Source organism: Pseudomonas sp. Z2-11 (assembly GCF_054161305.1).
Genome location: NZ_CP096395.1, coordinates 2,613,959 through 2,729,301 on the forward strand (window position 1 = coordinate 2,613,959; position 115,343 = coordinate 2,729,301).

Sequence of the window (115,343 nt, forward strand, 5' to 3'; positions counted from 1 at the left end):
GCGATTCGCGCGACCCGACCAAGCACTATTGGCAATCGATGCCCGATCAAGGGCTGGTCGAGCTTGAGCGTCACACGCTGATCTCGGCCATCAGTCTGTGGGCGAACGACTTTGATCCCGATTGCAGCAGCCTGATGTTATGGAAAAACGACAAGCTGGTGCGGGTGCAAAGCTCCGGCGTGTCGCAGTGGATCCTGGCGATGACCACGGCCGGCCATTGGCTGGTGCTCAAGGAGGAATCTCCCGGCGATTTCTGCTACCGACGGGTAGGGCAGCTGCCCGCGCCTGAGAAGCAGATGCAACCCCGGCAGCAACTGGCGATTGCCTTCGCTCCCGGCACCCAGTTGGCGCTTGGCCGGCGTTTCGACGGTGCGCCTTTGCCAATGACGCAGACGTCTTACTGGATGTCTGCCGATGAGATCAAGCGACTCGCGCAGATTGCCCATCACTGGATGTTTTTCCCGCCCGACCGTTATGCGGTGGTCAATGCTGATGATGCCGGTTGGGTACGACGTCTGGCGGACAAAGCCCTGGCCAGCGTCCAGAGCCAGGCTGTGCCACAGGGCAATTAGCGTCGCCAGCCTCAACGCGTTTTGCTGCGCGCGACTCGCTTCATCACCACCACGAAAAACACCGGGACAAACACCACCGCCAGCGTGGCGCTGATCATCCCGCCGATCACGCCGGTACCAATCGCCTGCTGGCTCGCCGAGCTGGCCCCGGTGGCGATCGCCAACGGGACCACGCCGAGGATGAACGCCAGCGAGGTCATGATGATTGGCCGCAGGCGCAGGCGCGCGGCCTGGAGCGTGGCGTCGAGCAGGTCATGGCCATCGTCATAGAGGCTCTTGGCGAATTCGATGATCAGGATGGCGTTCTTCGCTGACAGGCCGATGATGGTAATCAGGCCGATCTTGAAGAACACATCGTTGGGCATGCCGCGCAACGACACAGCCATTACGGCGCCGAGCACGCCCAGCGGTACCACCAGCAACACCGAGGTCGGGATCGACCAGCTCTCGTACAGCGCCGCCAGGCACAGGAACACCACCAGCAGCGACAGGCCCAGCAGGATCGGTGCCTGGCTGCCGGACAAGCGCTCCTGCAAGGACAGGCCGGTCCATTCCTGGCCCATGCCCTTGGGCCCCTGGGCCACCAGCCGTTCGATCTCGGCCATGGCTTGCCCGGTGCTGTAGCCCGGCGCCGGTTCTCCGGAAATACTCACCGCCGGGTAACCGTTGTAGCGAGTCAACTGTGCCGGCCCCTGGGTCCAACGCGCCTGGACAAACGCCGACAACGGCACCATCTTCCCATTGCTGTTGCGTACGTGAATCTTCAGCAGGTCCTCGACCTGGCTGCGCTGGTCACCCTCGGCCTGGACCACCACCCGCTGCATGCGGCCCTGGTTGGGGAAGTCATTGATGTAGGCTGAGCCCACGGCCGTGGACAACACGCTACCGACGTCGGCAAAGGAGATGCCCAAGGCATTCGCCTGTTTCCGATCCACTTCCAGTTGCACCTGCGGCGCTTCCGCCAGGGCGCTTTCGCGCACATTCATCAGCACCGGGCTTTTATCCGCGGCAGCGAGCAGATCGCTGCGGGCCTGCATCAGCGTGGCGTGGCCGAGGCCGCCGCGGTCCTGCAAGCGGAACTCGAAACCGCTGGAGGTGCCGAGGCCGTCCACCGGCGGTGGCAGCACGGAAAACACCATGGCGTCCTTGATTCCAGCGAAGGCCTGGTTGGCGCGATCGGCGATGGACGCCGCCGAATCGTCGCCACCGCGCTTCGACCAGTCTTTCAGCGTGGTAAATGCCAGGGCCGCATTCTGCCCGCTGCCGGAGAAGCTGAAGCCGAGGATGACCGTGCTGTCGCCGACCCCAGGCTCGCCGGCATTGTGCGCCTCGATCTGCTCCACCACCTGCACCGTACGATTCTTGCTGGCGCCCGGCGGCAGTTGGATGTCGGTGATGGTATAGCCCTGGTCTTCCACCGGCAGGAACGAGGAGGGCAGGCGGCTGAACAACAGGCCCATGCCCACCAGTAGCACGCCATAGATCAACAGATAGCGGCCGCTGCGTTTCATCGCGTAGGCGACCCAACCCTGGTAACGGTTGCCGAACCGGTCGAAGCCACGGTTGAACCAGCCAAAAAAACCGCCCTTTGCATGGTGATCGCCTTGGGTGATCGGTTTGAGCAAGGTCGCGCAAAGCGCCGGGGTCAAGGTCAGCGCGAGAAAGGCCGAGAACAGGATCGACGTCGCCATCGACAGCGAGAACTGCTGGTAGATCACTCCCACGGAACCCTGCATGAACGCCATCGGAATGAACACCGCCACCAGCACCAGGGTGATGCCGATGATCGCCCCGGTGATCTGGCCCATGGCCTTGCGCGTCGCTTCCTTGGGCGACAGGCCTTCCTCGGCCATGATCCGCTCGACGTTTTCCACCACCACGATGGCATCGTCCACCAGGATGCCGATGGCCAGCACCATGCCGAACATGGTCAGTACGTTGATCGAGAACCCCAGCGCGAGCATGGTCGCGAAGGTGCCCATCAGCGCCACCGGCACGACGAGGGTGGGGATCAGCGTGTACCGGATGTTCTGCAGGAACAGGAACATCACCGCGAACACCAGCAGCATCGCCTCGCCGAGGGTATAGACCACCTTGGTGATCGAGACCTTGACGAACGGCGACGTGTCGTAGGGAATCTTGTACTCCACGCCGGCCGGAAAGTAGCGCGACAGCTCATCCATCTTCGCGCGCACCAGGGTGGCGGTGTTCAGCGCGTTGGCGCCCGGCGACAGCTGCACGGCCACAGCGGTGGAGGGTTTGCCGTTCAGGCGCGTGGAGAACTGATATTCCTGGCTGCCGATTTCCACCCGTGCGACATCGGCGATGCGCACCGTGGAACCGTCGGGGTTGGCCTTGAGCACAATGTCGGCAAATTCCTGCGGGGTCGAGAGCTGGCCCTTGACGACGATGGTCGCGGTGATTTCCTGGGTGCTGCGGCTCGGCAGGTCGCCGAGGCTGCCGGCCGAGACTTGGGCGTTCTGCGCCACGATGGCAGCGTTGACGTCGGCCGGGGTCAGGTTGAAACCCAGCAACTTCTGCGGGTCGATCCAGATCCGCATGGCTCGCTCGGCACCGTACAGCTGGGCCTTGCCGACACCGTCGAGGCGCTTGATCTCGTTCATCACGTTGCGCGCCAGGTAATCGCTGAGCGCCACGTCGTCGAGCTTTCCGTCGCTGGAGGTGAGGGTGATCAGCAGCAGGAAGCCGGCGGAAACCTTATCCACCTGCAAGCCCTGCTGGGTAACCGCCTGCGGCAGGCGCGACTCCACGGCCTTGAGGCGGTTCTGCACGTCGACCTGGGCCAGTTCCGGGTTCGTCCCCGGTTGAAAGGTCGCGGTGATCGTCGCGCTGCCGAGACTGCTCTGGGATTCGAAATACAACAGATTGTCGGCGCCGTTGAGCTCCTCCTCGATCAGGCTGACCACGCTCTCGTCTACCGTCTGCGCCGAAGCGCCCGGGTACACCGCGTAGATCTCGATTTGCGGCGGAGCCACGACCGGGTACTGCGCCACCGGCAGTTGCGGAATGGCCAGGATCCCGGCTAGCAGGATGAACAGCGCGACGACCCAGGCGAAGACGGGGCGGTCGATGAAAAAATGCGGCATGGCTTAGTGTCCTGCCTGTGGCCCGGGAACCTGGGCGAGGGGGAGAGGGGCGTCGTCGACCTGGACATGTTCGCCGGGACGGGCGTGCTGCAGGCCTTCGACGACGATGCGATCGCCCGGCTTCAAGCCTTGCGTGACGATCCAGCGATCGTTCTGCGCCGCGCCCAGTTGCACCGGTTGCTGACTGACCTTCTGCTCGGCGTCCAGCAGCAGCACCTGCGCGACGCCGGCGCTGTCGCGCAGGATCGCCCGTTGCGGCACGGTGATGCCCTGGCGGTTGACCGCCTGTTCCAGGCGTACGCGAATGAAGCTGCCGGGCAGCAGATCGAGGTCGGGGTTGGGAAACTCGCTGCGCAGGGTGATCTGGCCGGTGCTCGGGTCGACGCTGAGGTCGGTGAACAGCAACTTGCCGGGCAGCGGATAAGGGCTGCCGTCGTCCTGGATCAAGGTGGCCTTGGCCTGGCCCTGGCCGACGGCTTGCAGCTGCCCCGCACGGAACGCCCGACGCAGCTCGTTGAGTTCGCGGGTCGATTGGGTGAGGTCGGCGTGGATCGGGTCCAACTGCTGGATCAGCGCCAGTGGCGTGCTTTCGTTCTGCCCCACCAGCGCGCCTTCCGTCACCAGGGCTCGACCGATGCGCCCAGAAATCGGTGCGGTCACCGTGGCGTAGCCCAGGTTCAGCTTCGCCCGTTCAACGGCGGCTTTGTTGGCGGCGACGTCGGCTGCGGTCTGGCGCACGGCGGCCCGGGCATTGTCATATTCCTGGCCGCTGATCGCTTGGTCATCGATCAACTGGGCATAACGCTGCGCCTGCAACCGGGCCTGGAACGCATTGGCCTCGGCCTTGCGCAACGCCGCCTCGGCGCTGTCCAGGTCGGCCTTGAACGGCGCCGGGTCGATGCGAAACAACACGTCGCCCTGCTTGACGTCGCGGCCTTCTCGAAACACTCGCTGCAAGACCACGCCGGCTACCCGTGCACGGACCTCGGCCACCCGTGGCGCGGCGATACGGCCACTCAGTTCGTTGCTGATCGACAGTGGCCCGGCCTGGACGGTCTCGATACGCACGCTTGCCAGCGGCGCCGATTCTTCCGGGGTCGAGGCGCTGTCACAGCCGCTCAGCAACGCCCCGACCAACAGGCCCAGTGTGACGAAAGGAATCTTGGACATGGTGCTTCCCCAATATTGAACCGCCCATGGTAGGGACCGGAGCCAAGGTCAGGGGTGAAGCTTTGTAGGCGCTCTGTGAAATTGTGTAACCGCGCTAGATCCGAAAGTGCTCCACCAACTGCTGTTGATGGTTGGCCATGGCATGCAGCGAGTGGCTAGCCTCGGAGGCTTCGTGCATCTGGCCGCTCAAGGTTTCGCTGATGCCGCGAATGCCGCTCACCCGGTGACTGATGTCTTCCACCACCGAGCTTTGTTCCAGGGCTGCGCTGGCGATCTGCTGGTTCATCTGTTCGATCACTTCCACGGCCCGGGTGATACGTTGCAGTGCCCCGTGGGTCTGCTCGACCTGGACCACGCTGCCCCTGGCCAGCTCGCGGCTCGACTGGGTGCTGTGCACCACGTCCTGGCTCAGTTGCTGCAACGCTTCGATCACCGTGCGTATCTGCTCGACCGAGTTCTGCGTGTTGCTCGCCAGATGCCGGACTTCGTCAGCCACCACCGCGAAGCCGCGCCCCTGTTCGCCGGCGCGGGCCGCTTCGATAGCGGCATTCAAGGCCAGCAGGTTGGTTTGCTGGGCGATGGCGCAGATGACGTCGAGCACCTGGCTGATCTGCTGGCTGTTGTCCGCCAGTGTCTTGACCTGCCCAAGCGTTGCCTCCAGGCGCTGGTCCAGGGCATCGATGCTGTTGACGGCACTGGCGAACATTTCCTGCCCCGATCGACTGGCATTTTCGGCCACCGTTGCGGCATCGGCGGCCTGGTGGGAATGGCGGGCAACCTCCTGGGCGCTGGCGCTCATTTCGTGCAAAGCCGTCGCCGCCAGTTCTACCTCGCGGTATTGCTGCTGCATGCCCGTGCTGACTTCGCGGGCAACCCGCGCCGAGGTGTTGGCCGTCTCACGGGTGTCGAGGGAGGCCTGCTGGATATCCCGGATGATCGGTTGCAGTTTGTCGAGAAAACGATTGAAGCCGTCGGCCAGTCGGCCCAGTTCATCGTGCCGGGTGTTGGGCAGCCGCTGGGTGAGGTCACCGTCGCCTTCGACAATCGCATCGAGCATATGCGCCACCCTCAGCAGTGGCCGGGTCACGCCGTATGCGCTGAGCCAGACAAGCAACAGGCCCAGCCCGGCGCAGAGCAAGCCGAGGCTGAGGTTGAACCCGTTGGACTGGCGCTGCTTGTCGTCCAGTTGCGTCTGCATGTGCAGGGCGGGCGCCTGCACCAGTGCTTCCGGCACGCGTATCTGCAATTGCCAGGGATTGTTGGCCGGAGCGGTTTGCACCGTTTGCTGCACATCGACCGAAGCGCCCGCCACGGCGCCGCTGTGGCCGGCAATCTGCCCGGAGGGGGAGAGAATACTGATCTCGCTGTGGCCGGGGTACAAGTCATCGGCAAGGCTGGCGGCGAGTTGCTGAAGGGTATCCAGGCTGATGTCCATGCCGACGATACCGATGACTTTGCCCTCGTCCAGCAGCGGTATGGAAATGCTGCTCATCAGGGTCTTGCGGCCTTCGACTTCGATCGCGTAGGGCTCTGTTACGCATGTGCGCCCCTGGGTCTGCGGGCAGATGTACCAGGCATTTGTCGGCTCGCTGCCCGGTGGCGCGGTGTTGGCGCTGATCTGGGCTTCGCTGAGCACTTCTTGCACCAGATGGCCGGGTTGGCTTTGTGACCAGTACAGGGCAAAGCGGCCGTTTTCATTGCCGGCCAGGTCGCGCTGCCCGGAGAAACCGGCGTCTGGACCGACCAGCGCGTCGGGAAGCAGCACCACGTAGAAACCGAGGACTTTTTCGCGATTCGCAAGGGCCTGGCGCGTTGCGGCGATCAGGTCCTGGCGCAGTTGCCCTGGCGTCAGTCGCCCGTGCAATGCCTGGGTGCGCAGTTGAAGCACTTGTTGGTCAAAGCCTTCGCCATAAATCGCTGTTTCGCTGAAAAAACGCTCCACCCGCTGACCGTGTGCCAGGGCCTGTGCCCGCAGGCCTTCCAAGGCCGATTGCCCTAGCAGCTGGCTGCTTTGCTGCTTCAGCAGCGTCGCGCCTTGCTGGTTCTGGTACAGCGAGGCAACGGTCAACGCCGCAACCACGGCGAGCAGGCACAGACCGCTCAACAGCGTGATCCGCCATTGGATAGAGAGACGAGCGAAGAACATGCTGAGGTTTCCTGCGCTTGGGGATTTTTATTGTTTTGGGCCCAACAGCGTTTGAACGGCGGGCCAGACTATCTTGCGGCAGGAAACGCCGCCCGGTTATCCCGAATCGGCAGCGTCTGCGCGTCGTCATTGAGCCAATACGCATCACTCATGAACACGCCGAATCCCTGTGGCGAGGGAGCTTGCTCCCGCTGGGTCGCAAAGCGGCCCCCAGTTTTCGGCCTGCTGCGCCCGAAGCGCCGGACCGGTCCAGCGGGAGCAAGCTCCCTCGCCACAGGGGCTGAGCCACTTTGGGGCATCGCTTCGGATGCTGCCGTTTTGGGATAGCGCAGGGTTCTGGCGAGGGCATAGCATCGGTTCCAGCGTACAACCAGAACAATAAGCTTTTGGCGAACGGCGCCGTTGGCCGTCCCGATCCCGCAACACTGCCTCATACAATAAGGTCAAGAACAATGAGCGTATCTTTCCCGATCAATAGCTCGACGGAGTTGAAGCGCGGCGCCCTGGGTGTTGGCTTCATCATCTTCTTTGTGATTTCGGCGGCGAGCCCCCTGAGCGTGATCGCCGGTGGCTTTCCCATCGGCATCATGCTCGGCAACGGCGCCGGTACGCCCGCGCTGCTGCTTCTGGCGTTATTGGTGTTGCTGGCCTTTTCGGCGGGGTACACCGCCATGTCCCGGCACATGACCAATGCGGGCGGCTTCTACGCCTTTACCTCCCGTGGCCTCGGTGGGTTGGCGGGCGGGGCGGCAGGCGTGTTGGCGATGTTTGCCTACAACATTCTCCAGGTCGGCCTGTACGGGATGTTCGGCGGTGTGGTCAGTGGCACGATGGCCAGCATGTTCGGCCTGGAATTGCCGTGGTGGGCTTATTCGCTGCTGGCGATGGCGAGCGTTGCGATTCTCGGCTATCGCAAGATCGACCTGTCGGCCCGTGTGTTGTCGGTAGTGGTCATTGCCGAATACCTGGCGATCCTGACGCTGGACTTCGCCATGCTCAAGTCCGGTGGCGACAGTGGCATCAACCTCGATTCGTTTGACCGCAGCCACGTATTCAGCGGCACGCCTTCGATCGGCCTGTTGTTCTGTTTTGCCGCCTTCATCGGCTTCGAGGCCACGACCATCTACGGGGAGGAGGCGAGGAACCCGCAGCGCACGATTCCCATTGCCACCTACGCGTCGGTGCTGTTGATCGGTGGTTTTTATGCGCTGTCGGTCTGGGCCATGGTCATCGGCGTCGGGGCCGACAAGATCGTCCCGACCCTGCAGGCGCTGCAGGATCCGACCACGTTCATCTACGGCCTGTCCGATCATTTTGTCGGCCCGCAGCTGACCCAGGTCATCCGTGTGCTGTTCATGGTCAGCATCTACGCCGGGCTGCTGGCGTTCCACAATGCCGCGGCGCGTTACTTCTACGCCATCGGCCGGGACGGGCTGCTGCATAGCCGGTTGGGGACGACCCATCGCGTACACCAGAGTCCACACATGGGCTCGGTCCTGCAAAGCCTGATTGCCGCGGTGGTGGTGCTGATTTTCGCCGCGCTGGACGCCGACCCGATCCTGCAACTGTTCGCCTGGTTCTCCAACCTGGCCACCCTCTGCGTCATCCTGCTCATGGCGCTCACTTCGGCTGCGGTGCTGGTCTATTTCCGCAAGCACCCGGAACTGAAACTCGGGCTGTGGCGCGGTCGGATCCTTCCCGGCTTTTCATGCCTGGCGTTACTCGCGGTGCTAGTCCTTGCCGTGCTGCATTTCGATGTGCTGACCGGCGCGAGCCAGCTCTTGTCCTACGGCCTGTGCGCCGTCATTCCCGTCGCGCTGATCGTCGGCGTGTTCCTCGCCGCCCGACTGCGCAAGGTCGCGCCCGAGCGATACAGCGCACTGGGTAGCCACAAGCTCTAGGGCGCCAACCCGGCAACGCCAGTCACCCAGAAAACCCGTTCGCTGCCGTTCCGCACGGTCCGGCAGTGCGTGAAAGGAAGGTTCCATGCACGATTATCAAATGCTCATCAATGGGCTCCCGGTCAACGGTGAAAATGGCCACTTCGATGTGCTCAATCCGACCACCGGTACCGCGTTCGCCCGTTGCCCGGCCGGTTCCCTGGCCCAGTTGGACCTTGCTGTCGAAGCGGCCCAGTCGGCCTTTATCGAATGGCGACACAGCAGCCACGAAGACCGCCGCCGACGTTTGCTGGATATCGCCGATGATATCGAGCAGGAGGCCGACGCATTGGCCCGGCTCATCGTCCTGGAGCAGGGCAAGCCGCTGGCGCTGGCGTTCTCCGAAGTGATGGGCGCGGCGGCCTGGACCCGCTATGCCGCCGAGCAGCAGATTCCCGTCGAACTGGTGGAGGAGACCCCGGCCCAGCGCATCGAGCTGCATCGCAAACCCTTGGGCGTGGTGGCCTCGATCACACCGTGGAACTGGCCGTTCATGATCGCCGTCTGGCACATCATGCCGGCGTTGCGGGCCGGCAACTGCGTGATCAGCAAGCCTTCAAGCCTGACACCCTTGAGCACCCTGCGCCTGGTGGAAATCATCGCCGGTCATGTGCCTCATGGCGTGATCAATGTGGTGACCGGTGAACAAGGTTTCGGCAGCGCGATCACTGCCCACGCCGGCATTCAGAAGGTTGTCTTCACCGGCTCGACCGCCACCGGCCAGAGTGTGATGCGCGGCGCCGCCGCCAACCTCAAGCGCCTGACCCTGGAGCTGGGCGGTAACGATGCTGCGATCGTGCTGCCCGGCACGCCGGTCGAGGCGGTGGCCGAGGATATTTTCCAGGCGGCCTTCCTCAACATGGGCCAGACCTGCGCCGCCCTCAAGCGTCTGTACGTCCATCAATCCCAATACGAGGCCTTTGCCGATGCGTTGACGGTCATTGCGGCGCGCCAGGTAGTGGGCGATGGCCTGGAGCCCGAGGTGACCTTCGGCCCGGTGCAGAACGCTGAACAATTGGCGCTGGTGGAGGCGCTGGTAGCCAACGCCCGTGGCCATGGCGGGCGGGTACTGTGTGGCGGCGCGCGACTGGACCGGCCGGGCTTCTTCTACCCGCCAACCCTGGTCGCCGACGTCACCGATGGCCATCGCCTGGTGGACGAGGAACAGTTTGGCCCGGTGTTGCCATTGATCGCCTATCAGGACGTCGAGGATGTCCTGCGCCGCGCCAATGCCGGCGACATGGGCTTGGGCGGCTCGGTCTGGGGCAGCGATATCGAGCAGGCCCAAGCATTGGCCAGTCGCCTCGAAAGCGGCGTGGCCTGGGTCAACTGCCACGCGCAGATCCAGCCGAATACGCCGTTTGGCGGCAGCAAGATGTCCGGGTTCGGCGTCGAGTTCGGCCTTGAGGGGTTGCTGGAATTCACCGGCCAGCAACTGCTGTACGTACGCAAGCGTGAAACACAGTGAGGACTGCAACCATGTACGAGCACTACAAGACAGCGCAAAAGAAATTCTGGCATCCGATGAGTTCATCGGCCCCCGCGAACCGCTCGAAGACGTTGGTCATTGCCCGGGGCGACGGCAACTACATCACCGACATCGAAGGCCATCGCATGCTCGACGGTGTCGGCGGCTTGTGGAACGTGAACGTCGGCCATAACCGTGCTTCGGTGAAGGCGGCCATTGCCGCGCAGATGGATGAACTGGCGTATTACCAGACCTTCGACGGCATCGCGCATCCTCGGGTGTTTGATCTGGCCGAGCGGCTGACGTCGATGTTTGCCGAGGAAAACATGGAGCGGGTGCTGTTCAGTTCCGGTGGTTCCGACGCAGTCGAGACCGCGTTGAAAATGGCCCGCCAATACTGGATCGCCAGCGGCGAACCCGGACGCACGCGCTTCCTGTCGTTGCGCAACGGTTACCACGGCGTGCACATGGGCGGCACCTCGGTGGGTGGCAACGGCGTCTACCACTACAACCATGGGCCGCTGTTGGCCGGCTGCCATTTGCTCGACACGCCCTGGCTGTACCGCAACCCCTGGGACTGCCGCGACCCGCAGGAGCTCACCGCCCACTGCATTCGTCAGTTGGAGGACCAGATCGCCTTGCTCGGTGCGCAGACCATCGCCGCGCTGATCGCCGAGCCAGTGCAGGGCGCCGGCGGCGTGATCGTCCCGCCTGCCAACTACTGGAAGAGCCTGCGCGAGGTGTGCGATCGCCACGGCATCCTGCTGATCGCCGATGAAGTGGTGACCGGTTTCGGCCGCACCGGCTGCATGCTCGGCAGTCGTGGCTGGGGCGTCGCGCCAGACGTACTGTGCCTGGCCAAGGGCATCACGGCCGGCTACGTGCCCATGGGCGCTACCGTGTTCAACCGGCGTATCGTCGAGGCGATCGAGAACGGGCCGGGTTTCAGCAGCGTGATCATGCATGGCTACACCTACAGCGGACACCCGACCGCTTGCGCCGCGGCTTTGGCGGTGCTGGACATCGTCGAGGCCGAAGATTTGCCGCGCAACGCCGGCAAGGTCGGCGCCCAGTTGCTGGAGCAACTGCAACCGTTGGCTGAGCGTCACGCGGTGGTCGGCGAAGCGCGCGGCAAGGGCTTGATGATTGCCCTCGACCTGGTGGCGGACAAGGCCACCCGTGAACCGCTGGACCCGGCCACCGGGCTGGCCTCGCGCATCGCCGAGCATGCGCGCCGCGCCGGCGTGCTGGTGCGCCCGATCGGCAACAAGATCGTCCTCTCGCCGCCGCTGACCCTCACCTCCGATGAGGCCGGCTTGATGGTCGACGCGCTGGATGACGCGCTCGCCAACTGCCGCTGACCCGGCCCACCGGCGTAGCGTGCTGCGCCGGCTCCCCAAATAAAAAAGCAGCCTGCAAAGGCGCACCACAAGGAGCTCAGCCATGCGGTCCCTAGCGCGTATGGAATTTTTCGGCAGCGGTCTTGCCTGCACGCTGGCGCTCTGCGCCGCGAGCCAGGTCCAGGCCTATGAGCTGTATGCCGATGACGACACGCACCTCAACGCCGACATGCTCGCGGTGTTCGGCCATTTCAACAGCCGCAAGAATTACGACGGCAGGTCCGGCGGTTCGACTTGGCGTGAGGGCTTCATCAAGTACGGATTAAGCGGCGACCAGGGTCTTGCCGGCCATGGCACCGCCTACGGTGCGTTCAATCTGGTCAGTTCGGCCACCTGGGGCGATGGCGACGCGGCCGGCAATACGCTGGGCAGCGAGCGCACGACGAAGATCGAAGACGCTTACCTGGGCTGGCGTTCAGCCGATCTGTTCCCGGTGCTGGGACGGGACGGTATCGATATCTCCGGCGGCCGCCAGGTGGTCAAGCTGGGCCGGGGATTCCTGATCAACGATGACGGGCCCAACCTGGGCAAAGGCCCGGCGGACGGACGTTTGAACCGCGGTGGCGCCTATTACCTGGCCGCCCGGCATGCGTTCGACCAAACCGCCGTGTTGCGCCTGGGCGGGCAGGATGGGCTGCACGGCAGTGTGCTGTGGCTCAAGTCCGACAACCGCGCCCAGGCCGAAACCGAACTGGCCGCCGGCACGCTGGACTACACCACCCAGGCCGGTACGCTGGGGCTGACCTGGGTGCATGGCATGGACGTGAACGACCGCTGGGCCAGTGATTTCCAGCGCCAGCGCAAGGGCATGGACGTCTACAGTGTTCGCGGCGAGGGCGATGCCGGTATCGAGAACGCCAGCCTGGCCTTCGAATACGCCTGGCAAGACAAGGACGCCGGCCCGCAGAGCGCCTGGTACGCCGAGGCCGGCTACACCTTTGCCGATATCGCCTGGACGCCGAAGCTGACCTACCGCTACACCCGTTATTCGCAGAAATGGGACTCGCTGTTCACCGGCCAGAGCACCGGTTACGGCACCTGGTTCCAGGGCGAAGTCGCGGGGAACTATGCCGGCCCGTTCAACAGCAATACCGGCATCCACCATCTCGGCCTGACCGCCAGGCCATTGGAAAACCTGACCCTCGGTGCGTTGTACTTCGACTTCAACACGGTGCGTAAGGACAACGCCCTGAACCTGGATGCCCGGGAGCTGGACCTGTATGCCGAGTGGGCGGTGAACGAGCATTTGATCGTCACGCCGCTGGTAGGCCTCTACAAGCCGGATCGGGATGCGACAAACGGTGGCAATCAAGTGGCGGGCAATGGCACCAATGTTTATAGCCAGGTGACGGTGGCAGTGCCGTTCTGAGGCAGGGGCTGTTCGCTAAACCCTGTGGCGAGGGAGCTTGCTCCCGCTGGGTCGCGCAGCGGCCCCTCTTTTTTGGGCCTGCTACGCCCGAAGCGTCGGACCGGTCCAGCGGGAGCAAGCTCCCTCGCCACAGGTTGGGTGTTTTTTTAAGTGGTCGGTATGGCGCAAGATCCCTTTCTAGCCCACAGCGGGCGGATTTTGCATCCGTTCGGCAATCCGCCGGGTGGTGTCCATGACCATTTCAATCACGGTTTCCTGGCGCAGCAGCTTGAAGCTGTGGGTGCTGCCGACGGCCGAAAGGCTGCCCACCACTTCATCGAGCCCGGGATTGATGATCGGCGCCGCGATACCGGTCAGCCCTTGATTGAGCTCATCGTGCGTCAGGCAATAGCCGTCCTTGCGGATCTTTTTTGTCGCCTTGGAAAAGCCCGCCCAGTCGTAGGTGTTCGCGGGGTCGTTGGCCAGGTGCTCGTCGAACAGGCGTTGCAGCCGCCGACCTTTCTGGAAAGCAATCAGTACCTTGGATTGGGCACCGCGAAAAAACGGCAGCGGGTGGCCGCGGCCGAATGAGAACTGGTAGGTGTCATTCGGGTCGGCGATGTAGGTATTGATGATGTGGCCGTCATAAAAAACGCTGGCGAACACGGCGAGGCCGGTCTGTTCCGACAGCTCATGCATCAGCTCGCGCCCGGCGACGAGGATCGGGTCGTACTGACGCATCATCCAGTCAAGCTCGATGATGCGCGGCCCCAGGCCGTAGCTGCCGGCATCCACCCGGGTCAACAGGCCCGCGTCACACAAGTCCTTGACGTAGCGGTACACGGTCGCCCGCGACAGGCCCATGCGTTCGGCAATGGTATCGGGGTCGATCTTCAGTCGATCCGGGCCGAAGAGGTCCAGGACGCTCAGCATTTTGCTCAGGCTGCTCATTTCGCTCCTAAAGGGGGAGTGGCGCGTAGGTGGCCGTTTGGGTGAGCACTATAGGTAGGCGCGTCGCTGATGAAAAGCCTGCGAGGTCGTCCATGCGTGCGCTGCCAAGGTAACCCAATACCTGAGAAATACAAGTCTCAAGACCGGCGTTTAAGCTCGATAAAATGACTTAAATCTCAAAATACGAGTTTTGCGTTAAAAAATAACTTGTCTTGTCGATTTTCATGTGTGATAAATCTCAGCCACTGCAAACGCTCGATGAAGAGGGCTGGAAATGAATGGTGCGCAACTGATAGTGAAGGCGGCGGTGGCAAGCGGTATCGAGTACTGCTTCGCCAACCCCGGGACGACCGAGATTCCCCTGGTAGCGGCCATGGCCAGCGCGCCAGCCCTCAAGCCGGTGTTGTCGTTGTTCGAAGGGGTATGCACCGGTGCCGCCGATGGTTACGGCCGGATTGCCGGCAAGCCGGCGATGACCCTGACCCACCTCGGGCCGGGTTTTGCCAATGGCATCGCCAACCTGCACAACGCCCGTCGCGCCAACACGCCGATCGTCAACGTCATCGGCGACCACGCCTCATGGCACGTCAATTACGATCCGCCGCTGGCGAGTGATATCCAGGCGTTGGCCGGGAGCGTATCCGGTTGGGTGCGCACCTCGCGCACGGCAGCGGGCATTGGCGAAGATTTCCAGGAAGCGGTGCGCGCCGCCTGGCAAGCCAAGGGCCAGATCGCCAGCCTGATCCTGCCGATGGATCTGCAAGCCAGCCCGGTGCAGCGGGAAAAAGCCTTCAGCTCTTTGCAGGCCCCGGTCCGGCGCTTTGCCGGTGATCGGGTCGAGACAGTAGCGCGGGCGCTGCGTGACGGTCGGCGGCTGGTGTTCATCGTCGGCGACCAGGGCCTCTCGGTCGCCGGCCTGGAAGCGGCGGGGCGCCTGGCCCGGTTGGCCGGCGTGCGGATGTTCGCCGAAACCTTCCCGCGCTTGAGCTATCGCGGCGGTGGCCTGCCGGACCTGGATCGCCTGCCTTACTTCCCCGAGGTGGCCATCGAAATCCTCGACCAATACGACGCTGTGGTCTGCGCCGGCGTCCCGGAGCCCATCAGTTACTTCGGCTACGAAGGCATTGCGTCGCGGCTGGCGGAGCGTGAGCGGCTGTTGTGCCTGGCCGAGGTGGGCGACGACGTTGCCGGAGCGCTCACCGCACTGGCCGATGCGCTTGAGGCGCCGGCGCATATATCTACGCCGATCGGGATCGAGCTGCCCGCCGCCGAGGCTGAACTGACGCCTCAGTCGGTCGGGCAGGTGCTGGCCGCGTCGCTGCCGGACGACAGTATCGTTTCCGTCGAAGGCGGCACGTGCGGTTATCCGTTTTTCACCGCCTCGGCCCATGCCGCGCGGCATCGCGTATTGACCAATACCGGCGGCGCCATCGGCCAGGGGATTCCGGTGGGATTCGGCGCCGCCATGGCCGAGCGGGGCAACAAGGTGTTCTGCCTGCAATCGGACGGCAGCGCCCAGTACACCATCCAGACGTTATGGAGTATCGCCCGCGAACAACTGCCGGTGGTGATCCTGATCGCGGCCAACCATCGCTACGCGATTTTGCAGAACGAACTGCGCCGCTTCGGCATGACCGAGCTGGGCCCCGAGGCCTTGAGCCTGACGGTGCTGGACCGTCCACGCATCGACTGGAAAGCCCTGGCCAGAGGCTACGGCATGCCGGCCAGCACGGTGCATACCAATGGCGAGTTGCAGCGCGCCCTGGCAAACGCCAAGGCCGACGGCGGCCCGTGCCTGATCGAAATGGCGCTGTGAAGGAGCGGATATGAGCCAGATTCAATTGTTACCTGCCGTCGAGCAGTTCCTGTCGCAGCCGGGGCGCCTGTTCATTGGTGGCACCTGGCAGGACGCCGCCGGCGGCCGGCGGTTCGCCGTGGAAAACCCGGCCACCGAACAGACCCTGGCCGAAGTGGCCGAAGGCGCTGAACGGGACGTCGACGCCGCCGTCGCTGCCGCCCGCGCAGCCTTCACCGGCAGTTGGGCGCAGCAGTCGCCGGCCCAGCGCGGCCTGTTGCTGTTTCGTCTGGCGGAGCTGCTCGATCAGCATCGCGAAGAGCTGGCGCAACTGATCACCCTGGAAAACGGCAAGCCGATTGCCACGGCCCGTGGAGAAGCGGCGAGCGCGGCCAACATCATTCGCTACTTCGCCGGCTGGCCTACCAAGATCGAAGGCAGCACGCTGCCAGTGTCGCCCGCCAGCGGCGCACCGATGCTCAACTACACCCTGCGCGAACCGGTGGGCGTCTGCGCATTGATCGTGCCGTGGAACTTCCCCCTGACCATGTGCGTGTGGAAGCTCGGCCCGGTATTGGCGACCGGTTGTGTCGCGGTGCTCAAGCCTGCCGAGCAGACGCCGCTGGTTGCGATTCGCCTGGTGCAGTTGATCGAGGCCGCAGGATTCCCGGCCGGCGTCGTCAACCTGCTCACCGGCCTCGGTGCCCAGACCGGCGCACCGCTGGCCGGGCATCCGGACGTCGACAAGATCGCCTTCACCGGCTCGACCCAGGTCGGCCGGCTGATCGCCCAGGCGGCCACCGGCAACATGAAGAAGGTCTCGCTGGAACTGGGTGGCAAGTCGCCGAACATCATCTTGCCGGACGCCGATATCGTCCGCGCCGCCAAGGGTGCCGCCGACGGCATTTTCTACAACCAGGGCCAGGTCTGCACCTCCGGCTCGCGTCTCTACGTACACGCCAGCGTCCTCGACCAGGTGCTTGAAGAACTCCAGCGCCACGCGGCCGCGCATGTCCTCGGGCCAGGCCTGGATCCGGCCAGCAGCATGGGCCCGCTGGTCTCGGCCCGGCAATTGGGCACGGTCCGCGGCTACCTGCAACGGGGCCAGGAGGAGGGTGCCGAACTGATCTGCGGCGGCGACCGGCCGGACCACCTGGAGCAGGGCCACTTCATTCGCCCCAGCGTGTTTCTTGACCGTGCCGAGCGCGCCTGCGTCGCCCGGGAAGAAATCTTCGGCCCGGTGCTGACCGTCATGAGCTGGACCGAAATCGATGAACTGGTGCTGCGCGCCAACGACTCGCCGTACGGGCTGGCGGCCGGTCTCTGGACCCGTGACCTGCGTTCCGCCCATCGCGTGGCCGCGCAGTTGAAGGCCGGGTCGGTGTGGATCAACTGCTGGAACGTCGTCGACCCGGCGTCGCCCTTCGGTGGCTACAAGCAATCCGGTTGGGGGCGGGAAATGAGCAAGAACGTGATCGATGCGTACACCGAAACCAAAAGTGTCTTTGTCGATCTGGCCTGAGCGAATAATCACAAGAGGAACTGCTATGGATCTGGAATTGCAAGGCCGCGTGGCAATCGTCACCGGCGGTGGGATGGGTATCGGCAAGGAAGTCGCGCGTTTTCTGTCCCAGGAGGGCTGCAAGGTGGTGATCTGCGCGCGGCGCATGGAGTATCTCCAGCAAGCCGCCGAGGAAATCAGCGCCGAAACCGGCAACGACGTGCTGCCGCTGTTCTGTGACACCAACCAGATGTCGGCCGTGTCCGACATGGTCCAGGCCGCGCACAAGCACTTCGGCCGGATCGACATCCTGGTCAACGGCGCCGCGGCCCCGTCCGGCGTGGTGCGCAACGACATCGAGCATGCCGGCGACGACGAATTGCTCTCCGACCTGAACACCAAGGTGATCGGCTATTTCCGGTGCGCCAAGGCCGTGACCCCGCACATGAAGGCCGGCGGCTTCGGTCGCATCATCAACATCGGTGGCCTGACCGGGCGCGGCAGCAAGGTGCTCTCGGGCATGCGCAACCTGGCCATCGCCCACATGACCAAGACCCTTTCCGATCAGTTGGGCCCATCCGGCATCACGGTCAACCTGATTCACCCCGGCGTGGTCGACACCCCGCACATCCAGGAGCTGTACGAGCGCGAAGGGGTCAAGCAGGGCAAGACGCCCGAGCAGGTGGAGCAGGGCTACATCGACGCGACGCCGATCCGGCGCACCCTGGCGCCGATCGAAATGGGCTGGCTGATCGGTTTCCTCGCGTCCCCCAAGGCCGGCGCGGTGACCGGCGAATCCATCGGCATCGATGGCGGCCTGACCCGTGGCATCTTCATTTGAGGAGCAGCAGTGATGAGTAACGGAACGCTTTTAGTCGCCACCGTAGGGCAGGCGGTCATCCGCAGCGCCGACGATGGCCGCACCTGGCATCGCCTGGGCCTGGGCCAGGACCTGGAATTCGATGCAATCACCCGGTCGCTGAGTTTCCACCCAGGCACTCCCGAAGTGATCTACGCCGGCACCGACGTCGGCCTGTGCATCAGCCGGGATGCCGGTGGTTATTGGCAGCGGGTGGATTCGCCGTTCAATGGCCAGACCGTCTGGAAGGTCGCCGTGGATCCGCAGGACGCACAACGGATTTTCGTCGGCACCGGCGCGCCTTCCCGGGCGGTGCTGTGGCGCACCCTCGACGGTGGCCAGAGCTGGGATCGTGCCCCGGTGGAGATTCCGGAGTTCTGCGACGGCGTCAGTCGTCCACGCTTGCTGGCCTTCGCCTACGACCCGACGGATCGCAACCAGCTCTGGTTCGGCCTGGAAGAGGGCGGGCTGTTCCATAGCCGCGATGGCGGCGACAGCTGGACCCGCGTCGATGACCGCTTGTTGTGGGACTACAACTCGGATGTGCACAACATCCTGGTCCTGCCCAACCATGGGCAAAAAGTCATCGTGGTGGTCTGTGTCAATGCCGTCTACCGCAGCCTCGACGAGGGGCAGACCTGGACCGGCATCGTCGCCCGGGAAACCTTCGGCCTGTATTACGTGCGCGCCATGAACGCGCCGCTGGGCAGCGAGGACACCCTGTACCTGAGCATCTCCGACGGCACGCCAGGCACCACCAGCAAGGTGCTGGTTTCCCGGGACGCAGCCTTGAGCTGGGAAGTGTTGCCGCTGTCGCAACAACCCAACTCGTGTGTCTGGGCGATTGCCTTCAACCCGGCTGATCCTCGGCAGATCGTCGCCGGCACCAAGTACGGACACCTGTTCACCTCCGAGAACGGCGGTGATGGCTGGCAGAAGCAGTGGCGTGAATTCAGCGAAATCGCTGATGTGCTCTGGACGCCCGCCGTGGCGCAGATCAAGTCCGGGCATCAATCCATCGTCAAGAAAAACTGAGGTATCGCGCGATGAAAGTCGAGGTCGTTCGTACTCATCTGTCGCTGTTCGTGAGCGACCCTGAAGTGTCGGCGCGCTGGTACGCCGACGTGTTGGGCATGCATGAAAGTGCCCGCGGTGAAAGCTGGATCATGATGGCCTTCGGTGCCAAGCACCACGACATCGCCTTGATCCGCGCAGCACCGGGGGCCCATCAGGGCGGCCTGGGATTGCAGCACTACGGGCTGGAGATCGCGGGTGACATGACCACCCTGCGCCAGCTCTACGGCATGTTGCTGAACAAGGGCGTCGAGGTGGTGAAAATCACCGATCACGAGATCGGCAACGGCGTGTATTTCAACGACCCCGATGGCAATCGCATGGAGTTTTTCCTCGAGTCCGAACACGACGACGAGCGCGGCAAGGCCCGCTTCAAGGCCGCTGGCGCGCCCAGCCGGCACTTCGATCTCGACCCACTTTGAAAGAGGCTTCCGTTATGAAAACCGCGAATTTCGCCAGCTACCACATCCGCAAATGGTACAGCTTCGTCGAGGAAACCCTGGCCAACGAAACCGGCCAGCTCGCCGATGGCGAGCCGTTGTTCAAATACGCCATCGGCGCGGTGATCGCCAATCCTTACGCCGGACGCTTCAGCGAGAGCCTGGCCGAGCTGATCGAACCGTCGCCATTGTTGGGCGAGGAATTCGGCCGGCGTATCCAGGCACTGGCGGGCGGGCGGCACATCATCAGCTACGGCAAGGCTTGCCTGGTGGGCAGCCAGGGTGAGTACGAACACGGCAATGCGCTACTGACCAACCCGGCGGCGGACCCGATTCGCCTGGCCTTGGGCGGCGGCAAATCCTGGGTGCCTTCCACCGGCAAGCGCGGTGGGCCGGGTACGACCATCGATGTACCGCTGGCCCACAAGGACGCGCTGTATGTGCGTTCGCACTACGACAGCATTTCGCTTTCGTTCGGTGACGGTCCTTCCGCGGACGAGTTGATCATCATCTGGGCCTTCGCCACGCGCGGACGTCTGCATGCGCGTCTGGGCGGCCTCCAGGCAGCGGACGTCAAGGGCAACGACGGCCTGTACTGAAGCGCGCTGATCGCGGGAGCAAACGTATGTCGGCAAACAGCCAGTTCTTCACCAATCGGACGGGGATGCGCCTGCGTTATGTGCGCTGGGGCAACCCGTCAGCAATTCCGCTGCTGCTGCTCCATGGGCTGCGCTCCTACGCCCAGACCTGGGCGCCGCTGGCCGCTGCGCTGGGCGAGCAGTACGCCTGCCATGCGCTGGATCAGCGCGGCCGTGGCGAGAGTGACTGGGCCGAGGCGTCCAGCTATCGCACCGAGAGTTATGTGAGCGACCTGGAAGATTGGGTGGCTCATCTGGGCCTGGAGCGTTTTGTCCTGGTGGGCCATTCCCTCGGCGGCACCAATGCGCTGGAGTACGCCCGGCTCAATCCGGGGCGACTGCACGCGCTGGTAATCGAGGACATCGGCCCCGGTTCGTCGATCCGTGGCGAGGGCGCCGAACGTATCCGCCGCGAGATGAGCCAGACGCCGCTGGTGTTTCCCGACTGGGACAGCGCCGCGCAGTTCTGGCGGCAGTCGCGACCGGGTCTGTCGGCCGATGCGCTGGCGTCCCGATTGCGCTTTTCCATGAAGCAGACGCCGACGGGCATCGAATGGCGTCATGACCAGAAGGGCATTGCCGAGGCGCGCCTGAGCATCACCCCGACTGATCTGTGGCCCGCGGTGCGGGCGCTGGACTGCCCGACGCTGTTCATCCGCGGCGCACGTTCGGATTTTCTGCCGCAGGCGACCCTGGAGGCGATGAAAGAGGCCAATGCGCATGTGCAGACAGCGGAAGTCGCCGATGCCAGCCATTATGTCCATGACGACCAGGGCGAAATCTTCAACCGTATCGTCGTGGACTACCTGCGCGGCCAACTTCACAAGCAATTTTCGCAAAACAACAAAAGCGGTGAATAGCGATGAAGCAGGACAAAACCCAGGTGGTCATCGTTGGTGGCGGCCCGAACGGGATCACGGCGGCGCATTACATGGGGCTGTACGGGATCGACTGTATAGTCCTTGAACTGGCTGACGGCATCCTGCCGTATCCGCGCGCCGTGGGCATGGACGATGAGGCGCTGCGCGTGCTGCAAGGCATCGGCATTGCCGAACTGGCGGCGCGGGACATGATCTGCAACGTGCCGCTGCGTTACTACAACGCGCGGGGCGTGTGTTTTGCCGAGGTCAAGCCGAGCACGGCCCACTATGGCTGGCCGATGCGCAACATCTTCATGCAGCAATTGCTTGAAGGCACCTTGCGTGAGCAGTTGGGCAAGCACGCGGGCGTCGAGCTGCGTCAAGGCCATGAAATGCTCGACCTGGAGCAGGATGAAGCGGGCGTGACCTTGCAGGTGCGCGATGCCCAGGGTGAGCTGTATCAGTTGAGCGCACAGTACGTGATCGGTGCCGACGGCGGCCGCTCCAGCGTGCGCAAGAAACTCGGTATCGAGCTGCTGGGGCTGACCCATCCGCGCAAATGGGTAGTGGTCGACACGGCCAACGACACCCTGGATGCGCCATACACAGCCCTGCATGCCGATCCCCAGCGGCCCTTCGTGTGCATCTATTTGCCGTACCAGCAACGACGTTGGGAGTTCATGCTGCTGGAAGGCGAGGACGAGGCCCGCATGTGCGAAGAAACAACGATCCGACAGCTGATCCGTGGCCATATCGGCGATGCGGTCGATCAGCTGGAGATCATCCGGATCCGCGCCTACACCCACAACTCGCGGGTGGCGGCGCGGTTTGTCGCCGGCCGCGTGGCGCTGGTGGGCGATGCGGCGCACATTTCTCCGCCCTGGGCCGGGCAGGGACTCAACTCGGGCCTGCGTGACGTGGTCAACGTGGCCTGGAAACTGGCGGCGATCCTCCAGGGCCGGGCATCACCGGCGATACTCGCCAGTTACGACCAGGAGCGCCGCGGCCATGCGACAGACCTCATCGCGCTGGCCGACAACATGGGCGCGGTCCTCGGCCTGACCAACCCACTGATGGCCGGCGTGCGGGACTGGTTGTTCCAGGCAGTGAACAGCGTCGACAACCTTCGCTCGCACTTGCTGGAGTTCAAGTTCAAACCCAAGGCGACCATCACCAAGGGCCTGGTCTACCACGAGCGCGCCGAGCTGCACGAAGATGACCTGGTCGGGCAGCTATTCATCCAGCCGTCGATCGAAGATGCCCAAGGGCAGCGTCGACAGCTGGATGAGGTGCTGGGGCATTCCTACGCGGTGCTCGGTTATCGGGTCAATCCGGCCGCGCACCTGGGCGAAGAAACCGCGGCCTGGTGGGCGCGCTGGGAGACGCGCTTCATCCAGATCAATCGTTCGCGCAGTGGCGTGGGGCGCAATCAGCCCTTGGCGGCCGAAGGCGCCATATGCATTGAAGACGTTGATAACCGTCTGGGCGAGTGGTTTGCCAGGGTGCGCGATTGCGTCGTGGTGGTGCGGCCGGATCGGTTTGTCGCGGCGATCACCACGCCCGAGCGGCTCGAAGGCGTGTTGCGCAAACTGGCGGAGCAACTGTCATGAGGCGTGAAGATGATCTGTTGGTCCGGCTTCACGACGCCGCGCAGGCGGTACATGCCTTGCCTTCATTGGAATCAGAGGCTTTCGATTTACCGAAGGACTACGCCTTGCAGCGCGAGGCGTTGCGCCGACGCCAGGCCGGCGGTGAGCAGTTGAGCGGTTGGAAAGTCGCTTTCGCTGGTCGCGCGGCGCAGGAACGCTTCGGGCTCGATGAGCCGGTATTGGGCGGCTTGACCGATGCCATGGCCGTCGAGCCCGGCAGTGCGGTGGCGCTTGCACGGCTGATCCAGCCGAAGCTGGAAATCGAATTGGCGTTTGTCCTCGGGCGCGCGCTGGAGCCTGGTTTTCACAGCGACGAGGACATCCTCGCCGCCGTGTCGGAGGTCGCGCCAGCGTTCGAGATCGCCGATTGCCGCTGGCAGGGCTGGCGTTTCGGCGTCGGCGCGTTCCTGGCCGACAATGCCGCCGCGGGGCTTTACTGCCTGGGGCCACGGGTGAGGTTCAGTCCTGATCAATTGCCCCACGTGAACTACCGGCTGGAATGCGACGGGGTGGCATGCGGAGAAGGAAACGTCCTGGCGCGCGAGGACACGCCGGTGGCGAATCTGTGCTGGCTGGTGCGGCGCTTGCTGGCCGACGGGCAGCGCGTCGAAGCGGGGCAAGTGGTGCTTTCCGGGTCTTTATTGGCGCCCCTGGGTATCAAGGCCGCTGAATACCGCTTGCACATGCTTGGCATGGAACTGGCTTTGGTTTTCCACCGATAAGAACAATTCTCTCAAGGACGCGATAAACCCCGTGGCGAGGGAGCTTGCTCCCGCTGGGCTGCGAAGCAGACCCCTTTTTGTGAGCGCTTCGCACTCAAGCGGGAGCAAGCTCCCTCTCCATCGGGTTTATCGATTTCTCTGGATATCAGCATCGGGCAATAAGCGCAGGGCCACCGAGGAACAACGATCATGTTCGCCGAAGTTCGTACCTTCAATGATCCTCAACAACACGCCGGTTCGATCCTGGGCTGGCATCAGGTCTATGACCAACTCGGCCGTGGCTGCCTTTCCAGCGAGCTGCGGCAGGTGTGCGCCGAGCGCTTCCAGATCTTCCAGGAGGTGCTGGACAAACGCGTGGTGCAGCGCGGTAGCGCGCCGAAAGGGCGCTTGTGCATTGCCCTGTCGCTGGGCAATGCGCCGGTGGTCCAAGGGCACCAGGTCGGCGCCCACAGCGTCGTGCTGTTGCGCGACGGCGAAGACTTCATCTTGCACGCCCCGGAAGGCACGCATTTCTTCGCGGCCAATGTCGACACGGTGCGTTTTGCCAAGCTGGCGGCTTATGAGCTGGCGGACGAACAGCTCAAACGCCTGAAAAGCGTTTCGCAAATCAGCGTGGATGAAGCGGTGTTGTCGAGGGTCCAGCAGCAGATCCAACCGCTGTTTCGTCACCTTTTGGAACAAGCGGGCGCCGCCAATCCCGCCGTGGAAAAAATCCTCGAAGACGTCCTGCTCAATGCTTTCCTCGATCTGTTCAGCCATGCCTCGGACGAGGTGCGTGGGCGTCGCGGCAACGTTGCCGTCAATGCCTACCTGGTCAAGCGGTGCCAGGAGTTGGTCATGGCCAGCGCCGAAGTGCCGTTGAGCATCCTGGACCTGTGCGAACAATTGCGCGTGAGCCGCAGGACTCTGCAGAACAGCTTCCAGGCGGTCACCGGGATACGTCCGGTGGAGTATTTGCGCAACCTGCGACTCAATGCGGTGCGTCGTCGTTTGATCAGCACCCGCGCGACCGCGCTGAATGTCAGCGAGATCGCCGTGGCGATGGGTTTTTTCCACCTGAGCCACTTTGCCGCCCATTACCGGGCGCTGTTTGGTGAGTCGCCTTCCGATACACCCCGGGCACCCGCATGAACACGCCTTAAGTGAACGGCATCGCGGTGTTACCGAAGCGCTATCCTGCACTCATAAAAGGCAGCCGCTGAGCTGTTTGGTAGCACACCGGGCGCGACCCAGCCTGTAGCGCGCCTGCCGTTTTCCTCAACAACTTCCTCAAAATCAATCCCTTGCACAACCAGCGGTGCGGTTGGCACGCATTCTGCTTTTGTGAATCCATGGATAATTGGATACAAAAATGCAGAAGGTGCTGCCATGCAGTTTGCCCCGACCTACGCTGAACGTCCGCCCATCACTGCCGAGGAAGAAGCCTACAACTTTCTGCTCGAAGCCATTTGCGGCGGTCGCCTGCGCAAAGGCGACCGGCTGATCGCCGAGGACATCGCCAACGAGATCGGCATGAGCCGCATGCCCGTGCGCGAGGCCTTCCGGCGTCTGGATGCCCAGGGCCTGGTGACCCTGCGGCCCAATCGCGGCGCGGTGGTCAGTGGCCTGGACATTGACGAACTGCACGAAGTCTTCGAAATGCGCAGCGCACTGGAAGGCCTGGCAGTGCGTGTCGCGACAGCAAAGATCGGTGAGCGTCAATTGGCAGCGCTGGAGCGCCTGCTGGACGAGATGGACGATTACCGCGAAGAGAGCGCCGAGTGGGTCAGCCGCCATCGCGCGTTCCATGAATATCTATGCAGCCTCAGCGGTCGCCCGCGCTTGTTGAAGCAGATCAGCGCGCTTTATTCGCTGATCGAAGCGCCGATGCGCCTGTGGCTGCAGCACGTGGAAAAGCCCCTGAGCGCGCGCCAGGAGCACACGTTGATCCTCGATGCCCTGCGTGCAGGCGATGCGGGGAAGGCCGAGGCGGTGGTGCGTGCGCACATCGAGGGCACCGTTCCTGAATTGATCGAGTTTCTGCAATCGAAAAAATAACGAGAGCAGGCTTTAAGCCTGCCCCGTGTTTTGACTTTGAGTACTGCCGTCATTTACTGAACTGGAGTGTCTGGTCATGCATAAGCCTCGCCTGTTGGTCGCCGCTTTATCCTTGGGATTGTGTGCTCAGTGGGCGCTAGCCGCGCCCGTTGTCCCGGATCGCTTGCTCAAGGTCGATAAACTCGTCTATTGCTCGGGCATGGATTCGCCACCGCTGGTGTCCTTCGATGCGGCGCAGAAACCCAAGGGACTGACCGTGGACCTGGGGCTGGAAATCGCCAAGCGCCTGGACGACAAGAAGGTCGAATGGCGGGTCATTCCCTTCTCGGGACTGCTTCCGGCGCTGCTGGCCCGGCAGTGCGACATGATCGTCGACCAGCTGTTCGACAAGCCCGAGCGCCGCGAGGTGATCGACATCGTCAACTACATGTATTCCAGCCAGGCGGTGGTGGTGCCCAAGGGCAATCCCAAGGGCCTGAAGACGCTGCAGAGTCTCTCCGGCCACAAGGTCGCGGTACTCAATGGTTCGACCATCAAGACCCTGCTCGACGCCGAGAACCAAACCCTGGCCAAGGCCGGCAAGTCGCCGATGAAGCTGGTGGTCTACAACACCGACACCGATGCCTTCCAGGCCTTGCGCATCAGCCAGGTCGACGCCTACGGCACTACCGTGGAAACCGCCGGTTACTACGCTGGCATGGCCCCTGACCTGTTCGAAGAAGGCGTGCCGGCCTTCAGTCGGATTCTCACCGGGCTGGGTATGCGCAAGGACGATCCGCAATTGACCGCCGCCGTGCAGCAGATCATCGCTGACATGCGCAGCGACGGCAGCTACAGCCAGTTGCTCGGCAAATGGCATGTCGCCAGCGACACACTGGACTGAGGTAGACCCTCCATGAATTTTAATTGGGATGTGTTCTGGCAGTACCTGTTGCAGCCCAGTGAGGTGTACCTCACCGGGCTGTGGCTGACCTGCCTGATCAGCGTGCTGGCGATGCTGCTCGGCTGTGCCCTGGGGCTGGCGGCCGCGCTGCTGCGGTTGTCGAAGAACCCGTTGCTGCACCTGCCGGTGCGCTTCTACGTGTGGCTGATGCGCGGTACGCCGTTGCTGGTGCAAATCGTCTTTCTCTACACCGCGCTGGCCGCCGGCGGGATTTTCCGCTTCGAAGATATCGAACTGTTCGGCCTGGTGGTGCCCGGCAATATCCAGGCGGCGATCATCGCCCTGGGCCTCAACGAGGGCGCCTACATGGCCGAGATCATCCGCGCCGGCATCGGTGCGGTGGACAAGGGCCAATACGAGGCCGGACGTTCCCTGGGCATGACCTTCGCCAAGCTGATGCGCCGCATTGTCTTGCCCCAGGCGTTCCGGGTCATCGTTCCGCCGCTGGGCAACGAGTTCAACGTGATGCTCAAGAACACCACGCTGGTCAGCGTGATCGGCGTGCAGGAACTGCTGCTCAGTACCCAGATGGTCACGTCGGCGACGTTCCGGGTGTTCGAGTTGTACCTGGTGGTGGCGATCTATTTCCTGCTGCTGACCACCCTGTGGGGCTTTTTCCAGCGCTGGCTGGAGGGCCGTTTCGGCCAGTCGGACCGGCCGTCGTCACCGCCACCGGCGTCGCTGCGGATGTTCGGTCGCAGCACCATGAACCTGTTGAGGGCACGTTGACCATGGCGCACAAGAGTGAAGAGCTGATCATCGAGGCGCTGGACGTGCACAAGTCCTTTGGTGAGTTGCAGATTCTCAAGGGCATCTCGCTGCAGGTCCGGCGCGGCGAAGTGGTGGTGCTGATCGGCGCGTCAGGCTCCGGCAAGACCACCTTCATCCGTTGCATCAATCTGCTGGAAGATATCCAGGGCGGACGCATTCGCGTCAATGGCCAGGCCATGGGTTACCGCGAGCGGGCCGACGGCAGCCTGGTGCGTGAGTCGGAGCGCAACATCGCCCGCCAGCGAAGGGACATCGGCATGGTGTTCCAGCGCTTCAATCTGTTCCCCCACATGACCGCCCTGGAGAACATCATCGAGGCGCCGATCCAGGTGCTCGGCGTGCCTCGCGCCGCAGCGCTGGAACAGGCTCGCGGCTTGCTGGAGCGGGTCGGCCTGGCGGACAAGGCTGATCACTACCCGTCGATGCTTTCCGGCGGCCAGCAACAGCGGGTGGCGATTGCCCGCGCGCTGGCGATGAAACCCCAGGCCATGCTGTTCGACGAACCGACCAGCGCCCTCGACCCGGAAACCGTTGGCGAGGTCCTGCAGGTGATGAAGGAGTTGGCCGAGGAGGGCATGACCATGGTCGTGGTGACCCACGAAATGGGCTTTGCCCGCGAAGTGGCGGACCGCGTGGTGGTGCTCGATCAGGGCGAGCTCATCGAGCAAGGGCCGCCGGAGCAGATTTTCTGTCACCCCATCCACCCGCGCACCCGGGCCTTTCTCAGTCGCGTGCTGTGACCTTTCCCGGCCATGAATTCCCGTATTGAAGAGCCTTTGCCATGCTGAAATTTTCTGCCCACGAATACCCCTATCCGTCGCAGCGCCAGAGCGTTTTTGCCCGTCGCGGCATGGTCGCCGCGTCCCAGCCCCTGGCAGCCCAGGCAGGCATCGAGATCATGCAAAAAGGCGGCAACGCCATCGACGCCGCCATCGCCACGGCGGCGGCGCTGACGGTGGTGGAGCCCACCGGCTGCGGTATCGGCGGTGACGCCTTCGCGTTGGTCTGGTGCAAGGGCCAGTTGCATGGGCTCAACGGCAACGGCCATGCACCGGCGGCCTTGAGCATCGAGGCGGTCAGGGCGGCTGGCCATGAACAGATGCCGGTGTATGGCTGGACACCCGTCACCGTTCCCGGCTGCCCGTCGGCATGGGCCGAGCTGTCTCGGCGCTTCGGTAAGCTGCCTTTTGCCGAGTTGCTACAGCCGGCGATCAGCCTGGCGCGGGACGGTTTTGTAGTGTCGCCGGTGGTTGCCCATCAATGGCAGGTCGCGGTGAGCGAGCTCACGCCTCATCGCGATCCGGTCCTGGAGGCCTGGTTCGATACCTTTCTCATCGAAGGTCGCGCGCCACGGGCCGGGGAGATTTTCCGCAACCCGGCCCAGGCCCGCACGCTCCAGGAACTGGCCGACACGTGCTGCGAAAGCCTCTATCGCGGCGCACTGGCCGAGCGCCTGGATGCCCATTCCCGCGCTAGCGGCGGCTACCTGCGCGCCTCGGACCTGAGGGATTATCGCGCCCAGTGGGTCGACCCCATCCACGTCAATTACCGTGGTGTGGACGTCTGGGAGATCCCGCCGAGCGGGCAGGGCCTGGTGGCCTTGATGGCGTTGAAAATACTTGAAGGCTTCGACTTCGATCACCGTGACAGCCAACAGACCTGGCATCGCCAGTTGGAGGCGATGAAGCTCGCCTACAGCGACGGCCTGCACCACATCACCGACCCCCTGCACATGCGCGTGGCGGTGGCCGATTTGCTCAGTGATGACTACAGCGCCCGCCGTCGCGGACAGATCGGCGAGCAGGCCCAACCGCCGAAGCCCGGCGATCCCCACGCCAGCGGCACGGTGTACCTGGCGACCGCGGACGGCGAGGGCAATATGGTCTCGTTCATCCAGAGCAACTACCACGGCTTCGGCTCCGGCGTGGTGCTGCCCGACAGCGGAATCGCCCTGCAGAATCGCGGCCAGGAGTTCAGCCTCGATCCGACTCACGCGAACTGCCTGGCCCCCGGCAAGAAGACCTTCCACACCATCATTCCCGGATTCCTCACCCGCGATGGCCAGCCCCTCGGCCCCTTCGGCGTAATGGGCGGCTACATGCAACCCCAGGGGCATGTGCAAATGGTCATGAACCTGGTGGATTTCGGCCTGAACCCGCAAGCGGCCCTGGATGCGCCGCGCTGGCAGTGGCTGGGCGAGATGAAGGTCGGCATCGAGCAGGGCGCTTCACGGGACCTGGTCAATGCCCTGGCACGCCGCGGCCACGAGGTCCAGGTCGCCAGCGACCTGACCGATTACGGGCGCGGCCAGATCATCCTGCGCGATCCGGTCACTGGCGTCTTGTGTGGCGGGACCGAACCGCGGGCGGATTCGCATATCGCGGTCTGGTAGCCGCTGCAGAGGGCGTTATCCAACACCACCGCCGGCCTGCTCTTGAATCAGTTCGGCCAAGGTCGCGACGGGGTCGGCAAGGCTCTGTCGCGATCGATGGATGAGGCCGATATCGCGGTGAAAGGTGTGCTGACCCAAGTCGAGCGCCCGCACACCTTTCGGCCATGGCTGATGAGCCGATGTCTGCGGCACCAGGGCGACTCCGACGCCTTTTTCCACCAGTTTGATGATCGCGTCCAGTTCATCCAGCTCGCACACTTCGCGCAAGGTGAAGTGCATCTGCCGCAGGAAACGGTCGACCTGCCTGCCACCGAAGGACGACCGGTCATAGCGGATGAAAGGTTGGCTGGACAGCAGCGTCGACCAGTCCTCGCCGAGCATTCCACGGGGGACGATCAACCGGTAGGGCTCAAGCGCCAGGGTCGTCCAGCGCAGGTCGCTTTGCAGCGAGAACGGCGGGCGGATCATCACCGCCAGATCGATTTCGCCGGCGTCCACCAGGTTGATCAACTCGACCGACAGGCCTGGCACCACACGCGTGCGGCATTGCGGACACTGCTGGTGGAACCTGGCGAGGGCGTCCGGCAGGTAGGAGCGCTGGACGGAGGCGATCGCGCCGATGTTCACCAGGACGCTGGCGGGAAGCCCGGGCAGGGTGGAACCGAGATTGTCGTAAAGACGGAGCAGCTCCTGGGCTTGCAGGAGTATCTGCTGGCCCCGCTTGTTGAGGTGGGCCGAGCGTCCCTTGCGGTCGAACAGCTCGAAGCCCAGTTCGGCTTCCAGACGCTGGATCTGCGCGCTGACCGCCGCCTGGGTGAGGCCGATTCTGTGCCCGGCGGCGGCAAAGGTGCCTTCGCGCGCCACCGCGATGAGGGTCTTGAGTTCTTTGATCATTCATCAAGAGTAATTGTGATTCTGAGAAATTTATATTGATTTTATTGTTCAGTGGCCGCGCCTACGATAGGGCACGCCTTGATGAGCGTGCCCTTGAACAAGAATATTGTCATTTGGAGTCCTGATGAGCCTTTCACCCTTCCATCTCGCAATCCCGGTTTATGACCTCGCGGCAGCCCGAAACTTTTATGGCCAGGTGTTCGGGCTGGAGGAGGGTCGTTCCAGTGATCAATGGGTCGACTTCAACTTCTACGGGCACCAGTTGGTGATCCACGAGCATCCGAAGACCGCTTCCCAGGAAAACGCGCACAGCAATGCCGTGGATGGGCACGATGTGCCGGTGCCGCACTTCGGCGTCGTGTTGGGTTGGGCTGAATGGGAAGCGCTGGCCGAGCGATTGAAGTCGTTGGGTACCGAATTCGTGATCGAACCCTACATCCGCTTCAAGGGCCAGGTCGGCGAGCAGGCGACCATGTTCCTGTTCGACCCTTGCGGCAATGCGCTGGAGTTCAAGGCGTTCAAGGACATGAGCCAGCTGTTCGCGAAATAACGGTTGGGCGTTAAAGACTGTAGAAGCAAGCTGAATGCAAGGCTGAACACTCACTATCCCTGTGGGAGCGAGCCTGCTCGCGAAAGCGGAGGGTCAGCTTGCAGTGATGTTGGATGTGTTGACGTCTTCGCGAGCAGGCTCGCTCCCACAGGTAATGCAGTTCATTTGAGAGCAACGACGATCCTGTGGCGAGGGAGCTTGCTCGCGCTGGACTGCGCAGCAGGCCCAAAAAAAGGGGCCGCTTTGCGACCCAGCGGGAGCAAGCTCCCTCGCCACGGGTTTGTCGTCGGATCTAGCGCTCAACGTGCATGCCAACCCAACTGAGCTGAAATCTGCTGCGTCGCCTGCATCAGTTGCTTGACGTAGTCCTGCTTCAATTCTTCCCTGAAGCGAAAGCACGGGAATGAAACGCTCATCCCGCCGATCACATGGCCGAATCGGTCGCGGATCGGTGCCGCCAGGCAGCGCATGTTGTCTTCGAATTCTTCGTGATCCTCGGCATAGCCCTGCTGGCGCACAATCTCCAACTCCTGCAGATACGCCTCGACACTGGTCAAGGTATTGGCCGTACGGCGCTCGAAGCTTTCCTGCGCGAGGTGCGCGAGCAGCTCTTCCTCTTCCAGCCACGCCATCAGCACCTTGCCGATGCCGGTGCAATACAACGGCGCCCGCCGGCCGATGCGCGAGTACATGCGCAGGTTGTATTTGGAGTCGATCTTGTGCACGTAGACGATGCTGCCTTCGTCAAGGATCCCCAGGTGCACGGTCTCGCCGGTCAACTCGTTGATCCGGCGCATCCCCGGCTCCGCTTCGCGAACGATGTCCAGATGGGGCAGGGCCTGGGCGCCCAGTTCGAACAGCCGGACGCTGAGGCGATAACGGTCTTCGGCATCCTGCACCACATACCCGCGAGCCTTGAGTGATTGCAGGAAGCGATAAACCGTGGCCTTGGACATGTCCAGTTTGGTGGCGATTTCCGACACGCCGCTTTCTTCCGGATGCTCGGCCAGGGCTTCGAGCACGGCCATGGTCCGGCCAACCGCCGACACCAGATCGTTATTGGGAATGACGCTGTTGTCCATGAAGGCTCCAACGTGAAAGTAAAACCCAAGGATATACGCAAGCAGAACAAAACGCTGTTTCATTTTTGCTTGACGAGGCCGGAAATCTGACTAGACTCGGGCCTTGAGATAAAAATGAAACGCCGTTTTAAAAACAAGAAAGGCGCGTAATGATGGATTTGACACTCAACCATGGCCCGGACACCCGCTTCCCCCGACCGCTGAAGGTCGCGCTGATAGGTGAGTGCATGATCGAGGTGCGCGGCGGGCGGGATGCCGCAATCACGCAGACCTTCGGTGGCGATACGCTTAACACCGCGGTCTACCTGGCCCGGTTGAATCCACGTGGCGCCGTCGCCGTGGACTATATGACCGCGGTGGGCAACGACGCATTCAGCGCGGCCATGCGCCAGTCCTGGCTGGACGAAGGCATTAGCGATGCGCATGTCCGGGTGATCGAGGATGCGCTGCCGGGGTTGTACTTCATCCAGACCGATCCACACGGCGAGCGGCGGTTCCTCTACTGGCGCGGGGAAGCGGCGGCGCGGCGCATGTTCGAAGGCGCCGAGGCCGAGGCCATGCTCGCTGCGCTGGCCGATTACGACTATGTCTACCTGAGCGGCATTACCCTGGCGATCCTCCTGCCGGAGGGGCGCGAACGCCTGATCCACGCCTTGCATCGGGCTCGCCGGGCGGGCACGCGCATTGTCTTCGACAACAACTACCGTCCCCACCTTTGGCCCGACCCTGAAACGGCTCGGCAGGCCTATCGCGATCTGCTGCACCTGAGCGACCTGGCGCTGGTGACTTGGGAAGATGACGCGAGCCTGTTCGGCTACCACGACCCTGATGCCTTGTTCGGTGCCTACGCCGAGGCGGGAGTCCGCGAAGTCGCCCTCAAGCGTGGCGCCGCCAGTTGCCTGATCCAGTGTCCCGCGGGGCGTTTCGAAGTGCCCGCGCAGACCGTCGCGCAGGTCATCGACACCACCGCTGCCGGTGATTCGTTCAACGCTGCGTACCTGGCCTGCCATCTGCGCGGTGGTGATCCGCAGCAGGCCGCCCGCTGGGGCCATCGCCTGGCTGCCGAGGTCGTCCAGTACCGGGGCGCGCTGATTCCGCAGGCGGCCATGCCGAGCATGGGCACGTCCTCACTTCTTTTTGTCGAACAGGTCTGACTTATGAAAATCGTTGAAGCGCGTGTCATCGTTACCTGCCCGGGGCGCAACCTGGTCACGTTGAAGATTGTCACCGACGAAGGCATCTACGGCATCGGCGATGCCACGTTGAATGGCCGCGAACTGGCCGTCGTCGCGTATCTGGAAGAGCACGTTCTTCCGGCGTTGATCGGCCGCGATGCCCATCGCATCGAGGACATCTGGCAGTACCTCTATCGCGGCGCTTACTGGCGACGGGGGCCGGTGACCATGACGGCCATCGCCGCCGTCGACGTGGCGCTCTGGGACATCAAGGCCAAGGCCGCGAACATGCCGCTGTACCAATTGCTCGGGGGCAAGAGCCGTGAGCGGGTGATGGTCTACGGGCACGCCACCGGCAAGGACATCGAAGGTTGCCTGGACGAAGTCGCCCGTCACGTCGAGCTGGGCTACAAGGCCGTGCGGGTGCAATGCGGAGTCCCGGGTATTGCCACGACGTACGGGGTCGCCAAACGCAGTGGCGAGCGTTACGAGCCGGCCGACAGCGACCTGCCCGCGGAACACGTCTGGGACACCGCCAAATACCTCAATTACGTACCCAAGCTGTTTGCCGCCGTGCGCGAACGTTTTGGCGATGACCTGCACATTCTCCACGACGTGCATCATCGCCTGACGCCCATCGAGGCCGGGCGCCTGGGCAAGGCGGTGGAACCGTACAACCTGTTCTGGCTGGAAGACTGCACGCCGGCGGAAAACCAGCAGAGCTTCCGCCTGATCCGCCAGCACACCACCACGCCGCTGGCGGTGGGCGAGGTGTTCAACTCGATCCACGACTGCCGCGAGCTGATCCAGGAACAATTGATCGACTACATCCGCACGACGCTGGTGCATGCCGGCGGCATTACCCACGTGCGGCGAATTGCCGATTTCGCCGCGCTGTTCCAGGTGCGTACCGGTTTTCACGGGGCCACCGACCTGTCACCAGTGTGCATGGGCGCGGCCCTGCATTTCGATACGTGGGTGCCGAACTTCGGCATCCAGGAACACATGCCTCACGAAGACCGCATCGATGAAGTCTTCCCTCATGCGTATCGCTTCGAGGACGGCCATTTCACCCCGGGCGAAACGCCAGGGCATGGCGTCGATATCGATGAAGAGCTTGCCCGCCAATACCCCTACAAACGCGCCAGCCTGCCGGTCAACCGTCTTGAAGACGGCACGCTGTGGCATTGGTGAAACGGTTTCAATCCATTCAAGGAAACGGGACGAATGTCCCGCCAGGAGTCATCCGATGAAAGCGTTCCAGGTAAGAGCACCCTTCGAGTTCGGCCTGGCCCAGGTAGACCGCCCCGAGGTCGCTCGTGGCGAGGTGCTGGTCGATGTGGCGTATGCCGGCATCTGTGGCTCGGACATGCACATCATTCACGGGCAGAACGCATTCGTGCGTTTCCCCAGGGTCACCGGCCATGAATTCTCCGGAGTGATCCGGCAGGTCGGTGAAGGTGTCGAGCACCTCCAGACAGGCGACCGGGTGTGCATCGATCCGGTGATCAGTTGCGGCACCTGTTATCCCTGCCGCATCGGGCGGCCGAACGTCTGCACGCGGCTGCAAGTGATCGGCGTGCACCGTGACGGCGGCTTCAGCGAGCAGGTCTGCGTCCCGGCCGAGAACGCCCACCGCTTGCCCGATTCGATGTCCCTCAGCCACGGCGCCCTGGTGGAGCCTTATTCCATTGCCCTGAACGTGCTCGATCGGATGCAGCCGCAGCCGGGTGACAGCGTGTTGATCTACGGCGCCGGCGTGATCGGCCTGACCCTGGTGCAAATGGCCCGGGCGCTGGGAATGACCGACATCACCGTGACCGATGTCATCGACAGCCGCCTGGAGACAGCGCGTGCGCTGGGCGCCAGTCGCACCCTCAACGGCCAGCAAGTCGATGTCGAAGCGCTGATGCGTGAGCACACCCAGGGCGAGGGCGTGCCGTTGATCGTCGATGCTGCCTGCATTCCGGCGCTGATGCCGCAGATGGTGCGCCTGGCCTCGCCGGCCGGGCGCATCGGATTGCTCGGCTTCAATGCCACGCCCAGCGATCTGGTGCAGTTGGAGATGATCAAGAAGGAATTGACGCTGGTCGGTTCCAGGCTCAACAACCGCAAGTTCCCCCAGGTGATCGAACTGATCGCCAGCGGCAAATTGCAGGTCCAGGACCTGATCAGCCATCGCGTCAGCTTCGATGAAATGCCCGGCGCCATCGACCTGATCGAGAAGCACCCCGAGCAAACCCGAAAAATCCTGGTGGAGCTGACGAGCGCCCTTCACTGAGCCGTCTGCATCACCGGTTTCATCGTGCCTGTCATGGGCACCCTCACCGAATAAACACAACAAGCGGGAGGTTCCACCATGTTTGGTCAAGGACGTAGCTTAATCATCATCATGCTGTTCCTGGCCGGGGTGATCAATTACCTCGACCGGTCGGCATTGTCTGTGGCGGCGCCGTTCATCCAGAAAGACTACGGTCTGAGTACGGGTGAGATGGGCATGATCTTCAGCAGCTTTTTCGTCGGTTATGCCGCCTTCAACTTCATCGGTGGCTGGGCCGCCGACCGTTATGGCGCCAAGACCACGTTGCTGCTGGCCATGGTCCTGTGGTCGTTGTTCAGCGGCCTCACGGTGCTGACGGTGGGCTTCGCGTCGCTGGTGCTCATCCGGATCCTGTTCGGCATGGGCGAAGGTCCGCTGAGCGTCACCACCAGCAAGATGGTGAACAACTGGTACACCCCCAAGCGCCGGGCACGAGCTCTCGGTGCCTCGATGTCCGGCACGCCGCTGGGCGGGGCGATTTCCGGTCCGGTGGTGGGCTTCATTGCGGTCACCTACGGCTGGAAGGTGTCGTTCATCATCATCATGCTGGTCGGCCTGATCTGGGCGGCAATCTGGTACAAGTTTGTCAAGGAAAAGCCCGAGGGCGAGGGCGCCGAGGATATCCTGCGGGCGGAGGGGCAGAGCGAGCTGGCGTCGCAGCCGGTATTCCCGCTGCGGTTCTACCTCAAGCAGCCGACGGTGCTGTTCACCTCCCTGGCGTTCTTTTCCTATAACTACACGCTGTTCTTCTTCCTGACCTGGTTCCCCAGTTATCTCACCATGGCCCACGGCCTGAACGTCAAGGACATGAGCATCGCCACGGTCATCCCCTGGCTGCTGGGCTTCCTGGGTCTGGCATTGGGTGGGTTCATTTCCGACTTCGTGTTCAAGAAGACCGGGCGGATCATGTTCTCGCGCAAAGTCGTGCTGGTGACTTGCCTGTTGGCCTGCGCCGGTTGCATCGGCGTCGCCGGGGTGGTGAAGACCCTGTATCCGGCCGTCATCCTGGTGGCGCTGGCGGTGTTTTTCCTCTACCTCACCGGCGCGATCTATTGGGCGATCATCCAGGATACGGTGCCTGCGGCGCGTGTCGGCGGCGTCAGTGGCTTCATGCATTTTCTGGCCAACACCTCGGGCATCATCGGGCCGACCCTGACCGGGTTCATCGTCCAGTTCACCGGCTCGTTCACCAGCGCGTTCCTGCTGGCGGGCCTGCTGACTATCATCGGTGCGCTGTGCGTGGCGCGTTACGTCAAGCCGCTGGCGGTGGCAGGTGTCGCGCCGCAGGCCGATGCAGGCGTCCAGCCGCGTCCAGCCCTCGACCATCCCTGAAGGAGGATAGCCATGTCGCTCAATCAACGCGTTCCCGCCACTGGCCAGGCCCGCGAGATCGGCATCGTGCACCTGGGCCTGGGCGCCTTTCACCGGGCGCATCAGGCGGTGTACCTGCAACGCAATCTCAATCGCCACGGCGACAGCGACTGGGGCTTGTGCAGCGCCAACCTGCGCTCCAATCACGCTTTGGTCGAGCAATTGCGCGAGCAGGACGGTCGTTACCATGTGGCGGAGTATCGTGACCGCGAGCAGGTGACGCTGCGGGAAATCGGCGTGTTGCGCGAGGCCTTGTATGCGGGCGAGGGCGGTCAGGAGCTGGAGCAGTTGTTGCAACGCATGGCCGCGCCGCAGACGCGGATCGTCACGCTCACCGTCACTGAAAAAGGCTACTGCCTGAGCCCTTCTTCAGGGCAGTTGCGCCGTGAGGATCCGACAATTGCCCATGACATCGCCCATCCGCAGGCGCCGCGTTCAGCGCCCGGCATCGTCCTCGAAGCCTTGCGTCGTCGCCGCGCCGCGGGCGTCCCGGCGTTTACCGTGTTGTGCTGTGACAACATGCCCGACAACGGCCAGCGCACCCGCCAGGCGGTAAGCGCATTGGCGGCGTTGCAGGATCAGGCGCTGGCGCAGTGGATCGAGCAACAGGTGGCATTTCCCAGCTCCATGGTCGACCGCATCGTGCCGGCCATGGACGAGGAGTCCTTCGTCCGGCTGGCGCAACAATTGGACTGCCACGACCGCGCCGCCGTGGTCTGTGAAAGCTTCAGCCAGTGGGTGATCGAGGACCACTTTCCCCTTGGCCGACCGGACTGGGAAGCCGAAGGCGTGCAGATGGTCGACGATGTGCGCCCGTTCGAAACCATGAAATTGCGCATGCTCAACGGCAGCCATTCGTTGCTGGCCTATGTGGGGCTGCTGGCCGGGCATGAGTCAGTCTTCGAGGCCGTCAGCGATGTGAGGCTGGCGCATTTCATCGAGCGCTACATGACCGAGGAAGCCGCGCCCACGCTGGACATGCCGGCAGGGATCGACCTGTCGGTATACGGTCGCGACCTGCTGGCGCGCTTCGCCAATGACAGCCTGCAACACCGCTTGCGCCAGATTGCCATGGACGGTTCGCAAAAATTGCCGCAGCGCTGGTTGCTCGGCGCAGAGCAATTGCTCGACCAAGGGCGCGGCATCGACTGCACCGCGCTGGGAATTGCCGCCTGGATTCATTACTGCACGCAGCCGTTGCCCGGTCGACCGGCGCATGTGGTTGACGACCCGCTGAGCGCAACCTTTGCTGACGTTGCGGGACGCTTCGACGGCGCATCACGGGTCGATGCTTTTCTCGACCTTGTAGAAGTCTTCCCGCCAGCGCTGTCGTCTCGCGCCGCGTTTCGTGATGCGGTGCACCGCGCCCACGCCGCCTTGACCCGCGATGGCGTCGACAGCCTGTTGCACACCTTTGCCGCACCCAACCGATAACAAGGAGAAAAACATGGAACAGACATGGCGTTGGTTTGGCCCCAAAGATCCGATTTCCCTGGCAGACGTTCGCCAGACCGGTGCGACCGGCATCGTCACCGCGTTGCACGAGATTCCCAATGGCCAGGTCTGGCCGGTGGACGCCATCGCGGCGCGCAAGGCGCTGATCGAAGCCGCCGGCTTGACCTGGTCCGTGGTGGAAAGCATTCCGGTGCACGAAGACATCAAGCGCGGCTGCGGCCGTCGTGACGAGTACATCGCCAACTACCAGCAAAGCGTGCGTAACCTGGCGAGCTGCGGTATCGATATCGTCTGCTACAACTTCATGCCGGTGCTGGACTGGACCCGTACCGACTTGACGTATGAACTGGCGGATGGCGGTTGGGCGTTGCGCTTCGACCAGACTGCGTTCGCCGCCTTCGACCTGTTCATCCTCCAGCGGCCGGGAGCGCAGGACGAGTACAGCGCCGAGGATATCCAGCAGGCCAAGGCCTATTTCGAACAACTGTCGCCGGCCGGGCGCGAAGCCTTGGTCGATACCCTGATCGCTGGATTGCCCGGCGCCGAAGAACACTACAGCCTGGACAAATTCCGCGAGTTGCTGCGTACCTACGCCGACATCGACGAGGCCAGGTTGCGTGAGCACCTGGGGTATTTTTTGCGCGCGGTGATTCCGGTTGCGGAGGAGGTGGGCGTGCGCATGGCGATCCACCCGGACGACCCGCCCCGGGCGTTGCTCGGGCTACCGCGCATACTTTCTACCGCCGAAGATGCCCAATGGCTGCTGGACGCCGCGCCAAGCCCGGCCAATGGCCTGACGTTCTGTACCGGCTCCTATGGGGTGCGCGAGGACAACGACCTGGTGGCGATGGCGAGGCAATTTGCGCCGTTCATCTACTTCACTCACCTGCGTTCGACCCGTCGGGAAGCCGATCCACGCAGCTTTCATGAAGCTCATCACCTGGCTGGGGACGTCGATATGGTCGGGGTCATCAGTGCCTTGGTGGCCGAAGAGCGCCGGCGCGAGCGCGAAGGCGGCCCGCGCTTGCCGCTGCGTCCAGATCATGGGCATCAGTTGCTCGACGACCAGCATCGCAAGAGCAATCCCGGCTACTCCCTGATCGGCCGCCTCAAGGGCCTGGCAGAAATCCGTGGCGTGGAACTGGCCGTGCGCCGACAACTGGACCAAACAGCACACTAAATCCCGAGCAACACCCGTGGCGAGGGAGCTTGCTCCCGCTGGGCTGCGCAGCAGCCCCTGAAACAGGCACCTCGGTGCATCAGGCAAATCGCATTCAACCGGTTTGGGGTCGCTGCGCAACCCAGCGGGAGCAAGCTCCCTCGCCACAAAAGCGGTACCAGCATCAATCGAGACAAGCGTCAGGACGCCGGGGCTTTTGTGGCGAGGGGATTCCGGTAGGGAAACGAGGCAGGAGTGCAGGCGTGTCGGTGCATTCCATACCCAACTGCCTACACGAACCCGTGGCGAGAGAGCTTGCTCCCGCTGGGCTGCGCAGCAGTCCTGAACCCAGGCACCTCGGTGCATCAGGCAAATCGCGTTCAACCGGGTTGGGGGCGCTGCGCACCCCAGAGGGAGCAAGCTCCCTCGCCACAAAAGCGGGTACCAGCATCAATCGAGGCAGGAGTGCAGGCGTGTCGGTGCATTCCATACCCAACTGCCTACACGAACCCGTGGCGAGGGAGCTTGCTCCCGCTGGGCTGCGCAGCAGCCCCTGAAACAGACACCTCGGTGCATCAGGCCAATCGCGTTCAACCGGTTTGGGGTCGCTGCGCACCCCAGCGGGAGCAAGCTCCCTCGCCACAGGGTCTGTGTTCAGAGGATTGAACGGGTGGGGCTAGTCGGCGGGGGCTTCAGGTTCGAGCGCCCGCAGCCAGCGGTTTTCCGAGCGGCTCAGGTGCTGGCGCATCGAGGTTTGGGCGCCGAGCACGTCCTTGGTGGCCAAGGCGTGCAGGATTGCCTCATGTTCGACGACTGCCGCCTCCCACGTCAGTGCGTTCTCCGCGTGCTTGCTCAGGTGCGCCGAAATCGGATTGTGACGTTCATCGAACAGGGCGGTGATGATCCGCACCAGGGCGGAGTTGCCGCTCATTTTCGCCAGGCGCTGATGAAATCTGCGGTCATCCTCCAACGGCGGCAGACCACTGGCGATGCTCGCGCGCATGGCATCGATGCATTCCTGCAGGTAGCGGTAGTCGCTTTTCTTGCCATGCAGACACGCCAGGATCACCGACTCGCCCTCGATCAAGGCACGAGCCTGCATGAGTTCCGAGGGACTCTCGCCCAAGGTCATGCTCGGTTTTTTTGCATCGCCGGACCTGGCCCGTACGTACACGCCGGAGCCCATCTTGATCTCGATGTCGCCGTCGATTTCCAGGGCGATCAGCGCCTCGCGAAGGGACGGCCTGGAAACCCCGAGAAGCTGGGTCAAATCTCGCTCGGGGGGAAGTCTTGCGCCCGTCTTGAACTCCCCCTCGGCAATGTAGTTGCGCAGTTGATCAGCGATTTTCTGGTACGGCTTGCGTTCGGCGGGATTGATCGGTGAGACCATGGGTGGGCGTCCATCTGAGAGTCCGCAAAGGCTACCATAGCCGCTTGATCGTGTTCATTGATGTGGAAAAGAGTGCAACGACTCACATCACCGCACCGATCTGCCAGGGCAGGAATTCGTTATCGCCCAGGCCGTTTTCCTCGCTGCGGGTGCGGCTTCCAGAAGCGGCCCGCAGCATCAACCGGAACAACCGTTCACCGGCCTCGGCCACCGATTCCACACCGTCGACAATGCCACCGGCGTTGAAGTCCATGTCCAGCTCCATGTGCTGGAACAGGCGGGTGTTGGTGGCGATTTTCAAGGAGGGCGTGGGCTTGCAGCCGTAGGTCGAGCCGCGACCCGTGGTGAAGCAGATGAGATTGGCGCCGCCCGCCACCTGGCCGGTCGCGGACACCGGGTCGTAGCCGGGCGTGTCCATGAACACCAGGCCCCGGGTATCGATTTTTTCAGCGTAGTGATAGACCCCCATCAGCCCGGTCGAGCCGGCTTTTGCCACCGCGCCCAGGGATTTTTCCAGAATGGTGGTGATGCCTCCGGCCTTGTTGCCCGGTGACGGGTTGTTGTTCATGTCGCCGTCGTTGTGTTGCACATAGGTTTCCCACCAATGGATGCGCTCCATCAGTTTCGCCGCGATGTCGGCGGACGCGGCGCGGGCTGTCAGCAGGTGCTCAGCGCCGTAGATCTCCGGGGTTTCCGAAAGTATCGCGGTGCCGCCCTGTTGCACCAGCAGGTCCACGGCCGCGCCGAGCGCCGGGTTGGCCGTGATGCCTGAGTAGCCATCCGAGCCGCCACATTGCAGACCCACGCACAGGTGGCTGGCGGCGACGGCCGTGCGCCGGCATTGGTTGACGATGGGCAGCATCGTCTCAATAGCGGCAATACCCCGTTGCACGGCTTCTCGGGTGCCGCCTTCGTCCTGAATGATCAGGCTGGCCTTGAGTGCAGCGCGGCGATCGCCCAGTTCATCCATGAGTGGGGTGAGTTGGTTGACCTCGCAACCGAGGCCGATCAACAGCACCCCGGCGAAATTGGCGTGATCGGCATACCCACGCAAGGTGCGCTTGAGGATGTCGATGCCTTCACCCTTGGCCCCCATGCCACAGCCACTGCCATGGGTGATTGCGACGACGCCGTCGACGTTGGGGAAGTCTTTCAGCCGCTCGGATGAAAAGGCCTTGGCGATGTGCTTGCAGACGGTCGCCGAGCAGTTGACGCTGGAAATCACGCCAATGTAGTTGCGCGTGCCGACGCGTCCATCGTCACGCAGATAACCTTCGAACGTAGCGGGGCGAGCGCTCGGCAATGTGGGCACATAGACGTTCCGGACGCTGTGTTCGGCATTGGTCGCAGACATGTCCAGGTTGTGCACGTGGACGTGATCGCCGGGCTCTATGTCTCGGGTTGCCTGGCCGATAGTCTGCCCGTATTTAAGTACCCGATGGCCGGCCGACACCGGGCGCAGGGCGATCTTGTGACCGGATGGAATCGGTTGTCGGGCGGTCAGCGTGATGCCATCGGCGCTGAGGCTTTGACCTTCGGGAATGTCGCCCCGGGCTACGGCAACATCGTCACCGGACGCCAGGACAAGCAAGATGGAAGCAGGCAGGTTCATACGGTGTCCTCCGTTGCCTAGCACTCGATGATCGCCTTGACCACACCCTGGTTGGGGTCGAGCAATGTGGAGAAGGAGCGGGCCACGTCGCTCAGCAGCAACCGATGGGTGTTCAGGGCTGCATCGGGAATCAAGCCCTCGCGCAAACATTGCTCGACATACTGGAAATCTTCCCGGGTGGCGTTGCGGCTGCCCATCAGCGTGGCTTCACGCTTGTGAAATTCAGGATCGGAGAAAGTAATCGAGTCCCGTACCACCGAGATCATCACGTAGGTGCCACCGTGGGCGATGAATTCGAATCCGCGCTCCATCGCCCGGGCGTTGCCGGTGGCATCGAATACCACGTCGAAAAAGTCGTCCCCGGTCAGTTCGGCCAAGGCCTGCTTGTCGCCTTCGCCGATGTGCACGGCCGCGTGGATATCCAGATGTTCCTTGCAGAACGCCAGGCGATCCTGGCGGGTATCCAGTACGGTGACTTTCGCCCCGCGCAGGCTCGCAAAGATCGCCGCCGCCATGCCGATCGGGCCGGTGCCGACCACCAGGGCGTGTTTGTCTGCCTGGACGTTCGAGCGACGTACGGCGTGGGCTCCGATGGAGAGAAATTCGATCATCGCCGCCTGGTCCAGGGAAACCCCGACGGCCTTGTGCACGAACTCCTGGGGAACGCTCAGGTATTGAGTGAAGGCGCCGTCGCAATGGACGCCCAGAACCTGGATGCGGGTGCAGCAGTTGGTCTTGCCTTGACGGCAGGCAACGCAAGTGCCGCAGGAGAGATAGGGCATCACGTAGACAACATCACCGACAGCCAGGTCGCTGGAGGCGTCGCTGGCTTCGACAATTCCGGAGAACTCATGACCCATGACGCGCGGGTATTCGAGGAAGGGCTGGTTGCCGCTGAAAATATGCAGATCGGTGCCGCAGACGCCGACACGCTTGACTCGAATCAGGACTTCTCGCGGTTTCCTGACGGGCATTTCATGTTCGATGGCGGTTAGCGAGCCGGGTTCGTTACAGACGACAGTCAGCATGTTGATGCTCCTTGGCTGGCGCGCAGGCGGTGGATGGCTGCGCGCGGTAGGAGGGGAGTGAGCGCACGGCTGCCGGAACCGAGACACTCTTTCTTGTTGTAGGCGCGCAGTGAGCTGCGCCGCTGATGTTGGCTCGAAACTACACGGCGAAAAAAATATTGGCAAGACCAATCAGATAAAAACTAGATTGGACAGACCAGTTGTTGGCGAGCGTAAACTCCGAAGCCACCGCAATTCCCCTGTGGGAGCGAGCCTGCTCGCGATAGCAATTCATCAGCCAGAATAGTGATGGATGTGTCGCCGCCTTCGCGAGCAGGCTCGCTCCCACAATTTGATTGGGAAGATTAATTCCGAGCTGGCACGGATTTCCTGTGGAGGAAGGGGCGGTGGCTCAGTGGCCGTGAACCGTCACACGATTGCGTCCGGTCTTTTTCGACGTGTACAGGGCCTGGTCGGCCCTGGCGATCAGTTCGGCGTGGTCGTTGGCGGGCTGGCTCAGGTCGGCTACGCCCAGGCTGACGGTGAAACTTATGTCCTGGCCGTTGTACTGCACCAGCGACTCTTCAACTGCCTTGCGCAGGCGCTCGGCGAAAATCTGCCCGCCGGCCGAGTCGGTGTCCGATAGCACCACGCCGAACTCTTCGCCGCCGTAACGTCCGGCGACGTCGGATTCGCGCACATGCTCGTGTAACAGTCGGGCGACTTGCTCGATGACCTTGTCGCCGGCCTGGTGACCGTAGGTGTCGTTGACCCGCTTGAAGTGATCGATGTCGAGCATCACCAGGCTCAGCGCATTGCCGTAGCGTTGATGGCGGGCGTAGGCGGCTTTCAGGCTGGCTTCCCAATGACCACGGTTGTAGAGACCGGTCAGGCGATCGGTGCTGGACAGCAATTGCAACTGTGCGTTGGCGGCCTGGATCTGATGGCGGTTGGTGGCGACGTCAGTGACGTCGTAGATCACCAGGCAGATGTGATTGATCCGGTTGTCGGGCGAGCGCAGCGGCAGCAGCGTGGTGTTCTGGTACATGAACTCTTCCTGGCCGGTGATCGGCTGGTAGCTCTTGAACCGCATCAGGTACGGGCGCTGCTCCCAGACCGTGAATGCCGGCGTGCCGAGGGTCGCGACGCTCTCGACCTTGCGGCTGAACCAGGGGCGATCGATCTCAGGAAACAGACTGAAGAAGTTGCGGTTCTGGGCATCCTTGGGCTGCACGCCGGAGCGGTTTTCCATGAAGGTGTTCCAGACCTGTACGCGGTATTCGCGGTCAAGTACCACCACGCCGACGTCGATGCTCTGAACGATGGCCAGCAACCAGTGGAATTCGTTCAGATCGATGGATTCGCTCATGGCTCAGTTCATCAGGTAGGCGAGTTTGTGGGTTAGCCGCTCGATGGAGTCTTCCGTGAACAGCAGCAACAGGTCGAAGCGGATATCCTGGCCTTCCAGGCCATAGCTGATTTCCACCGCCAGGGTCTTTTTCCAGTGGACGCGGTTGGCCCGGATCAATTCCTCGATTGCTGCATGCTGACCCAGGATCTGCGGATGCCCCTGGGAAAAAATCACGTCGATCTGCTCGGCGATGCTGCTCAGGCAAGCACCGATCAGGATGCTGGAAAGGTCTACCAGCATCTCCAGGTCCGAATAGTCGGCGCTCTCGCGCTGCATCAGTTGCCCGATGTCGGCGATCTCCGAGTCATGGAATATCAGCAGTGCTTCACCGGCGATGCCGCTGCCGATAAAGCCCTGGCAGATGGCCGTCAGTTGCTGGGAGCTGCCGACGTCGTTCAGCGCCATGTGCAGTTCCCCGACTTCAAGGATGTTCACGTTCGGCACCGGCAATTGCACGAAGACGCCCAGGACCTTGGCAATCAGCGCCGCGGCCTGGCCGATGGCAACGTTGACCGTCTCGCGGAACGCATCCTGGAAACTGATGGCCGCGTTCGGTACCGGTCGATTGTGCAGCGGAGCCTGGCCGGGTTGAGTCAGTAGACCCAGCCCGGTGAGTGTCTGGCGCAACTGGTTTTCGTCGAAAGGTTTTTTCAGGAACGCCAGCGCGCCCAGTTCATGCACCCGGCGTACCGCTTCGTCCTGGACGTCGCCGGAAATCACAATGACCTGCGCTTTCAACCCCTCGGCGCGCAAGGCACTCAGTACTTGATAACCATCCATCTCCGGCATGGTCAGGTCGAGCAGCACCACGTGGCCAAGGCCCTGGCGTATGGCATCCATCGCCTGGCGACCGTTGACCGCCTCGGTGACTGAAACCGGCCAATCTTGCGGCAGCGCACGCAACACCTGCTTGCGCGCCATGGTGGAGTCGTCGCACACAACCAGGGGGATCAGCGACACAGGGGCACCCAACAAGACTCAACGGCGCAGATTCTTCGTACATCGATCATAGGCGGCAGCGGTCCTCTGATTCACGAATGGGGCGTATCCAGCACAACGTCCGGTGAGATGCTGTCCTTGAAAACTGGACCATTAAGTCAAGGACGTCAAATGCACTTCGTCATTTGACGCAATTGCGCCGGACTCACACCAAGGCGCTGCTTGAACGTCGTTGTCATGTGCGCTTGTGAGCTGAAACCGCAGGCGAGGGCGATTTGCGGCAGTGTGGCCGAGGAATCGCGTATCAGCGCCCGGGCCCTGGCGAGGCGTCGGTCGATGAGGTAGCCATGGGGGCTCTTGCCGGTCGCGGCCTTGAACGCACGCATGAAGTAGCCCTCGGACAGCCCCAGCAGCTGCGCCATCGCCGGTACGGCCAATGGCTGATCGAGGCCTGCGTCGATGAATTCATCCAGCAAGCGCATCCGGCCGTCGGTGAGGGAACCTTGGGGCCTTGCCGACTTGGAGTTTTCCGCTGCCGCGCATTCGGCCAGTGCCAGGGCCCAAGCCTCCCAATCGTCGTCGATCGAACCGTGCAGGAGCGCGCGACGCATGCGCTGCGCGAGCGCAATGGCCCGAGGATCGATGCGATTGTTGAAGGGATGATCGCCCTCAAGCACGAAACCATCGGTGCGTATCAGGCGCAGGTATTCGCCGCCATGAGGTGACTGCGAATACACGTCGCACTGGGCCGGGACGAACGCCAGCCCGTTGGGCAGCGCATTGAAGGGCTGCACCCGGTCGCTGCCGATCGCATGCAAGCCGCGTTGGCTGTCGAACGCAAAACCGATCGCCGACTGGCTCGCGATGTAGCGCGCTGCATAGGCGCAGCCGGGGAGCAATTCGATCGCCCACGGCCCTGCCTCGATGCGACGGGTCGATTCGGTCTTGCGCGGCGGCTGTGGGCGGTTGCGATGGCTCATGGTGTCCATAGTAGTGAAGCAGCGCCGGAAAAGTCAGGTCGGTTTTTTGAAAGCCGGGGCTCGGCGCCCCTGGCTAGACTGGACGAAATTCCAGGAGGCCATTCTCATGTACACACTGACGCTCGACGAGATTGAACAAGCGGCTCGGCAGGTCTATCAAGTCATGCCCGCCACCGCCCAGTACGCCTGGCCCTTGTTGGCGCAGCGGCTGGGATGCACGGTGTGGGTCAAGCACGAAAACCATACCCCCACCGGGGCTTTCAAGGTGCGTGGCGGCATTACCTTCATGCATTGGCTCAAGCGTGAGCACCCGCAAGCAAAGGGGATCGTCACCGCCACCCGTGGCAACCACGGTCAGAGCCTGGCGTTGTCGGCCAGCGCCTCGGGGCTGAAGGCGTTGATTGTGGTGCCGGAGGGTAACTCGATCGAAAAGAACAATGCCATGCGCGGCTTCGGCGGCGAAGTGATCGAATACGGCCGCGATTTCGATGAGGCCCGGGAGGAGGCGGCACGCCTGGCGCAAGCGCAGGGGCTGTTTCTCGTGCCGCCGTTTCATACCGAGCTGGTCAAGGGCGTCGCCACCTATGCCCTTGAGCTGTTCAAGGCTGTGCCCGACCTGGACACCGTCTACGTACCCATCGGCTGTGGCTCGGGGATTTGCGCAGTGATTGCCGCGCGCGATGCCCTGGGCTTGCAAACCCAGGTTGTAGGCGTGGTGTCTACCGAGGCAACGGCTGCAAAAATGTCATTTGAAACCGGAGAAATCTGCGAAACCGCTTCCGCCAATACCTTCGCCGACGGCCTTGCCGTGCGCAGGCCGATTCCCGAAGCCTTGGCCATCTACCGCGCCGCGGCGGCGCGGATCGTGGCGGTCAGTGACCAGGAGATTGCCGAGGCCATGCGCGTCTATTACACCGACAGCCATAACCTCGCCGAAGGTGCTGGCGCTGCGGCACTGGCAGGGTTGATCCAGGAGCGTGGGTTGATGGAGGGAAAAAAGGTCGGGGTGGTGCTGTCCGGGGGCAATGTCGACAGGGCGGTGTATGTGGATGTCATTGGTTGAGGTGGGTAACCGAGCACCAGGACAGGGCCCCTGGCGCCCGGATGGGCGCCGGTCATACCGCGCGCTTGACGTTTCGCTGCACCCATTCCTGATCGCTCTGCAACTCAAGGACCTGGCGGTGGAAACGCTCCAGCGAAGCGTTATGGCCAACGCTGACCAGGATCGTGTCTGGCAGGGTTTGCTTGAGCAACTGGTAGCAACGCGCCTCGTTGGCCACGTCCAGCGCGGAACTGCTTTCGTCGAGAAACAACACCGTGGGGCGGGCCAGCAGCGCGCGGACGAACGCGCAACGCTGCTGTTCGCCGACGCTCAAGGTCTGCGACCAATCACGCTCTTCGTCCAGTTGATCGCCCAGATGTTGCAGGCCCACCTGCTCCATGGTCAGGCGCAGGGCGGTGTCCCCATCATCGCGCGGAGCAAGGGGATACCACAGCGCCTCGCGAAGGCTGCCCAATGGCAGATAGGGCTTTTGCGGCAGCGTCAGGGCCCGCTCGCGGTCGTAATGGCTTGAGCCCCGAGCGTGATGCCAGAGCCCGGTGATCGCGCGGATGAGTGTCGACTTGCCATAGCCCGACGGTGCGCTCACCAGCAGGCTGTCGCCGGGGTTGAGCGACAGGTTGAAGCCTTTGAACAATTGCCGACCGTTGGGCAGCCAGACGTCCAGGTTCTTGATGTCGAGACCATGGTGTTGTTGTTCGAGCCTGACCTGGGACCCGACCTCGACGTTATCCAGACGCTCCTGGAAGCCGACCAACCGGTCGATCACCGACTTCCATTCCGACAGCTCCGGAAATACCTCTACCAGGTAGGCGATGGCTGCGTGCACTTCTCCGAAGGCGGCGCTGATCTGCGTCAGGCGGCCGAGGGGGAATGCTCCCGCGAAGAATTGCGGCGCCATGATGAACATGGGAATGACCGTGGCGCTGCGCAGATAAAGGGTTGAGTAGCCCATGATGAGTTTTTGTTTTTTTACCAGGGCCCAGAAGTTTTCCAGTGCTGCCTCCAGGCGATGGTTGAAACGTTGTTTTTCTGCTGCTTCTCCCCGATATTGGGCGACCGAGTCGGCATTTTCCCGCAGGCGGATGAGTGAAAAGCGAAAATCCGCTTCGCGTCGCTGCTGCATGAAATTGAGTCCGGGCAGCGCGCGTCCCAGCCAGAATGCGACGCCGGTTCCGACAAGTGCATACACCAGCGCAACCCACACCAGCAGTCCGGGGATAACGAGCGCCTCGCCATTGAAGGGCACGCTGACCAGGCTGGAGGCTTGCCAGAGGATGTGCAGAAATGAAAACAGCGATACCACCGAGGTCAGCAGCCCCAGGCTCAACTTGAGGGATTTTATAATGAACAGGTCGATGTCTTCGGCAATCCGTTGATCCGGGTTATCGACGTCGGTCTCGCTCAATTTCAGCTTATGGTAGCGCTGGCTATCCAGCCACTGGCCCAGCATGTTCCGCGTTGCCCAACGACGCCAGCGCAGCGTCAGCTTCTGTTGGAAGTGAAACGCGCCGACGGTAAACGCGGCGGTGCCGATCTGCAGCAGGATGAACTGCAGGCTGCCCATCAGGAAACCGTGGTAATCCAGGGCTTGCAAGGCATTGTAGAAATGCAGGTTCCAGAAGTTCGTGAGGATATTGATACCGACCATGCACAGAGTCATCAGCACGGTGGCGAACAGCAGCAACAGGGCCGGGTATTTTTCCTCGGATGCCCAGAAAGGCCGTGCGAGCCGCCAGAAATTGCGAAGTGTATGCATGTGGTCTTGGTAAGCCCGGTCGCTTGCGACGTTGAGTTTGCAGGGGAGGGAGGATAGGATCAGCCAATGCTAATCGTTTGCATTAATTAGGGAAAGCCACGGGAGCCCCGTTATCGAATTTCCAGAATGGCTTAACCGGGCCTGGCCGCCGATAACACGGGTCATTCGGCAAGAATCTGACGATCAACCGTCTGTTGGGTTAAGTCATGTTGCCGACCCAGCCGTGTTGAAACCCCTGCTGGCCCGGTTTTCCCTGCAATATCCGGGGGTGAATCGCGCGGCTGTGGTATCGCAATGGTCAATGAACTACATGAGCATTGTCCTGCCAGCCGCCCTGGCTTGTGTGCTCACTCGTGATGTCGCGATCGATTTCTGGGGGGACGAGGCGGTGCTGTTCCACTCCGAGGGGGAGCCCATGGCGTTGGGGTTGAATGCCCGACTGGTGGCGTTATCTCCCGAGGGGCGTGCCGCCTACTGGAATCGGCTGGTTCATGAACACCTGGCGCCGCTGTTCGTTGCCTTGGCCCCTGCCGGTGGGCTGGCACCCAAGATCCTCTGGGCCAACATGGTTGCCATCTGGGACGGTGCCTTTGCCAGGATGGACCCTGATTTGTCCAGAACGGGGTTTGCGCAGGCACACCAGTGGCTGGAGCAGGTGACGGTTAACGGCGGTCGCCTGAGGCTGCGAGGCCTGCAGCGCATGGTAGAGTCACCCGCGCCGCTGATCTGCCCCCGTCTTCCATTGCGAAAGCATTGTTGCCTGCATTACCAGCTACACGAACCGGTAGAAAGGCAGATGCCGGTGCTCTGTGAGTCCTGTCCCAAGTTGCACCGCCTGCCTGTGGAAGTGCAGGTCAGTTACCTGCACTCCATCTATCAGGATGCCTAGCCGGTGGTTGATCACGCGTTTCGGAACCGGGATATGCCCGTGCCTTGTCAAGCGTAGGCGGCTTCGGCTTCGACTTCGGTGAGACGGCCATTCTCGACTTTCAACACCCGGTCGGCCTGGGAAAAATAGGCATCATCGTGAGTGATCACGATCACCGTCTTGCCCCTTGCCTTGAGTTCCGGCAACAGCTCCATGTAGAACACCCGCTTGAAGGACGGGTCCTGGTCGGCCGCCCATTCGTCGAACAGGTAGAACGGTTTGTCGTCCAGATACGCTGAAACCAGCGCCAACCGTTTGCGCTGGCCGGTGGAGAGCTCCACCGTGGAGAAGCGGTCGTCGACGATACTGACCTTGTGTCCCAGGCCTAGCGCCTTGACGTAACGTGTTGCATCGGCCGTGCGTTGTTCGGCGCCGGGACCATCCTCTCCGAGCAGATGTTCAAACAGATGGAAGTCCGCAAATACCGCGGCAAAGTGCTGGCGGTATTGTTCACGGTTGTCGTCGTCCACCGTCACGCCGTTGAGTACGACGCAGCCGGATTCTGGCGCATACAACCCGAGCAGCAGCATTGACAGCGTCGTCTTGCCGCTGCCGTTGCCGCCAACGACAAACACCAACTCGCCAGGCTCCAGGGTCAGATCTACTGGCCCGAGCAGGAACGGGTGATCCTCATGTTCGCCCGGATAGCGGTGACATACCCCATCAAGCCGCAGATGCATCGACCCCTGGCTGGCGAACGCATTACCGAGTGGCGTAGCGATCTGGGCTTCGGTGCTCAATTCGGCGTCCAGCTGACGAATGCGGGTCAGGGCAATACTGGCCTGGCGCAAGGAGGGCAGGGCAATCATCAGGTCGGAGATAGGGCGCACCAGATAGAGCAATGTCACCGTGAAACTGGTGAGCACGGTAATTGATTGCGGCAGCCAGAACGGCACGACAAAAAGCAGTACGCCCAGATTGAGGTAAAACAGCAGGGTGCCAAGGTTGGCCACCACCGAATATCCGGCCATGCCGCGCAAAAATCGCACCCGAAACTCATCGGCGCCTGGACGAATGACGCGCTCGACAAAAGCTTCGCCGCGAGCGTTGCTCAGTTGCAGTTCCTTGCTGCCCTCGATCAGGCTGCGAAAATGCTGATAAAGCACATCTTTCTGTTGTCGCACCCGCTCCAGGTGACTCAGCGGCCCACGTTCGGCCAGGTGAAACGCGATCAGACCGACCAGTAGGAACAACGCCAGGATCAGCAGCAATGACCATGACAGCCAGGCCAGGTAGGCGAAGCAGGCCAATGTCACCACGGCGTTGACGAAAAGCAGCGGGACCCACTCGAACGCAGCGGTAAAGGTGTGCACGTCTTCAGTCAGGATCACCAACAAGCGGTGCTTGCCCATGGTTTGCAGACGCTTGAGCGGAGTCGCGAGCAGCTTGCGCGACAGATCGATGCGCATCTGGAAAATGGCACTTTGGGTCAGATGCAGCAACGACAGTTCCGAGCAGAGTTTGCATAGCAACATGCCCGCACACAGCCCGAAGAACCCTAAAGCCAGCTCCGGCAACTGATGCGGGTTGGCCAGGCCACGGTTGATCAGAATCACCAAACCCGCGCTGGCCAGGCCGCCCAGGGCGCCGCTGATGGAAGCCAATGCCAACAGGCGTGCCGATTGGCGGTAGAGATAAAGAATCAGGTTCATGCGACGGGTTCCGTCGAGGCCACGGCCAGCGACTTGTTCAGTTGTTCATGGAAGGCGGGCTGCCCGAGGATCGTGTCGTGATCGGCGGGGACCCGATGATGACAGGTTCGCTGGCTGATGGCGTCCCATTGCGCAGGCAGGGTCGGACGCTCGACCAGGGTCTGTTCGGCCCACCACAGGTTCAGGGTCGCCTGCACTATGGGCATTGAGTAGCCGGTGACCCAGCGACGTGCGTCAGCCATGACATTCAAGACCTGCTCGACGTACGCCAGCGGAGCATTGAGGCTCAGGCCGTTGGCGATCGTCCATTGCAGCAGGGCGAAACGCAATTGCTCCACCCGATCCAGATGCGCAGTGGCCGTGCGCAATTGTGTCAGTTTTTCCGGAGCGAGCGTGGCCAGTCGCTGGCGACTGTCGTTGTTGAGTTCCTGCTGCACGATTGCGTACAACGCATCCCATGCCAGGCCTGCGTCCTCGGCGTGGAACGTGCTGTCGAACAATCCCAGCCATTCGACGGTCTGCCCAGCCGCTTCCAGTTGTCGGGTCAGCTCCACCGCGAGCAATCCGCCCATGGACCAACCGCCCAGGCGATACGGGCCCTGCGCCTGAACCTGGCGAATCTGGGGCACGTATGCGCTGGCCAACGCAACGAGGTCCTGATCGCGTAACGACTCAGGCAGCGCGATGCCATAAACCGGTATCTCTTGGGGCAGCCCCGCGACCATCGGCAGATAATGATGAACCCCGCCCGCCGGCTGATGCAGGCAGAACAGGGGTGTCTGGTCTGCCGCGCCGGGCTGCAGGACAAGGACGCCTGAACGGTCGTCTGGCCGGGCAATTTGCTCTGCGAGCTGGATCAGCGTCGGGTGCTGGAAGATCACGTTGACCGGCACTTCGATGCCGAGCATGGCGCGCAGCCTGGCGGTCATGCGCACCACCAGCAACGAATGGCCACCGAGGGCGAAGAAATCGTCATGGCGTCCGATGATTTGCGTTTCCAGCAGCTCTTGCCACACGGTCGCAAGAACCTGCTCGACATGACCCTCTGGCGCTGCATAGGCCGCGAGACGGTGGTTCGGCTGTCGGGCCAGCAAGGTGCGATGATCGATCTTGCCATTGGCGGTGCGGGGCAGTTGCGTCAGCCACTGGATGTCGGCTGGAATCATGTGCGCCGGCAACAGCGCCGCAAGGGATTCGCGCACAACGCTGGCCTGAAGTTCAGTAGCCGACTCAACGAAAGCACGCAAGCTGGGTTCGGCCTGGGTTGTATCGAGCAAGACCAGCGCAAGTCTGGCGCCACTGACCTTGCACAGCGCGGTTTCGATTTCGCCGAGCTCGATCCGGTAGCCGCGCAATTTGATTTGCGAGTCGGTACGTCCGAGGAAAACCAACTGTCCGTCCAGATCCTGCCAGGCGAAATCGCCGGTGCGGTACAGACGTTGGCCACCGAGCGCCGGATGGCTGGCCTGGATAAATTTCTCGGCTGTCATGTGCGGCAACCCGAGATACCCTTCGGATAGTCCAGGCCCGGCGATATGGACCTCACCCTTGAGCCCTCGGGCGACAGGCGCGCCGTCGCTGTCGAGCAAATACACCCGAGTGTGGGCGATAGCCCGGCCGATGGGCACGGGACCCATGCCCCGGTCAGGCCGGCAGAGGGCGACGGTGCTCCACACCGAGGCTTCGGTCGGGCCGTACTCGTTGTACAGCTGCGCGCCGGGCTGGCGGCGATAATGGTTGTCCACCAAGGCTGACGGGCAGCTTTCGCCAGCGACAATCACCGTGTTCAACGGGCTCGGGTTATCGCCCAGTTCGTCGAGCAACAACGCATACAGCGAAGGCAACGCCAGCAGGTGCGACACATTGTGGCTGCGGATCAACCGGGCCAGCTGCAACGGATCTTTCTGTTCGGTTTCACTGGCCAGGTGCAGGCAACCGCCCTGGGCCAGGCTCCAGAACAGTCCGGCGATGGAGCTGTCGAAGGCGAACGATGACAGCAGCAGGAAGCGTTGCACCGGCTGCGGATACCCCGCCAGCCGCGCGGCGAGGGAGTGCAGGGCGTTGGCATGACTGATGACCACGCCCTTGGGCTGGCCGGTACTGCCCGAGGTGTAGATCAGATAGGCCGGTTGATCCCGCGAGACCCGCGGCTCTTTCCGTAGCGGCACCGCCGACACGGCTTGATCGATTGCCAGCGCGCTCGGCTGCCAGTCCGTCGGCAGGTCTTGCACGCGGGCGTGATGGGTCAGCACCAGGCGTGCCTGGCTGTCCTGCAGGATATGTTCGATGCGCTCGGCGGGGTAGCTCGGATCAATCGGTACGTAGCAGGCACCGGCGCGCAGAATCGCAACCAGTGCCACCACCGCATCGATGTCGCGCGGCAGGAAATGCGCAATCCGCGCACCAGGCGCGAGGCCTTGGGCGAGCAGGTGCTGGGCAAGCGCACTGGCGCGCTGATCCAGCTCGGCGTAGCTCAAGGTGCCGCTGGGGCCCGTCACTGCCGGGCGCTGGGCGCGGTCGGTGGCGTCGAGGATGAAGCTGGCGGCCAGGTTTGGCAGTGCGAAGGTGGCGGCGTACTGCTGTTCCTGCGCCGGACCCAGAGATGGCGAAGCGGCCAGCGCACCAGTGACACGTTGCTGTTCGGCGGCGCTGCAGGTAGTCAATCGGCCCAGGTTGACGGAGGGCTCACGCAGACTGTGCTCGATCACGCTCAGCAGTTGCTCGGCGAGGATTTCGACATGGGCCGGTGTATAGAGCGCGGCGTCGAAATGCAGCGACAAGCCACTGGATGACGACGGCTGGTATTGCAACAGCAGCGCGCAGCCGGCACTGACGCTGATCGCCTGTTCTATCCGCCACCCGGCATCGTTCAAGGCGCTGTCGGGCGTGACCGGGAGTTCGCGAAAACCAACGCCCGTCAGCGACGGGGTGTTGCTCATATGGCTCGGGTAGCTGTCGCGGCCGTCATTGAGCAGGCCAATGCGTTCGCTCAGTTGTCGGCACAACGCGGCAAACGACAACCCGGGCGGGGTATCGAGTGTCAACGGCAGTGGTTCGGAAAACAGACCGAGGGCATCGCCCAATACGTCAGGCCGCGCCTGGTTCTCGTAGGCGAGCGTCAGGCGTTCGGCTTCGCTATGGCGTTGCCACAAGGTAACCCAGGCGCCGAGCATGAAAATGCCAGGGCTTACGCCGAGTTGGCTCGCTTGACGTTCAAGGTGTTGCCGGGTCGAGTCGTCGAGCTGCAGTTGCACGTGTTCAGGGACGATTACCGCGCAGGATGCCGGGTTCCGCTGATGCCAGGGTAGTGGCACGTCTGCAACCATGGCGTTGAACTGCTCATCCCAGAACCTGCGTCCTTGTTCGTCCACCGACTCCAGACGCCAGGCCGCGTAGTCAGCGTATTGCAAGGGTGATTCAGCGGAGCCCGCGTGCAGATAGCCCAGCGCCCATTCTTCGCCGAGATAACCCAGGCTGGTGCTGTCCAGATGCAAGGCCGGTACGTGCAACGTGGCCGACTGAGCGTCCACGTGCAGCTCGATGCCCAGCGCCTGCCAGTCACTGGCCGAGTCGTCGATTGCCTGCATCGGCAGCAACAGCCCCGGCAGCTGTGGGTAGCGGGTGCGCAGGATCTCGTGGCGTTGCATCAGCGCCAACAAGCTGTTGGTCAGCCGTACATCATCCAGCGGTTGTTCACTGCGAATACGCAGCGTGGCCCGCTGCGCCGTCGCCGATGCCAGGCGGGTTCGCTGCAGGCGCCACAGGTGGGCCTGTTGCGGCGACAGTTCGAAACCTTCAAACGACGTGTCTTCGGGAGACTGAGTCATGCTGAGACCTGCACAAAAAGGTTGGAAATGACCACGAGGGACAATGCATCGATGGCAATCATTGCTCGGCGTCCTTCACGACACTGCGACGACGGGCCTGGCCCAAGACGCTCTGACGAGCGCTGCCGGCTTCACGCAGCGTGGCCTGAGCCTGTTCACGACGGGTCTGTTGCAGCTGGTCGAGTGACCGCAGCAACCCGGCGACGTCGGTGTCGGCGTTCAGGCTGAGCTGCTCCAGCAGGCAAACGAACAGGCTGTCGAACAGCTCGATATAGTCACGGGCGTAGCGGCCAGTGTCGTAGTCGTACACCACCAGCAGCCCTGCACCGTCATCCACGACGTTGACCAGCAGGTCCACGTCCGCGGCCTGTGGCTCCAGTTCACGTTCGCTGATCGACAATCCCGGCAGATGCAGGTCCTGCTGGCGAGTGTTCTGCACCACCAGTTTGACCTGGAAGAACGGTGTGTACCGTGCGTCTCGCTGCGGCAGCAGGTCAGCCACCAGCGCGTCGAACGGCAAGTCCTGATGGGCAAAGGCATCCAGCGCCACTCGTCGTGAATCACTGAGCAACTGTTCGAACGTCTGTTGCGGCGTTACGCGGCAACGCAGCACCAACTGATTGACGAAAAACCCGACCATGTCTTCGGTCTGCTGTTGATGACGGTTGGCGATGTCGGTCCCGACCAACAGGTCTTCACGTCCGGTTTGCTGGTGGAGCACGACGTTCAGCGCGCTGTGCAGCACCATGAACGGTGAGGCCTCATAAGCCGTTGCCAAATCGCTGATGGCCCGAGCCAAGGACGCCGGCAAGCGACTGCGATGCCGCGCGCATCCATCGTGTTCGCGCATCTGGGCGCCCGGCAACAACAGCGGCGCCGGGCTGGCTTGCAGCTGCTGACGCCAGTAGGCCAATTGTTGCTGCCAGAGCGGGCCCGGCAGATGCTTGCGTTGCCATACGGCGAAGTCGACGTATTGCAGGGCGGGCGGGGCGATGCGGGCCGTCGGGCTGCCTGAACCGACATAGTCGCTGGCCAGCTGATCGACCAGTTGCGCAATGGACCAGGCGTCCACGGTAATGTGGTGCATGGCGATGGCCAGGACATGAGTCTGCGCGTCCAATTGCAACAATCGTGCTCGAATCAACGGTGCTTGGGTCAGGTCGAATGGCTGGCCGAAGACTTCGGACAGTTGCCCCTGGATGGCCGGCTCCCGTTCCTCGACCGGGACCTGTTGCAGATCGGTGACCGGCAAGGCAAACGCCTGCGCCGTCTGGATCCGCTGCCAAGGCTCACCATGGTCACTGTGTACGGTGCTGCGCAACACTTCATGACGGGCGACCAATTGCTCGAATGCCAGGCGCAGGGCTTCGACATTCAGCGTACCGGTCAACGTCAGCGCGAACGGAATGTTGAAACCGCTGGAGCCAGGGTTCAACTGTTCGAGGAACCACAAACGCTGTTGGGCAAACGACAGCGGCAGGGCCTGCGACCGATCCGCCTGGGTAATGCCGGGCGGGGCCAATGGCGCTGTCTGCAAGCGCGCGCTGTCGATGGCGCGGGCCAGGTTCTCCAATACCGGATGATCGAAGACTGCACGCAATGGCAGGTCCACCGCGAGCTGGCTGCGGATTCGCGAAACCACCAACGTTGCCAGCAAGGAGTGCCCGCCAAGGGCAAAGAAATTGTCGTCGGCGCCGATCGCAGGCACGTTGAGAATCTGCGCCCAGATGGCGCCGAGTTGCTGTTCGGTATCGCTGCTCAGTGGTCGTTGTTCGATCAGGTGGTCGTCCAGCGTTCGAGACGTCAGTGCTTTGCGGTCAACTTTGCCGTTGGCGTTCAACGGCAATGCCTCCAGCCGTTGCCAATGGGCCGGCACCATGTAGGACGGCAGGCGTTGGGCCAGCCATTCACGCAGTACCGCCACCGGTGTGTCGTCGCCGGTCCAGTATGCGACCAGTTGCAGATCGCCGCGTTGATCCGCGTTGACGATCACGGCCGCGGCCTGTACAGCGGGATGACGACCCAGGTGATCTTCGATTTCCCCCAGTTCGATACGGTGGCCGCGGATCTTCACTTGTTGATCGCGGCGCCCGAGGAACTCGATCACCCCATCCGCACGCCAGCGCCCCAGGTCACCCGTGCGGTAAAAACGGGCCTCGGGTTCGAACGGGTGCGCGACGAACGCAGTCCGGGTTTTCTCCGGATCGTTGAGATAACCGCGACCTACACCCACGCCTGCGACGCAGATTTCACCTGGCACGCCCACCGGCACCGGACGCAGTTGCGCGTCAACCAGGTACAGATGGTTGTTGGCGGTAGGCCGGCCAATCGGCATTGCATTGCCGTCTTCGTCTGGTACACAGGTCAGCGGATGGAACGCCACATCGTCCGAGCATTCCGCTGGGCCATAGGCGTTCATCAACGGCACATGGGCAAAGCGCCCCAGCCAGGCTTTGGCTAGCGCTGGAGGCAGGGCTTCGCCAGTCGGCAACAACCAGCGTAGCGCCAGCAGTTGCATGTCGGTGCCAGCGAGGTCGAGCAGGGCGCGGATCATCGTCGGCACGGCTTCGAGCACCGACAGCTGCTGGTTTTCCAGGGCAGCCAGCAGACGCTCGGGATCATGGGCAATCGCGTCTGGCAGGATGTGTACGGTGGCGCCGAGAAGCGGTGCAGCGAGGAATTGCCAGACAGAAATGTCGAACGCCGGAGAGGCGGTCTGGGCAATTCGGTCAGCGCTCGACAGACCCAGCGTCGGCACCTTGCCGAAGATGTTGTTGAGCATGCCCCGTTGTTCGATCATCGCGCCTTTGGGAGTACCGGTGGAGCCCGATGTGAAGATCACATAGGCCAGGTCGTCAGGAGTGCCCGCTACCTGTAATGGCTGCGCATCGCCGCTCAGCCAGAGCGCTTCGGTGCGCAAGCGTCGCGGTGTGGCGGTACACGCAGCCAGCGCTGGGTCGATGACCGAATCGGCACTGTCACTGGCCAGCAGGATCGTCGCGCCGGACAGTTCGAGAATTTCCCCCAAGCGTTGAGGTGGATGTTTGATGTCCAGCGGCAAATAGGCGGCGCCGGCCTTGAGCACGGCGATCATCATGCTCAGCAGCGGCAGACCGCGTTCGCCGGCCAGAGCCACCAGGGTGTCACGACCGGCGCCAGTTTCCATCAGGGCACGGGCCAGGCGATTCGAGCGCTGATCCAGCTCGGCGTAGGTCAGGTTGTCGTCGCCACACACGGCAGCGATGCGCTGAGGGTGCGCGGCCACCTGACGGGCGAACAGCTCGGCGTAGGTATGATCCAGCGGGAAGTCCAGTTCGCTGCGATTCCAGTCCACCAGCAGGGTCTGGCGTTCCTGCGGCGTCAACATCGACAGCGAAGCCAGGGGGGCGCCAGGCTGGGCAACCATTTGGGTCAGCAACTGGCGCAAGTGGCCGAGCATGCGCTGGACGGTCTCGGAGTCGAACCGTGCGGCATCGTAAGTGAGGCGAATGCCCAGGCGATCGCCGGGGTAAAGCACCACCGTCATTGGATAGTTGGTGTGCACGCGGTCTTCGTAGATGTCTACGTTGAAATCGACCTGGCGATCCGACAGGCCGGCGTCGAACGGCGCGTTTTCGAATACCACCAGACTGTCGAACAGCGAGCGACCGTGTTCGATTTCGCTCCAGCGCTGAATATCCACCAGCGGTGCGTGTTCGTAGGCACGCAATTCGACGTTGTGCGCAAAAAGCGCTTGCAGCCATGGCACCACGGCTTGTTCATCGTCAACCTTGACCCGCAACGGCAGGCTATTGATGAACAGACCGACGATGTCTTCCACGCCGGGCAGGTCGGTTGGACGGCCCGACACCGTGACGCCGAACAAGACGTCATCGTTGCCACTGTAGCGCGACAGAAGCAGGGCCCACGCGCCTTGAATCCAGGTGTTGGGCGTGAGCTGGTGCTGTTGGCACAACGCAGTCAATGCGCGGGTGTCGGCAATCGACAAGGTGACGTCAAGGTTGGCTACGGTCTCAACCGCTTGCTCCGTCGCGGTCGGGCGATCCACCACCAGCGGTGTCGGCGCGCTGAAACCGGCCAGTTCGCGCGTCCAGAATTGCTCGGTGATGGACGTGTCCTGGCATTGCAACCAATGGACGTAATTGCTGAACGACGGCAGCAATGGACGCGCCACGGGCTGTCCGAGTACGCGCGCCTGGTAGTGAGCGAAGAGGTCGGCCATCAACAGGCCGAAGCACCAGGCGTCGGTCAGAATGTGATGGAAGCTGCGCACGATGAGAAACTCTCGATCGGCCACCTGGAATACCCGCAAGAACGTCAGCGGCGGCCGGCGCATGTCGAAACCCTGACGACATTCGGCGTCCAGCACGGCGTCCAGTTGACGCTGGCGGCTCGCCTCGTCGAGGTGACGCCAGTCGTACCAGGCGAAAGCCGGGTCGGTGTCGTGATAGACGCACTGCAGGGCAGCCTTGCCGTCCTGCCACCAGAACCCGGTGCGCAGCATCGGATGACGGGCCAGTTGGCGTGCCCAGGCGTATTCGATGGCGCTGCGGTCCAGCTCACCGTCCCAGCGATAACGTTGCTGCATCAGATAGATGCCGCTGTTGGGGCGCAGCAGGGTGTGCAGCAACATGCCTTCCTGCATCGGTGACAGGGGAAGCAAATCGTCGATGCCGGCCCAGTCGAAGTTCGTGCCAAGGGCGGTCAGGTCGTGTCCGGCGGCGCGGCACAGAGGGAACGCGTGGGCACCGGGGATAGCCTGTTCGGCGTCGGCGGCCAGCAGGGCCAGGCGCTGTTCCAGCACCGCGGCCCACTTTTCGGCGCCCGGACCACGGCAGTCGATTTGCAGTTGACCGTGGTGCAGGCTGACGCAAACGGTCAGTCCGCCTGCATTGGTCGGCGCGCTGCCAGCGATGACGGCGCCCAGCGGCCCTTCATGGGGCTGCCATTCGCCGGCCATGGCGATATGCACAGCAGGCTGTGGCAGGCTCAGCAGCGGTTCGCGCAAGTAGTCGTTATCGGCCAGATAACGCAACACGCCATAATCATCCCCCGTGTTCGGGGCGGCGGCCAGTTGTGCGTCAACCTGCGTGAGCATCTGCGCGGCGCTGGCCGTCGGTGTCACGGTCAGGCGCAGGGGAACGGCGTGGGTCAGCGCGCCAATGATCGTGGCCGGGTCGAAGTCGGTGCGGCTCAAGGCGCTGGTGAGCGGCAGGCGAGCGCGCTCGCAGCGACCGCGATCCAGGCTTAGCCAGACCTGCGGGTCGGCATTGCGTTCTGCCAGTTCCGCTGCGACAGCGGTCGCCACCAGCGATGCCCAGGGTGCGTGGCTACGGCGTTGCAGCAGATTCAGACGGGCGCCGAGTGGCGCCGAAATCTGTACGCGGCGTTCAGTGGCCGGACCCTCCGGTTGCGGTCTGGACGGCACGGTTTCACCGGCAAATTGCAGCCAGTATTCCCACGCCGACTCCAACCCGTCCTCATCGTTGGCGCGGGTGTTTTGATACTCTGCCCATTCATCCGGATTGCCACCGTGACGCGGCAACTCGATTGCACGATCGTATTGCGCTTGCGCTACGGCCAAGGCCAGGTCGGTCATCAGCAAAGCCCAGGAACTGGCATCCAGACGCAGGGCATGAGTGACCAACAGCACCGCATCGCCCTGCTCGGAAAGGCACGCATGCCACCCTTCTCCTGCTGCGTGGTCCAGTGCGGCCAGGGTGGTTTCAGCCAGCTCGGCCAATGCTTTGGAGTCATCGATGTTCAGCGGCTGGCGACTGGCAGTGACCGGTTTAGGCGAAGTCGGCACGGTCTGTATCCAGTGTCCGTCAGCCTGTTGGGCCAGACCCAATTGCAGCGCCCGGTGCTGTTTTTGCAGGGCCGACACGGCACGGCTTAACACCTCGACGCTGATCGGCGCATGCAACGCCACGCAACGCCAATCCGCCGTCAACGGGCCGGCTTCGAGGCGGGCATGCTGACCCGGCGTCAGCGGTACATTGCGCGCCACGCTGCCGGCATCGCGGCTGTAGTTCGCGCCTTGGCTGATCACTGCGGAGATTTCGGCGATGGTGCGGTTTTCGAACAACTGCTTGGGCGTCAGCTTGATGCCACGCTGGTGCGCCCGGGCGATGATTTGCAGGTTGAGGATCGAGTCACCGCCCAGCGCGAAGAAGTTGTCGTGAATGCCGACGAGCTCTACCCGCAGTACATCCTGCCAGATCTCGACAAACGCACGCTCCACCGAGTCCCGTGGAGCTTCGTACGTGTCCTGGCGGGACAGGGCATCGGGCAAGGGCAAGCGGGCGATGTCCGGTTTGCCGTTGGGGTTCAGGGGGATGGCATCCAGCGCGATGAAATCCGCGGGTACCATGTAGTCCGGCACGCGTAGCGCCAGGTCATGGCGCAGTTTGTCGGCAGACATGGAGGTGCTTGCCACCAACCAGGCGACCAGGCGTGGCGTCTCGTTGGCCGTTTGCACCACGCGCACCAGCACTTGCTGGATGTTGCTCGACAGGCGTTTGATCTGCGCTTCGACTTCGCCCAGCTCGATGCGATAGCCGCGCAGTTTGATCTGGTTGTCCACACGCCCGAGGAATGCCAGCTCGCCAGACTCCAGCCAACGCACGCGGTCGCCGGTGCGGTAGGCGCGGGGCAGGTCGGCGACGACAGTAAAGCGTGCAGCGGTTTGCGCCGGATCGCCGAGGTAATCCATGGCCAGGCCTTCACCGCCCACCCACAGTTCGCCCGGTACGCCGACGGGTACTGCGTGGCCGTGGCTGTCGAGAACCCGCAGCAGCCGATTCGGCTGCGGCTTGCCCAGCGGTTGCACACCGGTGAGGGGCTGGTCGATGCGCGACAGGCAAATGCCCACCGCGCTTTCGGTCGGGCCGTAGTGGTTGTAGACCGCGAGGTCCGGGTTGAGCCCGCGAACCGTGTCCAGCAGCGTGCTTTGCAGCGCTTCGCCACCGAGCAACAACGCGCGATGAGGTAGCAGCCTGGCGTCGGCATCTGCGGCGAGCAAGCCGTGCAGGTGGTTGGGGGTGAGCTTGACCAGATCCGCTGGGAAATCAGCGAAACACTGCGCCAGGGCGTGCGGGTCGGCACGGGTGTCATCATCCACCAGCAGCAGGCTGCCACCGCTGACCAGAGCGCCGAAAAGTTGGGTGTACCCAAGGTCTGCCGCCAGGGTCGAGAGCAGCGCATGGCGCCAGGGTCGCTCTGCCTCGACGCACCCCAGCTCGGCCAGAATACCGGTGGTATAGGCGACGATAGCCCGATGAGACAGGCGTACCCCTTTGGGCGTACCGGTGGAGCCGGAGGTGTAGATCACATAGGCGCAGGCCTGTTGATCCACCGCTGGCAGGTCGATGCCGGTGGCGCGGGCCGAGGCATCGATCACTTGCACGGTGGCGCTTTCGAAGGCCGGCGTACCGATGATGAAATTCACCTCGGCACCGGCGATCAGCGCACTCAGGCGCGAGGCCGGTTGGCCCAGGTCCAGCGGCAGGAAGCAACCGCCGGCCTGCATCACCGCCAGCAACGAGATGACCGCGTCGTTGCTGCGGGGCAGGGCCAGCGCGACTCGGTCACCCTGTTGCAGGCCACGCTGGCGCAAGGCGTTGGCCAGTCCGGTCGATGCTTCAAGCAGTTCGCCGTAGCACAAGGCGCCGTTGGCGTCGCGCACGGCTTCACGCTCCGGAAAGCGGCGGGCCTGAGCGGCGATCAGTTCGTGCAGCGGTGCGTCAGGCAATTCGAGGGTGGCACCGTTGCCCCAGTGGCGGGTCAGCTCCAGTTCATGGGCCAGACACAGGGGCACGTCTGCCAGGGGCCGGTTCGCGTCATGGCTGAGTGCCTCGAGCAGCGCCGTCAATTGGTCCAGCAAGCGCGCGCCGGCCGCATCGGACAAGCGTTTGCGCTGATGCACCAGGTGCAGTTGCAAACAGTCGCTTTGCATCGACGCGATCAGCGACATCGGGTAGTTGTTGCGCCCGCCAGTGTGGCGCAAGGACGCGGCCTGGTCGGCCTCCGGCAGGCCGAACAGGCCGTCGTCGATCTGATCCAGCTCCCGGGGAAACGGGAAATTTTCGAACACAATGATGGCTTCGAACAACTCGCCACCCGGCGGCAGCGCGGTCAATGCCCGCAGACTGGCCAACGATGTGTGTTCGTGCTCGCGCATTTCGGCGTTCCAGTCCTGGATACCCGCCAGCCATTGACCCACGGTCGGCGAATCGTCCCAGCGAACGCGCAACGGCAGGGTGTTGATGAACAGGCCGACCATGCGCTCAACGCCGTTCAAACGCTCCGGGCGTCCGGCCACGGTGACGCCGATCAGGCTCTCATCAGCACCATTGTGACGGCCCAGCAGGTAAGCGTAAGCCGCTTGCAGCAAGGTGTTGATGGTCAGGTTGTGGTTCCGGGCGAAGCCCGCCAGGCGAGCGGTCGTTGCCGCGTCCAGCGTCACTGAATGCTCGGTGCACGGAAGGTGCGCGTCTACCGGGTCGGCGGTCAGGCCACGCGGGTCTGATTCGGGCACCCGGGTGGTATGGGTGAAGTCCGCCAGGCGGCTGCGCCAGAAATCGTCTGATGAAGGTCGTTCACCAAGGTACGCCACGTAATCCTGGAAGGGACGCACCGGTTCCAGCGCCGCATGCTGGCCGCGCCGTGCCGCGCGGTACAGATCGCGCCAGTCTGCCAGCAGCGAGCCGACGCTCCAACCGTCGAGCAACAGGTGATGGTGCGTCCAGACCAGCGACCACTGCGCCTGGCCGTTCACATCGTCCAGTCGCGCCAGGGTCAAGCGCATCAGCGGGGCGGCACCCAGGTCGAACGCCTGCGCATGATCTTCTGCGGCGAGGGCCGCCAGTCCTTGTGAATGACCGCGCAGATCGACTTCACGAAGAGGCAGGTCGACTTCCTTGAGGATGACTTGATAGGCGTCGTCCAGCTCTTCCCAGAGAAATGCCGTGCGCAGCACTGCGTGGCGTTGGATCAGGGCCAGCCAGGCCTGGCGGAACGCATCAAGGTCGAGCTCACCGGCCAGCCCGATGTTCATCTGCTGGTAGTAGACCCGGGATTCGGGCGCATAGGCCTCGTGGTACAGCAGGCCTTTTTGCAGCGGGGTCAGCGAATAGATATTTTCGATTTGGTCATGCATGGCGGCAGTTTTCAATCCAGGAACGAGGAGACACGTGCGCCGCGAAAGGCGCACTTCGAAGTCAAATCACAGGTCTTGCCGGGGCTCATTTCTTCGGCCCCAGGCGTTTGAGCAAGGTATCGAGGGTCGCCTGGTTCATGCCTTTGGCCAGTGGGAAGTCCGCTGGCATCAGCGAACCGGCCTGCGGGTCGAGGCAGTGCTCGACCAGCGCCTGCAAACGTTCCAGCAGGCGAGCGGGCAAATCGCTGTCGGAGTCCGGCGTGATGGTGTGCCATTCGACACGCAACACGCCGTCCTTCAACCAGGCCACCACTTCACGGGCGTGGGTCACCCGGTTGACCGGGGCCACGTCTGGCGGTGGCATCAGGCTGCTGGCGCGCAACCAGCCTCCCGGTGTTTGCTCATGCCCCAGGTAGTTGAACAGTACATCGCCGTGGCGGGCCGGCAACTCACCGCGCTGACGCAGCAAGCCGTAACCCAGGCCCAGGCCGGGCACGTCGCGCAAGGCTTGCTTGGCGTTGCGCACCTGATCGCCTGCGGCGCCGTTGGCGTTCACTCGCAGTGGGTAGAGCGTGGTGAACCAGCCGACGGTGCGGCCTACGTCCAGCCCGGCAAACGGGGCATCACGCCCGTGGCGCTCCAGGTCCACCACGATTTCACTGCGCTGTTCGACCTCGGCCAGGGTCGCGACGAGGGCGGCGATCAGCAGTTCTTCCGGTTGCGTACGGTAAGCGGCATGGGACTCGGTCAGCCATTGGTGCGTGCGGCGGGCATCCCACCCGGCCGACAATGTCTGGCGCCCGGCGACCGTGCCTGTTGGCGGCGGGTTCGCGCCGGTCTGGGCACTCCAATAGCGATGCTCGGCAGCGACCTTGACGGCATGGGCTTGCAGGTGCTCGGCCCATTGACGGTAGGAGGTGGTTTTCGCCGGCAACGTCGGCTGCTCGCCAAGCTCCAGAGCGGCGTACAGCTGTTGGAAGTCTTCCAGCAACGGCGTCCAGGACACCGCATCGACCACCAGATGATGGGCCACCAGGTACAGGCGCTGCGGCGTGCCTTCGAGCAGGGCCGCGGCAAACAGCGGTCCGTGCTGCAGGTCCAGGCCTTGTGCAACTTGCAGCAGTTGTTCCGGGTACTCGCAGCAAGTCAGTTGTGCCGCAGCCACCGGCGCGATGTGCGCCTGCCATTGGCCGTCGGCCTCGGTGAACCGCAGGCGCAGGGCATCGTGGTGGGCGACCAGCCGATCCAGCGAGGCTTGCACGAGGGTCGGTTCCAGGCGGCGATCGCTGTCGGCCAGCACCGATTGGTTCCAGTGCGCGGCCTCGACATGTTGTTGGTCGAAGAACCACTGGTGCACCGGCATCAGTGGCATCGGCCCGGTCACGTCTCCTTGATCGGCCTGGGTCAGCAGCGCGGTGGTCACGTGGGCCAGGGCCGCCGGGGTTGGCGAACGGAACAGGTCGCGTGGGGTGAGCGAGTAGCCCTGTTCACGCAAGCGTGAGATCAGCTTGAGACCGAGTATCGAGTCACCACCCAGCGCGAAGAAACTTTCCGAGGTGCCGACCTCGCGGCCGCCAGTCAAGGTTTCGCCGAGCAGTTCGGCGAACAGCTGGCAGAGCAGGCGCTCCAGGTCATTGCGCGGTGCCGCGTAGTCTTTCTGGATGTCAGGCAAGGGCAGGGCGGCCAGGGCCTTGCGGTCGATCTTGCCGTTGCTGCTCAGGGGCAGGGCCGGTACCTGCACCCATACTGCCGGCACCATGTACGCCGGCAGCTCGGCTGCGAGCTGCGTAGCGAGATCCGACTGCGAGGTACTGCCGCTGTAGAACGCCACCAGGCGGTTGCCGATCACCAGGGTGCAGGCGCCAGTGATGGCCGGCAGGTTCAGCAGGGCTGAGTCGATTTCCCCCAGCTCGATGCGCTGGCCACGCAGTTTCACCTGATGGTCGAGACGCCCCAGGTACTCGATGTTGCCATCGGCCAGGAAGCGGCAACGGTCGCCGGTGCGGTACAGCCGATCACCGGCCACGAACGGGCTGGCGAGGAAACGTTCTTCGGTCAGGTCCGGGCGTTTCAGGTAACCACGGGCGACGCCGACGCCGCCGATGTACAGCTCGCCGATGCTGCCGATCGGCAGCGGCTGCATGGCCTCGTCGAGGATGTACAAGCGCAGGTTGGCGATGGGCTTGCCAATCGGCACGATCATGTCGTTGGCCGAGCAGCGCCAGACCGAGACGTCGATGGCCGCTTCGGTCGGGCCGTACAGGTTGACCAGCGCCGCCGGGTGCTGGCCCATGAAGCGCCGTACCAGGTCCACCGGCAAGGCTTCGCCACTGGCAAAGACCTGGCGCAGGCTGTGGCAGTCGGCCAGGCTCGGTTCCTCGACAAACGCGCGCAGCATCGACGGCACGAAGTGCAAGGTCGTAACCCGTTCCTGCTGGATCAACTGGCTGAGGTAGGCCGGGTCGCGATGGCCGTCCGGACGGGCGACCACCAGGGTCGCGCCGGTGATCAGCGGCCAGAAGAATTCCCACACCGAGACGTCGAAGCTGTACGGGGTCTTTTGCAGCACACGGTCGTTCGGGCCGATCGGGAAGGCGTCCTGCATCCAGTGCAGGCGGTTCATCAGGGCGCCGTGTTCGTTCATCACGCCTTTGGGTTGGCCGGTGGAACCGGAGGTGTAGAGCACGTAGGCCAAGTCGTTGGCCTCGACGCTGATCGGTTCGAAGGCTTCAGCGTTTGGCAACGCATCCAGCGTCCAGACCTCATGTCCGGCTGGCAGGCGCCGCATCCACTGGGCTTGGGTCAGGGTGACCTTGGCATCGGCGTCTTCGATCAGGAAGGCCAGGCGCGTGGCCGGCAGCTCCGGATCCAGCGGCAACCACGCGGCGCCGGCATGGACGATGCCGAGCAAGGCCACGACCATCTCCACCGAACGCTCCATGCACACCGGCACGATGCTGTCGGTGCCTACGCCAGCTGCACGCAGGGCCCGGGCGACGGTTTGCGCCCGTTGATCCAGTTCGGCATACGTCAGGCGCTGGCCTTCGAACACCAATGCCGGGGCGTTGGGGCTCAGGGCCGCTTGCTGGCTCAGGGCGGTGTGCAGGTTGGTCGGGCCGCTGTAGTGACGCTCGGTGGCGTTCCAACGGTCGAGTTGCTGCTGATCCTGCTGTTGCGGGAACAGTTCGACCATGGGGCGCCCAGCGGTTGTCACCAGGGCGTCAAGCAGCGCGCACCACTGCGTGCTCCAGCGTTGCATCGTCGCTTCATCGAACAAGGCCGATTGGTATTCCAGCGCCAGCGTCATGTCGCTGCCGTCGTCCTGGACTTCCCAGCTCTGTTCGAATTTGGCGTCGATCACCGGCAGCGTTTGCTCTTCGACATTCAGCCCCGGCCACTGGCTGCTGTCGACGCGGCCATAGTTGAGGGAGAACAGCACCTGGAACAACGGTGTACGGTTCAAGTCGCGGTTCTGCGCGACGGCATTGACCAGCGTGGCGAAGGGCAGGTCGGCGTGGGCCTGGGCGGCGCGCAGGTCGGCCTCGAGGCTGGCGAGCAGTTGCTCGGCAGGGGCCCGTTGGTCGACGTCGCTGCGAATCACCAGGGTGTTGACCAGACAGGCCAGCAACGTCTGGGTTTGCGCATGGTCACGTTGGTCTGCCGGGGTGCCGAAGCGAATCTCCCGTTGGCCGCTGTAGCGGGCCAGCAGCGCGCTCAGGGCCGTGGCCAGCACCACATAGGTGGTCGTGCCGCGTTGACGGGCGAACTGGCGGATGGCTTCGGCGCGCGGGGTGCCGAGCCGGACGCTCAGTTGCCGGGCGCGACGATCGGCTTCGGCGCCGCGTGGATGGTCGATCGGCAAGTCGAGCTGGTAGTCGTCCTGGCCAAGGTGGTTCTTCCAGTAGTCCAGGCTGTTGCTGCGCCGGGCCTGGGTGTCTGGCTGCTGTTGCCACAGGGCGAAGTCGACGTAGTCGATCCCCAGCGGCGTCCAAGCGGGCAACTGCCCGTTCAGGCCGGCGGCGTAGGCCTGGGTCAGTTCGTCAATGAGCAACTGCATGGCCCAACCGTCGGTGGCGCTGTGGTGCAGGCACACCAGCAACCGGCTTTCGTCGCTGTCCTGGCGTTGCAACAGGTGCGCACGCCAAGGCGCTGAGACAGCCAGGTCGAATGGAGTCATGAGCTCGTCCTGGGCTTTGGCGCAGGCCGCTGCCCAGTCCTGGGCTGCAACGCAAGTGACCGCGAGCGCCGGTCCCTGGTCGTCGATCACTAATTGCGGCTCGCCGTCGGCTTCGACAATCCGACTGCGCAGCACCAGGTGGCGCTGGCTGACCTGCTCGAAGGCTCCACGCAAGACCTGGACCTGCAGCTCGCCGCGCAAGGTCAGGGCGAATGGCATGTGGTACTCGCGGGACTCCGGCACCAGGCGGCTGAGCATCCAGAAGCGGCGCTGGGCCAGACCCAGCGGCAATTGCTCTGGACGCGGTTGTACGCTGATCGACTCACCGGGCATGGCAGCGCGCAGGTGCTCGGCCAGGGCCGCGACCGTCGGTTGGGCGAACACCAGCGGCAAGGGCAGGGACACCCCCAGGCGCTCACGGACTCGGCTGACCAGGCGGGTGGCCAGCAGGGAATGACCACCGAGTTGGAAAAAGTTGTCGTCGATGCCGACCGGTGAACCACCCAGCACTTCGCTGAACAGTTCGCAGAGCACGGTTTCAGTCGCGTTGCGTGGCGCGGTGCGTGGCTGGTCGCTTTGGCTGTGTGACAGCGGCGTGGCGGCCAGGGCCTTGCGGTCGAGCTTGCCGTTGCTGTTGAGTGGCAGGCAGTCGAGCTGCACCAACAGGCTTGGCTGCATGTGGGCGGGCAGGCTGTCGCTCATGTTGGCACGCAGGGTCGCCTCATCGGCGTCACCGCACCAGAAACTTACCAGGCGCTGGTCGAGCAACAAGGTGGCGGCGTCGCGAACACCGGCCTGGGCCAGCAGCAGCGCGTCGATTTCCCCCAGCTCGATGCGCTGGCCGCGCAGTTTCACCTGATGGTCGAGACGCCCCAGGTATTCGATGTTGCCATCGGCCAGGAAGCGGCAACGGTCGCCGGTGCGGTACAGCCGATCACCGGCCACGAACGGGCTGGCGAGGAAACGTTCTTCGGTCAGGTCCGGGCGTTTCAGGTAACCACGGGCGACGCCGACGCCGCCGATGTACAGCTCGCCGATGCTGCCGATCGGCAGCGGCTGCATGGCCTCGTCGAGGATGTACAAGCGCAGGTTGGCGATGGGCTTGCCAATCGGCACGATCATGTCGTTGGCCGAGCAGCGCCAGACCGAGACGTCGATGGCCGCTTCGGTCGGGCCGTACAGGTTGACCAGCGCCGCCGGGTGCTGGCCCATGAAGCGCCGTACCAGGTCCACCGGCAAGGCTTCGCCACTGGCAAAGACCTGGCGCAGGCTGTGGCAGTCGGCCAGGCTCGGTTCCTCGACAAACGCGCGCAGCATCGACGGCACGAAGTGCAAGGTCGTAACCCGTTCCTGCTGGATCAACTGGCTGAGGTAGGCCGGGTCGCGATGGCCGTCCGGACGGGCGACCACCAGGGTTGCGCCGGTGATCAGCGGCCAGAAGAATTCCCACACCGAGACGTCGAAGCTGTACGGGGTCTTTTGCAGGACACGGTCGTTCGGGCCAATCGGGAAGGCGTCCTGCATCCAGTGCAGACGGTTCATCAAGGCGCCGTGTTCGTTCATCACGCCTTTGGGTTGGCCGGTGGAACCGGAGGTGTAGAGCACGTAGGCCAAGTCGTTGGCCTCGACGCTGATCGGTTCGAAGGCTTCAGCGTCTGGCAACGCATCCAGCGTCCAGACCTCATGTCCGGCTGGCAGGCGTCGCATCCACTGGGCTTGGGTCAGGGTGACCTTGGCATCGGCGTCTTCGATGAGGAAGGCCAGGCGCGTGGCCGGCAGCTCCGGATCCAGCGGTAACCACGCGGCGCCGGCATGGACGATGCCGAGCAGGGCCACGACCATCTCCACCGAGCGCTCCATGCACACCGGCACGATGCTGTCGGTGCCTATGCCGGCTGCACGCAGGGCCCGGGCGACGGTTTGTGCCCGCTGGTCGAGTTCGGCATACGTCAGGCGCTGGCCTTCGAACACCAATGCCGGGGCGTTGGGGCTCAGGGCCGCTTGCTGGCTCAGGGCGGTGTGCAGGTTGGTCGGGCCGCTGTAGTGACGCTCGGTGGCGTTCCACTCGATCAGTTGGCGCTGGCGTTCGGCTGCCGGCACAGGTGTCCAGTCACCGAGGCGGGTTTGTGGCGCTTCGAGCATGGTTTCCAGCAGTTGTTGCCACTGTTCCAGCCAACGCCGGGCCGTGGTGTCGCTGAACAGCGCGGCGCGGTATTCAAGCAACACCGACAGCGCCTGGCCGTCGTGCACTTCCCAGTTCAGGTCGTACTTGGTGGCCTGGGCGGTCACGGCGCGTTCGCTGACCTGCAACTGCGGCCATGGCTGGCTCGACGAGTCGGCGTTCTGCATGGCGAACAGTACTTGGAACAGCGGTGTCTGGCCGAGGCTGCGCGAGGGCTTCAAATCCTCCACGACCTGGTCGAGCGGCACGTCCTGATGTTGTTGGGCATCCAGCACACGGTTGCGTACCTGGTCGAGAAAACCTTCGAAATCCAACGCCGGATCCAGGTCGGCGCGCATGACCACGGTGTTGACGAAGCAACCGATCAGCGGTTGCAACTCGGCAAATGGACGCTGGGCCACCGGGCTGCCGACTCGAACGTCGCGTTGGTTGGCGTACCGCCCCAAGAGCAATTGCGCCGCCCCGAGCATGAGCATGTACAGGGTGGCACCGCGTTGCTGGGCGAATTGCCGCAGACGTGCCACCAGGGCGGGCGGCAATTGCAGTTGCACCGCGCCGGCCGTCGGGTCGAGCTGGTTTGGACGGCCCTGTTCGGTCGGCAGGTCCAGCAGGTAGTCGCCGTCCTCCAGTTGGTTGCGCCAGTAGTCCAGTTGGCTGCTGAACGCGGTCTGTTGACCGGGTTCGCGCTGCCAGAGAGCGTAATCGGCGTATTGCAACGCCAGCGCCGGCAGTGTCGACGGGGTGCCTTGGCACTGGGCGGTGTAGCACTGGCGCAGCTCCTCCAGCAGGTTCTGGCTGGAGGCGTCATCGGTGGCGCAGTGGTGCACGCTGAGCAACAGCAACGACTGGGCGCCACCGCTGCGTTGCAGCAACGTGGCCCGGATCGGTACTTCGGCGGCAAGGTCGAAACGGCGACCGGTTTCTGTGTGAATCGCCGCGTCGGTCAGTGCCTGCCATTGCTCGTCACTGGCGGCCTGCACGATCTTCACCTGCACGGTGATGTCGACCTGCGCGTCGATCACCAACCGCAGTTCGCCGTCGCTATCGCGCACGATGCGGCTGCGCAGGATCTCGTGGCGTTGAACCACGCTGTCCAAGGCCGTTTTCAGGGCCTGGGCATTGAGTTCGCCGTCCAGTTGCAGGGCGCTGACCACGTTGTACTCGCCACCGCCGGCGCTCAGTTGTTCCAGGAACCACAAACGTTGCTGTTCGAACGACAGCGGCAGGCGCGCCGGACGAATCGCCGGGACGAAGGTCGCCGCCGGGGCTTGCAGGGGATCGCCCAGCAGCGCGGCCAGGGCATCGAGGGTCGGGTGTTCGAACACCGCCCGCAACGGCGGCACGCTGGCGAAGCGTTGACGCAGGCGGGCAAACAGCGCCGCCGCCAGCAGCGAGTGACCACCGAGGTAGAAGAAATGGCTGTCACGGCCGATCTGCGTCGTCGGCAGGTTCAGCAACTCGGCCCACAGGGCCGCCAGTTGCTGTTCGGCAGCGCTGCGTGGCGGGTCCAGGGCGTCTGGCGCGGCTTGGACGGCCGGGGCTGGCAAGGCCTTGCGGTTGAGTTTGCCGTTGTCCGTCAGCGGCAAGTCATCAAGCACCACGAACGCCGAGGGCACCATGTAGTCGGGCAGGGCGGCGCCAATGGTTGTGCGCCAGGCGTTGATGTCGGCTTGCTGGTCGCACGTCACGTAGGCGACCAGGCGCTTGTCGCCGGGCACGTCTTCACGGGCCAGCACCACGGCCTGGCGCACGCCCGGTTGGGCGCCGATCAAGGTTTCGATTTCCCCCAGTTCGACGCGGAAGCCACGGATCTTCACTTGATGATCCATGCGCCCCAGGTATTCGAGCTGACCGTCGGGCAACCAGCGCACCAGGTCGCCGGACTTGTACATCCGCGCGCCCGGCAGCGGGGAGAATGGGTCTTCGATGAACACCTTCGCGGTCTGCTCGGCGCGGTTGAGGTAGCCCAGGGTCACGCCGGCACCGCCGATGTGCAGTTCCCCCGGGACGCCCACCGGCATCGGGTTGAGGAAGGCATCGAGCACGTAGGTGCGCACGTTGGCGATCGGCCGGCCGATGATCGGCCGCAGCGGGAAGTCATCCACCGCGCAGCCGGTGGCGTCCACCGTGCATTCGGTCGGGCCGTAGGTGTTGAAGAAGCGGCTGCCGTTAATCGATGGCAGGCGTTGCCACAGTTGTGCGTCCACCGCGTCGCCACCGAACAGCACGAAGCGCGGCAGGTACACCTCGCCACGGCGAACGCCGTCGCTTTCGAGCAGGGCCTTGAGCTGCGCCGGGGTGCACTCGAAGGCCTCCAGGCGGGTGTCGTGGAAGAAACCGGCGAGGGCCTCTGGGTCGTAGCGCACGTCTTCCGGGGTCAGGTACAGGCTGTGGCCGTCGAGCAGCAGGATCAGCTCGGCCACCGAACTGTCGAAGGCGAACGAGTAGTTGAAGCTGGTGCGCATCGGTTGGTTGGTGTAGCGGCGATACAGCCCATGGATGCGCGCCCAGGCCAGGTTGACCACCGAGCCGTTGGTCACCAGGGTGCCCTTGGGCTTACCGGTCGAGCCGGAGGTGTACATGATGTAGGCCAGGTCTTGCGGTCCGGCGAGCGGGGCCGGGTTGCTGTCCGGCTGGTTGGCGAACAGGGCCGCGTCACTGTCCAGGCGCACCCGTGGCAGTTCGGCCCCCAGTTGTTCCAACAGGCCTTGCTGGCCGAGGAACAATGCCGGTTGCGCGTCTTCGAGCATGTACGCCAGACGATCCACCGGGTAGGTCGGGTCCAGCGGCACATAAGCGCCACCGGACTTGAGAATGCCCAGCAGGCCGACCAGCAGTTCCAGCGAACGCTCGACACACAGCGCCACCGGGCTGTTCGCACCGACGCCGCGGCTGCGCAGGTAATGCGCCACTTGGTTGGCGCGACGGTTGAGTTCGCCGTAGCTCAGGCTGCGGCCCTCGAAACACAGCGCGTCACGCTCCGGGGTGCGCTCGGCCTGTTGCTCGAACAACTGGGCGAACGTCAGGTGCGAGGGCACCGCCATCTCGGTACGGTTCCACTCGACCACGGTGCGTTGCCACTCCGCGTCCATCAGCAGCGGCAAGGCGGCGACCGGGCGCTGGGGCGCGGCGAGCATGTGTTCGAGCAGGTGTTCCAGGCGGGCGAGGGTCTGGCGGGCGCTGTCGGCATTGAACAAATCGAGGGCGAACATCAGCTCCAATTGAATCGGCGCATTGGCCGGGCACAGCACGTGCAGGTCCAGATCGCATTCGGAGTGCCGCAGTGGTGTGTCCAGTGCTTCGAATTCCAGCCCGGGGAAGCGCAACCGCGACTCCATGGCCAGTTGCTGGGCGACCATCACTTGGTACAGCGGTGCGTGGCTGAGGCTGCGCGGCAGTTGCAGGCTGTCCACCAATTGCTCGAACGGCAGGTCCTGGTGCAGCAGTCCACTGCGCAAGCGTTCGGCGACTTGTTTGACCAGGGCAGTGAAGTCCGCTTGCGGTTCGAAGTCCGCGCGGATCGCCAGGTTGTTCAACAGGATACCCAGCAGGCCTTCGGTGCCCGGCTGTTCACGGTGGGTGACCGGGGTGCCGACCAGCACCGTGGCGTCGCCGCTCAAACGGTGCATCAACACGGCGAAGCCGGCGAACAGGACGGTGAATGGCGTGGTGCCGAGGCGACTGGCAAAGGCTTGCACTCGGCCGCTGAGGTCGGCGCTGAGTTCACGCTGGACGATCCCGGCGCGGTAGCTTTGCACCGACGGTCGTGGATGGTCGGTGGGCAAGGCCAGCAACGGGCTGGCGTCGCTGTCGCGGCGGTCGAGGGTGGTGGTCCAGTAATCGAGTTGGCGCTTGAGTTCGGCGCCTTGCAGATGTTCGCGCTGCCAGAGCGCGAAGTCGGCGTATTGCAGCGCCAGTTCCGGCAGTTTGGCGGGGGCGCCATTGCAACGGGCTTCATAACCTAGGGCCAGTTCGCGCAGCGCGATGGTGGCCGACCACGCGTCCGAGACCAGGTGATGCAGGGCGATGCCGAGCACGTGCTCGTCCGGCGCAAGGCGCAGCAAGCGCGCCCGCAGCAGCGGTGGGCAGGTCAGGTCGAATGGTTGCTCGAAGGTGTCTTGCAGGGCATTGAGCTGCGCGCCTTCGCGCGCGGTGGCGGTCAGGCCCGACATATCTTCGAAGGGCAGCGAGATTTCCAGCGCCGGGCTGATGCGCTGGCACGGCACTCCGTCGATGCTGTGGATGCCGGTACGCAGGATTTCATGACGTATCAGCAGATCGTTGAGGCTGGCGTGCAACGCCTCGACATTGAGTTCACCCTTGAGGCGCAGCGCGAACGGGATGTTGAACAGGGTGGTGCCCGGCGTCAGTTGCTCGATGAACCACAGCCGCTGTTGCGAGAACGACAGCGGCAGCAGTGTCGGGCGTGGCAGGGCCTTTGGCGTGCTGATCGTATTGGCTTGCGGTGCCACGGCCTCGGCCTGGCGGGCGGCAATGGCCACGGCCAGCAAGGCCACGGTCGGCTGTTCGAACAACACCCGCAACGGCAGGTCGAGCTTGAACTGGGTGCGCAGACGGGCAACGATCTGGGTCGCCAACAGCGAGTGCCCACCGAGGGTAAAGAAGTTGTCTTCCACACCCACCGTGTCGCGCCCCAGGACCTCGGCCCAGATGGATGCCACGGCGGTTTCCAACGCATTGCGCGGGGCGATGCTTTCCTGGGTGTCGGCCTGCCAATCCAGCTCGCGGGCGGCGAGGGCCTTGCGATCGACTTTGCCGTTGTTGTTCAGGGGCAGTTTGTCCAGGCAGACGAAGGCCGCCGGCACCATGTACGGCGGCAGTTGCGTGCGCAGATGTTCGCTCAGGCCATCACTTCCCAAGTTCTGGTCATGGGCCGACCAGTACGCCACCAGCCAGGCTTCGCCGCTGGTATTTTCCCGCAGCAGGACGGCGGCTTCACGCACGTTGAGGTGCTGCGCGAGACGGTGTTCGATTTCCGTCAGTTCGATCCGGTGGCCGCGCAATTTCACCTGCTGGTCACGGCGGCCGAGGTATTCGATGACGCCGTCTGCACGCCAGCGCCCCAGGTCACCGGTGCGGTACAGGCGACCTTCGAGCTGGGGATGGTTGATAAAGGCCTCGGCGGTGCGCCGCGGGTCATGCAGGTAGCCACGGCCGACCCCGACGCCACCGACACAGATTTCCCCGGCCACGCCAACCGGCACCGGGCGCAGGGATTCGTCCAGCACATACAGGCGGTTGTTGGCGGTCGGCTGGCCGATGGGCATGTGGCTGACCTCGACCCCCGGTGCTGCGAAGATCGGCTGGAAGGCCACGTCATCGGCGCATTCGGCCGGCCCGTAGGCATTCATCAAGGCGATGTCGGGGAACCTTGCAAACCAATCCCGGGCCACGGTCGGCGGCAGGGCTTCCCCCGTAGGCAATACCCAGCGCAGGTCCGGCAGTTGCAGGTCGCACGGGCATAGTGCGAGTAAAGTGCGCATCAGGCTCGGGACGATTTCCAGCACGTTCAGGCGTTCGCTGACGAGCACCTGCAAGAGGCGTTGCGGGTCGTGGGCTATTTCGTCCGGAAGAATGTGCACAGTGGCGCCGAGTACCGGCGCGGCGAGGAACTGCCACACCGAAATGTCGAACGCTACCGATGCGGTCTGGGGAATCCGGTCGGCGGCGCTGAGCCCCAGGGCCGGCACCTTGCCGAAGATGTTATTGAGCATGCCGCGCTGTTCGATCATCACGCCCTTCGGCGTGCCGGTCGATCCCGAGGTGAACAGCACGTAGGCCAGGCTGTCTGGGCTGGCGAGCACCGGCAGTGGCGCGTCGTTGCCGGATGTCCAGCAGGCCTCGGCGAACAGCGCCTCGGGCGCCGGGTCGAGGCCGCTGAGCAATGGGCCGAGCAGATCGCTGCAGGCTTGGCTGGCGATCAGCAAAGGCGCGCGGGACAGGCCGAGGATTTCCCGCAGCCGCTCTGGCGGATGATTGACCTCAAGGGGCAGCATCGCTGCGCCGGCCTTGAATACCGCGAGCATCATGGTCAACAACGCCAGGCCACGGGGGGCCACCAGTGCGACCAGCTGACCTGCACCGGCGCCGGCCTCATGCAGTGCGTGGGCCAGCCGGGTAGAGCGCAGGTCCAGTTCGGCGTAGGTCAGGGTTTCTCCGCCGCAGACCGCCGCGACCTGGGCGCCGCGCTGGGCAACCTGGGCGGCAAACAGCTCGGCGTAGCTTTGATCCAACGGGAAGTCGTGAGGGTTGAGCGCCCATTCGCCCAGCAGCTGCTGGCGTTCCTCGACGGCCAGCAGGTCGAAGCTGGCTAGCGGCGCGTCGGGCGCGGCGAGCATGTTGCGCACCAGGCTGGCAATGTGACCCAGCAGACGCTTCATGGTGGCGGCCTCGAAGCGCTCGCGGTCAAAGGACACACGAATGCCCAGTTGTTCGCCTGGCAGGATCACCACGGTCAAGCCGTAGTGGGTGTGCACGCTGTGGTCCATGCCTTCGAGGCTGAACTGGAAGCCACCTTCGAGGATCTGTTCGTCGATGGGCGCGTTTTCGAACACCAGGATGCTGTCGAACAGGGTTTCGCCGCGGGGAAAATCGCTCCAACCCTGGATGTCGGTCAACGGTGTGTGCTCGAAGTCGCGCATGTCGACGTTGAGCTTCTGCAGGTCGCCCAGCCAACTGCCGAGCGAGGCGTGCGGGTCCACCGAAACCCGCAGTGGCAAAGTGTTGATGAACAGGCCGATCATTTCCGCGACGCCGGTCAGGTCCGCCGGGCGCCCGGCCACGGTGACGCCGAAGACCACGTCCTGCTGGCCGCTGTAACGCGACAGCAGCAACGACCAGACGCCCTGGAAAAACGTGTTCGGGGTGATTCGCCGACTGCGGCAGAACGCCGCCAACGCTTGGGTTTCCTGTTCGTCGAGGTTAATCAGCTGGTCGTCCACCAGCACGGCATCGGTGTAGCGGTCGCGGGTTATGCCGTTGTCCACGGTCAGCGGTGTCGGCGCGTCGAGACCTTGCAGCCGGCCGCGCCAGAATTGCTCAGCCTTGCCCGCGTCCTGGCGTTGCAGCCACTGGATGTAATCGCGAAACGGCCGAGGGCTTTTCAATTCCGGCGTACGGTCGTTGCACAGCGCTTCGTAGACTTTGAGGAAGTCTACGGTCACCAGGGAAATGCACCACGCGTCCATCAGGATGTGGTGGAAACTGCGAATGAATTCGTAGGACTCGTCGGCCAGGCGTACCAGGCGGAAGCGAATCAATGGTGGTTTCGACAGGTTGAAGCCGACCTTCTGCTCGTCTTCCAGCAGCGTGCGGATCCGCGTTTCCTGCTCATGGGGAGCGAGCCCACGCAGGTCGAGGGTGTCCAGCGGCACCTTGACCTGGCGATGGATGACCTGCACCGGCTGCTTCTGGCTTTTCCACTGGAAACTGGCGCGCAGGGAAGGGTGCAGCGCCACCACCTGACGCCATGATTCGAGGAATGCCCCTTCATCGATGGCCCCACCGATGCGGTAGCGATCCTGCATCAGGTACACGCCGGAATCTTCGTGCAGCAGGGAGTGGAACAGCATCCCTTGTTGCAACGGCGACAGCGGGTAAATGTCTTCGATCGGGTTACCGGTGGTTTTTTCGGTGGTCATTAAAAGCGTCCTGCGTAAAAAGGGGCAACGGTGATGGCGTGGCGACGGGAGGAACCGCTCACAGGTCGGCCTCGTCCAGTTCGGCCATCAGCGCTTGCATTTCGTCATCGGAGAGGCCCGAGGCGCTGAACTCGGTGCTGCCGGTTTCCGGCACGGCGGCGCTTGGATCCAGCGGTTGCGCGACCTCGGCCATGGCCGCGATGGTCTGGCGTTCGAAGACTTGCTTGGCCGAGAGCGCGATGCCTTGCTCGTGGGCCTGGGCCACTACTTGCAAGCTCAAAATCGAGTCGCCGCCGATGGCGAAGAAGTTGTCGGTGACGCTCACAGTGGAAAGCTTCAAGACCTTGGCAACGATGGCTTGCAAGGTGGTTTCCGTGGCGTTGCGCGGCGCCACGTGGGCGCTTTCGTCGAACTGGTCCGGGTCGGGCAACTGGCGAGTGTCGAGCTTGCCGTTGGGCGTGCGTGGAAAGCTCGCCAGGGTCAGCACCAGGGCGGGCACCATATACGACGGCAGGCGCTCGCCGAGGAAGCGCCTGATCGCCTCGGAATCCGGTGCATAGCCGTGGGCGGCGAGCACGTAGGCGAGCAGGCGCTTGCCGGCGGCATGTTCCTGCACGATCACCGCGGCTTCACGCACGTCGCTGTGGTTGCACAACTGGCGTTCGATTTCGCCAAGCTCGATGCGGTAGCCGCGTACCTTGACCTGATGGTCCTTGCGCCCCAGGAACGCCAGCCGCCCGTCGGCCAGCCAGCACGCCAGATCGCCCGTGCGGTAGGCGCGAGTGCCGTCGGCCAGGGTGACGAAGGCCTTGGCGGTTTCTTCGGGCTTGTTGCGATAACCGCGCGCCAGGGTTGGGCCGGCGAGGATGATTTCACCGGGTTCGCCGATGCCGCAGGCCGTGTCGAATTCATTCAGCAGGCGCAGGTCCATGCCGGCGATGGGGCGGCCGATGCTGACGTTGCGGCTGGGCTCCAGCACCTCATGGGTGGCCCAGACCGTCGCTTCGGTAGGGCCGTATTCGTTCACCAGCCGGGCCTGTGGCAGGGTCTTGCTGTGTTGCGCAATCAGCGACGGCGGGCAAGTCTCTCCGGCGACGATCCAGCAGGCGAGGCTTGCGGTGTCTGGGCGGCGCTGCAATTGATCGAGCAGGGCCTGGTACAGCGACGGCAGCGACAGTCCATGGCTGACCTGATGACGGGCGATCAACTCCGCCAGACGGGCCATTTCCAGCTCTTCACCCGGGGCGGGCAATACCAGGCGTCCGCCTTGGGCGAGCGTCCAGAAAATCCCGGCGACCGAGCTGTCGAAGGCAAACGACGACAGCAGCAGGTAGGCGCGAACCGGCGTCTCATAGGCTGCCATGCGCACTTGGGTCGAGTAACTCAGCGCGCCATGGCTGATTTCCACGGCTTTCGGCGCACCGGTGGAACCGGAGGTATAGATCAGATAGGCGAGGTCGTTCGCATCTGGGAACGGCAGCGCCGGCACATCGCCGAGGTCACGGGCTGTCAGCTCTTCCAGCACGAAGCGTTGCAGGTTGGCCGGCACGCTGTCGGCCAGTTCGGCGCTGACCACGATGTGGGCGATGGCGCTGTCGGCGAGCATGTAGGCGCGGCGCTCGGCCGGATACGACGGGTCGACCGGCACGTAGGCGCCACCGGCCTTCAGGACGGCGAGCATGGCGACAATGGCCGCATTGCTGCGGGCGAACAGGATGCCGACGGGCACACCCGGGCCGATGCCGGCGGCGACCAGTCGATGGGCCAGCTGCGTGGCGCAGGCGTCGAGGCGGCTGTAACTGAGATCGCCGTGCTGGTCGCTGAGGGCGATGGCGTCTGGTTGCTGGCGAACCTGACGGGCAATCAATTCCACCAGCGTCACCGGTTCGATGGACGGCGCGCTCGCGCCGGTGCCGATCAACTGGGATTGCAGCGCGCCACCCAGGGGCAACCGGGCCCAGGCCCGTTGCGGTTCGGCCAAGGCGCCTTGCAACAGTTGCAGCCATTGCTCCGCGAGGCAGTCTGCGGCGTCGGCGCTGAGGACATGGCGGTCGTAGACCAGCTGCGCGTGCAGGCTGTCGGGCAACTGGCGCACGTTCAGGCACGCCTTCAGCGGATTCATCAGCGCGCTGGCATGGCGCTCACTGGCATCGCCCGGGCGCCATGCAAAGGCGTAGCCGGCGGTGAGATTACCGGTGAAATAGTCTTGCCAGCCGATCGCTCGTTCCAGGGTGACGGCCACTTTCGCGCTCTGCTCCATCAAGGTTGCCTGGGTATCGAGTTCGATGCTTACCGGCAGGCACTGCTCGAACAGACCCAGGGTGTTCTGCAGTTCGGCACCGCGACTTTCATCGATCAGGGTGAGCGGCACCTGTTGCTGGCCGGCCAGCCGTCCCAGTATCGCTGCCCATGCCGCCAGCAGCAGGTCCGGGGTCAGGGCCGGGTGGCGGGCGAGGCCGATCGGCAGCGTCAGGTCCAATCGAGCCGGTGCAAACCCGCCCTGAAGAGGTGATTCGAGCGGCAGCTGCAAGGTCGCCTGTTCGGCATCGCCCGAGGGTTTCCAGAAACTCACACCCGGATGGTCCGGCGCGTCTTCGACCAGACTCCAGCGCCATTCGGCGTAGTCGGCGTACTGCAAGGTTTCGGAAAGGTCGGCGGGGGTGTCCTGCAGCAACGCAACGGCCAGCCACCTCAAGCTGGCGAGGTCCAAGTGACTGCTTGCGACCGCAAGATCCAGCACTTCGCGCTCATCGGACAGGCGCACCAGGGTCACGCTCAGTGGATTTGTCCAATCCCGAGGCTGATCGGCGAGTCGGGCCAGTGCGGCGTCCTGATCGGCGCGGCTGTACTGGCTCAGGTCCAGGAGATTCACCGTCAGCGAAACGCTTTCCTCAATCACTTGCACCGGGTGGTGCAGGCCCGGTACAGGCATCAGGCGCGTGCGCAGGATCTCGCTGCCGTTGACTAATGCCTGCAGGCGGCAGGTCAGGAGATCGATGTTCAGCGGGTGCGACAGCGACCATTGCAAATGACAGCTGAACGGGTGCTCCGCCGCGCCGTTGATGTGGGGGTAAACCGATGCCTGTTGCGGGGAAATACGAAAACCTTGAAGTCCGCTCATGTTCATCTCGACTGGAAAAGGGCTTGCGCCTGGCCACCGCGCAGACACTGGGGCTTGCTGGACGTGCGTCGGGCAAGCCACCTGCGCATGGCGGGTGGCCTCGTTGAATGTCAGACGGCAACGTCGCTCGACAGCAGGGCTTCAGCCATGCCGGTCATGATGGCGCGCTTGCCGGTAAAGGGTTCACGACCGTGCACAGCAAGCATGTTGTCGATGAACAACACGTCCCCCTGTTGCCAACTGAACCGCACGAGCGAGTCGAGGTAGGCCGCGCGCAGTGATTCCAGTACCTGTGGCTCGATCGGTTCGCCATCGCCATAAAAGGTGTTGGTGGGCAGGTCGAGGTCGTTGAAGTTGTTTTGCAGCGAATCGCGGATTCGCGCCGGCAGGGTACTGATATGGAAAAAAGTGGCGTGATTGAACCAGACCTCCTCGCCGGTGCGCGGGTGGCGCACCACGGCCGGCCCACGTTGGCGGGTGCGCAAGCGATTGTTGTCTTTCCATTCCACTTCGATGCCGACGCTGGCGCAGTAGGCTTCCACTTCGCTGCGGTCTTCGGACTGGAATACGGTCTGCCACGGCAAGCCAAAACCGTCACCGTAATTGCGAACGTACAGCACGCCTTTTTCCCGGAACCGCGCTTCGATCTGCGGGCTGATCCTGGCTTTCACGGCGCGGGTCGAGCCGATCGGTGTTTCGCCACCGGTCTCGGATGGCACTTGGCAGTAGAAGAACAGCCGCAACGGGAAGCGCGGCGAGTAGGAGTGTTCGTTGTGGGGGAAAATCATCTGGTCGGCCGGGTAGTCGGTCGACGTGTAGATGTTGCCGCCGACCCGGGTCCGGGGCGAGGCGCGGAACATGTATTCCAGTGCCCCGGGGGAGAGAGCGGCGATCACCTGGTCGAACTGCTCGACGGACGCAATATTGAAGCCGCGAAACAGCAGGGCGCCATACTGCAGCAGTTTCTTCTCAAGCGCCTCGCGTTCTCGGGCGGCCCAGGCCACCAGATCGACACCGCTGACCGCCGGCTCGATCACCAGGGGCAGGGCGTGGTCCGGGCTGAGCAGATGCTCGGTGACCAATTGTTGTTCCGAGACGCTCATGGCTTTGCGACGCACGGCGCCAAGGGCGCGTGGCGATGGGGGCACGATAGACATAATTGGCATCCGACTCGGTTAAAGGGACAAGGAGCGACGTTTGGCTTGCATCATCTGGCCGCGACCGGCCAGCGCCTGGGACTGTTGCCGCTCACGGGCAAAGGCCTGGTCCCAGCCGTCGATGCGCTCGGCCAGCGTCGGCAACGGCTCGTCCAGCAGGGTGGGCAGGTGTTCCAGCAGGCATGTCCACAGATGTTGCAGGCGCAAGGCACGATCCCGGTCAAAGTACTCGCCGCGATACTTGAGGGTCGCCGCGAGGCCTTCGCCGCCATGCACCAGGTCGAGCACCAAATGGAAGTCTCCCGGTGCCTGTGCCACGTCCAGCGCGGACAACCGCGCGCCGGCGATGGTAGCCGGGGTCACCCGTGACGGTTGATAGTTGAGCTTGACCTGGAACAGCGGCGAGTGACCGGGGCGGCGCTGCGGCGCGAGGGCCGAGACCACCAGGTCGAAAGGCAGGCCTTGATGGGCGTAGGCCAGGCGCGCTTCATCACGAACCTGCTCAAGAAAACCGGCCAGGGTCGCTTCGCCACGCAAGTCACAGCGCAGGGTCAGCTGGTTGACGAAGAAACCGATGACGTCGTTGTGCTCGGCCAGTGGCCGGCCGCTGACGTCTGTGCCCAGCAGGAACTGCTGTTGGCCGCCCAGCTGCTTGAGTACCATTTGGTAGCTGGCCAGCAGCAGCATGAACAAGGTCATGCCTTGCTCACGTGCCAATGCTGCGAGTCGTTCGCAGTCGGCCTGGGGCACGTTGAAGTCCAGGCTGTGTTCGCCCGGGGCCTGGCCGTTGCCGCCCAGTTCCAGGGTTTGAGGCATGCCGGCCAGGTGTTCGCGCCAGAAGTCCTGCTCGCTGGCGATCCGCTGTTCGCTCCAGTGCCGGGCTTCCCATCGGGCGAAATCGAGGTATTGCCCCGGGAGCGCGGCGTCCGTCGAACCTGCGAGTTCCGCCAGCAGCACTTGCGCCGACCGTCCATCAAAGGCGATGTGGTGCAGGGTCAGCAGCAGGTCATGCTGTTGCTCTTGTCGACTGAGCAGTTGTGCCCGCAGCAGCGGGCCGGCTTGCAGATCGACAGGGGTGGTGTGTTCGTGGGCCAGGCGCTCGCTCAGCGTCTGTTGTTGCTGCGCTTCATTCTGTTCGCGCAAGTCGTGATGGACCAGCGCTACCGCCGTGGTCGGCAACGCCTGTTGCTGTGGACCCGCGAGGCCGTCGCGGTACACCGTGCGCAACACGCCGTGACGCTCGATCAGCGCGTTCAGGCGCAGGGCCAGCGTCTCGATGTCCAACGGACCCTGCAGGCGCAGGTGCAATACCAGGTTGTGCCGGGTGTCGTCCGGGTTCAGCTGGCGCAGGAACCACAGGCGACGCTGGGCGAACGATTGGTGACCCTGGCTGAGGTCGGCCGGCCCGGTCGCAGCCTCCGTCGTCGGCGCCGGCTCATTCAAGAAGTCTTGCAGGGCCAGTGCCCGCCGTTCCAGGGTGGTTTCTCCGAACAGGTCCTGGATATCGAGGCTCCAGCCCAGGTCCTTGTGCAGGCGCGCGGCAAAATCGGCCACGCCGATGGAGTCCAGACCCAGGCCGATCAGGCTGAGATCGAAGTCGACGGGTAAATACGGATTGACCGCATGAAGCGTCTGTTCCAGCCATCGGCGGCAGGCTGCCAGGGCCTGTTGCGACGTTTCGGTCGCCAGGCGCTTGAGCTGCGCAAGGTCAAGGGCCTCGCCGTGAGCGGCAAGCGTTCCACCGTTCCGGGCGATGATGCTCAACGTGCCCGCAGCCAGTTGCTTGCGCGCGCCTTGACGGGCGATCTTGCCACTGGTGGTCATCGGAATGGTGCCGGCTTGTACCAGCACAATCTGGTCGATACCGCAGTCGGCGGCTTCACGCACAGCGTTTTGCATCGACGCGAACAACGCCGGATGATGCGCCGGGTCGACGAACTTGCGCTGCGGCTCGGCGACGATTACCAGTTTCTCGCGCCCCAGTACCGGGTCCATTTCCGAGAAGGCGGCAATGCGTCCGGTACGGATGCCTGGCTCGGCGTCGGTAATAGCGAATTCGATGTCGTGGGGGTAGAGGTTGCGCCCATTGAGGATCAGCAGATCCTTGAGCCGTCCGCAGATCACCACCTGGCCTTCATGCATGAAGCCCAGGTCGCCGGAGCGCAGGTAGTGGTCCGATGAACCAACGATCTGTGCCGTAAAGGCTTCGCGCGTGGCCTCGGGATTGTTCCAATAGGATTCGGCGTTGCTCGGGCCCTGGAGCCAGACTTCGCCGATGCGATCGGCGGCGCAGCGCTCGAAGGTCTGGGGGTCGACGATGGCGATGCTGTGCAAGGCTTGCGGATAACCGCAGGCGACGAACTCCACGGCAGCGGCATCGGCTGCCGCCAGCGCCACGCGGCCAGTCTCCAGCACAGCCTTGTCCAGGCGTAGCACCACCGGCAGGGCGTCGGCCGGCGTGGCGCTGACACACAGGGTCGCTTCGGCCTGGCCATAACCGGGGCTGATGGCCAGCGGGTTCAGACCACACGAGGCAAAGCGCTGGGCGAAGGCTTCGAGGGTGCCGGGGTGGATCGGTTCGGCACCGTTGATGGCATGCTTCCAGGCGCTGAGGTCGAGCTGCGCGATCAGGTTGTCGCTGACCACGCGGTTGCACAGCGCATAGGCAAAATTGGGGGCAAAACTGGCGCTGGCGCGGTAGCGACTCAGCGCCTGCAGCCAGGTCGACGGCGCGTTGACGAAGGTCTGCGAAGCTATCAGGTAGCACGGCATGCCGCTATAGAGCGGGGCCAGCATACCGCCGATCAAACCCATGTCGTGGTACAGCGGCAGCCAGTTGACCATGGCGCCGTGCTCGTTGAAATCGTAGGCCTGGCGCATCAGCTCGACATTGGCGAGCAGGTTGCGTTGACGCACCTCGACGCCTTTCGGCGAGCCGGTGGAGCCCGAGGTGTATTGCAGGAAGGCCACGGTCGAGCCGTCGATGGCCGGGCGCTGCCACTGGCTGGCCGGTGGCGTGCCCAAGTCCTGGACGGTCAGCACATCGACCTGACCCTCCACCAGTTCCAGCAAGCCTTCGCAGTAGTCCGCCGGGGCGAGAATCAGCGCCGGCTCGGCATCCACCACCACGTTGCGGACGCGGTCGAGGTGACGCGGCTTGCGCGACGGCGGTGGGAACAACGGCACCGCGATCAGGCCAGCATACAGGCAGGCACAGAAGGCGCGGGCGTAGTCGAGGCTGCTGGGCAGCATCAACAGCACCCGGTCACCGGGCGTATAACGCGCTTGCAGTGCCGCCGCCAGGGAACGGGATTGTTCGTGCAGTTGGGCAAAGGTCAGGGTTTCGCCGATCTCTACGCCGTCCAGCAGAAAATGCAGGGCGGCACGTTGAGGGAAGCGCTGGGCGTTGGCTTCCAGCACGTCGATCCAGTGTTCGAATGAAGACATTGCAATTCACGCCATGGCCACGATGACTTTGCGGTCACCGGTGAAAGGATTGCGACCGTGTGCCACCAGTCGGTTGTCGAGCATCAGGATGTCGCCGGGCTGCCAGGGGAAACTGATCGCAGTTTCGCGGTAGACCTGGCGCACGGTGTCGAGCATGTCGTCGGCAATCGGCGAGCCGTCGCCGAAATAGACATGGCGCGGCAGGTTCTCTTCGCCCACCGCGGCCAGGAGGCTGGCTCGTACCCCGGGTTCGATGGCCGAAACATGGAACAGGTGCGCCTGGTTGAACCAGACCCATTCACCGGTCTCGGGATGCTGCTGCACGGCGGCGCAACGCTGGCGGGTGCGCAGGTCACCATCGGTCTTCCATTCCCACTCGATGCCGTTGTCCTGGCAGTAGCGCTCGACCTGGGCGCGATCCTGGGTATTGAAGACCTTTTCCCAGGGCAGGTCCAAGGCGCCGCTGTAGTTGCGTACATAAAGCAGCTCACGGCTGGCGAACTGCTCGCGGACCTCGGCGGGCATGCGCTGGTAGATCAGGCGACTATCGGCAATCGGGGTCTCGCCGCCGGTTTCACTGGCCTTGATGCAGTGGAACCAGATGCGCGACGGCCAGGGACGGGTGTAGGCCTGTTCGTTGTGCAACGGGATGAATTGATGGGCGGGATATTCGGTGGAGCTGTAGACCCCGGCGAAAACTTTGCTGCGCGGGGTGGAGCCGAATTCGTAGCTGGCCAGTGGCGCGCCGAAGCTGGCGGCAAAGCGCTTGAAGTCGATGGGGGTGGCAACGGTGAAACCACGAAGCAACACGCCTCCAACCGTCGTCAGGAGATCAGGCAGAGTGTCGCGAATCGAGGCGTCCAGATCGTGGATCGACTGACCCGAAGCTGCCTGTACCAGCACCGGTAAAGACTGTGTGCCTCCCTCCGCGGGAACCATTGAGGCAGGCGTAGAACGCCTGTCCACGTGTTCGATCGAGGTCATCCTTGTACATCCTCTTTTTATCTTCTTCGACTCGTCACAAGACCTTGAAAAACAGCGCAGCGGTCGGGTGTGTGGGACTCGTCTGTAATGTATCGGAACAAATACAAGACGGCATACTAGGTGCAAATGAGAGGGATTATCAATACTGTTTATTTATATTTTTTTTTCGATTAGACTCCGCTTCGCTGGCACCAAACAGGCGTCAGGCCGACTCAAAAACCAAAAAAAATATCTGTCGCAGGGGAGCGGGGCGTGAACTTCAAAAAAAATACAATTGCGTTGGCTGTGGGGTCGGCCATCGGCCTGAGCAACGGCGCATGGGCGGCTGAAGAAGCCGGCAAGATGGAGATCGCTCCTATCACCGTAACCGGTGAAAAGATCGACCGCAGCCTCGAGAAGACCCAGTCCAGCGTCGTGGTCGTCACCGACAAGAACCTGCGTGAGCACGGCGACAAGGACCTGGTGGATGTGTTTGCCCGCACACCCGGCGTCTTTAGTCAGGCCGGCAATGAGAACTGGGGTATCCGTGGCGTGCCGGTGTCCGGTTTCGATGACCAGGGCCCGGCGACCCTCAACGGCGCGGTCTCGGTGTACGTCGACGGTGCCGTGCAGCCGAACCGCGCGCTGACCCTCAGCCCGGTCCCGCTCTGGGATGCCGAACAGGTCGAGGTGTTCCTTGGCCCGCAATCCACCACTCAGGGCCGTAACTCCCTGGCCGGTGCGGTGGTTATCCAGACCAAGAACCCGACCTTCGAACCGAGCTTCTCGGCGCAGACCAACGTAGGCAACTACGGTGAGCATGGCGCGGCTGTGGCGGGTGGCGGGGCCATTGTGGATGACAAGATCGCCGGCCGTATCGCCGTGGATTATTCCGACGGTGACGGCTACATCCGCAACACCACGCTCGATAAAGACGCCAACCCGCATCGCACCAGCAACGCCCGCGGTAAATTGCTGATCCTGCCCAATGACGACACTGACGTCTTGCTGACTTATGCCCATAACGAACATCGCCAGGGCGACCGCTCGACGATGCGCGGCGCCGATGGCAAGCCGAGCTATTACGACATCGCGTCCAATACCGAGGCCTTCGACAACCTCAAGCAGGACACCCTCAGCGCCAAGGTGGACTACCGGCTGAACGATGCCTGGACGCTGACGAGCATGACCGCCAATACGAGTACGGACTACAGCGCTCGACTGGATTTTGACCAGAACGCCATTGATAACCAGGTCGTTCTACGTAAACAGGACGGCGACCTGTTCAGTCAGGAGCTGCGTTTGAATTACGCGTCCGACACGGTGAAAAGTTTCGTTGGTGCCTACTATGGGCGTAACACCAACAACTTCCACGACCGTTTGTTGTTCGATGACGAACTGTTCGGCACGGTCAAGGGCGATACCACGATCGAGAACAAGGCGGTGTTCGGTGAAGTCAACTGGACGTTCGCACCGCGCTGGACCTTGATCACCGGTCTGCGTTACGACCACGAAACGAACGACACCGACGTCAAGCAGGATGATTTCTCTGCACCGGCCAAAGTCAACAAGTCGTTTGATGCCGTACTGCCGAAACTCGGTATCGACTATGAGCTGGCCACGGACCAATACCTCGGTTTCATGGTGCAGAAAGGTTATCGCGGTGGCGGTGTCAACCTGCGCTCCGGTAGCGGCCACCAGGCCTACGATCCGGAATACACCACCAACTACGAGCTCTCGTACCGTGGCTCGTTCTTCGACAAGACCTTGCGTACCCGCGCCAACCTGTACTACACGGATTGGAAAGACCAGCAGGTCAGCGTTCGGCGCAACGGCAGCAACTTCATTGATGTCTTCAATGCCGGTCGCAGTGATGTCAAGGGCCTGGAAGTCTTCGTCGAAAAAGACATCAGCGAACAGCTGACGCTGAACGTCGGTGGAGCCGTTACCGATAGCAAGTACAAGGACTTCGTCACCGGTGACGGCCAGGACATGAGCGGCGAATCGTTCCTTTCATCGCCGAAATACAAGGTTTCGGTGGGCGGTGTCTATCGCTTCGACGATCGCCTGATATTCGGTACGGACGTTGTCTACCAGAGCACCGCGCCTTCGGAGTATGAGTTCGATGCCAGCGGCAAGGTCACCGGCGAGCGCCGCAGCGATAACTACGTGCTGGTGAACTTCAACACCGAATACAAAGTCACCAAGAACGTCGCGGTCTCTGCCTACGTGAAGAACGCATTCGACAAGGAATACGTCACCAACAACCGCAGCGACGACATTATCGACGTTGGCGCACCGCGCACGGTGGGGATGATCCTGCGTTACGACATGTAAACCCATGGGCGCGGGGAGGCAATCTCCCCGCGCCTGTCCTGCAACGTTCCGGATGTTTGTTTCCAGGCTGTTCGTTCCCTTCCAAACCCAGCCTCCATGGAGGAAATCATGAGTGCTTTTTCGAATGTCACAGCAGGTGGCGCGCAGCAGCTACGGCTGTTGCACACGGGTCTGTCGAGTCCTTATTGCCTTGATTCGACACCGCTGCTGGAGCGCCAGCAACAGCAGGAATCCAATGCCCGCAGTTACCCGCGCCGCATTCCGCTGGTGCTGGAAAGAGCCCATGGCATTTACGTGCAAGACAGTCGCGGTCAAGTGTTCGTCGATTGCCTGGCCGGTGCCGGCACCCTGGCGCTGGGGCACAACCACCCGGTAATCATCGAAGCCATCACTCAGGTCATGGCGGCCGGTGTGCCGATGCACACTCTGGACCTGATGACGCCGGTGAAGGACGCATTCGTCCAGGAAATTTTCGCTTGCCTGCCCAGCGAGTTTGCTCGTAACGCACGCATCCAGTTCTGCGGCCCGAGCGGCGCCGATGCGGTCGAAGCCGCACTCAAGCTGACCCGCACTGCTACCGGACGGCATTCGATCCTGGCGTTCGAAGGGGCCTACCATGGGATGACCTTGGGTACGCTGGCGATCAGCGGCAACCTGTCGCCGAAAAATGCCCTCGGCGCCCTGATGCCAGGAGTGCAGCGCCTGCCGTTCCCGCACGATTATCGTTGCCCGTTCGGGGTGGCCGGCGATCAAGCGGTCACGTTGAACGTGCGTTACCTCGAACACTTGCTCAACGATCCGGAAAGCGGGGTGACCGCGCCAGCAGCGATGATCCTGGAGCCGATCCAGGGGGAGGGCGGAGTGATTGCCGCGCCGGACCGCTGGCTGCAAGAGCTTCGCCGATTGACCCAGGCCCATGGCATCCCGCTGATCGTCGACGAGATCCAGTGCGGGATTGCCCGCAGCGGCCGCATGTTCGGCTTCGAGCAATCAGGGATCACGCCGGACGTCATCACCCTGTCCAAAGCCATCGGTGGCGGACTGCCGTTGTCGGTGATGGTCTACAACGACTCGCTGGACGTCTGGCAGCCGGGGGCCCACGCCGGTACGTTCCGCGGCAATCAATTGGCAATGGCGGCGGGCACCGCAACCTTGCGCTTTATCCGCGATGAAGGCCTGGTGCTGCATGCCGAGACAGTGGGCGCTCGCTTGCGCAAACACCTGGAAGCGCTACAGAACGAATTCGCCTGGATCGGCGATGTGCGGGGCCGTGGGCTGATGCTCGGCATGGAAGTCGTCGATCCGCAGGGCGCGCTGGATGTGCAGGGGCATCCCCCGGTGGATACGGCGCGGGCCAAGGCCTTCCAGCAAGCCTGCCTGAAGCACGGCTTGATCGTTGAACTGGGTGGACGCCACGGCGCAACGGTGCGCTTCCTGCCGCCGCTGGTCATCACCGAGGAGGAAATCGATTTCGTCGCGAAAATCCTCTTCCAGGCAGCTGCTACGATCAACCGATAGGCCTCTCGAACACAGGGTTTGCCGACGTGCGCCGGCGAGCCCTGGCTGGAAGCATCCGCATTGCTTTTGTGACCATATTCTGAAGAGGTCATAAGTTGTCAGCATCCTTTTGGTTGCGTAAGCTGCCTCCATGAACCAGCTATCCTCTGCATCACCCAGCGCGCGCGGCCCCGTCGATCACGATATTCGCGATCAGATTGTCGCGGCCGCCAATGAACACTTCAGCCAGTACGGTTATGGCAAGACCACGGTTTCCGACCTGGCCAAGGCCATCGGTTTTTCCAAGGCGTACATCTATAAATTCTTCGATTCCAAGCAGGCGATCGGCGAGGCTATCTGCGCCAATTGCCTGTCGAAAATCGTTGCGGCCGTCGAAGAAGCCATCCGGGAAGAAGGGCTGTCGGCGACGGAGCGTTTCCGGCGATTGGTCAAGACCGTGATCGCGACGGGCGTGGACCTGTTCTTCAATGAGCGCAAGCTCTACGACATCGCCGCGTTCTCGGCCTCGGAGCGCTGGCCCAGTTCACAAATCTACAACGAGCAGATCAAGAGCTTCGTCCTGCAGATCGTCCGGGAAGGTCGTGAGCTCGGCGAGTTTGAGCGCAAGACGCCGCTGGACGAAACCGTCGAAGCCATTCACCTGGCGCTGCGGCCGTTCGTCAATCCATTGCTGCTGCAGTACAACCTCGATTTTGTCGAGGAAGCGCCCACGCTCACTTCCAACCTGATCCTGCGCAGTCTTATGCCCTGAGCTAGAGGTTCACAGAAAAAGGGCTGCTGCGCAGCCCAGCGGGAGCAAGCTCCCTCGCCACGGATTTGGTGAGCACCTCAAGTGAATAGTCTTACCTGATATCGCCAATTAGTGACCATTTCAAGGAATGATCACCGGGTTGCCACGGGCGTTTCCTCAGGCGGTTGCCAGCCACCGCCGAGCGCCCGGAAAGCCGCGACTGCCGCCCGTGCCGATTCCGTTCGCGCCTGCGCTCGGGTGTCGGACGTGCGCAGCAGCGTCTCGTCGGCATTGAGCACATCGATCAGGCTGGCCGTACCTTTCCGGTAGGCGATAAACGTCGATTCGCGAGCCTGGGTCAGCGACGTTTCCCCTTGAGCAAGAGTCGTCGCCTGGGCTTCGCGGTTCACCAGGGCGCTGAGGGCGTTTTCAACCTCCTCGGTGGCGCGCAACACCGACTGGCGATAAGCCGCCAGTGCTTCGGCTTCCTGGCCCTTGGCCTGTTCGATCTGCGCGTTGATGCGGGCGAAATCGAAGAGCCTCCAGCGCAGCCCCAGCACACCCGCCGACTGGCTGGCCCCGCCGCTGAAAAGATTGCCGCCGGACACCGCCGTGGCACTGCCGAGCAAGGCGCTGAGGGAGAACTTCGGATAATACTCGGCGACGGCCTCGCCGATGCGTGCGTTGGAGGCTGCCAGGCGGCGCTCGGCGACGATGAGGTCAGGTCGACGTCGAAGCAGGTCCGCAGGGGTTCCTGTCGTCGCCATCGGTGGGGCGAGAGGAATATCGCCCACCTGAGCCAATTGCGGGCGATGGGTGCCAGGCGGCGTGCCGAGCATCACATCCAGCGCATTCATGGCCGCGTCCAACCCGGCCTGCAAGACCGGCACGGTGGCCTGTACCTCTGACAATTGTCCCTCGGTCTGGCGGACCTGATAGCTGGCGGCCAGGCCTTTGCTGTAGAGCAATCGGACTTTTTCCAGCAGGTCCTGCTGCGTCCGTACCTGGCGGTTCGCGATGTCGAGCCGGGTCTGTAAACCCCGCACGGTGATGTAGACGTCGGCGACCTGCGCGGCAACGGCCAGGCGCGTGGCGACGGCACCGGCCTCAGACGCCTGGTATTCGGCCAACGCCGCCTCGCGCCCGCGGCGCAGGCCGCCGAAGGCATCTATCTCCCAGCTGGCACCGAAATTGAGCTCGTAGAAGTTTCCGTATCGGTCGTAGCCGGGCGTCGAGTCCAGCACCTGGCCGAGCGGGGTCTCGACCGATTGGTATGAGCGCGCGGCCTGGCCACTGATGTTGCCCGAGGGCAGCAAAGCGGCGCTGGCCGCGCCCAGGCCAGCCCGTGCCTGGGTGACGCGCGCCGACGCCTGCGCCAGGTCCAGGTTCTGTTCCAGGGCTTGTTGGATGAAGGCGGTGAGGGTGGGATCAGCGAAGCCTTCCCACCAGTTGACCAGCAGGGTCGGTGCGGCCGTGGAGCGCTGTTCGACCGCAGGCTGGCCCAGGTACCGGCTCGGAAGCGGCGCGGCGGCACGTTGGTAATCCGGGCCGACCGCGCAACCTGCCATGAGGCTGGCACTCACCAGAAGAGAAAGGGGGCGCAGGGGAGGCATCGTATTTCCTTGAGTGGAGATTATTGTGACCATACTAGTTATCGGTCACTTAAAGTCAAATCATCTTGTTCGTAGCGGTTTTTATCTCGTCATTTAGGTCAGGTCGTACGGTGCTCAGAAGAAGGGCGTCCGATCAAATGGTGTTTAGTGACGATTGACAGAAAAGGTCACAAGCATTGAGAATGCGTCTTCCATCCTAGCGTTCAAGTAAGGGACCCTATGCTCCGGCGCCGACCTGTCACCATTGCCGCTTGCTTGTTGCCGCTCGTCCTGACGGCGTGCGGCGAGTCCTCCACCCCCAAGGATCCGCGCACGCTGGCGCCGTTGGTGCGGGTGTCCGAGGTATCGGCGGCGTCCGATACCTCGCGCGCCTTCACCGGCGTGGTGACCGCCCGCGTCCAGAGCGATTTGGGTTTCCGGGTCTCGGGCAAGGTGCTCGAACGTCTGGTCGACACTGGCCAGACCGTCAAGCGGGGCCAGCCACTCATGCGCCTTGATCCCATCGATCTCGGCTTGCAGGCACGCGCGCAGCAGGAGGCCGTCGCCGCGGCCCGGGCACGGGCCCGGCAGACCGCGGATGACGAGGCGCGGTATCGCGACCTGGTCGCTGCGGGCGCTGTTTCCGCCTCGGGCTACGACCAGATCAAGGCCGCCGCCGACACCGCGAAAGCGCAACTCAGCGCCGCCCAGGCGCAGGCTGACGTAGCGCGTAATGCCTCCGGTTATGCGGTGCTGCTGGCCGACGCCGATGGCGTGGTGATGGAGACCCTGGCCGAGCCCGGACAAGTCGTCACCCCTGGCCAAATCGTCGTGCGACTGGCGCGTGCAGGCCAGCGCGAAGCCGCTGTGCAGTTGCCCGAGACCCTGCGGCCCGGCCCCGGCGCAACCGCGCAGGCGAGCCTTTATGGCAACGCCGCCGCGACGGTTAACGCCAAGCTCAGGTGGCTGTCGGATTCCGCCGATCGGGTGACACGCACCTTCGAGGCACGTTATGTGTTGGAGGGCGCGCTGGCCAATGCCCCGCTAGGTTCGACGGTGACGCTGCGGATCAGTCCGGGCACCCGGTTGGGGCAGGCGCTGCAAGTGCCGATCGCCGCGCTGCACGACCCGGGCAAAGGCGCGGGCGTCTGGGTGATCGCCGGTGAACCGGCAAAAGTTTCCTGGCGTCCGGTCCAGCTGCTGGGCCTGAGCGACGACACTGCGCAAGTCTCGGGCGAGCTGAAAGTCGGCGAGCGGATCGTCGGGCTTGGCGCGCATCTGCTACGCGATGGTGAAGAGGTGAGGCTGGCTCAACCGGGCGATGTGCAGGTTGCGGAGAATCGCCCATGAGCTTCAATCTCTCGGCGCTCGCCGTTCGCGAGCGCTCGATCACGGTGTTCCTGTTGTTCCTGATTGCTGTCGCGGGTGTCCTGGCGTTCTTCCAGCTGGGCCGCGCGGAAGATCCGCCGTTCACCGTCAAGCAACTTACCGTCATCACCGCCTGGCCAGGGGCGACGGCCCAGGAGATGCAGGACCAGGTCGCCGAGCCGCTGGAAAAACGCCTGCAGGAATTGAAGTGGTACGACCGCACGGAAACCTATACGCGCCCGGGGCTCGCGTTCACCATGGTGTCGCTGGTCGACCGCACGCCGCCGTCCGAGGTCCAGGAGGAGTTCTACCAGGCGCGCAAGAAGCTCGCTGACGAAGCCATCAAGCTGCCGGCCGGTGTCATCGGGCCGATGGTCAACGACGAGTTTTCCGACGTGACCTTTGCGCTGTTCGCCCTGAAAGCCAAAGGCGAGCCGCAGCGATTGCTGGTGCGTGACGCCGAGGCGTTGCGCCAACGGCTGCTGCACGTGCCGGGCGTAAAAAAGGTCAACATCATTGGCGAGCAGGCCGAACGGATTTTTGTGTCCTTTTCCCATGATCGGTTGGCGACCCTGGGGGTTTCGCCGCAGGAAATCTTTGCCGCCCTCAACGGCCAGAACATGCTCACGCCAGCAGGGTCGATCGAAACCGTCGGGCCGCAGGTCTTCCTGCGCCTGGACGGCGCCTTCGACAAGTTGCAGAAGATTCGCGATACACCGGTGGTGCTACAAGGTCGCTCGCTGAAACTGTCGGACGTGGCGACCGTCGAGCGCGGCTACGAAGACCCGGCCACATTCCTGGTGCGCAACGGCGGCGAAGAGGCGCTGTTGCTTGGCGTGATCATGCGCGAGGGCTGGAACGGCCTCGACCTGGGCAAAGCGCTGGATGTGGAAACCAGCAATATCAATGCGGGCATGCCACTGGGCATGACGCTGACCAAGGTCACCGACCAATCGGTGAACATCGACTCGGCCGTCGGCGAGTTCATGGTCAAGTTCTTCGTCGCGCTGCTGGTGGTGATGCTTGTCTGCTTCCTGAGCATGGGCTGGCGCGTCGGGGTGGTGGTCGCGGCGGCGGTGCCGCTGACCCTGGCGGTGGTGTTCGTGGTCATGGCCGCCACCGGCAAGAACTTCGACCGCATTACCTTGGGGTCGCTGATCCTGGCGCTCGGGCTGCTGGTGGATGACGCCATCATCGCGATTGAAATGATGGTGGTGAAGATGGAGGAGGGCTGCGACCGGATCAAGGCCTCCGCCTATGCCTGGAGCCACACGGCCGCGCCGATGCTTTCCGGCACCCTGGTGACCGCCATCGGCTTCATGCCCAATGGCTTCTCCCAATCGACCGCCGGCGAGTACACCAGCAACATGTTCTGGATCGTCGGCATTGCGCTGATCGCTTCCTGGGTGGTCGCGGTGGCGTTCACGCCGTATCTGGGTGTCAAGCTGCTGCCCGACATCAAGCAGGTCGAGGGTGGTCACGCGGCCATCTACAACACCCGCCATTACAACCGCTTCCGCCAGATACTGACCCGCGTCATCGCACGCAAGTGGTGGGTGGCCGGGACGGTGATCGCAACGTTCTTCGTGGCGATTGTGGGCATGGGCCTGGTGAAGAAACAGTTCTTCCCGACCTCGGACCGCCCAGAGGTGCTGGTGGAAGTGCAGATGCCTTATGGCACATCCATCGAGCAGACCAGCGCCACCACCGCCAAGGTCGAAGCCTGGCTGCAACAGCAGGAAGAGGCGAAGATCGTCACCGCTTACATCGGTCAAGGCGCGCCGCGTTTCTACCTGGCGATGGCGCCGGAACTTCCCGACCCGTCCTTCGCCAAGATCGTGGTCCTGACCGACAGCCAGGAGGCGCGCGAAGCCCTCAAGTTCCGTCTGCGTGAAGCGGTTGCCGAAGGCCTTGCACCGGAGGCGCGGGTGCGGGTGACCCAACTGGTGTTCGGCCCGTATTCGCCGTTTCCCGTGGCCTATCGGGTGATGGGGCCGGATCCGGCGAAACTGCGCGAGATCGCCAGCCAGGTTGAGGGCATCATGCAGGCAAGCCCACTGATGAGGACCGTCAACACCGATTGGGGTCCGCTGGCGCCGACGCTGCATTTCAACCTCGACCAGGACCGCTTGCAGGCGGTGGGGCTGACGTCCAGCGCAGTCGCCCAGCAACTGCAGTTCCTGCTCACGGGCGTGCCGATCACGGCGGTCCGCGAGGACATCCGCTCGGTGCAGGTGGTCGGCCGCGCTGCCGGCGATATCCGCCTCGACCCCGCGAAAATAGACGGCTTTACCCTGGTGGGCGCGACGGGCCAGCGGATTCCGCTGTCCCAGGTGGGCGAAGTCGATGTGCGCATGGAGGACCCGATCCTGCGCCGACGTGATCGCACCCCGACCATGACCGTGCGCGGCGACATCGCCGAAGGCCTGCAACCTCCGGATGTCTCCAGCGCAATCATCAAGCAGCTGCAGCCGTTGATCGACAGATTGCCCAGCGGCTACCGGATCGAGCAGGCGGGCGCCATCGAGGAGTCGGGCAAGGCCGGCAAGGCCATCGTGCCGCTGGTGCCGATCATGGTCGCCATGACGCTGCTGATCATCATCCTGCAAGTGCGTTCGGTCTCGGCGATGATCATGGTCTTCCTTACCGCGCCGCTGGGCTTGATTGGCGTGGTGCCGACGCTGCTGATCTTCAATCAGCCGTTCGGCATCAATGCGCTGGTCGGGCTGATCGCGCTGTCGGGCATCCTGATGCGCAATACGTTGATCCTGATCGGGCAGATCCATCACAACGCCAATGAAGGCCTCGATCCGTTCCACGCGGTGATCGAAGCCACGGTGCAGCGAGCCAGGCCGGTGCTGCTCACGGCGCTGGCGGCGATCCTGGCGTTCATTCCGCTGACCCATTCGGTGTTCTGGGGAACGCTGGCCTACACCCTGATCGGTGGCACGTTCGTCGGCACCATCATGACGCTGGTATTCCTGCCGGCGATGTATTCCATCTGGTTCAAGATCCGTCCCGAGACGAAGAGGGCAGCATGAAAAATCACCAAGGTCTGAAACGAATCGTCGTCACCGGTGTGGGCATGGTCGGGCCGCTGGGTTGCGTCGTGGATGAGGTGTGGCAGCGATTGTTGGCCGGGCATTCCGGCATTCGCAATCTGTCCGTCGACGTCACCGAAGGCACCGGCGTCGCGGTGGGTGGGCAGGTGCCGACCCTTGAAGAGGACGGCGTTGCCGGCTACGACCCGGAGCGCCTCATCGCGCCCAAGGATCGCAAGAAGATGGACCGCTTCATCGAGTTCGCCCTGGTGGCGGCTCACGAAGCCCTGGAGCAGGCCGGCTGGCATCCCGTCGAGGCCATCGATCAGGAGCGGACCGCCACGATCATTTCCTCGGGCGTGGGTGGTTTCGCCACGATTGCCGATGCCGTGCGCACTACTGACAGCCGTGGCCCGCGTCGTTTGTCGCCGTTCACCGCGCCGGCTTTCCTGGCCAACATGGCGGCCGGGCAGGTGTCGATCCGGCATGCGTTCAAAGGGCCGCTGGGCGCACCCGTCACGGCTTGCGCCGCCGGCGTACAGGCTATCGGCGATGCGGCCAGGCTGATCAGGAGTGGCGAGGCGGACATTGCCATCTGCGGTGGTACCGAGGCGGCGATAGACCGCGTGACACTGGGCTGTTTCGCGGCAGCTCGCGCGCTGTCTACCGGGTTCGCCGAGCGCCCGCAAGAGGCCTCGCGGCCGTTTGATCGTGATCGCGACGGTTTTGTCATGGCCGAAGGCGCCGGTTTGCTGGTGATCGAGTCGCTGGAGCATGCGTTGGCGCGTGGCGCCAAGCCCCTGGCCGAGCTGGTAGGTTATGGCACCAGCGCCGACGCCTATCACCTGACCGCAGGACCGGAGGATGGCAACGGTGCCCGCCGCGCCATGGAACAGGCGCTGCGCCAGGCCGGTATCAGCCCCGCCGAGGTGCAGCACATCAATGCTCACGCGACCTCCACCCAGGTTGGCGACGCGGGAGAGCTGGCGGCGATTCGCGCGGTGTTCGGCGTGGACTCCGGTGTGGCGATCACCTCGACAAAATCCGCCACCGGGCATCTGTTGGGCGCCGCCGGAGGCATCGAAGCCATCTTCGCCGTGCTCGCGCTTCGTGACCAGATCGTGCCGCCGACGCTCAATCTGCTTCATCCGGATGAGGCGGCCAGCGGGCTCGATCTGGTTGGCCTGAAGTCGCGGAAGATGCCGATCACCCACGCGCTGTCGAATGGGTTCGGCTTTGGTGGCGTCAACGCCAGCGTGCTGTTCCGTCGCTGGGAAGACTGACGTCGGCTCAGCGGCGCAAGAAGAACAACAGCAGCGCGATCAGGCAGGTCAACGCCTGGATCGCGCCCAGCGTGGTAATGGGCGAAAAGCTCAATACGGAGGCCAGCCAGGTGGTCAGCGCCGCCGCGCCCATGGACAAGAATCCCAGCAACGCCGAGGCCATGCCGGCCTCCTTGCCGAAAGGCCCCATGGTGATGGCGGTGCCCAGCGGGTTCGCCAGGCCCATGCCCCAGAGAAACGTCACCATCGAGACGGCATACCAGCCCAGGCCTGGGTCAGCCGGCCCGACCACGAGCAGGCCACCGCCGAGCATGGCGCAGGCAATGCCCAGCAAGGCGATGGTGCGCGTGCCGTAGCGGTGCGCCAGGCGCGGGGCCGCCATGCCGGCGGCGAACACGACGAACACCGTCGAGGCGAAATACAGGCCGGCTTGCACTGACGTCAGGCCGATGCCTTTCATCAGGATCGCCGGGGCGGCCGCGAAAGAAGCGAACAAGCCGCTCAGCAGCAGGCTCATCGACAGGGCGGGGAGGATAAAGCGCTTGTCTGCCATCAGCCTTGCGTAAGCGCGCACGACGCTGCCGGTGGAGTGCGGCGCCCGGCGATCGGCGGGATGGGTTTCACCAAGATCACGAACATAAAAAAACGCCAGCACCACGGCGGCCAATCCCACCAGGATGAAGATGGCGCGCCAGCCGAGCGTGACGGTCAGGAGGCTGCCGGCCAGCGGTGAAAAACCCGGCGCGGCGGCGGTGGCGACCATGGTCAGCGACAGGGCGCGGGCCAACGTCTCGCCTTCGAACAGATCCCGAGCGATGGCGCGCGACAGCACCGAGGCAGCGCACACGCCCAATGCCTGGACGATGCGTCCGGCGATCATGACATCGAGCGTGGTGGCGAGCCCTGCGATGACGGTCCCGACCATGAACACCGACAATCCGCCCAGCACCAGTTTCTTGCGCCCATAACGATCGGCCAGCGGCCCGACCACCAACTGGCCCAGGGCAAAGGTGACGAAGTAGCTGGAGAGCGTCAGGCCCAGTTCGCGGGCGGTCACGCCCAAGTCATCGCCAATGACCGGGAACGCGGGGAGGATGATGTTGGTGGAGAGCATGCCGATCGCCGCGAGGCCTGCGAGCAGCGCCACGACTCGACCGGTCAGGGGTTGGCTTGATGCGTGCGACGGCGAGACCGCTATCGCGGATGCATTTCCGGTTTCCATGCCCATCCCCTTTTCCAGGCGCTTATGATGATCGTAATATGACGATCATCATCAGAGGCGTCAAGGCAAAAAGGCTCTATTTGTAGCGCTGCTCAAACACCGCCAGTTGCTCAGGCTTGATCAACTGGAACGGTACCCAGATTTCCGGTTCAACCGGCTCGCCCTTGATCATCTTGAGCGCCGCCTGCACCGCGCTGGTCGCCTGGGCCTTGGGGTCCTGGAATACCGAGGCGACCAGCATCCCGCGTTTGATCGCCGCCAGGCCATCAGGCAAACCGTCGATGCCGACAATCGAAATCTCGCCCTTGGCTTTGCCGGCTTGCTGCAAAGCCATGGCCGCACCGATGGCCATCTCGTCATTGTTGGCGACGATGGCATCGAAACGGCTGCCGGCGAGCAGCCAGTTGCTGGTCAGGTCCATCCCTTTGCTGCGTTGCCATTCGGCGCTCTGCTGCTCGACGATCCTGATCTCGGGGAAGTCCTTGAGCACCTGCTTGACTCCTTCGGTGCGGTCATGGGTAGCGTTTTGCGCGAGGTCGCCCATGATGATCGCGAGGTTGCCCTTGCCGCCGAGTTTTTCCGCCAGGTAGCGCATCTGCAGTTGGCCGGCCTCGATGTCATTGGACGCCACCGTGACCACGCCTTTGGGCATGGTGCGCTCGTCCGGGTGGCGATTGACGTAGACCAGCGGCGTCTTGGCTTCGACGGCGGCGCGGGTGATGTTGGCCGTGGCGGAAGTGTCTACCGGCAGGACAATGACCGCATCGACTTTCTGGTTGATGAAGCCCTGGACCTGATTGAGCTGGCGGACCACGTCGCCCTGGGCATCCTCGAACTGGATCTGGACGTTCTCCTTTCTGGCGGCCTCGTCCAGGCCGTTACGCACGTAGGTCATGAAGTTGTCGTCAACCCTGGCGATGCTGACACCGATGCGATAATCGGCGGAGGCCCATTGGCTGAACAGCACCAGCAATGTGGCGAAAAGCAGTGTGCAACGACGCATGATGGTTTTCCTTTTGTTGTTATGGAGTGAACGTCATCAAGTGATGGAAATTTTGCCGCGCGTCTGGCGTCCGCGAGGCGCTCACCCCTCCAGGGTGAAAGCCTGTCTGAAACGCTCCAGTGCTGTTTCGCTGTCACCGCTGGCCCAGCCTTCAAGGCCGACGACACCGCTGTATCCCATGCCGAACAGCGCCCGGGCAATGGCCGGATAGTGAATTTCACCGGTGCCGGGCTCCATGCGACCCGGAACATCGGCGACCTGGATTTCGCCGATGGCGTCACCGGCGCGCTGGATCAGCTCGATCAGGTTTCCTTCGCCGATTTGCGCGTGATAAAGGTCCAGGTTCATTCTCAGGTGCGGGCTGCCTACGGCTTCGATCAGCGCCAGGGTATCGTCGGCGCGGGCGAACGGTGTGCCGGGATGGTCGACTTCGGTGTTGAGATTTTCCAGCAGGAATACCCGGCCGGCGTCTTCGCCCAGGCGGGCGATCTTTTCCAGGGTCTTGCAGGCGCTCAACCACATGCGTCCGGTGGTTCGGGCTACCGGTTTGACCGGCAAGCCCAGATCACCCAGGCCGGTGCCGTGCAGGTTCAGGCTCGGGCAGTTCAACCGGGCTGCGACGGCCAAGGATTCCCCGGCGCTGTCGAGCAGTTGCCGGACGGCCTCGGGATCGGTCAGGTTGCCCGAGATGTAACCGGTCATCGAGGTGAAATCCGCGCCAGTCGCCGCGAGGGCCTGGATGTCCTTGCTCGTCCAGTTCCATATCTCGACGCTGAAACCCTGCGCGTGGATGCGTTTGACCCGTTCGACAAAGGGCAGGTCAAGAAAGACCATCTCGGCGCTGACCGCCAGTTTGAAGGGGATGAAACTCATGACGAGGCTCCTTGCACACGTACCGCTTTACCCTGCTGGAAGGACTCGATGCACGCCCGTGCAATGGCCAGGGCGGCCCGGGCATCTTCACCGCTGGCCAGCGGTTTCTCGCCGCTGCGCACGCAACTGACGAAGTGATTGAGCTCGGCCACGTACGCATCACGCAGCAAGTCGGTGTCCAGGCGTTGGGTATCGGCCTGGACCCCATTGGCCAGATACCGCAGCAAGTCGGAGTCGTTGACGCTGCCCATGGTCAGCATGCCGGCACTGCCGAACACTTCGCCCCGGACGTCGTAGCCATAGACGGCCTGGAAGTTGGCCTCCGCGCTGGCAATGGCGCCATTGTCGAAACGGATCGTGACCACTGCCGTGTCGAGGAAACCTTTCTCTTTGTAGGCGGGTGCAATCAAGGCATCGGCCATCACGAACACCTCGACCGCCTCGGCGCCCGGATTCAGGTAGCGCAGGGTATCGAAGTCATGGATCAGCGTTTCCAGGAAGATCACCCATTGCGGCGAGGCGGCGGGGTTGTTCAGCGCCGGGTCGCGGGTCAGCGAGCGCAGCAGTTGGGGTGTGCCGATCCGGCCGGCGACCACGTCCAGATGAGCTGTGCGGAAACTCCTGGCGAAGCGCCGGTTGAAACCGACCTGGAGCGTCACCCGGGCATCGGCAGCGGCGGCGATGGCGCGGTCGGCTTCGTCCAGCGTGATCGCCATGGGTTTTTCACAGAACACCCCTTTGCCGGCCCGGGCCGCGCTGATCACCAGCTCGGCATGGCTGCGTGCCGGGGCGGCGATCAGCACGGCGTCGATGTCCGGGTCGTCCAGCAGTTGCTGCGGGTCGGCGTAGGTCTTGCGCACATCCAGCTCCGCCGCCAGGCGCGCGGCCTGGCCGGGAGTAGGGTCGGCGATGGCGGCGAGGCAGGCGCCGGGGATGTGCCGGGCGGCGGTCAGGCCGTGAAAACTGCCCATGCGGCCAGCGCCGATGAGACCCAGGCGGATGGTTTTCGAAGTGCTCATGAAATGACTCCCTTTTATTGTTGTTCGCGACGCGCTGGCCGAAACGCCGGTGTCGCCGTACAGCAGGGAGCAACTGCTGTGCCAATATTCAACGTGCTGAATTTAAAGGTTTATTTCTGAGGTTTTGAAAGAGGAATGTTCATTTCGTGGACATGTCTACACTGACATGTCGAAAACCTGAACATAGAGCCGACAATGAATGCACAACCCATGGCCCTGAGCGTTGAAGACCGGGACTATCTGACTGCCCTCGGCCCCGCGTCGTTGAATGGAGGATCAAACGCTGCGCTGGAAGAGGCCTGGCGAGCATGCCTGAACGCCAGCACCGAGCGTCCCGCCGGTGTCAGGCAAGTGATCTGGAATTCCTGGCGGCGCAGCGTCGATTCCGGGCTGGATCCGGAGGACGGCGAGTACCGTTTTGTCGCGCCCGCCGAGCTGACCGCCACGCTGACGGCGAATCGCCTGTTGATTGCCGCCGCCGCACAGGTCATGCGCGGCTTGCTCGCCTACAACCCCAACGGGCATATCAACCTGACCGATGCCGAAGGCACGACCCTGTATTTCTGCGGGCTGGACCTCACGCCCATCGGCAGCCGATTGCTCGAATCGGTGCAGGGCACCAATTGCACCGGGCTGGCGCTGGTTGAAGACCGGCTGGTGTATGTGCTGGCCGAGGAAAATTTCGGCATAGGCCTGCGCCAGCGGCGTATGCATTGTGCCGCCGCGCCTATCCGCGATGCTCATGGCCGGACCCTGGCGATGCTGACCCTGACCGCCGAGCCCGGCTGGTTTCACTTCCATACCCTGGGCACCGTCCAGGCCGCGGCTGAAGCGGTCTCCCGGCAAATGGCGCTGCAGGCACTGCTGGAAGAACAACAGACAGTCCTTGAAGTGCTCAACGAGGGCTTGGTGGTACTCGATGAAACAGGTTGCATCAAGGCTCTCAACCATTACGCCCGGCAATTGTTCCGCGTCGACCATGACTGGTTGGGCAAGCCGTTCCAAAGCCTTGGGCAGACCGAGCAGAGCGGCGTGATCCTGCGAGGGGATGGCGAAGGGGCAAGGGACCTGGATTGCACCTTCGAGCTGCATGACCGCAGTCATCTGGCCTGCCTGGTATCTGTCTGCCCTCTGGAGCAGGGCGGTCGTATCGTTTCGTTGCGCGAGAATCGGCGCATTCGGGAGATTACCCGGCGCCTCATCGGCACCCAGGCCAGCTACACCTTCGAGATCATCCAGGGTCGTTCACGGGCGATTCAGGACGCCTTGCAACTGGGCCGGATCGCCAGTCGCAGTGACTCGACCACGCTGATTCTCGGTGAGAGTGGCACCGGAAAGGAGCTGTTTGCCCAGGCCATCCATAACGCCAGCGAACGCAGTGGCGGTCCGTTCGTGGCGGTCAATTGCGGGGCCATTCCCCGGGATCTGGTGCAGAGCGAACTGTTCGGCCATGTCGAAGGTGCGTTCACCGGATCGGCTCGCGGTGGCTCGGCGGGCAGATTCGAACTGGCCGATGGCGGGACGATCTTCCTCGACGAGATCGGTGACATGGCCTTTGATGCGCAGGTCAGCTTGCTGCGCGTCCTGCAGGAAGGCGAAGTGACGCGGGTGGGGGCGAAAAAATCGCTGCGGGTCAACGTGCGCATCATTGCCGCCACTCACCGCAACCTGAGCCAGGCCGTCGCCGACGGCGCTTTTCGCGAGGACCTTTATTACCGCCTCAACGTGCTGAGCCTGACGGTGCCGCCGCTGCGGATGCGGCGGGAGGACGTGCCCTTGCTGGCGCGGCATTTCCTCGCGCGGTGTGCCCGGTCGCTGCGAAAGCCGATACGTGACCTGTCACCACAGGCGCTGGAGGTTCTCGATGCCTATCATTGGCCGGGGAACGTCCGTGAGCTGGAAAACGTCATCGAGCGCGCGACCAACCTGGCAACCACGGAGCTCATCCAGGCGAATGACCTGGCCCTGGAAATCAGGCAGGGCGGGCGGCCCTCGGCCCGCCAAGCTACTCCTGAACCCAGGGCGGCCCTCGATCTGGGCACGCACGAAATGAATGCGATCATCGCCGCCCTGCGGGACACACGCGGCAATATCCGCCTGGCCGCCCGACAGTTGAATGTGTCCCGGGGCGGGCTGTACAACAAGATGAGCCGGTTCGGGCTCAAAGTCGAAGCGTTCCGCTCGGCGCAGGACTGACCCGAGCGCCTCGCTGTGCGGTCACCTGCGGTCACGCTCCCGACCCAATGCCACCAGGCAACCGCCAAGCAACAGCGCCGCGCCCGCCACCAGCACGGGCGATGGTCGTCGCGCAGGCTTGCGCCAGCCGCCTTCGATTTTACGCGGCCCGCTGGGCGGGTTGAACAGGTTGCCCGAGGATGACGCCAACGCCGGGCTGCGGTTCAGGCCCAGACGCGTCAACCAGCCGGACAGTTGCGGGAAACCGGGCACCAGGAAATGCGCGACCCTCGCCAGTACCGCCGCGCTGCCCACGGTCGTGCTGGGCTTGGGGTTGAGCGCACAGCTGACCATCGCTTCGGCAACCCGCTGCGGGTCGTAGACGGGAGGCGGTGGCTTGAGCGCATGGCCGGTGTAATTGGCGCCGTCGCGAAAGCCCGGCGTGTCGATGACGGCGGGGTAGATGTCGCAGACATGGATGTCCCGGTATTCGCCGAGTTCACCGCGCAAGGCTTCGGACAAGCCGCGCAAGCCGTATTTGCTTGCCGAGTAGGCAGCGGCATAGGGCTGGGCGACCCAACTGCCCAGCGACAGGGTGTTGATCAGGATTCCACGCTTCTGCGCCTTGAAATAGGGCCATGCCACATAGGCGCCCCGCAGGTAGCCGAGCAGGTCGGTTTGCAGGACCTGTTCATGTACCTCAAGCGGCGTTTGCTCGAAACTGCCCACCGCGCCGACGCCGGCATTGTTGATCCAGATATCGATGCGCCCGTCGCCAAACGCGGCGGCCTCGGCGGCTAGCGCCTGCATCTGTTCGCTGCGGGTGACGTCGGTGCACACCGCCAATGCGGCGGCGCCCTGGGCCTGGCATTCGTCGACAACTTCAGCGAGCGCCTCGCGATCACGTGCCGCCAGCACCAGGCGCGCCCGTTGCCGGGCAAACGCCAGAGCGGTGGCACGACCGATTCCGCTGGACGCCCCGGTGATGACCACGAGTTTTTCAGCCAAGGGATGCGATTGGGTCTGAGCAGCGGTAGCGGCGGGGCCCGTGGGCCGGTCGATATCGGGCTGCAAGGGGGTCAACTGCAGGCGCACGCCATCGGCCATTACCAGCGTCAGATCCTCAATGGTGCCGGCGACTCTGCCGGGGTACACCGGCTCGCCCTCGGGGTCGAGCTGGTCGTAGAGGAATGTCTGGCCTTCCAGCCAGCCCACCGCCGTATTCAATTCAGGGCCCAGGTAATACTTTCCATCAAGGAAGAAACCTGGGAAGTGAGGCGCGCGCTCGATGCTTTTAACGGCGTAACGCTCACCGTGCCGCATGCCGGTTGCTGGGGCAATCATGATCAACACCTCCGTCCTGTTGGTCCTGCCATAGAGAGCAGGGGTCAGGCAGGGGTTCCGTCGAGGTGAGGAAAGGCATTTCGAGTGAACCGCGCTCCACCTCGTTCTGTCACTCGTTGGTCAGGAACGACAAATGATGGAGCCGCCGATGCGACCACTGTATTTCCCCAGCCTGTCTCTCGCTGCCGTGCTGTGCACGGCCTGTTCAAGCCAACATCCCGCCATGTGGGGTTATGCTGACGCCCGGGACCGGGCCAATCAGCCGCCCGACCAGATGTACCCCGAGCTGTTCGAAGCCGTGCAGCGTCAGCAGGTGTTCACCGACCAGAAGCATTTTGTCGATGCGTTGCCCAAGCGTGACCCGGCGAAGATCCGTGCCGATTACCTGGCCCGTCGGGAGGGCGCCGACTTCGATCTCGATGCCTTCATAAAAGACAACTTCATCGAATCCGGCCAGGCTGAAAGTCCTGCTCCCGAACCGGGGGCGCCGATCAAGGAGCACATCGATAATCTCTGGCCCGTGCTCAGCCGAACCTACACCCAGGTGCCGCCCTACAGCAGCCTGCTGCCGTTGCCGCAACCGTATGTAGTCCCGGGCGGACGTTTCCGCGAAATGTATTACTGGGACTCGTATTTCACCATGCTCGGTCTGGAGCAAAGCGGCGACAAGGCGCAGGTTCGCCAGATGACCGACAATTTTGCCTACATGATCGACACCTACGGCCATATCCCCAATGGCAACCGCAGCTACTACCTGAGCCGCTCGCAGCCACCGTTCTTTGCTTACATGGTCGAGTTGCAGGCGCACATCGAAGGCGAGCAGGCCTATGGGCGCTACCTTCCCCAGTTGCAAAAGGAATATGCCTACTGGATGGACGGCGCGCAGGCCCTCAAGGCGGGTGAGGCGGTGCAGCATGTCGTCAAGCTCGCCGATGGCAGTGTGGTCAACCGTTATTGGGATGCCAGCGCTACGCCTCGGCAGGAGTCATGGCTGCAAGACACGAAGACCGCCGAACAGGCGCCCCAGCGACCCAAGGAGGAGGTCTGGCGCGACTTGCGCGCCGGGGCCGAAAGCGGCTGGGATTTCAGCTCCCGCTGGCTGGGGGACGGCAAGAACCTGGCGACCATCCGCACCACGTCGATTGTGCCGGTGGACCTGAACAGCCTGATGTTCCACCTGGAGCGCACCATCGCCAAGGCCTGTGAGACGGTGGCGAATATGCCTTGCGTCCAGGCCTATGGGCAACGTGCCGAGCAACGCCAGCGCGCCATCGAGACGCACTTGTGGAACGCCGAGGGTGGTTATTACGTGGACTACGACTGGCAGCAGAACCGGCAACGGCCGGGATTGACTGCCGCAACGCTGTTCCCGCTCTACACCGGACTGGCCTCTGCCGAACGCGCCGATCGTGCCGCCGATGCGGTGCGTCGAGGTTTGTTGCGTCCGGGCGGCATCGCCACCACCCAGGTCAATAACGGCCAGCAGTGGGACGAGCCCAATGGCTGGGCGCCGTTGCAATGGGTGGCGGTCGAAGGATTGGACCGCTACGGACAAACGGAACTGGCCCGGGAAATAGGCAGCCGCTTTCTGAAGCAGGTCCAAGACCTTTATCTCAAAGAGGACAAATTGGTCGAGAAGTACGACATGTCCGGACAGGGCGACGGCGGTGGGGGCGGCGAATACGAACTGCAGGACGGCTTCGGCTGGACGAACGGGGTAACACTGAAGCTGATGAATAAATACGGCGGTTGAGCCGGGCGGGATCGATGCTATTCTTCGCAAAATCCGCGAAGAATAGCGCTGCCGTGGGGCTTATGAACACGAGTCGTGATCAGTTTCCATTACCGGAGGACCTGAAGGTCTTTCTCACCGTCATTCGAAAAAACGGCTTTGCCAGTGCCGCGCAAGCGCTGGGTTATTCACCGGCCTATATCAGCAAGCGCATTTCGGTACTGGAAGCGACGCTCGCCACGCGCCTGCTGCACCGTACTACCCGGCGTATCGCCCTGACCGACGATGGCGAGCGTGTGCGAGTCTGGGCCGAAAAGCTGTTGGGGGATTTCGAGGAATTTGTCGGTGAAATCGCCCAGGCGCGACATCAGCCCAGCGGCGCTCTGCACATCTGCAGCAGTTTCGGTTTTGGTCGCAACCACGTCGCACCGGCCATCGGCAAACTGTCGCAGGCGTACCCCCGGCTCGACATCCGCCTGGACGTATTCGACCGCGTCGTCGATATCGTCGGCGAAGGCTTCGACCTGGAGATCCGCGTCGGTGATGACCTGCCGGACCAACACCTGGGGCGCAAGCTGGCGAGCAATCGGCGGATACTCTGCGCAAGTCCGGAGTATCTGCAACGGCGGGGCATCCCGCATTCGCTGGAAGAGCTTGACGCTCATGATTGCCTGGTGCTCAAAGAGCGCAATAACGCGTTCGGCCTATGGACGCTGACCCGGGATGGCGAGGAGGCAACGGTACGTGTCGGCGGCCCGTTATCATCCAACAGTGGCGAGATCGTTCTGGAGTGGGCGTTGAGCGGCGGCGGGATCCTGCTGCGCTCGATGTGGGACGTCAAGCCGCTGCTGGAGCAAGGGCGGCTGATCCAGGTGCTGCCAGACTATTCGCAAAGCGCCAATGTCTGGGCCGTATACCCGACCCGGCTCAGCCAGTCGGCCAAATTGCGGGTATGTGTCGAGTTTCTCGAGGAGTGCTTCCGGGATTTGTCGGTTGGTTAGACGTAGTGGCGTCCTCTGTGGGAGCGAGCCTGCTCGCGAAGGGGCCAGCCCATCCAACATCTTCGGTGGCTGAGACGCCGCCTTCGCGAGCAGGCTCGCTCCCACATTGGATTTTCGACAGGCACAGACCTCACGGTATACACGCAACCCCTGTGGGAGCGAGCCTGCTCGCGAAGGGGCCAGCCCATCCAACATCTTCAGCGGCTGACACGCCGCCTTCGCGAGCAGGCTCGCTCCCACACTGTAATATTCGACAGACACAGACCTCACGATATACACGGACCCCCTGTGGGAGCGAGCCTGCTCGCGAAGGGGCCAGCCCATCCAACATCTTCAGTGGCTGACACGCCGCCTTCGCGAGCAGGCTCGCTCCCACATTGGATTTCGACAGGCACAGACCTCACGGTATACACGGAACCCCTGTGGGAGCGAGCCTGCTCGCGGAGGGGCCAGCCTAACCAACATCTTCAGCGGCTGACACGCCGCCTTCGCGAGCAGGCTCGCTCCCACATTGGATTTCGACAGGTACAGACCTCACGGTATACACGGAACCCCTGTGGGAGCGAGCCTGCTCGCGAAGGGGCCAGCCCATCCAACATCTTCGGTGGCTGAGACGCCGCCTTCGCGAGCAGGCTCGCTCCCACATTGGATTTTCGACAGGCACAGACCTCACGGTATACACGGAACCCCTGTGGGAGCGAGCCTGCTCGCGAAGGGGCCAGCCCATCCAATATCTTCGGTGGCTGAGACGCCGCCTTCGCGAGCAGGCTCGCTCCCACATTGGATTTTCGACAGGTACAGACCTCACGGTATACACGGAACCCCTGTGGGAGCGAGCCTGCTCGCGAAGGGGCCAGCCCATTCAACATCTCCAGTGGCTGACACGCCGCCATCGCGAGCAGGCTCGCTCCCACATTGGATTTTCGACAGACACAGACCTCACGGTATACACGGAACCCCTGTGGGAGCGAGCCTGCTCGCGAAAGGGCCAGCTCACTCAAAATCTTCACTGACTGACACGCCGCCTTCGCGAGCAGGCTCGCTCCCACATTGGATTTTCGACAGGCGCAGATTTCACAGCCCACATGGAATCAGTGTGGAAGCCCGAACCTACCAAACCAGGTCAAACCCAACCCCTACAACCAAGGATTCTCGGCCAGATGCCGACGCTCGAACCGGCGAATCTGCTCGGCACGCTGGAGCGTTGCGCCAATGGCATCCAACCCCAGCAGCAACGACTCCTTGCGCAGTCCGTCAATCTCGAACGCCAAAACGCTGCCGTCCGCCAGCTCAATGCGCTGCTCGGGAAGGTTGACGCTGATAGCGGCCGTTTCCGCGTGGCCAACGAGTTCGGCAATCTTTTTCCACTGGACCTCGGCAAGCTCAATCAGCAGCACCCCGTTTCGCTGGCAATTGTCGTAGAAGATCCCGGCGAAACTCGTACCGATCAGCGCCCTGATCCCTACCTGCTTCAAGCCCCAGACCGCATGCTCACGGCTTGAGCCACAGCCGAAGTTTTCGCCCACCACCAGGAAGGTCGCATCGCGCCAGCCAGGTTGATTGAGCACGAAATCCGGATTGGCAACGCCGGGCTCGCGCCATTTCAGGTCAAAGAACAGGCCCCGGTCCAGCCCCTGGCGGTCAATGCCCTTGAGGAACTGCTTGGGCATGATGACGTCGGTGTCGATGTTGGCGGCCAGCAGCGGGGCGGCGATGCCGGTTACGGTGTCAAAGGGTTGCATCTTCAGGCCTCCGGGAGCAGTGAGCGAACATCAGTCAGGCGACCGGTTATCGCGGCGGCGGCCACCATGGCCGGACTCATCAGGTGAGTGCGCGCGCCTGCGCCCTGGCGTCCTTCGAAATTGCGATTGGTGCTGGATGCGCAGCGATCGCCTGGTGCAAGCACGTCGTCGTTCATCGCCAGGCACATCGAGCAGCCGGACTGGCGCCATTCGAAACCGGCGTCGCGGAAGATCGCAGCCAGTCCTTCCTCTTCGGCCTGGTCGCGCACCGCGGTGGAGCCGGGCACGATCATCGCCCGCACATGGGCCGCGACCCGCTTGCCGCGGACGACCCGTGCCGCGTCGCGCAGGTCTTCGATGCGCGCATTGGTGCAGGAGCCGATGAAGGCATGGCTGATCTCCACTTCGCCAAGGGGCATCCCTGGCGTCAGCCCCATGTAGTCCAGCGCCCGCTGCAGGCCCTGGCGTAGGATCGGGTCGGGCTGCGCCGCCGGATCCGGTACCTGGCCGCCAATCGGCGCTGCCTGGTCGGGGCTGGTGCCCCAGGTCACCATCGGCTCCAGCGCAGCGACATCGAGGCTCACTTCCCGATCGAATACCGCGCCCTCATCGCTGCGCAAGTCTCGCCACTTGGCCACGGCCTGTTCCCACAACTCGCCCCGAGGCGCACGGGGTTTGCTTTGCAGGTAGGCGAAAACCTTGTCATCCGGCGCCATGAAGGCGCCTCTCGCACCCGCTTCCACGGCCATGTTGCAGATGGTCATCCGCGCTTCGACGCTCAGTGCGCTGATGACCGGGCCGGTGAATTCGATTGCGTAGCCCGTAGCGCCCGAGGCGCCGATTTTTTCGATCAGCGCCATGATGACGTCCTTGGCGGTGACGCCCGCGCCGAGGGCGCCATCGACCGTGACGCGCAGGGTTTTCAGGCGCTTGTAGACCAGCGTCTGGGTGGCCAGCAAATGTTCGATTTCAGAAGTGCCGATGCCGAAACCGAACGCCCCGAGCGCACCGTAGGTAGTGGTATGGCTGTCGCCGGCGGCGATGACCATGCCCGGCAGGATGAAGCCTTGCTCGGGCGCGACGACGTGCTCGATGCCCTGGCGCTTGTCCAGCACATCCAACAGTTCGATGCCGAAGTCTCGGCAGTTTTCGGCAAAGTAGGACACCTGCCGGGCGCCGCCCGCATCCGGCATGGCCGCGATGCGTTGAGGCGTGGTCGGGTTGACGTGGTCAACCACCGCGAGGGTCGCGCTGGGGCGCCAGACGCTGCGGTGGGCTTCGCGCAGGCCGCTGAACGCTTGCGGGCTGGTGTATTCGTTGGCGACCTGACGGTCGATATACAGCAGCACGTGGCCCTGATCATCCAGCGGGCAAACGGTATGGCTGTCGATATGTTTCTGATAAAGCGTTCTCGGGCTGTTCATTTTCGCGCGCTTCTTGTCCTGGCGGGGCTTGCTGTGAACAGCATATGCCCCGCCCTGAAAGCATCAAGCGGGCAAAAGTGAAGGCGTTGCACACGAGTCGTGATCAATCACCCAAGGGGCGGCCATCAACGTCGTCCAGTGCGGGTGCTGACGTCTACCCAGACGGCCAGGACCAGGATGCTGCCTTTGACAATCATCTGCCAGTAGCTGTCGACGTCGAGCATCGACATGCCGTTGTCCAGGCTGGTGATGACCAGCGCGCCGAGCAGCGCACCGTAGACCGTCCCGGAGCCGCCGCGCATGGAGGTGCCGCCGATGAAACAGGCAGCGATGGCGTCCAGTTCGCCCATGTTGCCGGCCGAGGGGGAGCCGGCCGCCAGGCGCGCGGTGTTGACCATGCCGGCGAGGGCGCACATCACGCCCATGATGCCGAAGATCCAGAGTTTCACCGCCTGCACGTTGATGCCGGACAGGCGGGTGGCTTCCATGTTGCTGCCCACGGAATAGACGCGCCGGCCGAACACGGTCTGGCTGGTCACGTAGCTGAACACCCCCAGCAGGACCAACAGCAGCAGCACCGGAACCGGAATCCCGTCGTAGCTGTTCAGCGTGTAGACGAAGCCGGCGAGCACTGCGCCGATCAACACCACCCGCACCACGTCGCGCACCAATGAATGGGCGGCCAGGCCGTGCAAGGCGCGATTGCGGCGTTGTTTCCAGGTCAGGAACAACGTCAGGGCAAACAGCACCACGCCAAGGCCCGTGCCGACCGCATGGGGCAGATAACCCTGGCCGACATAAACCAGCTCCGGCGATACCGGGGCGATGGTGGTGCCGCCGGTGATGCCCAGCAGAATTCCGCGAAACGCCAGCATGCCGCCCAAGCCGACGATGAACGAGGGGATGCGCAGGTAGGCGGTCATGTAGCCGTTGGCGAGGCCGATGACCAGTCCGCACAGGGCGACCAGGCTCAGGTTCGCCAGTAGCGGAATGTGATAGACCACATCGAGAATCGCCGCGAGCCCGCCGAGCAAGCCCAGCAGCGAGCCCACCGACAGGTCGATCTCGCCGCTGATGATCACCAGCACCATGCCGCAGGCCAGGATTCCGGTGATGGACATCTGCCGCAGCAGGTTGGAGAGGTTGCGCGGAGTCAGGAATCCGCCCTCGGTCTGCCAGCTGAAGAACAGCCAGATGACTGCCACGGCAATCACCAGGGCGAGCATTTTGTAGCGGGTGAACACTTGTTTGACCTGATTCATCTACGCGGATTTCCGATCATTGTTGTCAGGGGCTTCGGGATGGCTGAGCGCGGCCGCAAGCACCTGCTCCTGGGTCAGTTCACGATTGACGAAATCGCCGCGCAACTGGCCGTCGCCAATCACCAGCACGCGGTCGGACACCCCGAGCACTTCGGCCAGCTCCGAGGACACCATGATGATCGACACGCCTTCGGCCGCCAGCGCGCCCATCAGCTTGTAGATCTCGTACTTGGCGCCGACGTCCACGCCTCGGGTGGGTTCGTCGAGAATCAACACCCGGGGCTTGGTCAGGAGCATCTTCGCCAACACGGCTTTCTGCTGGTTGCCGCCGGACAGGCTGGTGATCGGCAGGAACGGGCTTGCGGTCTTCAAGTGCATGCGCGCGATCTCCCGGTCGATGCTGCCCAGTTCGGCCTCGGCATCGATCCGGGTCATCTTCGAGAAGTTCTCCAGCA

The 115,343-nt window shown here is 63.4% G+C and carries 69 protein-coding genes and 1 pseudogene (2 of these 70 running past the window's edge); 38 read left to right on the forward strand and 32 right to left on the reverse strand.

What is annotated here, in order from left to right; genetic code table 11:
* Positions 1–572: the 3' portion of a hypothetical protein gene (locus M1E16_RS11805; protein WP_458130004.1), read on the forward strand. Its footprint begins 331 nt before the window's first position; only the last 572 of its 903 coding nucleotides appear in the window; its start codon lies beyond the left edge, outside the window; its stop codon occupies positions 570–572.
* A gap of 11 nt (positions 573–583) precedes the next feature.
* Here the strand turns inward: M1E16_RS11805 and M1E16_RS11810 are convergent, their stop codons facing one another.
* The 4 genes and pseudogenes from M1E16_RS11810 to M1E16_RS11825 form a co-directional block, all read right to left on the reverse strand.
* On the reverse strand, positions 584–3,679 hold the full coding sequence (locus tag M1E16_RS11810) for a multidrug efflux RND transporter permease subunit (protein WP_458130005.1): 3,096 nt from the start codon (positions 3,677–3,679) through the stop codon (positions 584–586).
* Between the two features lie 3 nt (positions 3,680–3,682).
* The gene (locus M1E16_RS11815) at positions 3,683–4,849 is read right to left on the reverse strand and encodes an efflux RND transporter periplasmic adaptor subunit (protein ID WP_458130006.1); all 1,167 of its coding nucleotides are present in this window, start codon (positions 4,847–4,849) and stop codon (positions 3,683–3,685) included.
* A gap of 94 nt (positions 4,850–4,943) precedes the next feature.
* A complete protein-coding gene (locus tag M1E16_RS11820) occupies positions 4,944–5,699 on the reverse strand; it encodes a methyl-accepting chemotaxis protein (protein ID WP_458130317.1) in 756 nt (251 codons plus the stop codon).
* A 150-nt stretch (positions 5,700–5,849) separates the two neighbouring features.
* Positions 5,850–6,995: pseudogene (locus M1E16_RS11825) on the reverse strand (PDC sensor domain-containing protein); the annotation flags it as partial.
* Positions 6,996–7,447: 452 nt separating this feature from the next.
* Here M1E16_RS11825 and M1E16_RS11830 point away from each other — a divergent pair.
* From M1E16_RS11830 to M1E16_RS11845, 4 genes are all read left to right on the forward strand, one after another.
* Positions 7,448–8,896 (forward strand): APC family permease, encoded by a 1,449-nt coding sequence (locus M1E16_RS11830; RefSeq protein ID WP_434674212.1) that lies wholly within the window; start codon positions 7,448–7,450, stop codon positions 8,894–8,896.
* Between the two features lie 85 nt (positions 8,897–8,981).
* Positions 8,982–10,403 carry an aldehyde dehydrogenase family protein gene (locus tag M1E16_RS11835; RefSeq protein WP_458130007.1) on the forward strand — a complete coding sequence of 474 codons (1,422 nt, stop codon included), beginning with the start codon at positions 8,982–8,984 and terminating at the stop codon, positions 10,401–10,403.
* An 11-nt stretch (positions 10,404–10,414) separates the two neighbouring features.
* A complete protein-coding gene (locus M1E16_RS11840; protein ID WP_434674214.1) occupies positions 10,415–11,764 on the forward strand; it encodes an aminotransferase class III-fold pyridoxal phosphate-dependent enzyme in 1,350 nt (449 codons plus the stop codon).
* A gap of 82 nt (positions 11,765–11,846) precedes the next feature.
* A complete protein-coding gene (locus tag M1E16_RS11845; RefSeq protein WP_458130008.1) occupies positions 11,847–13,172 on the forward strand; it encodes a hypothetical protein in 1,326 nt (441 codons plus the stop codon).
* A 177-nt stretch (positions 13,173–13,349) separates the two neighbouring features.
* Here the strand turns inward: M1E16_RS11845 and M1E16_RS11850 are convergent, their stop codons facing one another.
* On the reverse strand, positions 13,350–14,102 hold the full coding sequence (locus M1E16_RS11850) for an IclR family transcriptional regulator (protein ID WP_305495061.1): 753 nt from the start codon (positions 14,100–14,102) through the stop codon (positions 13,350–13,352).
* A 274-nt stretch (positions 14,103–14,376) separates the two neighbouring features.
* Between M1E16_RS11850 and M1E16_RS11855 the strand changes: the two genes are divergently transcribed.
* The 15 genes from M1E16_RS11855 to M1E16_RS11925 all read left to right on the forward strand — a co-directional run bounded on the left by M1E16_RS11855 (position 14,377) and on the right by M1E16_RS11925 (position 29,783).
* Positions 14,377–15,918 (forward strand): acetolactate synthase large subunit, encoded by a 1,542-nt coding sequence (locus tag M1E16_RS11855; RefSeq protein WP_458130009.1) that lies wholly within the window; start codon positions 14,377–14,379, stop codon positions 15,916–15,918.
* A gap of 10 nt (positions 15,919–15,928) precedes the next feature.
* Positions 15,929–17,419: an aldehyde dehydrogenase family protein gene (locus tag M1E16_RS11860; RefSeq protein WP_458130010.1), complete on the forward strand. Its 1,491-nt coding sequence runs from the start codon at positions 15,929–15,931 to the stop codon at positions 17,417–17,419.
* Between the two features lie 25 nt (positions 17,420–17,444).
* Positions 17,445–18,239, forward strand: a complete 795-nt coding sequence (locus tag M1E16_RS11865; RefSeq protein ID WP_434624138.1) for an SDR family NAD(P)-dependent oxidoreductase — start codon at positions 17,445–17,447, stop codon at positions 18,237–18,239.
* A gap of 12 nt (positions 18,240–18,251) precedes the next feature.
* On the forward strand, positions 18,252–19,292 hold the full coding sequence (locus M1E16_RS11870) for a VPS10 domain-containing protein (protein ID WP_434624136.1): 1,041 nt from the start codon (positions 18,252–18,254) through the stop codon (positions 19,290–19,292).
* 11 nt (positions 19,293–19,303) lie between these two features.
* Positions 19,304–19,753, forward strand: coding sequence for a VOC family protein (locus M1E16_RS11875; RefSeq protein ID WP_305495050.1), 450 nt, complete (start codon positions 19,304–19,306; stop codon positions 19,751–19,753).
* A gap of 14 nt (positions 19,754–19,767) precedes the next feature.
* A complete protein-coding gene (locus M1E16_RS11880; RefSeq protein WP_458130011.1) occupies positions 19,768–20,370 on the forward strand; it encodes an amino acid synthesis family protein in 603 nt (200 codons plus the stop codon).
* A 26-nt stretch (positions 20,371–20,396) separates the two neighbouring features.
* Positions 20,397–21,269 carry an alpha/beta fold hydrolase gene (locus tag M1E16_RS11885; protein WP_458130012.1) on the forward strand — a complete coding sequence of 291 codons (873 nt, stop codon included), beginning with the start codon at positions 20,397–20,399 and terminating at the stop codon, positions 21,267–21,269.
* 2 nt (positions 21,270–21,271) lie between these two features.
* On the forward strand, positions 21,272–22,879 hold the full coding sequence (locus tag M1E16_RS11890; protein WP_458130013.1) for a bifunctional 3-(3-hydroxy-phenyl)propionate/3-hydroxycinnamic acid hydroxylase: 1,608 nt from the start codon (positions 21,272–21,274) through the stop codon (positions 22,877–22,879).
* Positions 22,876–23,640: a 2-keto-4-pentenoate hydratase gene (locus tag M1E16_RS11895; protein WP_458130014.1), complete on the forward strand. Its 765-nt coding sequence runs from the start codon at positions 22,876–22,878 to the stop codon at positions 23,638–23,640. Before M1E16_RS11890 ends, M1E16_RS11895 begins: the two co-directional genes overlap by 4 nt.
* Before the next feature lie 189 nt (positions 23,641–23,829).
* Positions 23,830–24,771 (forward strand): helix-turn-helix domain-containing protein, encoded by a 942-nt coding sequence (locus M1E16_RS11900; RefSeq protein WP_458130015.1) that lies wholly within the window; start codon positions 23,830–23,832, stop codon positions 24,769–24,771.
* A gap of 237 nt (positions 24,772–25,008) precedes the next feature.
* Positions 25,009–25,677, forward strand: a complete 669-nt coding sequence (locus M1E16_RS11905; RefSeq protein ID WP_434624124.1) for a GntR family transcriptional regulator — start codon at positions 25,009–25,011, stop codon at positions 25,675–25,677.
* A 76-nt stretch (positions 25,678–25,753) separates the two neighbouring features.
* Positions 25,754–26,560 (forward strand): ABC transporter substrate-binding protein, encoded by an 807-nt coding sequence (locus tag M1E16_RS11910; protein ID WP_458130016.1) that lies wholly within the window; start codon positions 25,754–25,756, stop codon positions 26,558–26,560.
* Between the two features lie 12 nt (positions 26,561–26,572).
* Positions 26,573–27,349 (forward strand): amino acid ABC transporter permease, encoded by a 777-nt coding sequence (locus M1E16_RS11915; protein ID WP_434697937.1) that lies wholly within the window; start codon positions 26,573–26,575, stop codon positions 27,347–27,349.
* A gap of 2 nt (positions 27,350–27,351) precedes the next feature.
* A complete protein-coding gene (locus tag M1E16_RS11920) occupies positions 27,352–28,131 on the forward strand; it encodes an amino acid ABC transporter ATP-binding protein (RefSeq protein WP_305495035.1) in 780 nt (259 codons plus the stop codon).
* A 41-nt stretch (positions 28,132–28,172) separates the two neighbouring features.
* Positions 28,173–29,783, forward strand: coding sequence for a gamma-glutamyltransferase family protein (locus M1E16_RS11925; protein WP_458130017.1), 1,611 nt, complete (start codon positions 28,173–28,175; stop codon positions 29,781–29,783).
* 15 nt (positions 29,784–29,798) lie between these two features.
* On the opposite strand, the gene M1E16_RS11930 is transcribed toward M1E16_RS11925, so the two are convergent.
* The gene (locus M1E16_RS11930) at positions 29,799–30,677 is read right to left on the reverse strand and encodes a LysR substrate-binding domain-containing protein (protein ID WP_458130018.1); all 879 of its coding nucleotides are present in this window, start codon (positions 30,675–30,677) and stop codon (positions 29,799–29,801) included.
* 124 nt (positions 30,678–30,801) lie between these two features.
* On the opposite strand from M1E16_RS11930, the gene M1E16_RS11935 reads away from it, so the two are divergent.
* Positions 30,802–31,227: a VOC family protein gene (locus M1E16_RS11935; RefSeq protein WP_434697934.1), complete on the forward strand. Its 426-nt coding sequence runs from the start codon at positions 30,802–30,804 to the stop codon at positions 31,225–31,227.
* Between the two features lie 299 nt (positions 31,228–31,526).
* On the opposite strand, the gene kdgR is transcribed toward M1E16_RS11935, so the two are convergent.
* Positions 31,527–32,309, reverse strand: coding sequence for a DNA-binding transcriptional regulator KdgR (gene kdgR, locus M1E16_RS11940; RefSeq protein WP_434568717.1), 783 nt, complete (start codon positions 32,307–32,309; stop codon positions 31,527–31,529).
* A gap of 152 nt (positions 32,310–32,461) precedes the next feature.
* Here kdgR and M1E16_RS11945 point away from each other — a divergent pair, with 152 nt between their 5' ends.
* The 6 genes from M1E16_RS11945 (at position 32,462) to uxuA (ending at position 39,810) form a co-directional block, all read left to right on the forward strand.
* Entirely contained in the window at positions 32,462–33,463 is a 1,002-nt protein-coding gene (locus M1E16_RS11945; RefSeq protein WP_458130318.1) for a sugar kinase, read from the forward strand.
* A 3-nt stretch (positions 33,464–33,466) separates the two neighbouring features.
* Positions 33,467–34,678: a D-mannonate dehydratase ManD gene (gene manD / locus M1E16_RS11950; RefSeq protein ID WP_305495029.1), complete on the forward strand. Its 1,212-nt coding sequence runs from the start codon at positions 33,467–33,469 to the stop codon at positions 34,676–34,678.
* A 55-nt stretch (positions 34,679–34,733) separates the two neighbouring features.
* Positions 34,734–35,765: a Zn-dependent oxidoreductase gene (locus M1E16_RS11955; RefSeq protein WP_458130019.1), complete on the forward strand. Its 1,032-nt coding sequence runs from the start codon at positions 34,734–34,736 to the stop codon at positions 35,763–35,765.
* Positions 35,766–35,843: 78 nt separating this feature from the next.
* Entirely contained in the window at positions 35,844–37,136 is a 1,293-nt protein-coding gene (locus M1E16_RS11960) for an MFS transporter (RefSeq protein ID WP_434568715.1), read from the forward strand.
* Between the two features lie 12 nt (positions 37,137–37,148).
* A complete protein-coding gene (locus tag M1E16_RS11965) occupies positions 37,149–38,609 on the forward strand; it encodes a mannitol dehydrogenase family protein (protein ID WP_458130020.1) in 1,461 nt (486 codons plus the stop codon).
* A gap of 13 nt (positions 38,610–38,622) precedes the next feature.
* The gene (gene uxuA / locus M1E16_RS11970) at positions 38,623–39,810 is read left to right on the forward strand and encodes a mannonate dehydratase (RefSeq protein ID WP_458130021.1); all 1,188 of its coding nucleotides are present in this window, start codon (positions 38,623–38,625) and stop codon (positions 39,808–39,810) included.
* 655 nt (positions 39,811–40,465) lie between these two features.
* Here uxuA and M1E16_RS11975 read toward each other — a convergent pair.
* The 6 genes from M1E16_RS11975 to M1E16_RS12000 form a co-directional block, all read right to left on the reverse strand.
* On the reverse strand, positions 40,466–41,179 hold the full coding sequence (locus M1E16_RS11975; protein WP_458130022.1) for a FadR/GntR family transcriptional regulator: 714 nt from the start codon (positions 41,177–41,179) through the stop codon (positions 40,466–40,468).
* An 82-nt stretch (positions 41,180–41,261) separates the two neighbouring features.
* Complete coding sequence (locus tag M1E16_RS11980; protein ID WP_458130023.1) at positions 41,262–42,791, reverse strand: UxaA family hydrolase; 1,530 nt, start codon at positions 42,789–42,791, stop codon at positions 41,262–41,264.
* 17 nt (positions 42,792–42,808) lie between these two features.
* Positions 42,809–43,819, reverse strand: coding sequence for a zinc-binding alcohol dehydrogenase family protein (locus tag M1E16_RS11985; RefSeq protein WP_458130024.1), 1,011 nt, complete (start codon positions 43,817–43,819; stop codon positions 42,809–42,811).
* Between the two features lie 391 nt (positions 43,820–44,210).
* Complete coding sequence (locus M1E16_RS11990; RefSeq protein ID WP_434604593.1) at positions 44,211–45,167, reverse strand: sensor domain-containing diguanylate cyclase; 957 nt, start codon at positions 45,165–45,167, stop codon at positions 44,211–44,213.
* A 3-nt stretch (positions 45,168–45,170) separates the two neighbouring features.
* A complete protein-coding gene (locus M1E16_RS11995; protein WP_458130319.1) occupies positions 45,171–46,130 on the reverse strand; it encodes a response regulator in 960 nt (319 codons plus the stop codon).
* 185 nt (positions 46,131–46,315) lie between these two features.
* Positions 46,316–47,128, reverse strand: coding sequence for a helix-turn-helix transcriptional regulator (locus M1E16_RS12000; RefSeq protein ID WP_458130025.1), 813 nt, complete (start codon positions 47,126–47,128; stop codon positions 46,316–46,318).
* Positions 47,129–47,234: 106 nt separating this feature from the next.
* Here M1E16_RS12000 and M1E16_RS12005 point away from each other — a divergent pair, with 106 nt between their 5' ends.
* Entirely contained in the window at positions 47,235–48,191 is a 957-nt protein-coding gene (locus M1E16_RS12005) for a threonine dehydratase (protein WP_458130026.1), read from the forward strand.
* Between the two features lie 52 nt (positions 48,192–48,243).
* On the opposite strand, the gene M1E16_RS12010 is transcribed toward M1E16_RS12005, so the two are convergent.
* Positions 48,244–49,947, reverse strand: coding sequence for an ABC transporter ATP-binding protein/permease (locus tag M1E16_RS12010; RefSeq protein ID WP_458130027.1), 1,704 nt, complete (start codon positions 49,945–49,947; stop codon positions 48,244–48,246).
* Between the two features lie 226 nt (positions 49,948–50,173).
* Between M1E16_RS12010 and fhuF the strand changes: the two genes are divergently transcribed.
* Positions 50,174–50,836 (forward strand): siderophore-iron reductase FhuF, encoded by a 663-nt coding sequence (gene fhuF / locus M1E16_RS12015; RefSeq protein ID WP_458130320.1) that lies wholly within the window; start codon positions 50,174–50,176, stop codon positions 50,834–50,836.
* Between the two features lie 47 nt (positions 50,837–50,883).
* Here the strand turns inward: fhuF and M1E16_RS12020 are convergent, their stop codons facing one another.
* The 8 genes from M1E16_RS12020 to M1E16_RS12055 all read right to left on the reverse strand — a co-directional run bounded on the left by M1E16_RS12020 (position 50,884) and on the right by M1E16_RS12055 (position 88,243).
* Positions 50,884–52,527 (reverse strand): cyclic peptide export ABC transporter, encoded by a 1,644-nt coding sequence (locus tag M1E16_RS12020; RefSeq protein ID WP_458130028.1) that lies wholly within the window; start codon positions 52,525–52,527, stop codon positions 50,884–50,886.
* Positions 52,524–56,354 carry a non-ribosomal peptide synthetase gene (locus M1E16_RS12025; protein WP_458130029.1) on the reverse strand — a complete coding sequence of 1,277 codons (3,831 nt, stop codon included), beginning with the start codon at positions 56,352–56,354 and terminating at the stop codon, positions 52,524–52,526. Before M1E16_RS12025 ends, M1E16_RS12020 begins: the two co-directional genes overlap by 4 nt.
* Before the next feature lie 58 nt (positions 56,355–56,412).
* A complete protein-coding gene (locus tag M1E16_RS12030; RefSeq protein WP_458130030.1) occupies positions 56,413–65,514 on the reverse strand; it encodes an amino acid adenylation domain-containing protein in 9,102 nt (3,033 codons plus the stop codon).
* Between the two features lie 85 nt (positions 65,515–65,599).
* The gene (locus M1E16_RS12035) at positions 65,600–79,534 is read right to left on the reverse strand and encodes a non-ribosomal peptide synthase/polyketide synthase (RefSeq protein WP_458130031.1); all 13,935 of its coding nucleotides are present in this window, start codon (positions 79,532–79,534) and stop codon (positions 65,600–65,602) included.
* Between the two features lie 58 nt (positions 79,535–79,592).
* Complete coding sequence (locus M1E16_RS12040) at positions 79,593–82,655, reverse strand: non-ribosomal peptide synthetase (RefSeq protein WP_458130032.1); 3,063 nt, start codon at positions 82,653–82,655, stop codon at positions 79,593–79,595.
* Positions 82,656–82,765: 110 nt separating this feature from the next.
* Entirely contained in the window at positions 82,766–83,812 is a 1,047-nt protein-coding gene (locus M1E16_RS12045; RefSeq protein WP_458130033.1) for a TauD/TfdA family dioxygenase, read from the reverse strand.
* 18 nt (positions 83,813–83,830) lie between these two features.
* On the reverse strand, positions 83,831–87,259 hold the full coding sequence (locus M1E16_RS12050; protein ID WP_458130034.1) for a condensation domain-containing protein: 3,429 nt from the start codon (positions 87,257–87,259) through the stop codon (positions 83,831–83,833).
* A gap of 6 nt (positions 87,260–87,265) precedes the next feature.
* Positions 87,266–88,243: a TauD/TfdA family dioxygenase gene (locus M1E16_RS12055; protein WP_458130035.1), complete on the reverse strand. Its 978-nt coding sequence runs from the start codon at positions 88,241–88,243 to the stop codon at positions 87,266–87,268.
* A gap of 252 nt (positions 88,244–88,495) precedes the next feature.
* Between M1E16_RS12055 and M1E16_RS12060 the strand changes: the two genes are divergently transcribed.
* The 3 genes from M1E16_RS12060 to M1E16_RS12070 all read left to right on the forward strand — a co-directional run bounded on the left by M1E16_RS12060 (position 88,496) and on the right by M1E16_RS12070 (position 92,828).
* Positions 88,496–90,559 (forward strand): TonB-dependent receptor, encoded by a 2,064-nt coding sequence (locus M1E16_RS12060; RefSeq protein ID WP_458130036.1) that lies wholly within the window; start codon positions 88,496–88,498, stop codon positions 90,557–90,559.
* 108 nt (positions 90,560–90,667) lie between these two features.
* Positions 90,668–92,077: a diaminobutyrate--2-oxoglutarate transaminase gene (locus tag M1E16_RS12065; RefSeq protein WP_458130037.1), complete on the forward strand. Its 1,410-nt coding sequence runs from the start codon at positions 90,668–90,670 to the stop codon at positions 92,075–92,077.
* A gap of 130 nt (positions 92,078–92,207) precedes the next feature.
* Complete coding sequence (locus tag M1E16_RS12070; protein ID WP_458130038.1) at positions 92,208–92,828, forward strand: TetR/AcrR family transcriptional regulator; 621 nt, start codon at positions 92,208–92,210, stop codon at positions 92,826–92,828.
* A gap of 131 nt (positions 92,829–92,959) precedes the next feature.
* Here M1E16_RS12070 and M1E16_RS12075 read toward each other — a convergent pair whose 3' ends face one another.
* The gene (locus tag M1E16_RS12075; RefSeq protein ID WP_458130039.1) at positions 92,960–94,420 is read right to left on the reverse strand and encodes an efflux transporter outer membrane subunit; all 1,461 of its coding nucleotides are present in this window, start codon (positions 94,418–94,420) and stop codon (positions 92,960–92,962) included.
* A 219-nt stretch (positions 94,421–94,639) separates the two neighbouring features.
* Here M1E16_RS12075 and M1E16_RS12080 point away from each other — a divergent pair, with 219 nt between their 5' ends.
* Genes M1E16_RS12080 through fabF form a run of 3 tightly spaced genes read left to right on the forward strand, consistent with a single transcriptional unit; the run spans position 94,640 to position 100,091 of the window.
* A complete protein-coding gene (locus tag M1E16_RS12080) occupies positions 94,640–95,749 on the forward strand; it encodes an efflux RND transporter periplasmic adaptor subunit (protein ID WP_458130040.1) in 1,110 nt (369 codons plus the stop codon).
* On the forward strand, positions 95,746–98,808 hold the full coding sequence (locus M1E16_RS12085; protein ID WP_458130041.1) for an efflux RND transporter permease subunit: 3,063 nt from the start codon (positions 95,746–95,748) through the stop codon (positions 98,806–98,808). The genes M1E16_RS12080 and M1E16_RS12085 overlap by 4 nt, the downstream gene beginning before the upstream one ends.
* Positions 98,805–100,091 (forward strand): beta-ketoacyl-ACP synthase II, encoded by a 1,287-nt coding sequence (gene fabF, locus M1E16_RS12090; RefSeq protein WP_458130042.1) that lies wholly within the window; start codon positions 98,805–98,807, stop codon positions 100,089–100,091. The genes M1E16_RS12085 and fabF overlap by 4 nt, the downstream gene beginning before the upstream one ends.
* Before the next feature lie 7 nt (positions 100,092–100,098).
* Here the strand turns inward: fabF and M1E16_RS12095 are convergent, their stop codons facing one another.
* The 4 genes from M1E16_RS12095 to M1E16_RS12110 all read right to left on the reverse strand — a co-directional run bounded on the left by M1E16_RS12095 (position 100,099) and on the right by M1E16_RS12110 (position 104,208).
* Positions 100,099–101,313, reverse strand: a complete 1,215-nt coding sequence (locus M1E16_RS12095) for a multidrug effflux MFS transporter (RefSeq protein WP_458130043.1) — start codon at positions 101,311–101,313, stop codon at positions 100,099–100,101.
* 76 nt (positions 101,314–101,389) lie between these two features.
* Complete coding sequence (locus tag M1E16_RS12100) at positions 101,390–102,316, reverse strand: sugar ABC transporter substrate-binding protein (protein WP_458130044.1); 927 nt, start codon at positions 102,314–102,316, stop codon at positions 101,390–101,392.
* Positions 102,317–102,397: 81 nt separating this feature from the next.
* Positions 102,398–103,189 (reverse strand): TIM barrel protein, encoded by a 792-nt coding sequence (locus M1E16_RS12105; RefSeq protein WP_458130045.1) that lies wholly within the window; start codon positions 103,187–103,189, stop codon positions 102,398–102,400.
* The gene (locus tag M1E16_RS12110) at positions 103,186–104,208 is read right to left on the reverse strand and encodes a Gfo/Idh/MocA family oxidoreductase (RefSeq protein WP_458130046.1); all 1,023 of its coding nucleotides are present in this window, start codon (positions 104,206–104,208) and stop codon (positions 103,186–103,188) included. The genes M1E16_RS12105 and M1E16_RS12110 overlap by 4 nt, the downstream gene beginning before the upstream one ends.
* A gap of 195 nt (positions 104,209–104,403) precedes the next feature.
* On the opposite strand from M1E16_RS12110, the gene M1E16_RS12115 reads away from it, so the two are divergent.
* On the forward strand, positions 104,404–106,404 hold the full coding sequence (locus M1E16_RS12115; RefSeq protein ID WP_458130047.1) for a sigma-54-dependent Fis family transcriptional regulator: 2,001 nt from the start codon (positions 104,404–104,406) through the stop codon (positions 106,402–106,404).
* A 21-nt stretch (positions 106,405–106,425) separates the two neighbouring features.
* Here M1E16_RS12115 and M1E16_RS12120 read toward each other — a convergent pair whose 3' ends face one another.
* Positions 106,426–107,727 (reverse strand): SDR family oxidoreductase, encoded by a 1,302-nt coding sequence (locus tag M1E16_RS12120; protein ID WP_458130048.1) that lies wholly within the window; start codon positions 107,725–107,727, stop codon positions 106,426–106,428.
* Between the two features lie 148 nt (positions 107,728–107,875).
* On the opposite strand from M1E16_RS12120, the gene treA reads away from it, so the two are divergent.
* A complete protein-coding gene (gene treA, locus M1E16_RS12125; protein ID WP_458130049.1) occupies positions 107,876–109,480 on the forward strand; it encodes an alpha,alpha-trehalase TreA in 1,605 nt (534 codons plus the stop codon).
* Positions 109,481–109,542: 62 nt separating this feature from the next.
* The gene (locus M1E16_RS12130; protein ID WP_458130050.1) at positions 109,543–110,460 is read left to right on the forward strand and encodes a LysR substrate-binding domain-containing protein; all 918 of its coding nucleotides are present in this window, start codon (positions 109,543–109,545) and stop codon (positions 110,458–110,460) included.
* A 1,136-nt stretch (positions 110,461–111,596) separates the two neighbouring features.
* Here M1E16_RS12130 and leuD read toward each other — a convergent pair.
* The 4 genes from leuD to xylG form a co-directional block, all read right to left on the reverse strand.
* Positions 111,597–112,202: a 3-isopropylmalate dehydratase small subunit gene (leuD, locus tag M1E16_RS12135; protein WP_458130051.1), complete on the reverse strand. Its 606-nt coding sequence runs from the start codon at positions 112,200–112,202 to the stop codon at positions 111,597–111,599.
* A 2-nt stretch (positions 112,203–112,204) separates the two neighbouring features.
* Positions 112,205–113,626, reverse strand: coding sequence for a 3-isopropylmalate dehydratase large subunit (gene leuC / locus M1E16_RS12140; RefSeq protein ID WP_458130052.1), 1,422 nt, complete (start codon positions 113,624–113,626; stop codon positions 112,205–112,207).
* A 125-nt stretch (positions 113,627–113,751) separates the two neighbouring features.
* Complete coding sequence (locus M1E16_RS12145; protein ID WP_434568680.1) at positions 113,752–114,888, reverse strand: sugar ABC transporter permease; 1,137 nt, start codon at positions 114,886–114,888, stop codon at positions 113,752–113,754.
* Positions 114,889–115,343: the 3' end of a D-xylose ABC transporter ATP-binding protein gene (gene xylG / locus M1E16_RS12150; RefSeq protein WP_458130053.1), read on the reverse strand. It continues 1,102 nt past the right edge of the window; the window shows 455 of its 1,557 coding nt (coding positions 1,103–1,557); the start codon falls outside the window, past its right edge; its stop codon occupies positions 114,889–114,891.

Coding starts and splice junctions, on each gene's coding strand:
- M1E16_RS11810 (WP_458130005.1), bottom strand. CDS start 3,679: ATGCCGCATTTTTTCATCGACCGCCCCGTCTTCGCCTGGGTCGTCGCG.
- M1E16_RS11815 (WP_458130006.1), bottom strand. CDS start 4,849: ATGTCCAAGATTCCTTTCGTCACACTGGGCCTGTTGGTCGGGGCGTTG.
- M1E16_RS11820 (WP_458130317.1), bottom strand. CDS start 5,699: ATGCAGCAGCAATACCGCGAGGTAGAACTGGCGGCGACGGCTTTGCAC.
- M1E16_RS11830 (WP_434674212.1), top strand. CDS start 7,448: ATGAGCGTATCTTTCCCGATCAATAGCTCGACGGAGTTGAAGCGCGGC.
- M1E16_RS11835 (WP_458130007.1), top strand. CDS start 8,982: ATGCACGATTATCAAATGCTCATCAATGGGCTCCCGGTCAACGGTGAA.
- M1E16_RS11840 (WP_434674214.1), top strand. CDS start 10,415: ATGTACGAGCACTACAAGACAGCGCAAAAGAAATTCTGGCATCCGATG.
- M1E16_RS11845 (WP_458130008.1), top strand. CDS start 11,847: ATGCGGTCCCTAGCGCGTATGGAATTTTTCGGCAGCGGTCTTGCCTGC.
- M1E16_RS11850 (WP_305495061.1), bottom strand. CDS start 14,102: ATGAGCAGCCTGAGCAAAATGCTGAGCGTCCTGGACCTCTTCGGCCCG.
- M1E16_RS11855 (WP_458130009.1), top strand. CDS start 14,377: ATGAATGGTGCGCAACTGATAGTGAAGGCGGCGGTGGCAAGCGGTATC.
- M1E16_RS11860 (WP_458130010.1), top strand. CDS start 15,929: ATGAGCCAGATTCAATTGTTACCTGCCGTCGAGCAGTTCCTGTCGCAG.
- M1E16_RS11865 (WP_434624138.1), top strand. CDS start 17,445: ATGGATCTGGAATTGCAAGGCCGCGTGGCAATCGTCACCGGCGGTGGG.
- M1E16_RS11870 (WP_434624136.1), top strand. CDS start 18,252: ATGAGTAACGGAACGCTTTTAGTCGCCACCGTAGGGCAGGCGGTCATC.
- M1E16_RS11875 (WP_305495050.1), top strand. CDS start 19,304: ATGAAAGTCGAGGTCGTTCGTACTCATCTGTCGCTGTTCGTGAGCGAC.
- M1E16_RS11880 (WP_458130011.1), top strand. CDS start 19,768: ATGAAAACCGCGAATTTCGCCAGCTACCACATCCGCAAATGGTACAGC.
- M1E16_RS11885 (WP_458130012.1), top strand. CDS start 20,397: ATGTCGGCAAACAGCCAGTTCTTCACCAATCGGACGGGGATGCGCCTG.
- M1E16_RS11890 (WP_458130013.1), top strand. CDS start 21,272: ATGAAGCAGGACAAAACCCAGGTGGTCATCGTTGGTGGCGGCCCGAAC.
- M1E16_RS11895 (WP_458130014.1), top strand. CDS start 22,876: ATGAGGCGTGAAGATGATCTGTTGGTCCGGCTTCACGACGCCGCGCAG.
- M1E16_RS11900 (WP_458130015.1), top strand. CDS start 23,830: ATGTTCGCCGAAGTTCGTACCTTCAATGATCCTCAACAACACGCCGGT.
- M1E16_RS11905 (WP_434624124.1), top strand. CDS start 25,009: ATGCAGTTTGCCCCGACCTACGCTGAACGTCCGCCCATCACTGCCGAG.
- M1E16_RS11910 (WP_458130016.1), top strand. CDS start 25,754: ATGCATAAGCCTCGCCTGTTGGTCGCCGCTTTATCCTTGGGATTGTGT.
- M1E16_RS11915 (WP_434697937.1), top strand. CDS start 26,573: ATGAATTTTAATTGGGATGTGTTCTGGCAGTACCTGTTGCAGCCCAGT.
- M1E16_RS11920 (WP_305495035.1), top strand. CDS start 27,352: ATGGCGCACAAGAGTGAAGAGCTGATCATCGAGGCGCTGGACGTGCAC.
- M1E16_RS11925 (WP_458130017.1), top strand. CDS start 28,173: ATGCTGAAATTTTCTGCCCACGAATACCCCTATCCGTCGCAGCGCCAG.
- M1E16_RS11930 (WP_458130018.1), bottom strand. CDS start 30,677: ATGATCAAAGAACTCAAGACCCTCATCGCGGTGGCGCGCGAAGGCACC.
- M1E16_RS11935 (WP_434697934.1), top strand. CDS start 30,802: ATGAGCCTTTCACCCTTCCATCTCGCAATCCCGGTTTATGACCTCGCG.
- kdgR (WP_434568717.1), bottom strand. CDS start 32,309: ATGGACAACAGCGTCATTCCCAATAACGATCTGGTGTCGGCGGTTGGC.
- M1E16_RS11945 (WP_458130318.1), top strand. CDS start 32,462: ATGGATTTGACACTCAACCATGGCCCGGACACCCGCTTCCCCCGACCG.
- manD (WP_305495029.1), top strand. CDS start 33,467: ATGAAAATCGTTGAAGCGCGTGTCATCGTTACCTGCCCGGGGCGCAAC.
- M1E16_RS11955 (WP_458130019.1), top strand. CDS start 34,734: ATGAAAGCGTTCCAGGTAAGAGCACCCTTCGAGTTCGGCCTGGCCCAG.
- M1E16_RS11960 (WP_434568715.1), top strand. CDS start 35,844: ATGTTTGGTCAAGGACGTAGCTTAATCATCATCATGCTGTTCCTGGCC.
- M1E16_RS11965 (WP_458130020.1), top strand. CDS start 37,149: ATGTCGCTCAATCAACGCGTTCCCGCCACTGGCCAGGCCCGCGAGATC.
- uxuA (WP_458130021.1), top strand. CDS start 38,623: ATGGAACAGACATGGCGTTGGTTTGGCCCCAAAGATCCGATTTCCCTG.
- M1E16_RS11975 (WP_458130022.1), bottom strand. CDS start 41,179: ATGGTCTCACCGATCAATCCCGCCGAACGCAAGCCGTACCAGAAAATC.
- M1E16_RS11980 (WP_458130023.1), bottom strand. CDS start 42,791: ATGAACCTGCCTGCTTCCATCTTGCTTGTCCTGGCGTCCGGTGACGAT.
- M1E16_RS11985 (WP_458130024.1), bottom strand. CDS start 43,819: ATGCTGACTGTCGTCTGTAACGAACCCGGCTCGCTAACCGCCATCGAA.
- M1E16_RS11990 (WP_434604593.1), bottom strand. CDS start 45,167: ATGAGCGAATCCATCGATCTGAACGAATTCCACTGGTTGCTGGCCATC.
- M1E16_RS11995 (WP_458130319.1), bottom strand. CDS start 46,130: ATGGCGCGCAAGCAGGTGTTGCGTGCGCTGCCGCAAGATTGGCCGGTT.
- M1E16_RS12000 (WP_458130025.1), bottom strand. CDS start 47,128: ATGAGCCATCGCAACCGCCCACAGCCGCCGCGCAAGACCGAATCGACC.
- M1E16_RS12005 (WP_458130026.1), top strand. CDS start 47,235: ATGTACACACTGACGCTCGACGAGATTGAACAAGCGGCTCGGCAGGTC.
- M1E16_RS12010 (WP_458130027.1), bottom strand. CDS start 49,947: ATGCATACACTTCGCAATTTCTGGCGGCTCGCACGGCCTTTCTGGGCA.
- M1E16_RS12020 (WP_458130028.1), bottom strand. CDS start 52,527: ATGAACCTGATTCTTTATCTCTACCGCCAATCGGCACGCCTGTTGGCA.
- M1E16_RS12025 (WP_458130029.1), bottom strand. CDS start 56,354: ATGACTCAGTCTCCCGAAGACACGTCGTTTGAAGGTTTCGAACTGTCG.
- M1E16_RS12030 (WP_458130030.1), bottom strand. CDS start 65,514: ATGCATGACCAAATCGAAAATATCTATTCGCTGACCCCGCTGCAAAAA.
- M1E16_RS12035 (WP_458130031.1), bottom strand. CDS start 79,534: ATGACCACCGAAAAAACCACCGGTAACCCGATCGAAGACATTTACCCG.
- M1E16_RS12040 (WP_458130032.1), bottom strand. CDS start 82,655: ATGAGCGGACTTCAAGGTTTTCGTATTTCCCCGCAACAGGCATCGGTT.
- M1E16_RS12045 (WP_458130033.1), bottom strand. CDS start 83,812: ATGTCTATCGTGCCCCCATCGCCACGCGCCCTTGGCGCCGTGCGTCGC.
- M1E16_RS12050 (WP_458130034.1), bottom strand. CDS start 87,259: ATGTCTTCATTCGAACACTGGATCGACGTGCTGGAAGCCAACGCCCAG.
- M1E16_RS12055 (WP_458130035.1), bottom strand. CDS start 88,243: ATGACCTCGATCGAACACGTGGACAGGCGTTCTACGCCTGCCTCAATG.
- M1E16_RS12065 (WP_458130037.1), top strand. CDS start 90,668: ATGAGTGCTTTTTCGAATGTCACAGCAGGTGGCGCGCAGCAGCTACGG.
- M1E16_RS12070 (WP_458130038.1), top strand. CDS start 92,208: ATGAACCAGCTATCCTCTGCATCACCCAGCGCGCGCGGCCCCGTCGAT.
- M1E16_RS12075 (WP_458130039.1), bottom strand. CDS start 94,420: ATGCCTCCCCTGCGCCCCCTTTCTCTTCTGGTGAGTGCCAGCCTCATG.
- M1E16_RS12080 (WP_458130040.1), top strand. CDS start 94,640: ATGCTCCGGCGCCGACCTGTCACCATTGCCGCTTGCTTGTTGCCGCTC.
- M1E16_RS12085 (WP_458130041.1), top strand. CDS start 95,746: ATGAGCTTCAATCTCTCGGCGCTCGCCGTTCGCGAGCGCTCGATCACG.
- fabF (WP_458130042.1), top strand. CDS start 98,805: ATGAAAAATCACCAAGGTCTGAAACGAATCGTCGTCACCGGTGTGGGC.
- M1E16_RS12095 (WP_458130043.1), bottom strand. CDS start 101,313: ATGGAAACCGGAAATGCATCCGCGATAGCGGTCTCGCCGTCGCACGCA.
- M1E16_RS12100 (WP_458130044.1), bottom strand. CDS start 102,316: ATGCGTCGTTGCACACTGCTTTTCGCCACATTGCTGGTGCTGTTCAGC.
- M1E16_RS12105 (WP_458130045.1), bottom strand. CDS start 103,189: ATGAGTTTCATCCCCTTCAAACTGGCGGTCAGCGCCGAGATGGTCTTT.
- M1E16_RS12110 (WP_458130046.1), bottom strand. CDS start 104,208: ATGAGCACTTCGAAAACCATCCGCCTGGGTCTCATCGGCGCTGGCCGC.
- M1E16_RS12115 (WP_458130047.1), top strand. CDS start 104,404: ATGAATGCACAACCCATGGCCCTGAGCGTTGAAGACCGGGACTATCTG.
- M1E16_RS12120 (WP_458130048.1), bottom strand. CDS start 107,727: ATGATTGCCCCAGCAACCGGCATGCGGCACGGTGAGCGTTACGCCGTT.
- treA (WP_458130049.1), top strand. CDS start 107,876: ATGCGACCACTGTATTTCCCCAGCCTGTCTCTCGCTGCCGTGCTGTGC.
- M1E16_RS12130 (WP_458130050.1), top strand. CDS start 109,543: ATGAACACGAGTCGTGATCAGTTTCCATTACCGGAGGACCTGAAGGTC.
- leuD (WP_458130051.1), bottom strand. CDS start 112,202: ATGCAACCCTTTGACACCGTAACCGGCATCGCCGCCCCGCTGCTGGCC.
- leuC (WP_458130052.1), bottom strand. CDS start 113,626: ATGAACAGCCCGAGAACGCTTTATCAGAAACATATCGACAGCCATACC.
- M1E16_RS12145 (WP_434568680.1), bottom strand. CDS start 114,888: ATGAATCAGGTCAAACAAGTGTTCACCCGCTACAAAATGCTCGCCCTG.